This is a genomic window from Micromonospora sp. MGP-C2, from assembly GCF_057766525.1.
Window position 1 is genome coordinate 6,589,787 of the sequence record NZ_JBYMEN010000002.1, and the last position, 112,725, is coordinate 6,702,511.

Annotated in this window: 106 protein-coding genes and 2 pseudogenes (2 of these 108 only partly in view); 61 read left to right on the forward strand and 47 right to left on the reverse strand. The window is 71.6% G+C overall.

Features of this window, described 5'->3' with window-relative positions:
* On the reverse strand, positions 1 to 334 hold the 5' portion of the coding sequence (locus tag AC3CF1_RS30280; protein ID WP_355162151.1) for an SRPBCC family protein. 113 nt of this gene lie to the left of the window's left edge; only the first 334 of its 447 coding nucleotides appear in the window; its start codon is at positions 332 to 334; its stop codon lies beyond the left edge, outside the window.
* Between the two features lie 153 nt (positions 335 to 487).
* On the opposite strand from AC3CF1_RS30280, the gene AC3CF1_RS30285 reads away from it, so the two are divergent.
* The 8 genes from AC3CF1_RS30285 to AC3CF1_RS30320 are packed head-to-tail and all read left to right on the forward strand — an operon-like array spanning position 488 to position 9,157.
* Positions 488 to 2,179: an HAD-IIIA family hydrolase gene (locus tag AC3CF1_RS30285; protein WP_488451804.1), complete on the forward strand. Its 1,692-nt coding sequence runs from the start codon at positions 488 to 490 to the stop codon at positions 2,177 to 2,179.
* Positions 2,176 to 3,150 carry a glycosyltransferase gene (locus AC3CF1_RS30290; protein WP_488451805.1) on the forward strand — a complete coding sequence of 325 codons (975 nt, stop codon included), beginning with the start codon at positions 2,176 to 2,178 and terminating at the stop codon, positions 3,148 to 3,150. The genes AC3CF1_RS30285 and AC3CF1_RS30290 overlap by 4 nt, the downstream gene beginning before the upstream one ends.
* Positions 3,135 to 4,352, forward strand: coding sequence for a glycosyltransferase (locus AC3CF1_RS30295; RefSeq protein ID WP_088947330.1), 1,218 nt, complete (start codon positions 3,135 to 3,137; stop codon positions 4,350 to 4,352). Before AC3CF1_RS30290 ends, AC3CF1_RS30295 begins: the two co-directional genes overlap by 16 nt.
* Positions 4,349 to 5,053: a D-sedoheptulose-7-phosphate isomerase gene (locus AC3CF1_RS30300; RefSeq protein ID WP_354980629.1), complete on the forward strand. Its 705-nt coding sequence runs from the start codon at positions 4,349 to 4,351 to the stop codon at positions 5,051 to 5,053. Before AC3CF1_RS30295 ends, AC3CF1_RS30300 begins: the two co-directional genes overlap by 4 nt.
* A gap of 16 nt (positions 5,054 to 5,069) precedes the next feature.
* Positions 5,070 to 6,542 carry a PfkB family carbohydrate kinase gene (locus tag AC3CF1_RS30305; protein ID WP_354980551.1) on the forward strand — a complete coding sequence of 491 codons (1,473 nt, stop codon included), beginning with the start codon at positions 5,070 to 5,072 and terminating at the stop codon, positions 6,540 to 6,542.
* Positions 6,539 to 7,240 carry an SDR family oxidoreductase gene (locus tag AC3CF1_RS30310; RefSeq protein ID WP_099852115.1) on the forward strand — a complete coding sequence of 234 codons (702 nt, stop codon included), beginning with the start codon at positions 6,539 to 6,541 and terminating at the stop codon, positions 7,238 to 7,240. The genes AC3CF1_RS30305 and AC3CF1_RS30310 overlap by 4 nt, the downstream gene beginning before the upstream one ends.
* Entirely contained in the window at positions 7,237 to 8,190 is a 954-nt protein-coding gene (locus AC3CF1_RS30315; RefSeq protein ID WP_488451806.1) for a glycosyltransferase family 9 protein, read from the forward strand. Before AC3CF1_RS30310 ends, AC3CF1_RS30315 begins: the two co-directional genes overlap by 4 nt.
* Positions 8,174 to 9,157, forward strand: a complete 984-nt coding sequence (locus AC3CF1_RS30320) for a DNA topoisomerase IB (protein ID WP_088947334.1) — start codon at positions 8,174 to 8,176, stop codon at positions 9,155 to 9,157. Before AC3CF1_RS30315 ends, AC3CF1_RS30320 begins: the two co-directional genes overlap by 17 nt.
* A gap of 152 nt (positions 9,158 to 9,309) precedes the next feature.
* Here the strand turns inward: AC3CF1_RS30320 and AC3CF1_RS30325 are convergent, their stop codons facing one another.
* Together AC3CF1_RS30325 and AC3CF1_RS30330 are read right to left on the reverse strand one after the other, a co-directional pair.
* Positions 9,310 to 10,344, reverse strand: coding sequence for a helix-turn-helix domain-containing protein (locus AC3CF1_RS30325; protein ID WP_354980553.1), 1,035 nt, complete (start codon positions 10,342 to 10,344; stop codon positions 9,310 to 9,312).
* Positions 10,345 to 10,353: 9 nt separating this feature from the next.
* Entirely contained in the window at positions 10,354 to 11,115 is a 762-nt protein-coding gene (locus AC3CF1_RS30330; RefSeq protein WP_355162195.1) for a TetR/AcrR family transcriptional regulator, read from the reverse strand.
* 82 nt (positions 11,116 to 11,197) lie between these two features.
* On the opposite strand from AC3CF1_RS30330, the pseudogene AC3CF1_RS30335 reads away from it, so the two are divergent.
* Positions 11,198 to 12,709: pseudogene (locus tag AC3CF1_RS30335) on the forward strand (MFS transporter); the annotation flags it as partial.
* A gap of 211 nt (positions 12,710 to 12,920) precedes the next feature.
* Here the strand turns inward: AC3CF1_RS30335 and AC3CF1_RS30340 are convergent.
* The 4 genes from AC3CF1_RS30340 to AC3CF1_RS30355 form a co-directional block, all read right to left on the reverse strand.
* On the reverse strand, positions 12,921 to 13,424 hold the full coding sequence (locus AC3CF1_RS30340; RefSeq protein WP_141908760.1) for a hypothetical protein: 504 nt from the start codon (positions 13,422 to 13,424) through the stop codon (positions 12,921 to 12,923).
* A gap of 88 nt (positions 13,425 to 13,512) precedes the next feature.
* Positions 13,513 to 15,144 (reverse strand): RecQ family ATP-dependent DNA helicase, encoded by a 1,632-nt coding sequence (locus AC3CF1_RS30345; protein ID WP_354980555.1) that lies wholly within the window; start codon positions 15,142 to 15,144, stop codon positions 13,513 to 13,515.
* Positions 15,145 to 15,238: 94 nt separating this feature from the next.
* The gene (locus tag AC3CF1_RS30350; protein WP_210793098.1) at positions 15,239 to 16,189 is read right to left on the reverse strand and encodes a TIGR03557 family F420-dependent LLM class oxidoreductase; all 951 of its coding nucleotides are present in this window, start codon (positions 16,187 to 16,189) and stop codon (positions 15,239 to 15,241) included.
* A 109-nt stretch (positions 16,190 to 16,298) separates the two neighbouring features.
* Positions 16,299 to 16,424, reverse strand: a complete 126-nt coding sequence (locus AC3CF1_RS30355) for a hypothetical protein (RefSeq protein WP_255421242.1) — start codon at positions 16,422 to 16,424, stop codon at positions 16,299 to 16,301.
* 216 nt (positions 16,425 to 16,640) lie between these two features.
* Between AC3CF1_RS30355 and AC3CF1_RS30360 the strand changes: the two genes are divergently transcribed.
* Positions 16,641 to 18,131: a glycoside hydrolase family 3 protein gene (locus tag AC3CF1_RS30360; RefSeq protein WP_488451807.1), complete on the forward strand. Its 1,491-nt coding sequence runs from the start codon at positions 16,641 to 16,643 to the stop codon at positions 18,129 to 18,131.
* Positions 18,132 to 18,145: 14 nt separating this feature from the next.
* Here AC3CF1_RS30360 and AC3CF1_RS30365 read toward each other — a convergent pair whose 3' ends face one another.
* A complete protein-coding gene (locus tag AC3CF1_RS30365; protein WP_141908764.1) occupies positions 18,146 to 18,433 on the reverse strand; it encodes a GNAT family N-acetyltransferase in 288 nt (95 codons plus the stop codon).
* Positions 18,430 to 19,656: a cysteine desulfurase-like protein gene (locus AC3CF1_RS30370; RefSeq protein WP_488451808.1), complete on the reverse strand. Its 1,227-nt coding sequence runs from the start codon at positions 19,654 to 19,656 to the stop codon at positions 18,430 to 18,432. The genes AC3CF1_RS30365 and AC3CF1_RS30370 overlap by 4 nt, the downstream gene beginning before the upstream one ends.
* A gap of 96 nt (positions 19,657 to 19,752) precedes the next feature.
* Here AC3CF1_RS30370 and AC3CF1_RS30375 point away from each other — a divergent pair, with 96 nt between their 5' ends.
* From AC3CF1_RS30375 to AC3CF1_RS30405, 7 genes are all read left to right on the forward strand, one after another.
* Positions 19,753 to 20,118 (forward strand): hypothetical protein, encoded by a 366-nt coding sequence (locus AC3CF1_RS30375; RefSeq protein WP_141908766.1) that lies wholly within the window; start codon positions 19,753 to 19,755, stop codon positions 20,116 to 20,118.
* Between the two features lie 59 nt (positions 20,119 to 20,177).
* A complete protein-coding gene (locus AC3CF1_RS30380) occupies positions 20,178 to 20,999 on the forward strand; it encodes a DUF1206 domain-containing protein (protein ID WP_354980558.1) in 822 nt (273 codons plus the stop codon).
* A gap of 83 nt (positions 21,000 to 21,082) precedes the next feature.
* The gene (locus AC3CF1_RS30385; RefSeq protein ID WP_210923092.1) at positions 21,083 to 22,270 is read left to right on the forward strand and encodes a mechanosensitive ion channel family protein; all 1,188 of its coding nucleotides are present in this window, start codon (positions 21,083 to 21,085) and stop codon (positions 22,268 to 22,270) included.
* A 349-nt stretch (positions 22,271 to 22,619) separates the two neighbouring features.
* Entirely contained in the window at positions 22,620 to 23,054 is a 435-nt protein-coding gene (locus AC3CF1_RS30390; protein ID WP_088947344.1) for a phage holin family protein, read from the forward strand.
* A complete protein-coding gene (locus AC3CF1_RS30395) occupies positions 23,051 to 23,425 on the forward strand; it encodes a DUF3618 domain-containing protein (RefSeq protein ID WP_210793092.1) in 375 nt (124 codons plus the stop codon). The genes AC3CF1_RS30390 and AC3CF1_RS30395 overlap by 4 nt, the downstream gene beginning before the upstream one ends.
* 8 nt (positions 23,426 to 23,433) lie before the next feature.
* The gene (locus tag AC3CF1_RS30400; RefSeq protein ID WP_371409995.1) at positions 23,434 to 23,694 is read left to right on the forward strand and encodes a DUF4235 domain-containing protein; all 261 of its coding nucleotides are present in this window, start codon (positions 23,434 to 23,436) and stop codon (positions 23,692 to 23,694) included.
* Between the two features lie 288 nt (positions 23,695 to 23,982).
* Positions 23,983 to 24,186, forward strand: a complete 204-nt coding sequence (locus AC3CF1_RS30405) for a cold-shock protein (protein WP_030338233.1) — start codon at positions 23,983 to 23,985, stop codon at positions 24,184 to 24,186.
* Between the two features lie 116 nt (positions 24,187 to 24,302).
* Here AC3CF1_RS30405 and AC3CF1_RS30410 read toward each other — a convergent pair whose 3' ends face one another.
* Complete coding sequence (locus tag AC3CF1_RS30410) at positions 24,303 to 24,497, reverse strand: hypothetical protein (protein ID WP_088947347.1); 195 nt, start codon at positions 24,495 to 24,497, stop codon at positions 24,303 to 24,305.
* A gap of 88 nt (positions 24,498 to 24,585) precedes the next feature.
* Positions 24,586 to 25,569, reverse strand: coding sequence for an aldo/keto reductase (locus AC3CF1_RS30415; RefSeq protein ID WP_354980559.1), 984 nt, complete (start codon positions 25,567 to 25,569; stop codon positions 24,586 to 24,588).
* 84 nt (positions 25,570 to 25,653) lie between these two features.
* Between AC3CF1_RS30415 and AC3CF1_RS30420 the strand changes: the two genes are divergently transcribed.
* Together AC3CF1_RS30420 and AC3CF1_RS30425 are read left to right on the forward strand one after the other, a co-directional pair.
* Positions 25,654 to 26,448 (forward strand): trans-aconitate 2-methyltransferase, encoded by a 795-nt coding sequence (locus tag AC3CF1_RS30420; RefSeq protein WP_488451809.1) that lies wholly within the window; start codon positions 25,654 to 25,656, stop codon positions 26,446 to 26,448.
* The gene (locus tag AC3CF1_RS30425; protein WP_210793089.1) at positions 26,445 to 27,467 is read left to right on the forward strand and encodes an adenosine deaminase; all 1,023 of its coding nucleotides are present in this window, start codon (positions 26,445 to 26,447) and stop codon (positions 27,465 to 27,467) included. Before AC3CF1_RS30420 ends, AC3CF1_RS30425 begins: the two co-directional genes overlap by 4 nt.
* A 251-nt stretch (positions 27,468 to 27,718) precedes the next feature.
* On the opposite strand, the gene AC3CF1_RS30430 is transcribed toward AC3CF1_RS30425, so the two are convergent.
* Positions 27,719 to 29,122 carry a HAMP domain-containing sensor histidine kinase gene (locus AC3CF1_RS30430; protein ID WP_355162463.1) on the reverse strand — a complete coding sequence of 468 codons (1,404 nt, stop codon included), beginning with the start codon at positions 29,120 to 29,122 and terminating at the stop codon, positions 27,719 to 27,721.
* A 29-nt stretch (positions 29,123 to 29,151) separates the two neighbouring features.
* On the reverse strand, positions 29,152 to 29,841 hold the full coding sequence (locus AC3CF1_RS30435) for a response regulator transcription factor (RefSeq protein WP_099852139.1): 690 nt from the start codon (positions 29,839 to 29,841) through the stop codon (positions 29,152 to 29,154).
* Between the two features lie 73 nt (positions 29,842 to 29,914).
* Between AC3CF1_RS30435 and AC3CF1_RS30440 the strand changes: the two genes are divergently transcribed.
* On the forward strand, positions 29,915 to 30,835 hold the full coding sequence (locus AC3CF1_RS30440; protein WP_354980562.1) for an ADP-ribosylglycohydrolase family protein: 921 nt from the start codon (positions 29,915 to 29,917) through the stop codon (positions 30,833 to 30,835).
* A gap of 125 nt (positions 30,836 to 30,960) precedes the next feature.
* Here AC3CF1_RS30440 and AC3CF1_RS30445 read toward each other — a convergent pair whose 3' ends face one another.
* Positions 30,961 to 31,842: a DUF1775 domain-containing protein gene (locus AC3CF1_RS30445; protein ID WP_354980563.1), complete on the reverse strand. Its 882-nt coding sequence runs from the start codon at positions 31,840 to 31,842 to the stop codon at positions 30,961 to 30,963.
* Positions 31,843 to 32,029: 187 nt separating this feature from the next.
* Here AC3CF1_RS30445 and thrS point away from each other — a divergent pair, with 187 nt between their 5' ends.
* The gene (gene thrS, locus AC3CF1_RS30450; protein WP_210793087.1) at positions 32,030 to 34,039 is read left to right on the forward strand and encodes a threonine--tRNA ligase; all 2,010 of its coding nucleotides are present in this window, start codon (positions 32,030 to 32,032) and stop codon (positions 34,037 to 34,039) included.
* 158 nt (positions 34,040 to 34,197) lie between these two features.
* Here thrS and AC3CF1_RS30455 read toward each other — a convergent pair whose 3' ends face one another.
* On the reverse strand, positions 34,198 to 34,926 hold the full coding sequence (locus tag AC3CF1_RS30455; protein ID WP_088947355.1) for a D-Ala-D-Ala carboxypeptidase family metallohydrolase: 729 nt from the start codon (positions 34,924 to 34,926) through the stop codon (positions 34,198 to 34,200).
* A gap of 176 nt (positions 34,927 to 35,102) precedes the next feature.
* Here AC3CF1_RS30455 and AC3CF1_RS30460 point away from each other — a divergent pair, with 176 nt between their 5' ends.
* Together AC3CF1_RS30460 and AC3CF1_RS30465 are read left to right on the forward strand one after the other, a co-directional pair.
* A complete protein-coding gene (locus AC3CF1_RS30460) occupies positions 35,103 to 35,615 on the forward strand; it encodes an HIT family protein (RefSeq protein WP_172862178.1) in 513 nt (170 codons plus the stop codon).
* A 204-nt stretch (positions 35,616 to 35,819) separates the two neighbouring features.
* Entirely contained in the window at positions 35,820 to 36,878 is a 1,059-nt protein-coding gene (locus AC3CF1_RS30465; RefSeq protein ID WP_488451810.1) for an aldo/keto reductase, read from the forward strand.
* Between the two features lie 429 nt (positions 36,879 to 37,307).
* Here the strand turns inward: AC3CF1_RS30465 and AC3CF1_RS30470 are convergent, their stop codons facing one another.
* Positions 37,308 to 39,461, reverse strand: coding sequence for an elongation factor G-like protein EF-G2 (locus tag AC3CF1_RS30470; protein WP_488451811.1), 2,154 nt, complete (start codon positions 39,459 to 39,461; stop codon positions 37,308 to 37,310).
* 251 nt (positions 39,462 to 39,712) lie between these two features.
* On the opposite strand from AC3CF1_RS30470, the gene pgsA reads away from it, so the two are divergent.
* From pgsA to pdxT, 6 genes are all read left to right on the forward strand, one after another.
* On the forward strand, positions 39,713 to 40,342 hold the full coding sequence (pgsA, locus tag AC3CF1_RS30475; RefSeq protein WP_088947359.1) for a phosphatidylinositol phosphate synthase: 630 nt from the start codon (positions 39,713 to 39,715) through the stop codon (positions 40,340 to 40,342).
* A 46-nt stretch (positions 40,343 to 40,388) separates the two neighbouring features.
* The gene (locus tag AC3CF1_RS30480; RefSeq protein WP_488451812.1) at positions 40,389 to 41,321 is read left to right on the forward strand and encodes a phosphatidylinositol mannoside acyltransferase; all 933 of its coding nucleotides are present in this window, start codon (positions 40,389 to 40,391) and stop codon (positions 41,319 to 41,321) included.
* Between the two features lie 115 nt (positions 41,322 to 41,436).
* On the forward strand, positions 41,437 to 42,597 hold the full coding sequence (locus AC3CF1_RS30485; protein ID WP_355161564.1) for a glycosyltransferase family 4 protein: 1,161 nt from the start codon (positions 41,437 to 41,439) through the stop codon (positions 42,595 to 42,597).
* Between the two features lie 81 nt (positions 42,598 to 42,678).
* Positions 42,679 to 43,182, forward strand: coding sequence for a hypothetical protein (locus AC3CF1_RS30490; protein ID WP_354980566.1), 504 nt, complete (start codon positions 42,679 to 42,681; stop codon positions 43,180 to 43,182).
* Positions 43,183 to 43,310: 128 nt separating this feature from the next.
* Positions 43,311 to 44,228 carry a pyridoxal 5'-phosphate synthase lyase subunit PdxS gene (gene pdxS, locus AC3CF1_RS30495; RefSeq protein ID WP_357851363.1) on the forward strand — a complete coding sequence of 306 codons (918 nt, stop codon included), beginning with the start codon at positions 43,311 to 43,313 and terminating at the stop codon, positions 44,226 to 44,228.
* Positions 44,229 to 44,271: 43 nt separating this feature from the next.
* Positions 44,272 to 44,877: a pyridoxal 5'-phosphate synthase glutaminase subunit PdxT gene (pdxT, locus tag AC3CF1_RS30500; protein WP_354980567.1), complete on the forward strand. Its 606-nt coding sequence runs from the start codon at positions 44,272 to 44,274 to the stop codon at positions 44,875 to 44,877.
* Positions 44,878 to 44,893: 16 nt separating this feature from the next.
* Here the strand turns inward: pdxT and AC3CF1_RS30505 are convergent, their stop codons facing one another.
* A complete protein-coding gene (locus AC3CF1_RS30505) occupies positions 44,894 to 45,745 on the reverse strand; it encodes a helix-turn-helix transcriptional regulator (protein WP_354980630.1) in 852 nt (283 codons plus the stop codon).
* Between the two features lie 104 nt (positions 45,746 to 45,849).
* Between AC3CF1_RS30505 and AC3CF1_RS30510 the strand changes: the two genes are divergently transcribed.
* The 3 genes from AC3CF1_RS30510 to AC3CF1_RS30520 all read left to right on the forward strand — a co-directional run bounded on the left by AC3CF1_RS30510 (position 45,850) and on the right by AC3CF1_RS30520 (position 48,202).
* Positions 45,850 to 46,488: an NADPH-dependent FMN reductase gene (locus AC3CF1_RS30510; protein WP_354980568.1), complete on the forward strand. Its 639-nt coding sequence runs from the start codon at positions 45,850 to 45,852 to the stop codon at positions 46,486 to 46,488.
* 230 nt (positions 46,489 to 46,718) lie between these two features.
* Positions 46,719 to 47,471 (forward strand): YebC/PmpR family DNA-binding transcriptional regulator, encoded by a 753-nt coding sequence (locus AC3CF1_RS30515; RefSeq protein WP_088947365.1) that lies wholly within the window; start codon positions 46,719 to 46,721, stop codon positions 47,469 to 47,471.
* A gap of 110 nt (positions 47,472 to 47,581) precedes the next feature.
* Positions 47,582 to 48,202, forward strand: coding sequence for a ribonuclease FAU-1 family protein (locus tag AC3CF1_RS30520; protein ID WP_088947366.1), 621 nt, complete (start codon positions 47,582 to 47,584; stop codon positions 48,200 to 48,202).
* Between the two features lie 22 nt (positions 48,203 to 48,224).
* Here AC3CF1_RS30520 and AC3CF1_RS30525 read toward each other — a convergent pair whose 3' ends face one another.
* A complete protein-coding gene (locus tag AC3CF1_RS30525; RefSeq protein WP_488451813.1) occupies positions 48,225 to 49,397 on the reverse strand; it encodes an RICIN domain-containing protein in 1,173 nt (390 codons plus the stop codon).
* Positions 49,398 to 49,651: 254 nt separating this feature from the next.
* Between AC3CF1_RS30525 and AC3CF1_RS30530 the strand changes: the two genes are divergently transcribed.
* Positions 49,652 to 50,818, forward strand: a complete 1,167-nt coding sequence (locus AC3CF1_RS30530; RefSeq protein WP_488451814.1) for a peptidoglycan-binding protein — start codon at positions 49,652 to 49,654, stop codon at positions 50,816 to 50,818.
* Positions 50,819 to 50,886: 68 nt separating this feature from the next.
* Here AC3CF1_RS30530 and AC3CF1_RS30535 read toward each other — a convergent pair whose 3' ends face one another.
* The 8 genes from AC3CF1_RS30535 to AC3CF1_RS30570 form a co-directional block, all read right to left on the reverse strand.
* Entirely contained in the window at positions 50,887 to 52,680 is a 1,794-nt protein-coding gene (locus AC3CF1_RS30535; RefSeq protein ID WP_488451815.1) for a carbohydrate binding domain-containing protein, read from the reverse strand.
* Between the two features lie 177 nt (positions 52,681 to 52,857).
* Positions 52,858 to 53,919 carry an ABC transporter permease gene (locus AC3CF1_RS30540; RefSeq protein ID WP_210793075.1) on the reverse strand — a complete coding sequence of 354 codons (1,062 nt, stop codon included), beginning with the start codon at positions 53,917 to 53,919 and terminating at the stop codon, positions 52,858 to 52,860.
* The gene (locus AC3CF1_RS30545; RefSeq protein WP_354980573.1) at positions 53,916 to 54,809 is read right to left on the reverse strand and encodes an ABC transporter ATP-binding protein; all 894 of its coding nucleotides are present in this window, start codon (positions 54,807 to 54,809) and stop codon (positions 53,916 to 53,918) included. The genes AC3CF1_RS30540 and AC3CF1_RS30545 overlap by 4 nt, the downstream gene beginning before the upstream one ends.
* An 81-nt stretch (positions 54,810 to 54,890) precedes the next feature.
* Positions 54,891 to 55,610, reverse strand: coding sequence for a response regulator transcription factor (locus tag AC3CF1_RS30550; RefSeq protein WP_328383869.1), 720 nt, complete (start codon positions 55,608 to 55,610; stop codon positions 54,891 to 54,893).
* Positions 55,607 to 56,944, reverse strand: a complete 1,338-nt coding sequence (locus AC3CF1_RS30555) for a sensor histidine kinase (protein ID WP_488451816.1) — start codon at positions 56,942 to 56,944, stop codon at positions 55,607 to 55,609. The genes AC3CF1_RS30550 and AC3CF1_RS30555 overlap by 4 nt, the downstream gene beginning before the upstream one ends.
* A 119-nt stretch (positions 56,945 to 57,063) precedes the next feature.
* Positions 57,064 to 58,011: a permease prefix domain 1-containing protein gene (locus AC3CF1_RS30560; protein WP_488451817.1), complete on the reverse strand. Its 948-nt coding sequence runs from the start codon at positions 58,009 to 58,011 to the stop codon at positions 57,064 to 57,066.
* Positions 58,008 to 58,349 (reverse strand): PadR family transcriptional regulator, encoded by a 342-nt coding sequence (locus AC3CF1_RS30565; RefSeq protein ID WP_328383864.1) that lies wholly within the window; start codon positions 58,347 to 58,349, stop codon positions 58,008 to 58,010. Before AC3CF1_RS30565 ends, AC3CF1_RS30560 begins: the two co-directional genes overlap by 4 nt.
* A gap of 141 nt (positions 58,350 to 58,490) precedes the next feature.
* Positions 58,491 to 59,087, reverse strand: a complete 597-nt coding sequence (locus AC3CF1_RS30570; protein WP_488451818.1) for a hypothetical protein — start codon at positions 59,085 to 59,087, stop codon at positions 58,491 to 58,493.
* A gap of 133 nt (positions 59,088 to 59,220) precedes the next feature.
* On the opposite strand from AC3CF1_RS30570, the gene AC3CF1_RS30575 reads away from it, so the two are divergent.
* Entirely contained in the window at positions 59,221 to 60,630 is a 1,410-nt protein-coding gene (locus tag AC3CF1_RS30575; RefSeq protein WP_488451819.1) for a serine/threonine-protein kinase, read from the forward strand.
* Between the two features lie 54 nt (positions 60,631 to 60,684).
* Here the strand turns inward: AC3CF1_RS30575 and AC3CF1_RS30580 are convergent, their stop codons facing one another.
* The 3 genes from AC3CF1_RS30580 to AC3CF1_RS30590 all read right to left on the reverse strand — a co-directional run bounded on the left by AC3CF1_RS30580 (position 60,685) and on the right by AC3CF1_RS30590 (position 62,484).
* Positions 60,685 to 61,239: a hypothetical protein gene (locus AC3CF1_RS30580; RefSeq protein ID WP_488451820.1), complete on the reverse strand. Its 555-nt coding sequence runs from the start codon at positions 61,237 to 61,239 to the stop codon at positions 60,685 to 60,687.
* Positions 61,236 to 61,775, reverse strand: coding sequence for an RNA polymerase sigma factor (locus AC3CF1_RS30585; protein WP_488451821.1), 540 nt, complete (start codon positions 61,773 to 61,775; stop codon positions 61,236 to 61,238). The genes AC3CF1_RS30580 and AC3CF1_RS30585 overlap by 4 nt, the downstream gene beginning before the upstream one ends.
* 88 nt (positions 61,776 to 61,863) lie before the next feature.
* A complete protein-coding gene (locus AC3CF1_RS30590; protein ID WP_488451822.1) occupies positions 61,864 to 62,484 on the reverse strand; it encodes an L-threonylcarbamoyladenylate synthase in 621 nt (206 codons plus the stop codon).
* A 147-nt stretch (positions 62,485 to 62,631) separates the two neighbouring features.
* Here AC3CF1_RS30590 and dnaE point away from each other — a divergent pair, with 147 nt between their 5' ends.
* Positions 62,632 to 66,162, forward strand: coding sequence for a DNA polymerase III subunit alpha (gene dnaE / locus AC3CF1_RS30595; RefSeq protein ID WP_141908796.1), 3,531 nt, complete (start codon positions 62,632 to 62,634; stop codon positions 66,160 to 66,162).
* 52 nt (positions 66,163 to 66,214) lie between these two features.
* Here dnaE and abc-f read toward each other — a convergent pair whose 3' ends face one another.
* From abc-f to AC3CF1_RS30610, 3 genes are all read right to left on the reverse strand, one after another.
* Positions 66,215 to 67,852 (reverse strand): ribosomal protection-like ABC-F family protein, encoded by a 1,638-nt coding sequence (gene abc-f, locus AC3CF1_RS30600; RefSeq protein WP_488451823.1) that lies wholly within the window; start codon positions 67,850 to 67,852, stop codon positions 66,215 to 66,217.
* Between the two features lie 456 nt (positions 67,853 to 68,308).
* Positions 68,309 to 69,004, reverse strand: coding sequence for a response regulator (locus AC3CF1_RS30605; protein WP_488451824.1), 696 nt, complete (start codon positions 69,002 to 69,004; stop codon positions 68,309 to 68,311).
* Positions 69,001 to 70,587 carry an ATP-binding protein gene (locus AC3CF1_RS30610; protein ID WP_488451825.1) on the reverse strand — a complete coding sequence of 529 codons (1,587 nt, stop codon included), beginning with the start codon at positions 70,585 to 70,587 and terminating at the stop codon, positions 69,001 to 69,003. Before AC3CF1_RS30610 ends, AC3CF1_RS30605 begins: the two co-directional genes overlap by 4 nt.
* Positions 70,588 to 70,687: 100 nt before the next feature.
* On the opposite strand from AC3CF1_RS30610, the gene AC3CF1_RS30615 reads away from it, so the two are divergent.
* A complete protein-coding gene (locus AC3CF1_RS30615) occupies positions 70,688 to 72,079 on the forward strand; it encodes a cation:dicarboxylate symporter family transporter (protein ID WP_328376051.1) in 1,392 nt (463 codons plus the stop codon).
* A 786-nt stretch (positions 72,080 to 72,865) separates the two neighbouring features.
* Here the strand turns inward: AC3CF1_RS30615 and AC3CF1_RS30620 are convergent.
* Positions 72,866 to 73,966 carry a hypothetical protein gene (locus AC3CF1_RS30620; RefSeq protein WP_488451826.1) on the reverse strand — a complete coding sequence of 367 codons (1,101 nt, stop codon included), beginning with the start codon at positions 73,964 to 73,966 and terminating at the stop codon, positions 72,866 to 72,868.
* A gap of 155 nt (positions 73,967 to 74,121) precedes the next feature.
* Here AC3CF1_RS30620 and AC3CF1_RS30625 point away from each other — a divergent pair, with 155 nt between their 5' ends.
* The 4 genes from AC3CF1_RS30625 (at position 74,122) to AC3CF1_RS30640 (ending at position 76,289) form a co-directional block, all read left to right on the forward strand.
* Complete coding sequence (locus tag AC3CF1_RS30625; RefSeq protein WP_488451827.1) at positions 74,122 to 74,424, forward strand: hypothetical protein; 303 nt, start codon at positions 74,122 to 74,124, stop codon at positions 74,422 to 74,424.
* A gap of 143 nt (positions 74,425 to 74,567) precedes the next feature.
* On the forward strand, positions 74,568 to 75,566 hold the full coding sequence (locus AC3CF1_RS30630; RefSeq protein ID WP_088947386.1) for an RNA polymerase subunit sigma-70: 999 nt from the start codon (positions 74,568 to 74,570) through the stop codon (positions 75,564 to 75,566).
* A gap of 5 nt (positions 75,567 to 75,571) precedes the next feature.
* Positions 75,572 to 75,850 carry a hypothetical protein gene (locus tag AC3CF1_RS30635; RefSeq protein WP_488451828.1) on the forward strand — a complete coding sequence of 93 codons (279 nt, stop codon included), beginning with the start codon at positions 75,572 to 75,574 and terminating at the stop codon, positions 75,848 to 75,850.
* Entirely contained in the window at positions 75,834 to 76,289 is a 456-nt protein-coding gene (locus tag AC3CF1_RS30640) for a DUF6069 family protein (protein WP_488451829.1), read from the forward strand. The genes AC3CF1_RS30635 and AC3CF1_RS30640 overlap by 17 nt, the downstream gene beginning before the upstream one ends.
* A gap of 9 nt (positions 76,290 to 76,298) precedes the next feature.
* On the opposite strand, the gene AC3CF1_RS30645 is transcribed toward AC3CF1_RS30640, so the two are convergent.
* From AC3CF1_RS30645 to AC3CF1_RS30665, 5 genes are all read right to left on the reverse strand, one after another.
* Complete coding sequence (locus AC3CF1_RS30645; RefSeq protein WP_488451830.1) at positions 76,299 to 77,294, reverse strand: AraC-like ligand-binding domain-containing protein; 996 nt, start codon at positions 77,292 to 77,294, stop codon at positions 76,299 to 76,301.
* A gap of 78 nt (positions 77,295 to 77,372) precedes the next feature.
* Complete coding sequence (locus AC3CF1_RS30650; protein ID WP_354980586.1) at positions 77,373 to 78,269, reverse strand: DUF4231 domain-containing protein; 897 nt, start codon at positions 78,267 to 78,269, stop codon at positions 77,373 to 77,375.
* A gap of 76 nt (positions 78,270 to 78,345) precedes the next feature.
* Positions 78,346 to 78,963, reverse strand: coding sequence for a hypothetical protein (locus tag AC3CF1_RS30655; protein WP_488451831.1), 618 nt, complete (start codon positions 78,961 to 78,963; stop codon positions 78,346 to 78,348).
* A gap of 418 nt (positions 78,964 to 79,381) precedes the next feature.
* On the reverse strand, positions 79,382 to 80,617 hold the full coding sequence (locus AC3CF1_RS30660) for a hypothetical protein (protein ID WP_488451832.1): 1,236 nt from the start codon (positions 80,615 to 80,617) through the stop codon (positions 79,382 to 79,384).
* The gene (locus tag AC3CF1_RS30665; protein WP_088951621.1) at positions 80,604 to 81,137 is read right to left on the reverse strand and encodes a SigE family RNA polymerase sigma factor; all 534 of its coding nucleotides are present in this window, start codon (positions 81,135 to 81,137) and stop codon (positions 80,604 to 80,606) included. Before AC3CF1_RS30665 ends, AC3CF1_RS30660 begins: the two co-directional genes overlap by 14 nt.
* 227 nt (positions 81,138 to 81,364) lie before the next feature.
* On the opposite strand from AC3CF1_RS30665, the gene AC3CF1_RS30670 reads away from it, so the two are divergent.
* From AC3CF1_RS30670 to AC3CF1_RS30685, 4 genes and pseudogenes are all read left to right on the forward strand, one after another.
* A complete protein-coding gene (locus AC3CF1_RS30670; RefSeq protein ID WP_488451833.1) occupies positions 81,365 to 83,554 on the forward strand; it encodes an FUSC family protein in 2,190 nt (729 codons plus the stop codon).
* A gap of 72 nt (positions 83,555 to 83,626) precedes the next feature.
* Complete coding sequence (locus AC3CF1_RS30675) at positions 83,627 to 84,664, forward strand: aminotransferase class V-fold PLP-dependent enzyme (protein WP_488451834.1); 1,038 nt, start codon at positions 83,627 to 83,629, stop codon at positions 84,662 to 84,664.
* 558 nt (positions 84,665 to 85,222) lie between these two features.
* The gene (locus tag AC3CF1_RS30680; protein ID WP_354980632.1) at positions 85,223 to 85,549 is read left to right on the forward strand and encodes a hypothetical protein; all 327 of its coding nucleotides are present in this window, start codon (positions 85,223 to 85,225) and stop codon (positions 85,547 to 85,549) included.
* Positions 85,446 to 85,748 (forward strand): annotated as a pseudogene (locus AC3CF1_RS30685) (M23 family metallopeptidase); the annotation flags it as partial. The gene AC3CF1_RS30680 and the pseudogene AC3CF1_RS30685, both read left to right, overlap by 104 nt.
* Positions 85,749 to 85,819: 71 nt before the next feature.
* On the opposite strand, the gene AC3CF1_RS30690 reads toward AC3CF1_RS30685, so the two are convergent.
* Positions 85,820 to 86,149 carry a hypothetical protein gene (locus tag AC3CF1_RS30690; protein ID WP_354980591.1) on the reverse strand — a complete coding sequence of 110 codons (330 nt, stop codon included), beginning with the start codon at positions 86,147 to 86,149 and terminating at the stop codon, positions 85,820 to 85,822.
* 412 nt (positions 86,150 to 86,561) lie between these two features.
* Between AC3CF1_RS30690 and AC3CF1_RS30695 the strand changes: the two genes are divergently transcribed.
* From AC3CF1_RS30695 to AC3CF1_RS30705, 3 genes are read left to right on the forward strand one after another with little or no spacing between them, the layout of a single operon-like run.
* Positions 86,562 to 87,002 carry a plasmid mobilization protein gene (locus AC3CF1_RS30695; RefSeq protein ID WP_354980592.1) on the forward strand — a complete coding sequence of 147 codons (441 nt, stop codon included), beginning with the start codon at positions 86,562 to 86,564 and terminating at the stop codon, positions 87,000 to 87,002.
* Positions 87,002 to 88,489, forward strand: a complete 1,488-nt coding sequence (locus tag AC3CF1_RS30700) for a relaxase/mobilization nuclease domain-containing protein (RefSeq protein ID WP_354980593.1) — start codon at positions 87,002 to 87,004, stop codon at positions 88,487 to 88,489. The genes AC3CF1_RS30695 and AC3CF1_RS30700 overlap by 1 nt, the downstream gene beginning before the upstream one ends.
* A 16-nt stretch (positions 88,490 to 88,505) precedes the next feature.
* A complete protein-coding gene (locus tag AC3CF1_RS30705; RefSeq protein WP_354980594.1) occupies positions 88,506 to 89,531 on the forward strand; it encodes a hypothetical protein in 1,026 nt (341 codons plus the stop codon).
* A gap of 58 nt (positions 89,532 to 89,589) precedes the next feature.
* Here AC3CF1_RS30705 and AC3CF1_RS30710 read toward each other — a convergent pair whose 3' ends face one another.
* The 3 genes from AC3CF1_RS30710 to AC3CF1_RS30720 all read right to left on the reverse strand — a co-directional run bounded on the left by AC3CF1_RS30710 (position 89,590) and on the right by AC3CF1_RS30720 (position 91,035).
* Positions 89,590 to 89,745, reverse strand: coding sequence for a hypothetical protein (locus tag AC3CF1_RS30710; protein WP_354980595.1), 156 nt, complete (start codon positions 89,743 to 89,745; stop codon positions 89,590 to 89,592).
* A 122-nt stretch (positions 89,746 to 89,867) separates the two neighbouring features.
* The gene (locus AC3CF1_RS30715) at positions 89,868 to 90,692 is read right to left on the reverse strand and encodes a hypothetical protein (protein ID WP_354980596.1); all 825 of its coding nucleotides are present in this window, start codon (positions 90,690 to 90,692) and stop codon (positions 89,868 to 89,870) included.
* 16 nt (positions 90,693 to 90,708) lie between these two features.
* On the reverse strand, positions 90,709 to 91,035 hold the full coding sequence (locus AC3CF1_RS30720) for a hypothetical protein (protein ID WP_354980597.1): 327 nt from the start codon (positions 91,033 to 91,035) through the stop codon (positions 90,709 to 90,711).
* A 112-nt stretch (positions 91,036 to 91,147) separates the two neighbouring features.
* Here AC3CF1_RS30720 and AC3CF1_RS30725 point away from each other — a divergent pair, with 112 nt between their 5' ends.
* Both AC3CF1_RS30725 and AC3CF1_RS30730 read left to right on the forward strand, forming a co-directional pair.
* Positions 91,148 to 92,170 carry a hypothetical protein gene (locus tag AC3CF1_RS30725; protein ID WP_354980598.1) on the forward strand — a complete coding sequence of 341 codons (1,023 nt, stop codon included), beginning with the start codon at positions 91,148 to 91,150 and terminating at the stop codon, positions 92,168 to 92,170.
* Between the two features lie 338 nt (positions 92,171 to 92,508).
* A complete protein-coding gene (locus AC3CF1_RS30730) occupies positions 92,509 to 93,111 on the forward strand; it encodes a recombinase family protein (RefSeq protein WP_354980599.1) in 603 nt (200 codons plus the stop codon).
* A 283-nt stretch (positions 93,112 to 93,394) separates the two neighbouring features.
* Here the strand turns inward: AC3CF1_RS30730 and AC3CF1_RS30735 are convergent, their stop codons facing one another.
* The 4 genes from AC3CF1_RS30735 to AC3CF1_RS30750 form a co-directional block, all read right to left on the reverse strand.
* Positions 93,395 to 94,135, reverse strand: coding sequence for a hypothetical protein (locus AC3CF1_RS30735; RefSeq protein ID WP_354980600.1), 741 nt, complete (start codon positions 94,133 to 94,135; stop codon positions 93,395 to 93,397).
* Positions 94,136 to 94,402: 267 nt separating this feature from the next.
* Positions 94,403 to 96,748: a fibronectin type III domain-containing protein gene (locus tag AC3CF1_RS30740; RefSeq protein WP_354980601.1), complete on the reverse strand. Its 2,346-nt coding sequence runs from the start codon at positions 96,746 to 96,748 to the stop codon at positions 94,403 to 94,405.
* Between the two features lie 791 nt (positions 96,749 to 97,539).
* Positions 97,540 to 98,583, reverse strand: coding sequence for a peptidoglycan-binding domain-containing protein (locus AC3CF1_RS30745; RefSeq protein WP_488451835.1), 1,044 nt, complete (start codon positions 98,581 to 98,583; stop codon positions 97,540 to 97,542).
* Positions 98,584 to 98,671: 88 nt separating this feature from the next.
* Positions 98,672 to 99,844: an acyl-CoA dehydrogenase family protein gene (locus AC3CF1_RS30750; RefSeq protein ID WP_327643555.1), complete on the reverse strand. Its 1,173-nt coding sequence runs from the start codon at positions 99,842 to 99,844 to the stop codon at positions 98,672 to 98,674.
* Between the two features lie 97 nt (positions 99,845 to 99,941).
* Between AC3CF1_RS30750 and AC3CF1_RS30755 the strand changes: the two genes are divergently transcribed.
* From AC3CF1_RS30755 to AC3CF1_RS30775, 5 genes are all read left to right on the forward strand, one after another.
* Positions 99,942 to 100,598, forward strand: a complete 657-nt coding sequence (locus AC3CF1_RS30755) for a TetR/AcrR family transcriptional regulator (protein ID WP_488451836.1) — start codon at positions 99,942 to 99,944, stop codon at positions 100,596 to 100,598.
* A 102-nt stretch (positions 100,599 to 100,700) separates the two neighbouring features.
* Complete coding sequence (locus tag AC3CF1_RS30760; protein ID WP_488451837.1) at positions 100,701 to 102,155, forward strand: aldehyde dehydrogenase family protein; 1,455 nt, start codon at positions 100,701 to 100,703, stop codon at positions 102,153 to 102,155.
* A complete protein-coding gene (locus tag AC3CF1_RS30765; protein ID WP_488451838.1) occupies positions 102,152 to 103,294 on the forward strand; it encodes an alcohol dehydrogenase catalytic domain-containing protein in 1,143 nt (380 codons plus the stop codon). The genes AC3CF1_RS30760 and AC3CF1_RS30765 overlap by 4 nt, the downstream gene beginning before the upstream one ends.
* A gap of 217 nt (positions 103,295 to 103,511) precedes the next feature.
* Positions 103,512 to 103,877, forward strand: a complete 366-nt coding sequence (locus AC3CF1_RS30770; RefSeq protein WP_210793055.1) for a PadR family transcriptional regulator — start codon at positions 103,512 to 103,514, stop codon at positions 103,875 to 103,877.
* The gene (locus tag AC3CF1_RS30775; RefSeq protein WP_488451839.1) at positions 103,874 to 105,250 is read left to right on the forward strand and encodes a permease prefix domain 1-containing protein; all 1,377 of its coding nucleotides are present in this window, start codon (positions 103,874 to 103,876) and stop codon (positions 105,248 to 105,250) included. Before AC3CF1_RS30770 ends, AC3CF1_RS30775 begins: the two co-directional genes overlap by 4 nt.
* A gap of 61 nt (positions 105,251 to 105,311) precedes the next feature.
* Here AC3CF1_RS30775 and AC3CF1_RS30780 read toward each other — a convergent pair whose 3' ends face one another.
* A complete protein-coding gene (locus AC3CF1_RS30780; protein WP_328376029.1) occupies positions 105,312 to 106,169 on the reverse strand; it encodes an SPFH domain-containing protein in 858 nt (285 codons plus the stop codon).
* A 224-nt stretch (positions 106,170 to 106,393) separates the two neighbouring features.
* On the opposite strand from AC3CF1_RS30780, the gene AC3CF1_RS30785 reads away from it, so the two are divergent.
* From AC3CF1_RS30785 to AC3CF1_RS30815, 7 genes are all read left to right on the forward strand, one after another.
* A complete protein-coding gene (locus AC3CF1_RS30785; RefSeq protein ID WP_488451840.1) occupies positions 106,394 to 107,155 on the forward strand; it encodes an ABC transporter ATP-binding protein in 762 nt (253 codons plus the stop codon).
* A complete protein-coding gene (locus AC3CF1_RS30790; protein WP_141908811.1) occupies positions 107,142 to 107,834 on the forward strand; it encodes an ABC transporter ATP-binding protein in 693 nt (230 codons plus the stop codon). Before AC3CF1_RS30785 ends, AC3CF1_RS30790 begins: the two co-directional genes overlap by 14 nt.
* Positions 107,835 to 107,885: 51 nt before the next feature.
* Complete coding sequence (locus tag AC3CF1_RS30795) at positions 107,886 to 109,136, forward strand: ABC transporter substrate-binding protein (protein WP_488451842.1); 1,251 nt, start codon at positions 107,886 to 107,888, stop codon at positions 109,134 to 109,136.
* A 55-nt stretch (positions 109,137 to 109,191) separates the two neighbouring features.
* Positions 109,192 to 110,073, forward strand: a complete 882-nt coding sequence (locus tag AC3CF1_RS30800) for a branched-chain amino acid ABC transporter permease (protein WP_238648007.1) — start codon at positions 109,192 to 109,194, stop codon at positions 110,071 to 110,073.
* A complete protein-coding gene (locus AC3CF1_RS30805) occupies positions 110,070 to 111,083 on the forward strand; it encodes a branched-chain amino acid ABC transporter permease (RefSeq protein ID WP_488451843.1) in 1,014 nt (337 codons plus the stop codon). The genes AC3CF1_RS30800 and AC3CF1_RS30805 overlap by 4 nt, the downstream gene beginning before the upstream one ends.
* Positions 111,084 to 111,160: 77 nt before the next feature.
* Entirely contained in the window at positions 111,161 to 111,832 is a 672-nt protein-coding gene (locus AC3CF1_RS30810) for a transcriptional regulator (protein ID WP_488451844.1), read from the forward strand.
* Positions 111,833 to 111,912: 80 nt separating this feature from the next.
* Positions 111,913 to 112,725, forward strand: the 5' portion of a protein-coding gene (locus tag AC3CF1_RS30815) for an MFS transporter (RefSeq protein ID WP_327643568.1). 756 nt of this gene lie beyond the right edge of the window; 813 of the gene's 1,569 nt are visible here — the first part of the coding sequence; it begins with the start codon at positions 111,913 to 111,915; its stop codon lies beyond the right edge, outside the window.

The following is a 112,725-nucleotide window of genomic DNA, read 5'->3' on the forward strand; positions in this document are numbered from 1 at the left end:
CGGCGGCGAAGTCCTCCCCGAGGCGTACCCGGGTGCCGTTGTCGCCGACCGGCTGCAGCGTGAAGGCCACGATCGCCTCCCCGGCCGGCCAGAGACCGGCCTTGAGCACGAGCCGGTGCGGCGGTTCGCAGACCAGCACCGTCGACGCGTCCTGCAGGGAGAACGGCCACGGCCCGGCCTTGTGGTGCAGTTGGCTGCCCACCCGGGGCCAGGCGTCGTCCACGTCGCGTACGTGTGTCGTCCCGACCACCCAGTCGCTGTACGTCCACCCGTCGGCGAGCACGTCGAACACCTGCTGCGGGGGAGCGTCGATCACTTTCTCCACAATCGCCACTGGGCTTTCATACCCCCGGCAGACACCGGCTAACGGCCGGCGGGTTAGCTTCTCCGGCACGGCGGGTAAGGCCGACGCGGGGCACCGCTGGCGGCGCTGGCCCACCCCTCGACGACGACGTTTACTCCTCGGGGCGCAGGGAACCCGCCGGCTGTGCGACAGGACCAGGAGGATCCGTATCAGCGCAGGTCAGACCCGGTTTACGCCGCTGCTGACCGCGCCGGTTCCGCCGGGTCCACTCGCACAACTGTCGGAAGCCCTCGGCCCGTCCTGTACGACGCGGTGCTGCTGGACCGCGACGGCACCCTGATCGAGGACGTGCCGTACAACGGCGACCCGGAGAAGGTGCGGCCGGTGCCGGGGGCGCGGGCGGCGCTGGACCGGCTGCGGGCGGCCGGCCTGCGCCTGGCGGTCGTGACGAACCAGTCGGGGCTGGCCCGGGGCTACTTCACCGGGGAGCAGATGCGGGCCGTGCACGCCCGCGTCGAGGAGTTGCTGGGTCGGTTCGACGCGTGGCTGGTCTGCCCGCACGACGACGCCGACGGCTGCGACTGCCGCAAGCCGGCGCCCGGCCTTGTGTACGCCGCCGCTCGGGAACTGGGCACCACCGCGTCCAGGTGTGTGCTGGTGGGCGACATCGGGCGGGACGTCGGTGCCGCCCTGGCTGCGGGGGCGGCAGGGGTGCTGGTGCCGACCCCGGTGACCCGACCGGAGGAGATCGCGGCCGCCGGGTGGGTGGCCACCGACCTGCCGGCGGCGGTGGACGAGATCCTGCGCCGTCAACAGGCCGTACGACCGGCGACCCCGACCGGTGACCCGGTGCGCACGGCGCTCGTGGTCCGGTCGGACTCGGCCGGGGACGTGCTGGTCACCGGGCCGGCGATCCGCGCCGTCGCGGCGGGGGCGCAGCGGGTGGTGCTGCTGTGCGGGCCGCGTGGCCGCGCCGCCGCCGACCTGCTGCCCGGCGTCGACGAGATCATCGAGCACCCGCTGCCCTGGATCGACCCCACGCCGGGGCCGGTCGACCCGGAGGCGGTGCGGAGCCTCACCGCCCGCCTCACCGCGCTCGGCGCGGACCAGGCGGTGGTGTTCACCTCGTTCCACCAGTCCGCCCTGCCGCTGGCGCTGCTGCTGCGGATGGCGGGTGTCGGCCGGATCGCGGCGATCAGCGACGACTACCCGGGCTCGCTGCTGGACGTCCGGCACCGGGTGCCGGTGGGCGTCCCCGAACCGGAACGTGCCCTGTCCCTCGCCGCCGCCGCCGGTCACCGGCTGCCCGACGGCGACGAACCTGTGCTCCGCCTTCGCCGGGACGCCGTGCCGCCGCGCCCGGCCGACCTCGGCGACCCGGGGTACGTGGTGCTGCACCCGGGCTCGGCCGCGTCGAGCCGGGCCTGCCCGCCCGAGGTGGCGACCCGGATCGCCGGGGCGCTGACCGCCGCCGGGCATCGGGTGCTGGTCACCGGCAGCTCCGACGAGCGTGACGTCACCGCCCGGGTCGCGGCGGCCGGCGGCACCGACCTGGGTGGGCGAACCGATCTGGCCGGGCTGGCCGGGATCGTGGCGGACGCCAGCGCGGTAGTGGTCGGCAACACCGGGCCCGCACACCTGGCCGCAGCGAGCGGAGTGCCGGTGGTGAGTCTCTTCGCGCCGACCGTCCCGTTCGGTCAGTGGGGGCCGTACCGGGTGCCCACCGTTCGGCTCGGCGACGCCGCCGCGCCCTGCCGGGACACCCGTGCCGCCAGCTGCCCGGTCCCCGGGCACCCCTGCCTCAGTGGCATCGACCCGGACCAGGTGGTCGACGCGCTGCGGACGCTCGGCGTCGGTGGTGGTGGCGGCCGATGAACATCCTGCTCTGGCACGTGCACGGCTCGTGGACCACGTCGTTCGTGCACGGCAGCCATCGCTACCTGATCCCCACCACACCCGACCGCGGCCCCTACGGCCTCGGCCGGGCCCGCACCTACCCCTGGCCGGACAGCGCGGTCGAGGTCGCCCCGGAGGACCTGCCGGGCGCCGACATCGACCTGGTCATCCTGCAACGGCCGGAGGAGATCGACCGGGCCGAGGCGTGGCTGCGCCGCCGCCCCGGCCGCGACCTCCCGGCGATCTACGTCGAACACAACACCCCGAAGGGCGACGTGCCCAACACGCGGCACCCCATGGCCGACCGCGACGACCTGCTCATCGCCCACGTCACCGGGTTCAACCAGATCTTCTGGGACACCGGCGCCACCCGCACCACAGTGGTCGACCACGGCATCGTCGCCCCCACCGTCTCCTACACCGGCGAACTCGACCGGCTCGCCGTGGTGATCAACGAGCCGATCCGGCGAGGGCGGGTCACCGGCACCGACCTGCTGCCCCAGTTCGCCGAGATCGCGCCGCTGGACGTTTTCGGCATGGGCGTCGCCGGCCTGGCCGACCACCTCGGGCTGCCCGCCGACCGGCTCACCAGCCACGACGACGTACCCCAGCACCGGATGCACGCCGAGCTGGCCCGGCGGCGCGCGTATCTGCACCTGTGCCGGTGGACCTCGCTCGGGCTCAGCCTCATCGAGGCGATGGCCATCGGCATGCCGATCGTCGCGCTCGCCACCACCGAGGCGGTGATGGCGGTACCCCCCGAGGCGGGCGCCCTCGCCACCCGGACGGACACCCTGCTCGACGCCGCCCGCCGGTTCATCGCCGAACCGGCGACCGCGCGCCAGGCCGGCGCGGCGGCACGAACGGCCGCACGCGACAGGTACGGCCTCGACCGTTTCCTCGCTGACTGGGACCGGCTGCTGGAGGAGGAAGTATGCGGATCGCGATGATCTCGGAGCACGCCAGCCCGCTCGCCGTCCTCGGAGGGGAGGACGCCGGCGGCCAGAACACGCACGTCGCGGAGCTGTCCGCCGCGCTCGCCGCCGCCGGGCACGAGGTACGGGTCTACACCCGGAGGGACGCGCCCGACCTGCCGGTGACCGTCCGCAGCCCGGACGGGTACGACGTGGTGCACGTCTCCGCCGGGCCGGCCGAGCCGGTGGCCAAGGACGCGCTGCTGCCGCACATGCGGGAGTTCAGTGCCTGGCTGATCGAGCGCTGGCGGGGCGGGGACTGGGTGCCCGAGGTGATCCACGCGCACTTCTGGATGAGCGGCCTGGCGGCGCTGACCGCCGGCCGGCAGACCGGGGTGCCGGTGGTGCAGACGTACCACGCGTTGGGCACTGTGAAGCGCCGCTACCAGGGCGTGCAGGACACCAGCCCGGCGCGCCGGGTGTCCTACGAGCGCGAGCTGGGCCGCTCGGTGGACCGGATCGTCGCCCAGTGCCGTGACGAGGTGGGCGAACTGGTCCGGATGGGCGTGCCCCGGTCCCGGATGACCGTCGTGCCCTCCGGAGTCAACCTCGCCACGTTCGCCCCGCTCGGGCCGGCCGCCGACCGCGAGCCGGGTCGGGCCCGGATCCTGACCGTGGGCCGACTGGTCGAACGCAAGGGCTTCCAGACCGTGGTCCGTGCGATGGCCCTGGTCCCGGACGCCGAGTGCGTGGTGGTCGGCGGCCCGCCCGAGGGGCTGCTGGAGACCGACCCGTACGCCCGGCGGCTTCGGGCACTGGCCGAGTCGTGCGGGGTGGCCGACCGGGTGCACCTGGTCGGCGCGGTGCCCCGGGAGGAGATGGGCCGCTGGTACCGCTCGGCGGACCTGCTGGTCGCCGCACCCTGGTACGAGCCGTTCGGGTTGACCCCGCTGGAGGCGATGGCCTGTGGGGTGCCGGTTGTCGGCACCGCCGTCGGCGGCATCCGGGACACCGTCGTCGACGGGACGACCGGTGACCTCGTGCCGGCGCGGGACCCGCAGGCGCTGGCCGCCGCGATCCAGGGGTTGCTCGACGACCGGATCAGGCGCTTCGCGTACGCGACGGCGGCGCGCGAGCGGGCCCGGACGCGGTACTCGTGGGCGGCAACCGCCGAGCGGCTGGTCGAGGTCTACAGCGAGGTGGCCGCCGTGCGTCGCCCGACCCGGGTGGTGGCCTGATGCCGGCGGGAAGCCTGCTCGACACCCACCTGACGAACCTCGCCGCGGCGCTGGTGTCGTACCGGCGGTGTGAGTCCCAGCTGGCCCGCTGGGGTGCGGACCTGGCCCACCGGCTGGCCGGCGGGGGTCGTCTGCTGGTGGCCGGCAACGGCGGTAGTGCCGCCGAGGCCCAGCACCTCACCGCCGAGCTGGTCGGCAAGCTGCACCACGACCGGCAGCCGTTGTCCGCGATCGCGCTGCACGCCGAGACGAGCGCGCTCACCGCCATCGCCAACGACTACGGCTACACCGACGTCTACGCCCGCCAGGTGCGCGCGCATGGTCGTCCCGGTGACGTCCTGCTGCTGCTGAGCACCAGCGGCAGCAGCGCCAACCTGATCACCGCCGCGCTGGCCGCCCGGGAGGCCGGCCTGACGAGCTGGGCGCTCACCGGGACGACGCCCAATCCCCTCGCAGACGCCTGTGACGAGGTGCTGGCTGTCGCGTCCCCCGACACCCAGGTCGTCCAGGAGCTGCACCTCGTGACCAGCCACCTGCTCTGTGAGTACCTCGAACAGGAACTGCCCGCCGCCCTGGCCGCGGTCGCCGACCCGGCGGCGGTCCACCACGACCCGACCGAGCCCGCTCCGCCGGCCCGGTCGGTGCGTACCGGGGTCGAAGTGGTGCTCGACGGTGGGACCGGACAGCAGGTCGACGCGTGAGGATGAGGAGGCAAGCGTGAGAGGACCCGTGGTGGTGCTCGGCGACACCCTGCTCGACCGGGACGTGGAAGGGGTGGTGAACCGGCTCTGCCCGGACTCCCCGGTGCCCGTGCTCGACGAGACCGTGGCCACCGACCGACCCGGTGGCGCCGGTCTGGCGGCGGTGTTCGCCGCCGCGCAGGGCGCCGAGGTGGTGCTGGTGACCGCGCTCGCCGACGACGCCGGCGGAGCCCGACTGAGCACGCTGCTCGCCGCCGCCGGTGTGCAGGTGTATCCCCTGGCTCTCTCCGGCGCGACGCCGGAGAAGATCCGGCTACGGGCTCGGGGCCGGGTGCTGCTGCGCCACGACCGCGGCGGCGCGTCCGGGGAGCCGGGTCAGCCCTCCGACGAGGTGCTGCGGGTGATCGCCGGAGCGTCGGCGGTGCTGGTCAGCGACTACGGCCGGGGGGTGGCCCGGCAGCCCGCGCTTCGTGACGCGTTGGCCGCGACCCGCGCGCCGGTGGTGTGGGACCCGCATCCGCGCGGTCCGGCGGCGGTGCCCGGCGTCCACCTCGCCACCCCGAACGAGTCGGAGGTGCGGGAGCTGGTTCCCGCACTGCCCGGTGCCTCCCGGCTGGCCACCGCTTCGCGTGGTGCGCAGGGGCTCCGCCGGCGCTGGCGGGCCGGCGCGGTCGCGGTGACGCTGGGCGGTGACGGCGCGCTGCTCTGCCACGCCGGGTCGACGCCGCTGGTGGTGCCGACGCCCGGCAGCGCGGAGGGGGACACCTGCGGAGCCGGCGACCGCTTCGCGGCCGCTGCCAGCCTCGCGTTGGCTCAGGGCGCCCTGGTCTCCGAGGCGGTGCAGGCGGCGGTCGCCGAGGCGTCCCGGTTCGTGGCGGGTGGAGGAGTGGCCGCGGCGCTTCCGGCGGCGAACGCGAGGAGGGGGTCCGGGTTGCGATCCGCGCAGTCGCGAACGAGGGGTGGCCCTGCGAACGCCACTCTGGTCAGCCCCGGTGGGGACCGGGTCGGAGTCGCGGCGGTCGCCACGCTCCTGGGTGAGGTACGGGCCGCAGGTGGCACGGTGGTGGCGACCGGTGGTTGCTTCGACCTGCTGCACGCCGGGCACGTGGCCACCCTGGAGGCCGCCCGGCAGCTCGGCGACTGCCTGATCGTCTGCCTGAACTCCGACGCCAGCGTGGCCGGGTTGAAGGGCCCGGAGCGGCCGGTGATGTCCGAGGGTGACCGCAGTCGGCTGCTGGCTGCTCTGAGCTGTGTCGACGCGGTCCTCGTCTTCGACGAGCCGACCCCGGACGCGGCGCTGTCCTGGATACGGCCTGACGTCTGGGTCAAGGGTGGCGACTACGCCACCGGCGGCGGTGACGCCTCGGCCGCCCTGCCGGAGGCGGAGGTTCTGCGCCGGTGGGGCGGAAACACGGTTGTGGTGCCCTATCTGGACGGTCGTTCCACCACCGACATGATCGTCCGGACGCTCGCGGAGCGGGTCCGATGACCGCCACGCGGCCCGGAGCTGGGCCCACCGTCCTGGTCACCGGCGGAGCGAGCGGGCTCGGCGCGGCGGTGGTCGCGGCGGTGGCCGCGTCCGGTGGCCGACCGATCGTGCTGGACCGGCAGCCGCCGGCCGACGGGGTGTCCTGGACCGAGTGCGACCTGGCCGACACGCGGGCCGCCGAGGTGGCCACCCAGCACCTCGCCGAGCAGGCCGGCGGCCTGGACGCGGTGGTGACCGCGGCCGGTACGGACGTGCCGGGTCGACTCGCCGACGTGCCGGGGGAGACCTGGGACCGGATCGTCGCGGTGGACCTGCTGGCCACGGCGGCGGTGATCCGGGCCGCGCTGCCTTTCCTGCTGACGTCCCGGGGGCGCATCGTCACTGTCGCCTCCACCCTGGGCGTCAAGGCGGTCAGCGACGCCACCGCGTACTGCGCGGCCAAGTTCGGCGTGGTCGGCTTCACCCGCGCCCTCGCCGCCGAGCTCGCCGGGCAGGTCGGTGTCACGCTGCTGATCCCGGGCGGGATGCGCACCGCGTTCTTCGACGAGCGCGACCCGCAGTACAAGCCGGGGCCGGACGCGATCCTCAACGATCCCGCCGACACCGCCGCCGCCGTGATGTTCGCGCTCAACCAGCCGCCCGGCTGCGCGGTTCGCGAGCTGGTGGTCTGCGCCGAGCAGGAGACGTCGTACCCGTGATCCTCGTGCTGCGCGCCCTCGGCGTCGGTGACCTGGTCACCGCCGTGCCCGCGCTGCGGGCGCTGCGGGCCGCGCACCCGTCCCGGGAGCTGGCGCTCGCCGCGCCCGCCTGGTTGGCACCGCTGGTCGACCTGGTCGGCGGCGTCGACCGGCTGGTGGACACGGCCGGGCTGGACCGGCCCATCCGGGTCGGGGCGGCCCCGCAGGTCGCGGTCAACCTGCACGGGCGCGGCCCGCAGTCGCACCGGTTGCTCGCGGCCACCCGGCCGGGCCGGCTGTTCGCCTTCGCCAACCCGGAGGCTGACCACACCGACGGTCCGCGGTGGTCCGCCGACGAGCACGAGGTGGACCGGTGGTGCCGGCTGCTGTCCTGGTACGACATCGCGGCCGACCGCTCCGATCTTGACCTGCGGCGGCCCGGGGCGGCCGGGTTGCCCACGGGTGTAACAGTGCTGCATCCCGGCAGCAAAGTCCCCGCCAAGCGGTGGCCCGCCGAGCGGTTCGCCGCGCTGGCCCGGGCGCTCAGCGAGCAGGGGCACCGGGTGCTGCTCACCGGCTCGGCCGACGAGGGGGCACTGGCAGGACGGGTGGCCGAGGCGGCCGGCCTGCCGTCCGATGCCGTGCTGGCCGGCCGCACCGATCTCGGCGCGCTCGCCACGCTGGTGGCGCACGCCCGGCTGGTGGTCAGCGGGGACACCGGGGTCGCCCACCTGGCCACCGCGTACGGCACCGCCTCGGTCGTGCTCTTCGGGCCGGTCCCGCCGGCGCACTGGGGGCCGCCACCGGACCGGCCCCGGCACCGGGTGCTCTGGGCTGGCGACGGGGATTGGCCCAGGTGGGACGGGGTAGGAAGCCACCCGACGATGGCGGCCCTGCGTCTCGACGCGGTGCTGGCCGCCGTGGCTGAGGTGGAAAGGCTGGTGCGTGTCTCCGGTGCGGTTGCGGCGTAGCGACCCGGGTCGACCGGGGTACGGGCGGCGTCGACGTGGACGGGGCTGGGCCTTCGTCGACCCGGCCGGCGATCCCGTCCGTGACCCGGAGGTCCTGGCCCGGCTGCGGGAGCTGGTCATTCCTCCGGCCTGGCAGAACGTCTGGATCTCGCCGTACGCGAACGGGCACATCCAGGCGATCGGGATCGACGCGGCCGGGCGCAAGCAGTACGTCTACCACCCCCGGTGGCGGGAGAAGCAGGACGAGGCGAAGTTCGACCACATGCTGGAGGTGGCACGCCGGCTGCCGGTGCTGCGCGAGCGGGTGGGGCGTGACCTGGACGGCCGAGGGCTGGGCCGGGACCGGGTGCTGGCGACGGTGGCCCGACTGCTGGACATGGGGATGTTCCGGGTCGGCAGCGACCAGTACGCGGCCGGCGACGACCCGACGTACGGGGTGTCCACCCTGCGTCCCGAGCATGCCCGGTCCCGGGGCGGCTGCGTGGTCTTCGTGTTCCCCGCGAAGGGTGGCATCGAGCAGGTACGCCGGATCGAGGACCCCGAGCTGTGCCAGGTGCTGGTCAATCTGCGCCGTCGTCGGCGGTGGGCGGACCGGCTGTTCGGCTACTGGGACGGCCGGGAGTGGCGCGACGTGCGCAGCGACGAGGTCAACGGGTACCTGCGTGACGCCAGCGGCGGAGAGATGACCGCGAAGGACTTCCGCACCTGGCACGCCACAGTGCTCGCCGCCACCGAGTTGGCGACCGTCGGCCCGGCCCGCTCGGTCACCGCCCGGCGCAAGGCGGTGGTCGCGGTGATGCGCGAGGTGGCCGAGCTGCTGGGCAACACCCCGACGGTGGCGCGGACGTCCTACGTGGATCCGCGGGTCGTTGACCTGTACCACGACGGGGTGGTGGCGTCGGTGGACCCGCAGGCGCCACGCGAGGAGGCCGAGCGGGTGGTCCTGGAGCTGCTGGAGAAGACCTGACCGGCCCCGCCAACGATCCTGGGGGGAGGTGGCGGGACCGGGGCCTCAGGCATGAGGAGTGCACCGGGCGGCCGCCCGCCGCGTTTTCGCGGCGGGCGCCGCGCCACGGCCCCCGTTGGCGGCCCACCGATCGAACGGTGGACGCGCTGGTGTCAGTCTGCCGGCAGTGAGTTGACCGTTGATGCCGGCCGGTTGACGATCCGCGCCGGATGCGAGCCGCCGTCGCGGTGTTCCTGCGGGCTCACCCCGTATGCCGCCCGGAACGCCCGGCTGAAATGAGCTTTGTCGGAAAACCCCCAACGCGCCGCGATGGTCTGTACGGGTTGGTTGCGCAGCGCCGGGTCGGACAGGTCACGCCGGCACCGGGCCAGTCGCAGACCCCGGACGTACGACGCCACTGTGGTGTGCTCGGCCTCGAACAGCCGGTGCAGCGACCGCACCGAGATGTGGTGGGCGTCGGCGAGGACCTGTGGGCTGAGCGTCGCGTCACCGAGGTGCCGGTGGACGTACGCCTGCACCTGGGTGAGCAGCGCCCGTCGGCGGACCTCGGTGGGCACGGCGTCCTCGGCGACCAGGTGCCGGCCGAGCATGGTGGTGGCCAGGTCCAGTCCCACGGTGCCGAGCCGGCTGGCGTCGGCGGCATGGTACTGCTCGGGATGCCCGGTCACCTGCAACAGGAACTGCGCCAGCAGCGCCCCGATGCCCTCGCTGCCGGACATCCGACCGCCGTAGAGCGCGGCCATCCGCTGCGGCGGCAACGGCAGCGCGGCGTGCGGGATCAACGTGATGATCGAGCTCGCCTGGTCCCGCTCCGGCTCGGTCGCGTGGTGGCAGACGTCGTGCGGTCGGGACCCGTCGTAGAAGGTGAACTCGCCGGCCAGGATCTCGCTGCGGCGACCGTCCTGGCTGGACGTGCCGATGCCGCCGGTGGTGAGGGCGAGGATGTACAGCTCCGGGTCGGACTGGCGGACCAGCTTGCGGGTGCGGGTGGCGTCCAGTGACGGGTACTGGTATTCCACCAGCTGGATCGGGCCCAGCTCGATGAAGTCGGCGCGGGCGGCGAAGTCGTCGGCGTGCGCGGACTGGATGCGCAGCGGCGCGGAGGTGCGCGCGACGAGGTCGAGCCACATCCCGAACCGCTCGCCCGGGGGCAGGACCGTGGTGTCGATGGTGTCTCTCGGCAGCATCCGGTTCCCTCAGCTGGCTCGGCGCTGGATCAGGGCCTCGACGCCGTCGAGGATCCGGTCCAGGCCGAAGGCGAACTCGTCGTCGGGGTCGTCGTCCTGGGTGAGCACGCCGGCGGTCAACACGCGGTGCAGCGCCGGAAAGCGGGTCGGGTCGATGAGTCGGGCCACCGTCCGACCGTACGCCGGCATCATCTCGCTGGGCGCGAGGCCGGCGGCCTTGCTGCCCTCGGCCACCTGCGACGTGAGGGTGGCCTCGTTGCGGACGTACCCGGTGAGCAGCAGCAGCACGGACATCTTCTCGCCCTCACCGAGGGCGGTGCCGTCGAGGCAGCGCAGCCCGTCCTCCATCCAGCCGAGCTGCTGCGGGGTGATCGGCGGGCCGGTGATCGGCACGTGCAGCAACCAGGCGCGGTGCCGCAGCACCCTGTGCTCGGCCCAGGCCCACCGGGTCAGGCCGGCGCGCCAGTCGGTCTCCGGCGGAGGCGGTCCCGGCGACGGGCCGTAGCCGGTGTCCACCATGAGCATCAGCAGCTCGTCCTTCGAGCCGACGTAGCGGTAGAGGGCCATGGTGGCGGCGCCCAGCTCCTTGGCGACCCGGCTCATGGAGACGGCTGCCAGCCCGTCGGCGTCGGCCACCCGTACGGCGGCGTCCACGATGGCCGGCACGCTCATCCCCGGCCGGGGGCCCTTGGGTGGTCGTTCCCGCAGCCCCCAGGCGCTCTCGATGGAGGCCGGGATCGCCGGCCCGCTGTCGTCCGTTTGTGCCGCCACATTTCCTCCTTGCCTCGCCATCCTAGTTCTGCGTATGGTCTACGCATAACAGCGTACGACATACGCAGAAGGGGGACTGGTCATGATGGCGACGACCACACCGGCACCACGGGCGGGCCGACGGGAGTGGATCGGGTTCACGGTGCTGATGCTGCCGCTGCTCCTGGTCTCGATGGACGTGTCGGTGCTCTACTTCGCCGTCCCGTTCATCAGCGAGGAGCTGCGCCCCACGGCCACCCAGCAGCTCTGGATCTTCGACATCTACGGCTTCGTGCTGGCCGGGCTGCTCATCACCATGGGTGCTCTGGGCGACCGGATCGGCCGACGCCGGCTCCTGCTGATCGGCGCCGCCGCTTTCGGGGCGGCGTCGCTGCTGGCCGCGTACGCCGACAGCGCCGCGACGCTGATCGCCGCGCGCGCCGTGCTCGGCATCGGTGGGGCCACCCTGATGCCGTCCACGCTCGCCCTGGTGCGCAACCTGTTCCACGACGCCAAGCAGCGGGGCACGGCCATCGGCATCTGGACCGCCACTCTCACCGGCGGCATCGCGCTCGGCCCGGTGCTCAGCGGCATCCTGCTGGAGCACTTCTGGTGGGGCTCGATCTTCCTGATCAACATCCCGGCGATGCTGATGCTGCTCCTGCTCGCCCCGGTCCTCGTGCCGGAGTCACGCAACCCGGCCACCGGGCGGTTCGACCTGTTCAGCGCCGCGCTCTCCCTCGGCGCGCTGCTGCCGGTGATCTACGGCATCAAGGAGATGGCCCGCGACGGCCTCAGCCCGGCGCGGGTGCTCGCCATCGTCGCCGGCCTGCTGATGGGTGCGCTGTTCCTGCACCGGCAGCGGACCCGGGCGTACCCGATGATCGACCTCGCGTTGTTCCGTCGCCGCGGCTTCGCCGGCTCGCTCGCGGTCAACCTGCTGGCGATGTTCGCGCTGGTCGGCTTCGCCATCTTCACCACCCAGCACCTCCAGCTGGTGCTCGGCCTGAGCCCGCTGCGAGCGGCACTGTGGAGCCTGGTGCCGTCGCTGGCTGTGGGCGGTGTGGCGCCGGCCGCCGCCGCGCTCGCCCAGCGCGTCGAGCGGGCGTACCTGATCGGAGCGGGGTTCGGGATCGCCGTGCTCGGCTTCGCGGTGCTGACCCGTGTCACGCCGGAGTCGCCGCTGTGGCTGCTGCTCGTCGGCGCCAGTGTCTACGCCGGTGGCCTGGTGATGGTGATGTCGCTCGTCACCGAGCTGGTCCTCGGCGCGGCGCCGCCCGAGCAGGCCGGAGTCGCGTCGGCGCTGACCGAGTCCAGCAGTGAGCTGGGCGGCGCGCTGGGAATGGCGATCCTCGGCAGCGTGGGCGCGGCGGTCTACCGGCGCGAGATCCTCAACGGACTGCCGGCGGGGTTGCCCGCCGACAGTGGTGACGCTGCCCGGGAGACCCTGGGCGGCGCGCTCGCGGTGGCCCAGGAGTTGCCGGCGGATCTCGCCGACGCGGTGCTGCACGCCGCCCGGGTCGCGTTCACCGACGGGCTGCACCTCGCGGCGGTCGCCGCCATGGTGGCGATGGTGCTGGGCGCGGTCGCCGCGCTGGTCACGCTGCGCGGCGCCCAGCCGGCGACCCGACCGCGGCGCTCCCGAGCGACCCGACGCCGACCGCGCTGCCGGCGCCGGCCGAGGCGTAGCCGCCCCAAATGATCGACTCGGTTTCCCGGAAGTCGGGGCGTCCCGAACGCGGGGATGCCACGGTTTCCAGGAAACCGAGTCGATCAACGTGGCGCACCACGGGCGGTCGCGCCACCAGGGTGGCTGCTCGGGGGCGTCAGTCGTTGAGCACGTGCGCGAGCCGGTCGCGGAAGCGCCGCTCGGAGTCGCTGACAGACTCGCCTCCGATGCCCAGCAGCCCACCGCTGGACGCGGCGCCCACGACCTGCTCGGCGATCTTCACGAGCCAGTGCTTGTACGCACCGGCCTCGCCCTCGTCGACCCGGGCGGCCAGCAGCGCGGAGGCCTCGCCGGCGCGCAGCAGCACGTCGTCGATCATGGCCTTCGGGTCGGCGGGCGCGATGACCGGCAGCTCCGCACCGGTCTCCGGGTCACCGACCCGGGTCACGATCTCGCCGGCCACCGCCGCGACCAGCGGGCTGGCCGACTCCCGGCCGGCGGCGATGGTCTCCAGGCCGGCAGCGGTCTCCGCCATGGTCCGGCGGGTGCCGTCGGACTCGGCGGCGCTCGCCGCGGTCAGAACCGACTGCGGCAGGCCGACCAGCAACCCCCACTCCCCGTCGGAGAAACCGAAACCGGTGTACGCCGGCTGCTCGATCACGGCAATGCCCCTTCCGCCCTGCTCTGCTTGGTCACTCGGTGCTTCGCTTGGTCGATCAACGGGCCCGACAACGGGAGCCCGGGTCAGGCTAGTCCAGGGTCAACAGGCCCTGTTCGGACACCACGCGCACCGACAACGTCTTGTACCCGACCTCATCGAAGAGAACCGTCATCTTGTCCTCCTCGTAGGAGAGCACCATGCCGCGCCCCCACTCCGGGTGACGCACCTGGCTGTGCACCGGGAACGGCCCGACCGCACCCTGGTCGGCCACGCTGGTGCCGTTGTGGCAGTTGTCGCAGTGGCCGCACACCTGCGTCATCTGCTCGCCGAAGTAGGCCAGCAGCGTCTGCCCCCGACAGGCGGTGGTCTCGGCGAAGGCCCGCATCATGTCCGTGCGGGACCGGGTCACCGTCTGCTGGCGTTCCGCCTCGGCCAGTGCCGCCGCGGCGGCGTCCGCCGGGGCGGGGGAGTAGCGGGGAGCGCCGATGCGCTGCCGTGCGCGGGGCTCGGCGGCGCCGATCTGCTCCAGCAGGGAGAGGTACTGGCCCAGCTTGCGCGGCCCGAGGCCGGTGGTCTCGCGCAGCTCGGTCTTGGTGGCCGGCTTGCGGCGCAGCAGCGCGGCCAGGTCGCGCAGCTCGTCGACGTCGGGCAGGCCGCCGCTGAAGAACCGCTGCAGGCCCACGTCCTCGGCCTGCCAGAGCAGCAGCACCCGGGCCGGTTGCCCGTCGCGACCTGCCCGACCGATCTCCTGGAAGTAGCTGTCCGGTGAGTCGGGCAGCGCCATGTGCGCCACCCAGGCGATGTTCGGCTTGTCGATGCCCATGCCGAACGCCGACGTCGCCACCATGATGGGAACCTGGTCGGCGAGGAACGCCTCGTGCAGCTCGGAACGCGCGCCCGCCGCCATTCCACCGTGGTAGAACTGCGCCGGGAAGCCGGCTTCGGTCAACCGGGTGGCCAGTTCCTCGGCGGCGCGGCGGGTCGGGACGTAGATGATCCCCGGCCGCTCGTCGTCGCTCAGCAGCGCGACCAGTCGCCGCCACCGGTAGTCCTCGGTCGGGCAGTGCGCGACCTCGAGGAACAGGTTCGACCGGTCCAGCCCGGAGACCACGACCTCCGGGTCGCGCAGCCGCAGCCGGGCGATGATGTCGTCGCGTACCGGAGGGGAGGCGGTGGCGGTCAGCGCGACCACCGGCGGCCGACCGATGCCGTCGATGAGGTGCCCGAGCGCCAGGTAGTCGGGGCGGAAGTCGTGCCCCCACGCCGAGATGCAGTGCGCCTCGTCGATCGCCACCAGCGCCGGCTTCAGATCGGCGACCTCGGCCATCCGGTCCGGGTTGCTGAGCTGTTCCGGGGTGATGAACAGGAACTCCGCCCGGCCCTCGCGGATCTCGGTGATCGCCTCCGCCTGCTGGGTCGGCGACTCGTTCGAGCTGATCCGCACCGCCCGCAACTCCGGGCGCTGCCGCTCGTTGAGGGAGGCGATCTGGTCCTGCTGGAGGGCCAGCAGTGGGGAGATCACCACGGTGGGGCCGGGGATCAGGCTGGCCGGAATCTGGTAGATCGCCGACTTGCCGGCCCCGGTGGGCAACACCACCAGGGCGTCACGTCGCTTCATGACCGCGCGCATGGCGGCCAGCTGGTTGGGCCTCAGCGCCTTCCAGCCGAAAAGGCTGCGGGCCGCGCGGCGCAACGTCATCGAATGCGTGGACAGTTTCATCGAGGGCCGGAGGTACCCGGGCCCATGACCGCCGAAACGCATTCGGGCGATCATGGGCGGGGCATCGGCAATGTCGGCTCGTCTGATCCGGGGCTCAGCGCAGGCGGGGCAGGACCTCGCGCTGGTACAGGTCGAACAGGCCCTGGTAGTGCGGGCCGGTGTTGGCCACGTAGACCTCGTCGAAACCGGCCTTGGCGTACTTGTCGATCATTTCCAGGTGCGCGTCGACGCTGTTGCCGCAGACGAACGCGTCCCTGACCATCTCCGGCTTGACCAGCTCGGCGGCCTGCTCGAAGTGGCGCGGTGAGGGAAGCACCTGGGACAGCTCGCCCGGCACCCCCGCGTTCGGCCAGCGCTCGTACGCGATGCGCATGCCCTCGTCCTCGCTGTCCGCGTACGCCGCCTTGAAGCCGGCCTGGCACGGCTTGTCGCCGCCGCCGTTCTCGCGGAAGCGCCGGACCATCTCGCCGTCGGGCATGGTGCTCACGTAGCCGTCGCCGATCCGGGCGGCCAGGTCGATGGACTTCGGCCCGAAGCCGGAGACGTAGATCGGCGGGGGAGTGTCGGGCAGCGTGTAGATCCGGGCCTGCTCGACGGTGTAGTGCTTGCCGTGGTGGCTGACGAAGCCGCCGGCCCACAGCGCGCGCAGCACCTCGACGGCCTCCTCCAGCATCTCCAGGCGGACGTCGGCCTGGGGCCAGGCGTCACCGAAGATGTGCTCGTTGAGCGCCTCGCCGGTGCCGACGCCGAGCACGAACCGCCCGCCGTGCAGCACCGCGCTGGTCGCCGCCGCCTGCGCGATCACGGCCGGGTGGATCCGCACGGTCGGGCAGGTCACCGCAGTGGTCACCGGGAGCGAGCAGACCTGGCTGAGCGCGCCGATCATCGACCAGACGAACGGGCTCTGGCCCTGCGCGTCCACCCACGGGTGGTAGTGGTCGGAGATCCACAGCGCCTCGAAGCCGGCCCGTTCGGCACCGCGCGCCTGCTCCAGCAGCTCGGCTGGCGTGAACTCCTCACTGGACAGAAAGTATCCGATCTTCATCGTTTCCCCTTCGGCGCGCGAACCTGCTGATGGGGAATGCCGTACCCCGGTCGCGGTCGGCCACACGCGGCTCGCCGGGCCCGGATCGGGGCGGGGCGGGGCGGGGCGCTCAGCGTCGACCGAACATCGCCCGGATCGCGGCGAGCAGCAGCAGCGCGCCGACCACCAGGCCGAGCAGGCGTACGCCGGGGATGTCGGCCGGGCTCGTCGCGTCGGCCAGCAGGGCGGGGTCCATCCCCGCACTCTCCCGGGGAGCGGGCCGCCAGGCAACTGTAAGGTTTATTGACTATTGAATCGCCCGGTGTGACCATGGCATGACCGCCTGCCGGTGGCGGTGCGCCGAGGGCGCGCGAGAGATGGGGTACGGGGGCCGCATGAGCGAGCGCGACCAGTGGTCTGACGGGGGCGCACCGACGCCGGTGCTGGAGACAGACCGTCCTGAGGTGGCGGTGTGACCGGGTCCGCCGGGCATCTCCCGGCGCTCGCCTCCGCCGTCCTGCAACCCGGGTTCGTCGGCACCACCCCGCCGCCGTGGGTGTGTCGCTGGCTCGGTGAGGGCCTCGGCGCGGTGGTGCTGTTCGCCCGCAACGTCGTCGACCCCGCGCAGGTGGCGGCACTCACCGCGACGCTGCGCGCGGAGCGGCCGGACGTCATCGTGGCGATCGACGAGGAGGCCGGCGACGTCACCCGACTCGAGTCGGTGCACGGCAGCACCCGGCCTGGGAACTTCGCCCTCGGCGCCGTCGACGACCCGGCCCTGACCGAGGCGGTCGCCCGGGACCTCGGCGTCGAGCTGGCTGCGGCGGGGGTCACCCTCAACTACGCCCCGGACGCCGACGTCAACTCCAACCCGGAGAACCCGGTGATCGGCGTGCGGTCCTTCGGCGCCGACCCGGCGCTGGTCGCCCGGCACACCGCCGCCTGGGTACGCGGCCTCCAGGCCGGCGGTGTCGCGGCCTGCGCCAAGCACTTTCCCGGCCACGGCGACACCCGCGTCGACTCACACCATGACCTGCCCCGCATCACCGCCGACCGGGCCCGGCTGGACGCCTGCGAGCTGGCCCCGTTCCGGGCCGCCGTGGCCGCCGGGGTGCAGGCGGTGATGACCGGCCACCTGCTGGTGCCGGCTCTGGATCCGGACCTGCCGGCCACGCTGAGTCAGCGCATCCTGGGTGGGCTGCTCCGCGACGAGATGGGCTTCTCCGGCGTGGTGGTGACCGACGCGGTGGAGATGCGCGCGGTCGCCGACCGCTACGGCTTCGCCGGGGCGACGGTTCGCGCCCTCGCCGCCGGAGCCGACGCGATCTGCGTCGGTGGCGAACGGGCCGACGAGCAGGCGGTGCGCGAGCTGCGCGACGCCATCGTGGCTGCGGTCGTCTCCGGTGAGCTGCCCGAGGAACGACTCGCCGAGGCGGCCAAGCGGGTCGGGCAACTCGCCGCCTGGACGATGGCCGCCCGCTCCGCCGGGTCGGCCGGAGTGCGCGGCGCCGCCGACGTCGGGCTGGTCGCCGCCCGCAGGGCCGTTCGGGTCACCACCGCCCGGGCCGCGGCCGGTGCGCTGCCGTTGACCCGCGCTGCGCACGTCGTCGAGTTCGAGCCGCTGCGCAACATCGCCATCGGCGCGGAGACCCCGTGGGGCATCGGCGCGCCACTGGGCGAGCTGCTGCCCGGCACCAGCACGGTCCGCTACGCCGAGCCCGACGTGCCGGCCGATCCGGGCGCCGGGGCCGGCACCCGCCCACTGGTCCTGGTGGTCCGCGACCTGCACCGGCACCACTGGATGCGCTCCGCCGTGCAACGCGCGCTGGCCGCCCGCCCGGACGCGGTAGTGGTCGAGCTGGGCGTGCCGGAGCTGGTGACCGGGTCGGTGCACCTGGCCACCCACGGCGCGACCCGGGCCAGTGGCTGGGCCGCCGCCGAGGTGCTGACCGGCACCCGCTGAGCCGACCGTCCCGCCTACGGCAGGTCGGCGACCAGGTCGGCGTATTCGGGGTGCTTGTCGATGAACGCGGCCATGAAGGAGCACTGCGGCACCACGGTGCCACCCCGGGCGCGGACCTCGTCCAGGGTGCCCCGGATCAACGCACCGCCCACGCCCTTGCCCTGGAAACCCCGGTCCACCTCGGTGTGGGTGAAGACCAGGACCTCCCCGCGCATCACGTACGCGGTGAAGCCGGCCAACGCGTCGTCGACCAGGATCTCGAAGCGGTGCTTCGCCGGGTTGTCCTCGACCAGGGTGCTCATCCGGCCATTCTCCCCGTGCTGCCGGTCAGCGCGTCGAGTTCGCCGAGCAACCGGTCCACCTCGTCGGCCGTGTTGTAGTGGTAGATGCTGGCCCGCACCGCGCCGCCGCTGTCCCGCAGACCCATCATCTGGAAGTACTCGTAGGCGTAGTAGTCGCCGACCGACAGGCAGAACCCGGCGGCGCCCAACGCCTCCTGGGTGGCAGCCGGCGACATCCCGACGACCCGGAACGACACCGTCGGGCAGCGCCGGGCCGGCGAGCCGTACACGGTGACCGCCGGCCGCTCCGCCAACCCGGCGAGCAACCGGTCCAGCAGCGCCTCCTCGTGCGCCTGGGCGGCGGCCAGACCGGTCCGCAGCCGCGCCCGCCGGTCCCCGACCGCGTCCGGGTCCAGCCCGGCCAGGTGATCGACCGCCGCGGTCACCCCGGCCAGCAGCGGGAAACTCGGCGTGCCGTACTCGAACCGGTCCGGCACCGCGTCGGAGGACGGCACCAGCTTCGCCGGGTGTAGTGCCGCCCAGCGGGCCGGGTCGGCCACCATCGCCGCCAGGTGCGGCCCGGACCACTTGTACGCGCTGGTCACCAGCACGTCGGCGCCGAGTGAGGTCAGGTCGGTCGGCCCGTGCGGAACGGAGTGCACCCCGTCGACGTGTACGAGCGCGCCGACGGCGTGCGCGATCTTGGCGATCGTCGGCACGTCCGGCATGGTGCCGATGGCGTTGCTGCCGGCGGTCACCGCGACCAGCCGGGTCCGCTCGCCGACCAGGTCGGCGTACTGGGCGGCGGGCAGTTCGCCGGTGTGCCGGTCGACCTCCGCCCAGCGCACCGTCGCACCAGCCGCCTCGGCGGCCTGCACCCACGGCCGGATGTTGGCGTCGTGGTCGAGCCGGGACACCACCACCTCGTCACCCGGGCGCCAGGTTGCGCCGAGCGTGCGGGCCAGGGTGTACGTCAGCGCGGTGGCACTCGGGCCGAGCACCACCCCGGTCGGGTCGGCACCCAGCAGGTCGGCCACCGCCGAGCGGGCCTCGGCCACCAGTTCCAACGACCGGCGGCCCGGTACGTTGGCGGCGCTGCGGTTGCCGACCGCCGCGCGCATGGCGTCGGCGACCGCGTCGATCACACCGGCGGCGGTCTGGGTGCCCCCGGCCCCGTCGAAGTGGACGAAGCCCTCGGTCAGGGCGGGGTACGCGGCCCGGGTGCGGGCGATGTCGAACGGCATGTCCCGGACCCTAGCCGGTGCTCCCGCGACCCCGTCCGGCCACCGGGTGATCACCGATCGACTGTGACATCGCGGGCGTCTCGTACTCTTGGCGAGGTGACGAACCGACCCGCCACCATGCCCATGCCCACCGTCCGCCGCGCCGCCGGTCTGTTCGCCGGTCTGGCGCTCGGCATCGCCGTGCTCGCCGGCTGCAGCTCCCAGGGCGCCTCCACAGACTGTTCGGTGGACGCCTGCACCGTCACCTTCGATCGGGGTGTCGACGCGAGGACCACCATCCTGGGCGTCGAGGCCAAGCTGGTCGGCGCCGAGGGTGACCAGGTGACCGTCGAGGTCGCCGGCGAACAGCTCACCCTCACCACCGGCCAGCAGGCCGCCGAGGCCGGGGGTTTCGGGGTGACCCTGGACAGCGTGACCGACCAACAGGTCAAGATTCGTGTAGCGCGTAACCCGGGCAGCTGACCTGGGCGGGCGGCGGTGGCCGACGTTTGAGAATCTTCGCAATCGGAGATTGTGACGCCATGTCACTTACCCGTAGCGCCGAAGCCACCGCCTCCCGTACGGCGGACAGCCGGTGGCTGGAACTCCTCGCCCGGGCCGGCTTCATCGGCTACGGCATCGTCCACCTCCTCTTCGCCTGGCTGGCATTGCAGATCGCCTTCGACAAGTCGTCCGACGACGGCGACCAGTCCGGCGCGCTGCGTACCCTCTCGTCACAGCCCCTCGGTAAGTTCCTGGTCATCGCCGTCGCGGTCGGCCTGCTCGCGATGGCGATCTGGCAGGCGCTGGAGGCGGCGGTCGGGCACCGCGCCGAGCGCGGCAAGGAGCGGGTCACCGAACGGCTCGCCTCGGCCGGCCGGACCATCGTCTACCTCTACTTCGCCTGGACCGCGTTCAAGGTCTTCAAGGACGCCGGGTCGAACAGCGCCGACCAGCAGGAGGCGCTGACCGGCAAGCTGATGACCTCCACCGGCGGCCGCTGGCTCGTCGGCCTCGCCGGGCTGGTGCTCGCCGCGATCGGTGTCGGCCTGGTCATCTACGGCGCCCTCAAGAAGTTCGAGAAGCACCTGAAGACCGGTGAGATGAGCCCGAAGACCCGCCAGCTCGCCCGCCGGCTGGGCATGGCCGGATACATCGCCAAGGGAGTCGCGTACGGCATCGCCGGCCTGCTGGTCATCGTCGCGGCCGTGAACTACGACCCGGAGAAGGCCCGTGGTCTGGACGCCGCGCTGCACACCCTGCGCGAGCAGTCGTACGGCACCTTCCTGTTGACCCTGGTCGCCCTGGGCATCGCCGCCTTCGGCGTCTACTGCTTCCTCCAGTCCCGGTACCGCAAGGTCTGAGCTGGTCGATACCACGGTCGTCGGGCACTCTTGGGCTTTTGCCCGGAGTGCCCGACGCCTGGTCGAAGGGGAGCACCGAAGCCTTGCAGAACTATGTCGAAACGGCCGTCGCCGCGCTCGTCGCGGCGGCGGTCGCCCTGTTCCTGGTCGAGGTCGTCCACCGGCTGACCCGGCGGTTCGGCCGTCGCTCGCTGTTGATGACCGAGCTGACCGACCACGCGCACCGCCCGTTCCAGGTCGCCGGGACGGTCCTCGCCGTGCAGTTCGCCGTCCGTTTCAGCACCGGGTACGCGGTCGGTGAGAGCTGGCGCCGCCTGCTGCTGCACCTGCTCGTCCTCGCCGTCATCGCCACCGCGGCCTGGCTGGTGGCCTCGCTGCTGGTCGTCGTGGAGGACACCGCGCTGGCGCGGTTCCGGGTCGACGTGCCGGACAACCGGCACGCCCGGCGGGTCCGGACCCAGGTGGTGATGCTGCGCCGGCTGACCATCGCGGTGATCGTCATCCTGACCATCGGCGTGATGCTGATGACGTTCCCCAGTGTGCGGGGCATCGGCGCCGGTGTGCTGACCTCGGCCGGTGTGGTCGGTGTGGTGGCCGCGCTCGCCGCCCAGAGCCTGCTCGGCAACGTGTTCGCCGGCCTCCAGCTCGCGTTCAGCGACGCCGTCCGGCTCGATGACGTGGTCGTCGTCGAGGGGGAGTGGGGTCGGATCGAGGAGCTGACCCTCAGTTACGTGGTCGTGCAGATCTGGGACGACCGGCGGTTGATCCTGCCCACCTCGTACTTCACCAGCAAGCCGTTCCAGAACTGGACGCGGACCGAGGCGGCGGTGCTCGGCACCGCCGAGTTCGACGTGGACTGGGCGGTGCCCGTGCAGACCATGCGCGAGGAGCTTCGCCGCATGGTCGAGGGCACCGAGCTGTGGGACGGCCGGGTCTGCGTCCTTCAGGTCACCGACGCCACCGGCGGGATGGTACGAATGCGCGCGCTGGTCAGCGCCGCCGACGCGGGCAGTCTGTGGGACCTGCGCTGCCTGGTCCGCGAGCATCTGGTGGCCTGGATCCGGGACAACCGCCCGACCGCGATGCCCCGGATGCGCACCGAACTGGGCGACTCCAGCAGCAACCTGCCCTGGCAGTGGGTGCAGCCGAGGCGGCCGGCACGCCGCCTGTCGGAGACCGAGGCGCCGGACGACGCTCGCGTCTTCGGTGGCAGCGACGACGGCGACGCCCGCAGTGAAGCCTTCGTGGGCCCCGAAGAAACCCGCCCCTGACCCGTCCGCCCCGGCTCCCGGCCCACGTCTCACCCCGCTGATCATGAAGTTGTTGCCATCCAGAGCGGCGTGTCGGGGCAATAACTTCATGATCGACGGCTCCGGGCGCGGTAGCGCGCTGAAGGGCGGGAGGGGGTCGGGGGTCGGGGTGGGGTTTGGTTTGGGAGGTTTGGTCGGGCTTGGGTGGGGCATGTGCTGCCGGACGTCTCTGGCGTGATCAGGGTGGGACGGTGCGCCGGTCCTCGGCGCGGCGTCCGGACAACGGGGACGGTGAGCTGCTCGGCGCGCTTTAGGATTGACGGGCGGCGACTCCGGGCATACAGCGCGGTGATGAGGAAAGGAGGACAGCATGGCTGACGTGGCGAACGCCCGCACATCCCAGAACGGGAGCGAGCCCTCCACCGCCGAGTTGGTGCAGCGGGCCACCGAGCAGGTCTCCCGTCTCGTACGGGACGAACTGGCGCTGGCCCGAGCGGAGTTGACCGAGAAGGGCAAGCACGCGGGCATTGGCATCGGGCTCTTCGGCGGCGGCGGCGCACTGGCGTTCTACGGCCTGGGCGCGTTGGTCGTCACGGCGATCCTGCTGCTCGACCTGGTGTTGCCCGCCTGGGCCGCCGCGCTGATCGTGGCGGTTGCCTGTTTCCTGGTGGCCGGCATCCTTGCCCTGGTGGGCAAGAAGCAGGTCAGCCGTGCGGTCCCACCGGTGCCGGCGGCGACGGTCCGCAGCCTCCGGGCCGACATGGACACCGTCACCGCCGCGGTGAAGGACAGGGGGCGGCAATGACCGGCAACGGGACCGGCGACACGGAGGCGCTCCGCGAGGAGATCCGCCGCACCCGGGTCGAGTTGGGCGAGACGATGGAGGCGCTGGCCGCCAAGGCCGACGTCAAGGCGCGCCTGAAGGTTTCCGCCGAGCAGGCGAAGGAGCGGATGCGCGAGCAGGCGGCGCAGACCGTCGCCCGGGTTCGCGGGCAGGCCGTGCGTGGTGCCGGAATGGCCCGCGCGCAGGCCTACGAGAAGGGCGAGTTGGTGCGCGCACAGGCGCACGACAAGGGCGAGTTGATGCGACGCAACCCGGTCCCGTGGGCGGCGATCGCTGCCGGTGCGGTGGCCACCGTGGTGGTGCTGATGATCGTGCGGGGGAGGCGTAGGTGAGCAGAAACATCGGCAGGGTCGCATACCGGCCGGTAGGCGTGTTGTTGGGTATCGCCGCGGGCACGGTGGCCGGGGCGATCTTCCGGCAGGTCTGGAAGGTCACCGCGGGCGACGGTGAGGCACCCAACGCCATCGACGAGGATCGCGGCTGGGGCGAGATCCTGGCCGCGGCGGCGTTGCAGGGGGCCATCTTCGCGGTCGTCCGGGCCGCTGTGGACCGCGGCGGCGCGGTCGGCGTCCGCCGGATGACCGGCAGCTGGCCGGACTGACCACACAGCGACTTCAGCCCCCTTCCCGCATCGATGGGAAGGGTGCTTTCGCATGGCTTCGGACGCCGCCCAGCGGAACCGAGGCATCCGTCAGGTCACATGTCGGAGAAATTCGTCGGAGAGGTCGTGACAGACTTTTTACCTCCGTGATTTGCTGGTCCCCGCTGTTGCGAGATGGCGTGGGTTGAGAGAAGTCTCCTTCGTGGGGCCGCCTCAGGCACCGCTGCTCGAAAACGGCCAATCGGCCGGACGGCGTGCACGGCCGCCAGTTTTTAGAGGGAGATACACATGGCTCAGGGAACCGTGAAGTGGTTCAACGCTGACAAGGGCTTCGGCTTCATCACCGTCGATGGTGGGGGTGCTGACGTGTTCGTCCACTTCTCGGCCATCCAGACCAGCGGCTACCGCTCGCTGGAGGAGAACCAGCGGGTGGAGTTCGAGATCGCTCAGGGTCAGAAGGGCCCGCAGGCTGAGCAGGTCCGTCCCATCTGAGTGAGATGGCCGGCCCCCGCCGGTCAGTGGGACGGTCCGGCACAGGGCCGTTGAAAAGCCCCGCACCCTTCCAGGGATGCGGGGCTTTTCCGTGCCAGGCCACCAGGGCCAGTTGGTCAGCGTCGGCGGCGCGAGCGTAGGCCGAGCCAGAGCACCACCAGCCCGACCAGTGCCACGATCGGACCGATCACCGCCCAGATCTTCTGGTCGGTCATCACGCTGCCGCTGACATAGCCGAGGCCCTGCACCGTCCACACGGCACCGATCACGACGGCCAGCAGGCCGAGGGTGAGCGAGAGCCAGCCCCTCATCGCGTCCCCTCTCCGACACCCGAGGCGGCGCGTCGCCCTCCAGCATGGTCGGCCGGGTGGCGCGACGCGAGCACCCCGGGCGTGCGGGTCACCACCGGTCGTGCACCTGCGGGCGGATCAGCTCGTCGTAGGTCTCGCGTACGGCTGTCAGCTGGTCGTCGCTCAGCGACGACAGGTCCGCCGCAGCGGCGTTGCGCCGGGCCTGGTCAGCGTCGCGGGCGCCGGGGATGACCACGGTGACGCCCGGCTGGTCGAGCACCCAGCGCAACGCGAACTGCGCCATCGTGCGGTCCGCGTCGACCAGCGGCGCCAGCCGGCGTACGGCGGCGAGGCCCTGCGCGAAGTCGACGCCGGAGAACGTCTCGCCGACGTCGAAGGCCGCGCCGGTGCGGTTGAAGTTGCGGTGGTCGTCGGCGGCGAACTCGGTGTGCTCGTCGTACCGGCCGGAGAGCAGGCCGCTGGCCAGTGGCACCCGGGCGATGATGCCCACGCCGGCCGCCGCGGCTGCCGGCAGGACGCGCTCCAGCGGCTTGTGGCGGACCGCGTTGAGGATGATCTGGACGCTCGCCACGCCCGGCCGGTCGATCGCGGTGAGGGCCTGGTCGCAGGTCTCGACGCTGACCCCGTACCCGGCGATGGCCTTCTCGGCGACGAGGGTGTCGAGGCCGTCGAAGACCTCGTCGGAGGAGAACACGGCGGTGGGCGGGCAGTGCAGCTGGACGAGGTCCAGCGTGTCCATGCCCAGGTTGGCTCGGGAGCGGTCGGTCCACTGCCGGAAGTTGGCCAGGGTGTACGCCTCCGGCCGCTGCTCGACGCGGCGGCCCATCTTGGTGGCGACGGTGAGCCCGGCGTCGGGTCGGGAGCGCAGGAAGCGGCCGATCAGCTGCTCGCTGCGACCGTCGCCGTACACGTCGGCGGTGTCGAGGAAGGTGACTCCGGAGTCCACGGCGGCGGCGAGCACCGCCATCGCGTCGCCCTCGCTGACGGTGCCCCAGTCGGCGCCGAGCTGCCAGGCGCCCAGGCCGACCGCGCCGACGGTCCGGCCGAGCCGGTTGAAGCTGCGCTGTTCCATGCCCCGAGCCTAGTGATCGGGTTGCCGGCCTGCCACGCGAGCCGTATCTTGAAACAAGACGGACGTACGGTTTGGGAGGCTGCGATGTGGGACCCGACAACCTACCTGCGCTTCGGCGACGAGCGGTCCCGGCCGTTCCACGACCTCGTCGCGCGGATCCCCGCCGAGCGGCCCCGGGCCGTGGTCGACCTCGGCTGCGGCCCTGGCCAGCTCACCGCCACCCTCGCCCAGCGCTGGCCGACCAGCCGGGTGCTCGGCCTGGACTCCTCACCCGAGATGATCGACCGGGCCGCCGCCCTCGGCACTCCCGTCGACTTCGCGGTCGCCGACCTGCGCGACTGGCGTCCGACCGGCGACGAGGACGTGGTCGTCAGCAACGCCGCGCTCCAGTGGGTGCCGGGTCACCAGGAGCTGCTGCGCCGCTGGGCCGGCGAGCTGCCCGCCGGGGCGTGGCTGGCCATGCAGGTCCCCGGCAACTTCGCCGCCCCGTCGCACCTCGCCCTGCGCGAGGTCGCCGACCAGCCGGCCTGGCGGGCCGAGATCGCCCCGCTGCTGCGCGCGGACCCGGTCGACGACCCGGCCGACTACGCGGCGCTGCTGACCGCCGCCGGCTGCGCCGTGGATGCCTGGGAGACTACCTACGTGCACCTGCTGCCGGCTCGGCCCGCCGCCGAGCACCCGGTGCTGACCTGGATGGAAGGCACCGCGCTGCGCCCGGTCCGGGCCGCGCTGGACGCCGCCGGCTGGTCGGCCTTCCGGGCCGAGCTGGGGGTACGACTCACCGCGGCGTACCCGGTGCGGCAGGGTCAGGTGTACTTCCCGTTCCGCCGCGTCTTCGTCGTCGCCCGCACCGGCGACCATGCCCAGGAGAACCTGTGACCGACCTGCCCACCTTCATCGCCGGCCTGCCCAAGGTGGAGCTGCACGTGCACCACGTCGGCTCCGCCTCGCCCCGGATCGTCGCCGAGCTGGCAGCCCGCCACGAGGGACGCACCCCCGTGCCGGCCGACCCGGAGGCGCTCGCCACCTACTTCGAGTTCCGCGACTTCGCGCACTTCATCGAGGTCTACCTGAGCGTGGTGGACCTCATCCGCGACCCGGAGGACGTCTGGATCCTCACCCACGAGGTGGCCCGGGAGCTGGCACGCCAACAGGTCCGGTACGCGGAGCTGACCATCACCCCGTACTCGCACGTGAGCCGGGGCATCCCCGCGCCGGCGTTCTGCGAGGCGATCGAGGACGCCCGCCGGCGCGCCCTGGCCGACTTCGGCCTCGAACTGCGCTGGTGCTTCGACATCCCCGGCGAGGCGGGTCTGCCCTCCGCCGAGGAGACGCTGCGCATCGCCCTGGAGGAACGCCCGGACGGGCTGGTCAGCTTCGGTCTGGGTGGCCCGGAGATCGGCGTGCCCCGACCGCAGTTCCGGCCCTACTTCGACCAGGCCCGCGCGGCCGGTCTGCGCTCGGTGCCGCACGCCGGGGAGACCACCGGGCCGCAGACGATCTGGGACGCGCTGAACGAGCTGGGCGCCGAGCGCATCGGGCACGGCATCTCCGCCGCACAGGACCCGGAGCTGCTCACACACCTGGCGGAGCGGCAGATCGGGATGGAGATCTGCCCGACGTCCAACGTACGGACCCGGGCGGTGGCCAGCCTCGACGAGCACCCGCTGCCCCAGTTGGTCGAGGCCGGGCTGCTGGTCACCATCAACTCCGACGACCCGCCGATGTTCGGCACGACCCTCAACGACGAGTACGCGGTGGCGGCCCGTCTGCTCGGGGCCGGTCGCGAGGGTCTGGCCGGGCTGGCCCGCAACGCGGTGACCGCGTCCTTCCTCGACCCCGCCGGCAAGCAGCGGATCAGCGCCGAGATCGACGCGTACCTCGCCACCGCCGGCTGAGCTGGGCGGCCGGAGCGCGGCTGAGCCGCTGGCCGTTCGGGGGAGCGGGGCGCGCGGCGGGAGCGTGGGTGTGGGGGGACCTGAGACTCCCGCCGCGCGCGCGGCTTCACCGGCCGGGGGTGCGTGGTGCGCTCGACCGGTGAAACTGGTGGGTTCGTGCACTGATCCTGTCAGCCCGAAGCCGGTCACACGCGATCGTTAACCGCGATCTAAGGAAGACTTGCGCCAGCCCACAACCCGGGCCGTTGCGGTCACTCGTCGGTGGGGCGCTGGCGGGGCCAGCGACGTCCGCTGGACTTCGTGTCCCGGGCGTCGCGGGCCATCCGGCCGACCAGACCGAAGCGGCTCACCTGCCGGGGCGTCGCCTCCGGGTCGGCGAGCAGCATCACCACGCTGGCCCCGCCCAGCCGGGCGCGGTCGATGCTCACCGACCCGTTGGCCTGTAACGCCACCCGCTTGGCGATGTCCAGCCCCAGCCCGGTCGAACCCTGGTCACTGGTGCCCCGGCGCAGCGCCCGGTCCGGGTTGGTGATGCCGGGACCGGCGTCGTCGATCCGGATCGCCACGTAACCGTCGCGTCGGGACACGGCCACCTCGAACGCGGTGCCCTGCGGCGTGTAACGGAAGACGTTGCCGATGACCGCGTCCAGCGCGGCGGCCAGCTCGGCCCGCGGCACCGGCGCCGGGATGCGCAACTGCGCGCCGTTCACCCGGTGCGGCCTGTTCTGGTCGCCGGCCAGGGCCGCCCAGAACACCATCCGGTCCCGCACCACTTCGCTGACGTCGCACATCGCCGGACCGGCCTCGTGCGCCACCGACTTGCGGGTCGTCTTGATCAGCACGTCGATCTCACCCTCCAGGGTGACGATCGCCTGCCGGATCCGCCGGATGCCCCGGAGTCGGTCCAACTCCGCCGGGCTGAACGAACCCACGCTGGTGTCGTCGGACTCCAACGCCTCCGCGTCCAACCGCAGCACCGTCAACGGGGTACGCAGACGGTGCGACAGGTCGGCCACCAGCTCCCGCTCATCGGTGCGGGCCGCGTCGAGCCGGTCCGCCATCCGGTTGAAGGCGTACCCGGCCTCGGCCAGCTCGCGGGGACCGGTCGGCTCGACCCGTACGCCCAGGTCGCCGTCGCCTATGGACAGTGCGGCCTTCACCAGACCTCGGGTCGAGTCCACCGCGCGGGCGGCGACCCGGTCGACCACCAGCACCGCCGCGCCGGCCATCGCCGCGCCGACCGCGAACAGCAGCAACCAGGTGCCGCCGGCACCCTCGCCCAGCGTCGAATCCGGGAGGAACACCTCGACCACGGCCGTCCGGTCACCGAGGACCACCGGGTCGAGCCGGACCACACCGCCGTCGACGTCCACTACCAGCGACCGCCGGTCGGCACGGGCCCGGTCCAGGTCACTGCCACTGGCCCGGCCCGCGGACTCGTCCAGACCCAACCCGTGCACCACCGGCCGGGTCTGGGCACCCTCGGCGCTGGCCACCACGGCACGCTCGACGACCGCCGGGTCGGTGCTGACCGCCAGCGCGCCGGTCACCAGCGCGCTGCGCCGGGCGGCGTCGGCGATCGCCTCGTCCCGGCTCTGCTCACGCAGGCTGAGGCCGAGGGGGATCAGGAACGCGAGCGCGACGAGACTGCACATGCCGGCCGTGAGCAGGGCCAGCGCCGTCCTCAGTCCGGTGCCACCAGCCGGAACCCGACCCCCCGCACGGTGCGCAGGTAGCGCGGCTTCGCCGCGGACTCGCCCATCTTTCTGCGGAGCCAGTACAGGTGAACGTCGATGGTCTGATCCTCGCCGACCGATGGCTGCCGCCATACCTCCTCCAAGAGTTCCCGGCGGGACACTACCCGCCCAGGTCGCGCGGCGAGATACGCCAGCAGGTCAAATTCCTTGCGGGTCAGCGCCAGTGGCTCCCCGTCGAGCTGGGCACTGCGTTCGCCCACGTCCACCTTGAGCCCGCCGACGCTGTGCACAGCGGGTTGCACCGTCCGGCTGGCCCGCCCGGCCCGGCGCAGCACCGTGGTGATCCGCGCGTCCAGGTGCGCCCCGGTGAACGGCTTGACCATGTAGTCGTCCGCGCCGGCACGCAGCAGCTTGACCACCGACTGCTCGTCGTCGCGGGCGGTGGCGATGATGATCGGGACGTCGGTGATGCCGCGCAGCATCCGCAGCGCGTCCGAGCCGTCCAGGTCCGGCAGACCCAGGTCGAGCACCACCAGGTCGGGTGTCTCCGCGGCGACACGGCGCAGCGCGTCCAACGCCGTACCCACGGCGTGCACGGCATGCCCCCGGTCGGTGAGGGACCGCAGCATCGCGCCGCGTACGACGTGATCGTCTTCGACCAGGAGCACGGAGGCCACGACAAGACCGTACTGGGCCTGGCAAGTTGATCGCGTTGCGACGTGCCTGGCGAGGGGGCAAGCTGGTACGACGATGTCGTTCACCCTGTTCGCCGATGCCCGCCTGGCACTCGCCCGGGACAGCCTCGCCGGTCTCTCCACCGGCGACGCGCTCGGCGCCCAGTACTTCCTGCCGGGGTCGGCACCTGCGGATCTCACCCCGCAGGCGTTGCCGCCGTCGCCCTGGGAGTGGACCGACGACACCCAGATGGCCTGCTCGGTCCTCGCCGAGCTCGCCGACTCCGGCAGCATCGACCGGGACCGGCTGGCCCTGGCCTTCGCCGAGCGCTGCGAGCCGCGCCGGGGCTACGGCGCCGGCGCGACGCTGATCCTCCGGCTGATCCGCACCGGCACCCCGTGGCCGCTGGCCGCCGCCTCCGCGTTCGACGGTCAGGGCTCCTGCGGCAACGGCGCGGCCATGCGGGTCGGCCCTCTGGGCGCGTACTTCGCCGACTCGACCGCGCGTGCCGCAGCCCAGGCCCGCTCCTCGGCCGAGGTGACGCACGCGCACCCCGAGGGCATCGCCGGCGCCGTCGCGGTCGCTGTCGCCGCCTCGTTGGCCGCCCGAGCGCGCCTCGACGGGCACCGGCCAGCCCCGGAGCGGCTGCTCGCCGGGATCGCCGCCGCGCTCGATCCGGGCACCGAGGTGCACCGGAGCGTGAACCGGGCGGCCGGGCTGCTCGGCCGGCCACTGCCCCAGGTGGTGGCGGCGCTCGGCAACGGCTCCCGGGTGACTGCGCAGGACACCGTCGGGTTCACCCTCTGGGTGGCCGCCGCCCACCTCGACGACTATCCGACGGCGATCCGGACGTGCGTGCGGGCGGGTGGGGACGTGGACACCACGTCCGCCATCGCCGGGGCGGTGGTGGCGGCGTACACCGGTGTCGGCACCCCCGGGGGCGTGCCCGAGCCGTGGCTGGCCGCCCGCGAGCCGCTACCCTCCTGGCTGCCCTGACCACCCGGCCTGCCGGCCCGGCCCGGCTGGCCTGGACCGCCGCCTGGGTCATGATCGACTCGGGTTTCTGCGAATCGGGGTGCCCGTGCGGCGTTGATGCCGCGGTTTCCGGGAACCCGAGTGGATCACCGAGATGACGCGGAAACCGCGGGCGTCTGGTCCTGGTCCGTGCGGCCGGTGACCTCGGCGAGCGTCGGGGTCTGGTCCTCGTCCGCTCCGCCGGTCACCTCGGCCAGTGCGGTGGCCTCGCCTGGGTCGCGTCGGCGCCACCGGCTGACCAGCCAACCGATCGCCGCGCCGCCGCCCAGGCCGGCCAGCAGGCCGGCGGCCAACATGCCGTCGGCGCTGCCGGACTCCTCGTCCGCGCCGCCCGCCCCAGCGGCCGGGGCGTCGACACCGCTGTCCGCAGCGGCTGGCGCACCGGCCCCCGGACCGCCGTGCCCGCCGTGTGCGGCCTGACCCGCCGCGCCGGGCGCCGCCGGCAGCAGGGTGAGCGCCGGGGCCCGGTGCGGACCGGCGGCGTCCGCCCACCGGACCACCGTGCCATCGGCGTACGTCTGGACCACCTCGAAGGTGAGCCGCTCCGCCTGCGGCATCGGCCCCATGGACAGCGCCAGCCGGGCCGGGCCGGGGTCGCTCTCGCCGACCCGGACCCAGGTCACCGCGGTGGTCACCGTGCTCACGCCGGACGAGTGGATGCCGGCCACCGGCTTGTCCAGGGTGCGGGAGCTGATTCGGGGCGCCCAGCCGTTCACCGACATCGGGTAGACCTCGGCGATCGGCGCGTCGGCCGGCAACCGGACCTCGATCTGGTTGGTCTTCGTGCCGGCCCGCTCCTCCGGCACGCTGAACTCCAGGCGTACGGCGTCGCCCTGCCGGGCCTCCGTGGGGGTGGTCGTCACGTCCACCGCGTGCGCCGTGCCGGGCCAGAGCAGCAGCCCGGCGGCGGTCAGCGCGGTCACCCCCGTGATCCGCCGTCGGCGCTCGCCGCCGTGCGTGCTCGCCATCTCGTGCCCCCATCCGTGTCCGCGCGACCGGCACCGGTTCCGGCCACACTCTGTAGTTCGGCTGCGAGGCGCGAAAGGTTCAACGCGGACGTGAGGAAGGTGCCCTTCCCGGTCGAGGGTGGGGCGACCGATAGCATCGGCAGGAGCCGAGGATCGGCACCGTTTCGTACCACTTGGAGGAGTCACCGTGTCCGCACCCCGTACCCCCGCCGTGGCCGACCCTGTCGTCGTCGCCGCCGGGACGACGGCGGCCGACGCGGTGGCCGCGGCCGGACTGCCCGCGAACGGCCCCAAGGCGATCGTCGTGGTCCGTGACCCGCAGGGCCAGCTGCGCGACCTGGACTGGTCGCCGGCCGAGGAGACCGTCGTCGAGCCGGTCAGTCTGGACTCGCCCGACGGGCTGAACGTGCTCCGCCACTCCACCGCGCACGTGCTCGCCCAGGCCGTGCAGGACATCTTTCCCGAGGCCAAGCTGGGCATCGGCCCGCCCATCGAGAACGGCTTCTACTACGACTTCGACGTCGACAAGCCGTTCCAGCCCGATGACCTCAGCAAGCTCGAGAAGCGCATGCAGGAGATCATCAAGTCCGGGCAGCGGTTTCGTCGCCGCCGCTTCGACAGCCTGGACGAGGCGCGCTCCGAGCTGGCCGACGAGCCGTTCAAGCTGGAGTTGATCGAGGTCAAGGGCGAGGGCCTGGACACCGACGAGGTGATGGAGGTGGGCGGCGGCGAGCTGACCATCTACGACAACCTCGACGCCAAGGAGGACAAGGTCTGCTGGTCGGACCTGTGCCGGGGCCCGCACCTGCCGACCACCCGCCTGATCGGCGCGTTCAAGCTGATGCGCTCGGCCGCCGCGTACTGGCGTGGGTCGGAGAAGAACCCGCAGTTGCAGCGGGTGTACGGCACGGCGTGGCCGACCCGCGACGAGCTCAAGGCGTACCTGAAGCTGTTGGAGGAGGCCGCCCGGCGCGACCACCGCAAGCTCGGCGCGGACCTCGACCTGTTCAGCTTCCCCGACGAGATCGGCTCCGGCCTGGCGGTCTTCCACCCCAAGGGCGGCATCATCCGCCGCGAGATGGAGCACTACTCCCGCCAGCGGCACGAGCAGGCGGGGTACGAGTTCGTCAACACCCCGCACATCTCCAAGGCGCAGCTGTTCCAGACCTCCGGTCACCTGCCGTACTACGCGGACACCATGTTCCCGCCCATGCAGCTGGAGGGCGCGGACTACTACCTCAAGGCGATGAACTGCCCGATGCACAACCTGATCTTCAGGTCGCGCGGGCGGTCGTACCGGGAGCTGCCGCTGCGGATGTTCGAGTTCGGCACCGTCTACCGGTACGAGAAGTCCGGCGTCGTGCACGGCCTGACCCGGGTCCGTGGCCTGACCCAGGACGACTCGCACATCTACTGCACCCGTGAGCAGATGGCCGGGGAGCTGTCCGCGCTGCTCAGCTTCGTGCTGGATCTGCTGCGCGACTACGGCCTGGACGACTTCTACCTGGAGCTGTCGACGCGGGACGACTCGCCCAAGTTCATCGGGGCCGAGGAGGACTGGGCCGAGGCGACCGAGGCGCTGCGGACCGCCGCCGCGACCTCGGGTCTGGACCTGGTGCCCGACCCGGGCGGCGCGGCGTTCTACGGGCCGAAGATCTCCGTGCAGGCGCGGGACGCGATCGGCCGGACGTGGCAGATGTCCACCATCCAGGTCGACTTCAACCAGCCGGAGCGGTTCGGGTTGGAATACCAGGCCGCCGACGGCACCCGACAGCGGCCCGTCATGATCCACCGGGCGTTGTTCGGGTCGATCGAGCGGTTCTTCGGGGTGCTCACCGAGCACTACGCGGGCGCGTTCCCGGCCTGGCTGGCGCCGGTGCAGGTGGTGGGCATCCCGATCCGGGAGGACCACACCGACTACCTGCACGGTTTCGTCGCGGCGCTGCGCGCCGAGGGGATCCGGGCCCAGGTGGACGCGGGTGACGACCGGATGCAGAAGAAGATCCGTACGGCGCAGCAGCAGAAGATCCCGTTCATGGTGATCGCCGGTGACGACGACGTGGCCGCGGGCACGGTCTCCTTCCGCTACCGCGACGGCTCACAGCGCAACGGGGTGCCGGTCGCCGAGGCGGTGACTCACGTGCTGGACGTGGTCAGCTCGCGTACCAACATCGGCCCCTCGGCCGCCGCGGAGTAGCGCCGCCCGCGCGGTCGCGCGCCCGCCGCGCGGCCCGCCCGCCGCAAGATCGCGCTCGATCCAGGAAGTAGTGGCCTCCCCGGCGTGGGGAGGCCACTACTTCCATGTTCGGGCGCGATCTTCGCCCGGAGGCCGACGCCAGGAGTCGGCGCCTGCGGTCAGATGCCGCAGTTCGGTGCTGACCAGCCGCCGACCGCCGCCACGTGGGTGTGGTCGTTGTGGTCCGGGTAGCCGGGGCCGAGGATCTGCCCGAAGCCGTGGTAGCGGGCCTGCTGGGCCAGCCGGCAGAAGGACGGGGACCCGACCAGGTCGACCCCGTCACCGTAGAGGTGTCGACTGTTCGACGCCCCGCCGACCGCGCTGTTGCAGGTGTAGCTGCGGAAGCTGCTGCTGATCGCGATGTTCACGTCCCCGAGGGCGTGCCGCATGGCCTGGAGCTTCCACATCGACACGAGCGCGTTGAACCGCGCCGTGCTCGCCGAGACCGCGCCGCCGGCCCAGGTGCTGTTGCAGTTGTTCAGCTCGGCGTAGCTGAAGTTGACCGGTGTGCAGTCGTCGTCCTGGAGGGCGTAGAGCCGGTTGAACGTCTGCGCGCCGGCGACGCCGTCCGCCGACATCCCGTACGCCTGCTGGAAGCGGATGACAGCGGACCGGGTGGCCGGGCCGAACGCGCCATCGATGGTGAGCACGGCGCCATAGCCGGGGTAGCCGGCGACCCGGATCTGGAGTTGCCGGACGTCTTCGCCGGACATCCCCTGGGACAGGGCGCGACCCCAGGTGTAGCAGCCGTCCGCCTGTGCGGCGCCGGCGGTGAGGGTGACGCCGGCCACTGTGGTGGCGGCAGTCAGGGCGAGTGCCGCGAGGAGCCGGCCGAGCCGTCGGATCATGGAGCCCTCCATCAATGCATGGAAGTTCTTGGATGCAGAAAGTTTCAGGTTTGGGCATTGATCCGTCAAGAACTTGCAGCAAAGAGTTTTCCCGACAGCGGGTGTCGCGGCCCGCCTGGGTGGCTCCGTAGGATCGGCTCGTGACAGGGGCGGAACGGCACACGGACATCGACGGCATGGCGGACGGCCTGGAGCGGCTCTGGACGCCGCACCGGATGACCTACATCTCCGGCGAGGACCGCCCGGCCGAGGGCTACGAGAAGCCGACCGGCTGCCCGTTCTGCCGGGCCCCCAAGCTGCCGCCGGAGGAGAGCCTGGTGGTGGCCCGCGGCGAGCACGTCTTCGTGGTGCTCAACCTCTACCCGTACAACCCCGGGCACCTGCTCGTCTGCCCCTACCGGCACGTCGCCGACTACACCGACCTGGACGTGCCCGAGACCACCGAGCTGGCGTCGTACACCCAGACCGCGATGCGGGTGATCCGCAAGGTGAGCAACGCGCACGGCTTCAACCTGGGCATGAACCAGGGCGGGGTGGCCGGCGCTGGCATCGCCGCGCACCTGCACCAGCACGTGGTGCCGCGCTGGGGCGGTGACGCGAACTTCATGCCGGTGATCGGCCGCACCAAGGTCCTGCCGCAACTGCTCGGTGACACCCGCGACCTGCTGGCCCGCGCCTGGCCGTCCTGACCGCCGCCGGAGCGCGAGGGCCGCGCCGGTCCGGCTAGCCGGCGCACAGCAGCGCGGCGTACGGCTCGATGATCACACCGCCGATGTCCACACCCAGCCGTCGCATGGCGTCGATCATGCCGCACCCCACCGGTGGGTGCGCATCCTCAATTCCGCCTCGGGATCTGCTACGCCCCGACCCGGCGAAGGTGGCACGATCGGCCGATGGCAGTCACGACACGGACGTTGGGACGCAGCGGCATCGAGGTCAGCGCCCTCGGCATGGGGTGCTGGGCGATCGGCGGCCCCTGGGCGGAGGGCGCCCAACCGCTGGGCTGGGGCGCGGTCGACGACGACGAGTCCGTTCGGGCGGTACGCCGGGCGCTCGATGAGGGCATCACCCTCTTCGACACCGCCGACACGTACGGCGCCGGGCACAGCGAGCGGGTGCTCGGCCGCGCGCTCGCCGGCCGCCGGGACGAGGCCGTGATCGCCACCAAGTGGGGTTACACCTTCGACGAGGCGAGCCGACAGGCCACCGGGGAGGACGCGTCGCCCGCGTACCTGCGCCGGGCCGTCACCGACTCGCTGCGCCGGTTGGGCACTGACCGGATCGACCTCTACCAGCTGCACCTGGCCGACCTGCCGGTGCCGCGGGCGCAGGCGCTCATCGGCACCTGCGAGGACCTGGTCACCGAGGGCCTGATCCGGGCGTACGGGTGGAGCACCGACCGTCCCGACCGGGCCACCGCGTTCGGGCAGGCCGCCGCCGGTGCCACCGCCGTGCAGCACACCCTGTCGGTGCTGCGGGACGCTCCCGAACTGCTCGCCGTCTGCGACAAGTACGACCTGGCCAGCGTCAACCGGGGCCCGCTGGGGATGGGTCTGCTCACCGGCAAGTACTCGTCCGGGTCGACCCTGCCCCGCGACGACGTACGCGGGTTGGCCCCCGGCTGGTTGGAGTGGTTCCGCGGTGGTCGGCCCGCACCCGAGTGGCTGCGCCGGGTCGGCGCGGTCCGTGCGGCGCTCACCGCCGACGGGCGCACCCTCGCCCAGGGCGCGCTGGGCTGGATCTGGGCCCGCAGCGGTCGCACCATCCCGATCCCCGGCTGCCGTACGGTCGCCCAGGTCGAGGAGAACGCCGCTGCCCTGCACCGGGGCCCGTTGCCGGCGGACCAGTTCGTCGAGGTGGAGCGCCAGTTGGCCGCCCTGCGGACCGCAGCCCTCCGCGACGCCGACCGCCCCTACTGGCCCCCTCCCACGCACCCCACCATCCACCCCTGACCGGGGCATCCGCACCTGTCGGGCGTACCCGTCCGGCGTACCCGTCCGGTCCGTGCCGCCGTTCCGTCCCGGACTCAGGTGCCCACCGCCCATGTGAGTGCGGCCTCCTGTAGAGCTGCCCCGTATCTGGGGCGGTGGCCTGGTTGGGTGGCCTGGCCTGGCCTGGCCTGGTCAGGTGGTGGTGGCTTGGTTGGGTGGCCTGGCCTGGCCTGGTTGGGTGGCGGTGGCCTGTGAAGCTGCGGTGTGCCTGGGGCGGCGGCTCGGTCAGGTCCCGGCGCGCGGGTAGAGCTGGCCCAGATCTGGGGCAGCTCTACAGGGCGCGCGACATGCCATGCCAACCCGCCGCACCGACCCTGTCGAGCACGAGTTGTGATGCCTCGCGGATCGCGGGCTCCGGGCTCCGGGCGGCGGACGTGATGGGGGCGATGGTCAGGGGGTGTGTTCCTTGCGGATCTGGTCGGCCAGGTGCGCGGGCATGGGGTCGTGCCGGACGAAGTGACGGCGGAAGGTGCCGGTGCCAGCCGTCATCGAGCGCAGCTCGACGGCGTAGCGCAGCAACTCGGTGGCCGGCACCTCGGCGCGGACGAGGGTGCGGCCCTCGGTGTCCGGGTCCGGTTCGGTGCCGAGCACCCGGCCGCGCCGGCTGGACAGGTCGCCCATCACGGGGCCCACCGAGCCGTCGAGCACCCGGATGGTGACCTCGTCGATCGGCTCCAGCAACGCCGGCTGGCCACGGTCGGCGGCGTCGCGCAACGCCAGCGCACCGGCGGTCTGGAAGGCCGCGTCGGAGGAGTCGACGCTGTGCGCCTTGCCGTCGACCAGGGTCACCCGCAGGTCCACCACCGGGTGACCGGCGACCAGGCCACGTTCGAGCTGGGCGCGGACACCTTTCTCGACCGAGGGGATGTAGTTGTGCGGCACCGCGCCGCCAACGACCCGGTCGACGAACTCGAAGCCGCTGCCCGGGGGCAGGGGCTCGACCTCGATGTCGCAGACCGCGTACTGGCCGTGGCCACCGGACTGCTTGACGTGCCGGCCATGCCCCCTCGCGGGCACGGTCAGCGTCTCGCGCAGTGACACCTTGACCGGCTCGGTGTCCAGTTCGACGCCGCCGGCGCGCAGCCGGTCGAGCACCACGTCAGCGTGTGCCTCACCCATGCACCAGAGCACCAACTGGTGGGTCTCCGGGCTGCGCTCCAGACGCAGCGTGGGATCGCCGGCGACCAGGCGGGCGAGGTTGCGGGCCAGGGCGTCCTCGTCGGCGCGGCTGTGGGCGACGACCGCCACCGGCAGCAGCGGTTCCGGCATCTCCCAGGGTGCGATCAGCAGCGGTTCGTCCCGGGCGGAGATGGTGTCGCCGGTCTCGGCGCTGCCCGACTTGGTGATCGCGCAGATGTCGCCGGCCACGCAGAGCGGCACCTCCCGCAGGGTGGCGCCCAGCGGGGTGAAGATGTGCCCGACCCGCTCGTCGGCGTCGTGGTCGGGGTGCCCGCGTTCGGCCATGCCGTGGCCGGAGACATGCATGGTCTGGTCGGGGCGCAACGTGCCGGAGAACACCCGGACCAGCGACACCCGGCCGACGTGGCGGTCGATGGTGGTCTTGACGACCTCCGCGACTAGCGGCCCGGCCGGGTCGCAGGTCAGCGGCGGACGCGGCGAGCCGTCCACGCCGGTCACCGCCGGCAACTCGTGCTCCAGCGGCGACGGGAACGCGGCGGTCAGCACCTCCAACAGCACGTCCAGCCCGACACCGGTCGCGGCGCAGACCGGCACCACCGGGTAGAAGTGGCCCCGGGCGACGGCCTTCTCCAGGTCATCGATGAGCACCTCGGTGCTGATCTCCTCGCCGTCGAGGTAGCGGTCCATGAGGGTCTCGTCCTCGCTCTCGGCGATGATCCCCTCGATCAGCTCGTCGCGGGACTCGTCGATGGCCCGCTGGTGCTCCGGGTCGGGATCGCGGACGTCGGCGGGAAGCCCGGCGGAGTAGTCGAAGACCCGGCGGGTGATCAGGCCGAGCAGACCCTCGGTGGACACGCCGTCGTCGCCGAGCATCGGCAGGTAGAGCGGCATCACGTTGTCGCCGAAGAGGCGCTGGCAGAGCGCCACCGTCTCGTCGACGTCGGCGCGGGGCTGGTCCAGTCGGGCCACCGCGACCGCGCGGGGCATGTCGACGGCCGCGCACTCCTCCCACAGCGCGACGGTGGCCGCGTCCATGCCGCCCGCCGCCGAGACGACGAAGAGCGCTGCGTCGGCGGCCCGCAGCCCGGCGCGCAGCTCGCCGACGAAGTCCGCGTACCCGGGGGTGTCCAGCAGGTTGACCTTGATGCCGTTGTGCAGCAGCGGCGCGCAGGACAGGCTGACCGAGCGCTGCTGGCGGACGGCCGCGGGGTCGTGGTCGCCGACAGTGGTGCCGTCGACGACGCTGCCGGCCCGGCCGATCGTGCCGGTGGCCGCGAGCAGCGCCTCGACCAGTGTCGTCTTGCCCGCTCCGGAGTGCCCGACGAGCACCACGTTGCGGACCCGCTCGGGCTCGGTCAGCACCGGCGTGCCGCCGGTGGAACCCTTCTCATGCTTTTGCGCCATGGGGCGCACCTCCCTCAGCCGGTGGTGGGTGGCGACCGCCGCGCGAGGTGGAAGCGGCCCGGGGCGAGAGCGCGGCGATATCCTCCGGTGGTCTGCTGCACAGCGGGAACGGGACGGGTGGACGGGTGAGCTGGCTCACCTCCCGGCTCGATCTCACACCCCTCGTCGGGTAGGCACAAGCCTCTCGCAGGCGCGTCGGCGGGACCGGCCGTATCGGCGGAGCTGGGGCGACCGTTATCGTGGGGACCGCCATGGCGAAGATCTTCCAAGTGTCGGCCCGCGCGGGGATGACCCGCGTCGTCGAGCCGATTGCCCGCGCCCTTCTGCGCGCCGGCGTCACCCCCAATGCCGTCACCGTCGCGGGCACCGTTGGTGTGCTCGTCGGCGCGCTCGGCTTCGGTGCCCGCGGCCATCTGGTCGCGGGCGCGTTGATCGTCACCCTGTTCGCGCTCACCGACCTGCTCGACGGGACGATGGCCCGGATGAGCGGCGGCTCCACCAGGTTCGGCGCGTTCCTCGACTCAAGCATGGACCGGGTCGCCGACAGCGCCGTCTTCGGTGCCGTCGCGTACTGGCTGGCCACGGAGGGCAACTATTCCGGGGTGGCCGCCGCGTTGGTCTGCCTGGCCGCAGGCAGCCTGGTCTCCTACGTGAAGGCTCGCGCCGAGGGGCTCGGCATGACCTGCAACGTGGGCATCGCCGAGCGCACCGAGCGGCTGCTGATCGTCGGGGTCGGTGGAATCCTCACCGGCGTCGGTGTGAAGCCGGCGCTGGAGATCGCGCTCTGGCTGCTCGCCGCGGTGTCGATCTTCACGGTGGGGCAGCGGATGGCGCACGTCTACCGCCAGGCCCAGCAGCTCCAGCCGGACGGTCAGGCGTGAGCGGCGCGGCGGGGACCCGGCGCCGGACGACCGGCGGCCGGGCCGCGTGAACCTCACCGAGCTGGGCTACGTCGCCGGCTGGCGGGTGGTCCGCGCGTTACCTCGGCCGTTGGTGGCGGCGGCGTTCCAGGCGGGCGCGGACCGCGCCCACCGCACCGGCGGCGGGGGTACGGCCCGACTGCGCGCGAACCTGCGCCGGGTGGTCGGCCCGGACCTGCCCGACGCCGAGCTGGACGATCTCGTCAAGCGCGGGTTGCGCTCGTACGCCCGGTACTGGATGGAGGCGTTCCGGCTGCCCTCGCTGAGCCGCGCGCAGATCCTGTCCGGTTTCCGGCTCGACGGCGCCGAGTTGCTCGCCGCGGACGTGGCCGCCGGCCGGGGCGCGGTGGTGGCGTTGCCGCACGCCGGCAACTGGGACGCCGCGGGCGCCTGGGTGGCGGCCACCGGTTGGCCGATCGCCACCGTCATGGAGCGGCTCAAGCCGGAGGGCGTGTACAAGCGGTTCCTGGCCTTCCGAGAGGTCCTCGGGATGGAGATCCTGCCGACGCATGGCGGGCCACGTCCGGCGTTCGACGTGCTGCTGGACCGGGTACGCGCCGGTGCGGTGGTGCCGCTGCTGGCCGACCGGGACCTCTCCGCCCGCGGGGTGGAGGTGGACTTCTTCGGCGGGAAGACCCGGATGCCGGCCGGGCCCGCACTGCTTGCGCTGCACACCGGAGCGCCGCTCTACGTGGCCTCGATGTGGTACGAACCGGACGCCGCGTGCGCGTCGCTCGCCGGCCCGCTGCCGGTCCCGGGACCCGAGGTGGGGCCTTTGGACCAGCGGGTCCGAACGCTAACCCAGCTGATCGCCCATCGTCTGGCGGCGGGCATCGCCCGGCATCCGGAAGACTGGCACATGTTGCAGCGGATGTGGCTGGACCAGCGGAGGACGGGGGACGGCACGGAGCTGCCCTCGTCGGCCTCCGGGCAGGTCTGAGGGGGTGGTGGGCACGGTGAGCGCGAGGAGTGCAGCGCAGCGGAGCCCCGCAGTCGTGAGCGAGGCGGGCGCGCCGGGATGGTGTCCCACGGTCACGGACAGGGGGCGCTGACGCATGCGGATCGGCATCGTGTGCCCGTACTCCTTCGACGTCCCCGGCGGGGTGCAGAACCACGTCATGGACCTCGCCGAGGCGCTGATCGCGCTCGGCCACGAGGTCAGCGTGCTCGCCCCGGCCGACGAGGATTCACCGCTGCCGGCGTACGTGGTGTCCGCCGGCCGTGCCATGCCGCTGCCGTACAACGGATCGGTGGCCCGGATCGCGTTCGGTCCGGTCTCGACCGCCCGGGTCCGGCGTTGGATCACCAATGGCGACTTCGACGTGCTGCACGTGCACGAGCCGCTCACGCTGAGCCTGTCGCTGCTGGCCGTGCTCTCCGCTCGCGGCCCGGTGGTGGCCACGTTCCACACCGCGATGACCCGTTCGCGGGTGTTGGCGGCGGCGCAGGGTGTGCTCCAGATCGTGCTGGAGCGGATCACCGCCCGGATCGCGGTCAGCGCGTTGGCCCGCAAGGTGCAGGTCGAGCACATGGACGGCGGCGCGGTGGAGATCCCCAACGGGGTGGCGGTGGCGAAGTTCGCCGACGTCGAGCCGTTGCCGGGCTGGCCGGGTGAGTGTGGCCCGGGCACCGGCGGCACGCTGGGTTTCCTGGGCCGGTTCACCGAGGCGCGAAAGGGCTTCCCGGTGCTACGCGACGCGTTCGTGGCGCTGGCCGCCACCAGGCCGGGGCTACGGCTGCTCGTCGCTGGCCCGGGTGATCCCGACGACCTGTACGACCAGTTCCCGCCCGACCTGCACGAGCGCGTCACGTTCCTCGGCCTGGTCACCGAACCGGACAAGGCGCGGATGCTGCGCAGTGTGCACCTCTACGTGGCACCGAACACCGGCGGCGAGTCCTTCGGCATGATCCTCACCGAGGCGTTGGCGGCCGGTACGACGGTCGTCGCCAGCGACCTGGACGCGTTCCGGCGGGTGCTCGACGGTGGGCGTGCGGGCCGGCTGTTTCCCACCGGTGACCCGGCGGGGCTGCGCGACGCCCTGGCCGAGCTGTTGGACGACCCGGCGGGTCGGGCCGCACTGACCGCCTGCGGGGATCAGGTCGTGGCGAATTTCGACTGGCCCGTGGTTGCTCGCCGCGTTCTGGAGGTATACGCAGCGGCGATCGAAGCAACCGACGGGCGGGTCATCGACCAGGAATGGGTGGGGCTGGGCTGACCGGTGTGACGGATGGTGCGGCAGCGACCGGTTGTCCGGCGTGACCGCACCCACTCGGAGCTGAAACGGAGCAGCACTACGATGCGGCACATGTGGTGGGTGGTGGCCGCGAGCGTGGTCGTGGGGCTGGTCGCGGCGTACCTCATCTGGACCGCCGGCCGGGTCGAGAGGTTGCAGAGCCGCGCGGAGCTGGCGGCCCGGGCTCTCGACGCCCACCTGCTGCGTCGGGCGGCCGCGGCGGCCGTGCTGGCCGAGCGGCGCTTCGGCGTGGAGCTGTACGCGGCGGCCCGGATCGCCCTGGACGCCAGCCCGGACGAGCGGGAGGCGGCGGAGAACGACCTGACCCGGCAGCTGCGTTCCGTCCCGTTGGATCAGGGCGATCCGGACTGCGGGGCGGTCATCGCCGCCAGTCGCCGGCTCGCGCTGTCCCGCCAGGTGCACACCGACCTGGTGCGGGACGCCCGTTCGGCGCGCAGCCGGCCGCTGGTGCGGTTGTTGCGGATGGGGCGGGGCCGGGAGTGGCCGCGCTACTTCGACATCGACGACCCGACCCTTACGGTGCCCGCGGACGTGCCCGCGAGCTGACCCGGTGGGCCGGTGATCGGTGCCACAGAGCAGGCCACCGGGGGTCTGATTGGCTGTCGGTGCGGCGTTGACCCGCGCGTAGCATTTTCGCTGCCACCCCGAGGAGCCCGTCCAAGGAGCGATGACCCGTGCCCGAAAACACCGCCTCGAACACCGGTACCGCCCCCGTCGTCGGCACCGCCCGCGTGAAGCGTGGCATGGCCGAGATGCTCAAGGGCGGCGTGATCATGGATGTGGTCAACGCCGAGCAGGCCAAGATCGCCGAGGACGCCGGCGCCGTCGCGGTGATGGCCCTGGAGCGGGTGCCCGCCGACATCCGCGCGCAGGGCGGGGTGTCCCGGATGAGCGACCCCGACATGATCGACGGGATCATCGAGGCGGTCTCCATCCCGGTGATGGCGAAGGCCCGCATCGGTCACTTCGTCGAGGCGCGGATCCTCCAGTCGCTCGGCGTCGACTACGTCGACGAGTCCGAGGTGCTGACCCCGGCGGACTATGCGAACCACATCGACAAGTGGGCCTTCACGGTGCCCTTCGTCTGCGGCGCGACCAACCTGGGCGAGGCGCTGCGCCGGATCACCGAGGGCGCGGCCATGATCCGCTCCAAGGGTGAGGCCGGCACCGGTGACGTCTCCAACGCCACCACCCACATGCGGAAGATCCGCCAGGAGATCGCCCGGCTGTCCTCGCTGCCGACCGACGAGCTGTACGTCGCGGCCAAGGAGCTGCAGGCCCCGTACGAGCTGGTCAAGGAGGTCGCCGAGAGCGGCAAGCTGCCGGTGGTGCTGTTCACCGCGGGCGGGATCGCCACTCCGGCCGACGCGGCGATGATGATGCAGCTCGGCGCGGAGGGCGTCTTCGTCGGTTCCGGCATCTTCAAGGCCGGCAACCCGGCCCAGCGGGCCGCCGCGATCGTCAAGGCCACCACCTTCCACGACGACCCGGACGTGCTGGCCAAGGTTTCCCGGGGTCTCGGCGAGGCGATGGTCGGCATCAACGTCGACGAGATCCCGCAGCCGCACCGCCTGGCCGAGCGCGGCTGGTGAGCGCTCCTTCGGGCGGCGTGAACCGGAGAGGAACGGTGTGAACGTGACGGCACCCCGGATCGGCGTTCTCGCGCTCCAGGGGGACGTCCGCGAGCACGTCGCGGCACTGGCCGCGGCGGGCGCGGACGCCCGCCCGGTCCGGCGTCCGACCGAGCTGGACGCGGTCGACGGCCTGGTCATCCCCGGGGGCGAGTCCACCACCATCAGCAAGCTCACCGACATCTTCGAGATGCGCGAGCCGATCGACAAGCGGATCGCGGACGGCATGCCGGTCTACGGATCCTGCGCGGGCATGATCATGCTGGCGACGGTGGTGTTGGACGGCCGACCGGACCAGCGGGGCTTCGCCGGCATCGACATGACCGTCCGGCGCAACGCGTTCGGCCGGCAGGTCGACTCGTTCGAGGCACCGGTGGAGATCACCGGGGTGCCGGGGGAGCCGGTCCACGCGGTGTTCATCCGCGCGCCCTGGGTCGAGCGGGTCGGTGCCGGCGTTCAGGTGATCGGGACGGTGACCGACGGCCCGGCCGCCGACCGGATCGTGGCGGTCCGGCAGGGCAACCTGCTGGCCACCTCGTTCCACCCGGAGCTGACCGGTGACCTGCGCGTGCACGCGTACTTCGTGGACCTGGTGCGGGCCGCCCCCTGACGGCGTGCCCCGTTGCTCAGCTGGCGACCGCCCGCAGCTGCCCCGGGCGGCGGCCAGCCAGCTGTTCGAGCGCGATCGCCGTGGCGGCGTCGGCGGGCAACTGCACCACCAGGCGCTGCGGGTCGGCATCGGCCAGCTCGAGGGTCTCGACGTTGAGGCGCAACAGCCCCGCCGCCGGATGGCGCACCGTCAGCAGGCCGGTACGCGCGGCGGTGACCGGTCGCTGCCGCCAACGGTCGACGAACGGCGCGCCCACCGTACGGGCCAGCCGCTCGGCGAAGGCGTCGCTGGCCGGATCGCCCCGGCGCAGCAGGTGCAGCTCCGCGACCTGCTGGTCGGCCAGCGCCGACCACTGCGGATAGTGCGCGCGGGCCCGCTCGTCGGTCAGCACGAACCAGACCAGGTTCGGTCGCGACCCGTCCAGCAGGCCGAGCGGGCGGGCGAGCATGTCGAATGGCTCATTCCAGGCCAGCACGTCGCCGAGCCGGTTGAGCACGTACGCCGGGGTGTCGCGCAGCGCGTCGAGCATGGCGCGGACCGTGGGCCGGACGGTGCGGGACACCGTCGGCCGGTCACCCGAGCAGAGCTGTCGGGCGTGCTGAGCTGAGGCGAGTTGCCGCAGGTGTTCGCGGTCGGCGCTGTCCAGGCGCAGGGCGTCGGCGAGCGCGGCGAGGATCTCCGGCGATGGTCGGGTGTCGCGGCCCTGTTCCAGTCGGGTCAGGTACTCCACGCTGACCTGTGCCAACGTCGCCAGCTCGGCCCGGCGCAGCCCGGGGGTGCGTCGGCGGGGGCCCTCGGGGAGGCCGACCTCGGCCGGCCGCCGCGCTTCGCGGCGACTGCGCAGGAAGGCGCCCAGCTCTCCGTCCATCACCGAGCCAGTCTGGCAGTCGGCGTCGGCCGGTGGGTGGCCCTGGCAGGGCCATCCTCGCGGCGGTCTCCCCCCACCGCCGTGTGGCTCGCAGGATCGGGGGCATGAGAAACGCACAGAGCACAGGACCGCTGCGGATCGGTGTGATCGTGGGCAGCACCCGCCCGGGTCGGCGCGGCGCGGCGGTCGCCCATTGGGTGATGGAGGTGGCCGAGCGGCACGAGGCGGTACGCGCCGGGGACGCCGTCTTCACACTGGTGGACCTCGCCGAACAGGCATTACCACTGTTGGACGAGCCGGTGCCGGCGCTGTTCGGCGACTACCGGCATCCGCACACCCGGCGGTGGGCGGAGGTGGTGGACGGCTGCGACGCCTTCGTCTTCGTCACCCCGGACTACAACCGCTCGATACCGGCAGCGCTCAAGAACGGCATCGACTTCCTGTACGCGGAGTGGACCGACAAGGTGGCCGGGGTGCTGAGCTACGGCGTGCAGGGCGGCACCCGGGCCGCCGATCACCTGCGGGCGATTCTGACCGAGGTGCGGACGGTGGTGGCGCCGACCGGAGTGTCGCTGTCGATCTTCACTGACTTCGACTTCACCGGGGCCGACCCTGGTGACCGGACCGCCGGCCGCTTCGCGCCGGGTGACGGTCGGGAAGCGGAGCTGTCCACGATGCTCGCCGAGGTCGTGACCTGGTCGCGGGTGCTTCGTCCGGCAGATCGTGCGCTGTTGGGGTCGTAGCCCATCGCGGATTTCGTCCCGTCTGCCCCGGTCTGGGGGGACGGGACGGAGTCGCCGCGCGCGGTGCATGACAGCGACCCGGGGGACGTCGGTAGGATTGCGGAGATTCGGCAGGGCCATCTGCCCGCCAGGCTTCCGCCAGAGCTGACCGGCACCTCCGCGTGCGCCGGCGGGAGTGGGGCGTGAGCGGTGCGGTCGATGCAGACGGCGGGTAGCAACGGAGGTAGAAGATGTCCGGCCACTCAAAGTGGGCGACGACCAAGCACAAGAAGGCCGTCATCGACGCCAAGCGCGGCAAGATGTTCGCCAAGCTGATCAAGAACGTCGAGGTGGCCGCGCGGATCGGCGGCGGCGACCCCACCGGCAACCCGACTCTCTTCGACGCGATCCAGAAGGCGAAGAAGAGCTCGGTGCCGAACGACAACATCGACCGCGCCGTCAAGCGCGGCTCCGGCCTGGAAGCGGGCGGCGCCGACTGGCAGACGATCATGTATGAGGGGTACGGCCCGAACGGCGTGGCCATGCTCATCGAGTGCCTCACCGACAACCGCAACCGGGCGGCCACCGAGGTGCGGACGGCGCTGACCCGCAACGGCGGCTCGCTCGCCGACGCCGGCTCGGTGTCGTACATGTTCTCCCGCAAGGGCGTGGTGATCGTGCCCAAGGAGGGCACCAGCGAGGACGACGTGATGATGGCCGTCCTCGACGCCGGCGCCGAGGAGGTCAACGACCTCGGTGAGGCGTACGAGGTGGTCTCCGAGCCGACCGACCTGGTCCCGGTGCGGACTGCGCTGCAGGACGCCGGCATCGAGTACGAGTCGGCGGAGTCCTCCCTGATCCCCAGCATGAACATCCCGCTGGACGAAGAGGGCGCTCGCAAGATCTTCAAGCTGATCGACGTCCTGGAAGACTGCGACGACGTGCAGAACGTCTACGCGAACTTCGACATCAGCGACGACGTGATGGCGGCGGTCGACGCCTGAGAGCGGTCGACTCGGAACCACGGAAGTCGGGGTGTCCCGCGCGCTGGGACACCCCGACTTTCGCAAAGCCGGGTGGACCAGGCGATGGCGTCGAACGTGGAGGTGGGAAAGTGGCGGCAGACCGGTTCGCGCCAGGTGACACTGTGGTGCGCCGTGAGGTGCTGCGGGGCGAGGTCTGGTTCGCCTGCCCGACGATCTGCGTCGAGGACTCGCCCGACCTGCTCGCCCTCTATCTTCCACCGGGAGCCGAGTTCGGCTTCCCGAAGACCGGCGTCTTTCCGTGCGGGCGTCACCCGTGGGAGACCGCCGGGCACCGCTCCTGGTCCGGCCACGGCAAGCTGATGCTGCAACGCCCCGGCGAGGCGCACTCGGTCGACGTGTTCTGGACGGGGCCGGGGCGTGACTTCGCCGGCTGGTACTTCAACCTCCAGGACCCGGTGCGTCGTACGCCGATCGGGGTGGACACCCTCGACCACGAGCTGGACCTGTGGTGGGGCGCGGACGCCGACCGGTACGTCTGGAAGGACGTGGAGATGTTCGCCCAGCGCCTCGTCGAGGGGCGCTACCCCGGGATGGCTGATGCGATCCAGGCCGAGGGTGACCGGATCGCGGCGCTGCTCGACGCGAGCGAGCGTTGGTGGGACCCGGCGTGGGCGCAATGGCACCCCGACCCGGCCTGGTCGGTGCCCCCGCTGCCCACCGGCTGGGACCAGGTGCCGCCCGCCCGCTGAGCAGCCCGCCGACCCCCGGGCGTCAGCGTTTCGGCAGCGCGTCGATCAGGAACACCTGGTCCGGGCCGTTCGTGCACGGCTCGACCAGCGCCTCGGCCGACACCTCCGTGTCATCGTCGCGCAGCCCGACGCACAGGTCCGTGCGGGTGGGCCGGATGCGGTACGAGGTCGGCGCGGACCCGGTCGGCTCGAAGCGGAACAGCTGGGACCAGTTGCTCTGGCTGCACTTCGTGACGGGTTCGAGCATGTTCCGGCCGGGATTCTCGCCCCGGACGGTGAGGCAGCCCGGCCCGTGCTCCGGGTGGTTCCACTTGATGAAGTACAGCCCGCCGGCCGCCGGCTCCAGGTAGGTGTCCGGCGGGGTGGCCTCGGCGCAGGAGACCTGCACCGCCACCTGGCTCCCGTACTCGCCGGTGCGGTCACGCCCCTCGCTGACGCAGAGTTGCGGGCTGCGGGCGGGGCGGATCTGGCTCAGGAGCGCGTCTGGGCCGATGGTCGGGCTGGCGCTGCTCTCGGGCGTCGCCGGAGGGCTCTCGCCCGCCGACGTGGCCGGCGGGCTCCCGGCTGCCGACGTGCTCCGGTCGGTGAGCTGTGCCGTTCGCCGCTCGTCGTCGTCAGGACGCTGCGTCCAGATGCCCACGCCGAGTGCGGCCAGCAGGACGCCGACGAGCAGCGTCAGTGGCACCGGCCGCGCGAACCAGCGCGGTCGGGTGGCACTCGCGCTCCCCGCCCCCGTGCCGACGGATGGACGGAGGTCGGGTGCGGCGCCGTCGGCGGGCCGGTCGTCGGTTGCGATGCCGTCGCCGGTCTGGTGGTCGGTCGCGGTGCCATCGCCGGTCTGGTGGTCGGCTGCGATGACGTCGACCGGCTGGCGGTCCGGCGCGGGTGACACCGGCGGGGGCGACGTCGGCGCGTACGTGCCCACCGCGAGCCGGTGCCGCGCCCGCAGCCACGTCTCCACCTGATCCTCCGCGCCACAGGCCCGGACGAACGCGGCCACCACCTCGGGTCGAGGCAGTGTGGATCGGCGCAGGATGTCGGCGGCGGTGCTGCGAGCCAGCACGTCACCGGTCGCCGCCGCCCGTTGCTCCAACTGTCGGTACGTGAGCCGCGACCGGTCCTTGAGCCGGCGCAGCATGTCGACGAACTCGGCCGGGTCGGTCGCCTCGTCCGGTCGTAGCTCCCCCGTGGTCATCGCACGATTGTCCAGACCCGGGACGCGTGGGGGCAAGGCGGCCCGGGATGACTGTCCGAGATGGTCGGACAAGATCCGGACATGCCGTCCTGAGCTGCCCGGACATCGCACGGCCCTGACCAGGGCATTGTTCTCGCCGACAGGCTTATCTACCGTCTGTCCTCAATGGCCGCGCCGCTGATCGGTGCGCGGCCGGCGCATTCGAATGGGCACCGATTCAGGGCCCGTCAACATCAACGACACGGGGAGATCCGATGGATGACGCTGCCCGGGATCCGCTGACGCACGTGGCCACGGCGGGGGAGTACGTCGCACTGCTCCGGGACGTGCGTCGGCGTTCCGGTCTGACCTACCGGGAGATCACCAGGCAGGCCTCGGCGGCCGGGCACTGGCTACCGCCGAGCACTCTCGCCACGATGCTGGGGCGGACCACCCTGCCGCGGGAGCGCACCGTCGTGGCCCTGCTGGTGGCCTGCGGCACCACGCCCGCCGAGGTGCGGCGGTGGGTGGAGACGCGCCGGAACATCGAGGCCCGGCTCGGCGAGCGGGATCGATGGGAGAACCAGGCGGTGCCGTCCACCTCGTCGCCACCCGCGGCCCCCCAGCAGGCCGCGAACAGCGCACCGGCCGCGAACAGCGAACCGGCCGTGGACGGCGCACCGGCCGTGGACAGTGAACCGGCCGTGGACGGCGCACCGGCCGCGAACAGTGAACCGGCCGTGGACGGCGCACCGGCCGGGACCGCCGTCGGCCCGGTCCGGCCGGCGCAGCCGCGGGTCACCGCGCCCTGGCCGACCCGCCGTTGGCTTCGGCTCGCGCTGCTCGCCGTGCTCGGCGTGCTCACGGTCGGGGCGTCCGGGGTGCTGCTCCCTGGTGCCGCCGCCACCGTCGACAGCTCGCCGTCCGACGGCTGTCCGCTGATCCTGCGCCAGGGCATGTACGGCCCGTGCGTGCTGGACCTCCAGGAACGTCTGGTGGCGGGCGGACTGGAGGTGCCCGTGGACGGCTGGTTCGGCCCGGACACCACCAGCCGACTGATCGTCTTCCAGGCGTTCGGTGGCCTGCCGGTCAGCGGCACCGCGGACGGGCGGGTGCTCGACGAGTTGTCCGGCGCGGTGAAGGTGCCGCCCACCTGGACGGAGGACCGGATCGGCAAGGAGGTGCGGCGGGTCTTCCCGGAGGACCCGGGCGGGGCGGTGCAGCTGGCGCGCTGCCTGTCCGGGTTGGACCCGTACCGCGTGGAGATCGCCGGGGACGGGTCGCGACGCTGGGGGTTGTTCCAGTTCAGCGACATGGAGTTGTCCCGGTTGGGCGTCGATCGGCGGACGGCGCTGGACCCGGGTTGGAGCATCGGGGCGGCCCGGCACGTCTGGTCGCGTACCGGCGATTTTGGCCACTGGCACTGCACGGCGTCGCGGTGACGCCTGATGCTGCCCGCCCGGGTCCACGGACCGGGCGGGCAGCATCCCCCGTCACACCGACCGACGGCTCACGGCCGCAGCCGGTTGGCGTACACGTACGCGCCCACGGAACGGCCGGTGGCGAGTCCGGCGTCCGCGTCGAACCGGTAGTGCACGCCGAGGTAGATGCGGCTCAGCGCGTTCTCCTCGGCGGCGTGATCGAAGCCGGGCATGCGCCGGATCACGCCCTCCGCGTGCGGGTCGTCGGTGGTGGCGTCGAAGGCGATCGCGTCGGTGCCGAAGAACCTTTTCATCACGGCCGACCAGGCCCCCGCAAAGGTGGCGTGCCCGGAGATGTAGGCCGGGAAGGCCGGCGTGTACGGCACCCCGGCGCGATCCTGGGACAGCGGCTGCCAGCCGGCGCCGCCCATCGCCTCGATGGCCGTCACCGGCCGCCACAGGTCGATCGGTGTCTGGTATTTGGCATCCCAGGCGGCGATGGCGGCGTCGGCGAGCGCGAGCGCGACCAGCCCGAAGAGCCGGGCGTTGGCCAGGATGCCGAGCTGACGCTGCTCCGACACGATCCGGGTGTGCGAGAAGAGCTGACCCGGTGGCTTGTACGTACCTCCCAGGTCGTTGGCCCAGAAGAACGCGATCTGCGTCTGCTCGGGGGTCCGCAGCGACGACGTCTGACCGCCGTAGTCACGGATCTCCTGCACCTGGTCGCGGTATTCCTGCTCGCCGAGCAGGCCGGCGTAACCTCCGGTCACCCCGGCGGGTAGCCCGGGGCGGAACTGCCGGCCGGAGGTGAGCGCGAACGGGGTGACGAGGCCCCAGTTCGGGCTGACCGCCGCCTTTCCGTTGGTCGGCCGCCACGACCCGGGCACGGCGTCCAGTTGGTACGGCGTGTTGTTGCCGGAGCCGTCGTTGGCGCGGGCCTGGAGGTTGGCGGTGGCCGCCGCCGCGCCGACGGTGTCACCACGGGCGACCTCGGCGGCGTTCACCCCGGACGGCCGGAGGGCGACAGCGCCGGCGAGGGCCTGGGTGTAGGACTGGCCCTGGCCGCCGTACAGGGCGGTCAGCACGTCGTACGCGGCCCGGTCGATGGCGGCGTGCAGGGACGGCGCCACGACGTTGTCCATGGTGCCCGGGTAACTGACAGGCACCCGTACCCGGTAGGGATTTCCGACGCCGGTGACCGAGACGGCGGCGTCGTGCATCGCCGCGTGCAGGATGGCGGCCTCCCGGGACGAGGAGGTGGGCGGCAGGTCCAGCGCCTGGTACGTGCGCAGCAGCACGCCGTTCCAGTACAGGATCGGATCGGTGGCCGGGTCGACGGCCAACGGGCTGAGCGAGACGTTGTCGAACCGGACCGTCGAGGAGGCCTGGCCACCGAGGTGGAACAGGAGCACCGCCTTCGGGTCACCGAACGGGGAGGTGAAGTCGAAGGTGAACCGGCGCATCGTGGGGGTGAGCGCGACGCTCTGGTCGACGGCGGAGGTGAAGGGCGTGTCCGCCCGGGAGACCGAGACGCGCAGGGAGCGGCTGACGTCCGCGGCGGCGTCGAACTGCAACCGGTACGGCTGCGCGGCCGTCACTCCGAACTCGAAGTGGCCGACCAGGTCCTCCCAGACGGGCTTGCCGACCGTCGCGCTGGTGCGGACGCGCAGTTGCCCGGCGTTGACCGTCGTGCTGGTCGAGGCGAGCCGGGTCCACCAGGGCTGGGTGCTGCCGTTGTCGAACGTGCCGTTGAGGATGAGGTCGCCCGGGGCGGCGGCGGCCGGCGTGGGCCGGACGAGGGCCGTGAGGGTGCTGGCGAGGGCGACCGCGAGCACCATGCTGAGCAGGCGACGAAGGTGCCGTGTGTTGATCGGTGGGGACATCGAGAGCCTTTCCGGTCCAGGGACCGGCGACGACCAGGTCGTTGCCGTGAGGATCGGCTCAACGTAGGAGCGTTCGCGCTGTTCACGGCCACCGAACAGCGCTCGGAACGGGCCCGTACGGCGGCGGGCGCCGGCATCCGTCAGGACACCGGCGCCCGCGTGGGGCGAACCGTCGACTCAGCCGATCGTCTCGCGCTCCCGCCAGGCGGCGCGCAGCGAGGTCCGGCCGTTGGTGCGCAGGAGTGAACCCTCGTAGACCCGGGCCCCGGCGATCACGAACGCAGCGGCCGCGACCAGCAGGATGACCAGCGAGACGATCGGTTCCCAGGTGGCCGCGTCACCGGTGAACAGCCGCAGTGGCATGGCCGTCGGCGACGAGAACGGCAGGTACGACAGCACCCGCATCGCCGTGGCGTTGTCGTTCAGGAAGATCACCGCGAAGAACGGCAGCATCACCGCGAACTGCACGGGTGTCGACACGGCGGCGATGTCCTCCTGCCGGTTGGCCAGTGCGCCGGCTGCCGCCCACATCGCGGCGAGCAGCACGAAACCGAGCAGGAAGAACGGCACGAACCAGCCGATCGCCGGGGCGAGCAGGCTGAGGAGGCCACCGCTGTCGCCGATCTGCATGCCGAGCACCGCCACCACGGCGATGAGCGCGATCTGTGCGAACGCCAGGATGCCGCCGGCCACCACCTTGCCGGCCAGCAACGCCCGCACCGGCACCGCCGCGACCAGGATCTCCACGATGCGGGTCTGCTTCTCCTCGGTGACGCTCTGCGCGATCTGCAGGCCGAAGGTCTGCGACGTGATGAAGAAGACGAACGCGAAGACGAACGGCACCAGGAACGCCACCACCGGGTCGACCGCGTCCGGGTCGAGCAACTGCACCGGCGGCGAGGTGCTCAGCGCCTGGACCACGTCGGTGGGGGACTCGTCCATCGCGAGAACCTTCGGACCGGAGACCACCGCCGCGTCCACGTCACCGTCGCGGACGGCCTGCTCGGCGGCCCGGTCGTCGGCGACCACGCGGACGTCGAGTCCGGCGTCCCGCAGCGGCCCGGCTGCCTCCTGGGTGACGGCCACAGTGTCCGGACCGCCGGAGAGCAGCGGCGGCAGGATGGTGCCCGCCGCCGCGATCAGCAGGAAGAAGAGGGTGCCGAACAGGAAGGTGCGGTCGCGGAGTTTGACGCGGATCTCGCGTTCGGCGACCAGCCGGGTGGCCTGGGTGACGTTCACTGGGTGACCTCTCGGAAGATCTCGGTGAGCGAGGGGCTGACCGGGCGGAAGGCGCGGACCGGGCCGCGGGCGAGGGCCGCCTGCAGCACGGGCTGTTCGTCGGCGCCGGCCGGCAGGTCGAAGACGACTCGTGCACCGTCCAGTTCGACCAGGGTGACCCCTGGGTGGTCGCGTACCCAGCCGGCGTCGCCGGCCACCACCAGCTCGTAGCGGGGCACGGTGTACGAGTCGCGCAGTTGCTGCCGGCTGCCGGCGGCGCGGATCACCCCGTCGCCGATGATCACCAGGTCGTCGCAGAGGCGCTCCACGACGTCGAGCTGGTGGCTGGAGAAGAGCACCGGCGCTCCGGCCGAGGCGCGTTCCCGCAGCACTGCGACGACGGTGTCGACGGCGAGGGGGTCGAGGCCGGAGAACGGCTCGTCGAGCACCAGCACCTCGGGGTCGTGCACCAGCGCGGCGGCGATCTGGGCCCGTTGCTGGTTGCCCAGCGACAGCGTCTCCAGCAGGTCGTCGCCGCGCGCACCGAGCCCGACCCGTTCCAGCAGGGTGTCGGTGGCGCGCCGAGCCGCCGGTGCGTCCAGGCCGTGCAGCCGGCCCAGGTAGGTCACCTGCTCCCGGGTGGTCATCTTGGGGTAGAGGCCGCGCTCCTCCGGCATGTAACCGAAGCGCTGGCGGTCCTGCCGGGTCAGCGTCGTGCCGCCCCAGCTCACCTCGCCGGCGTCGGCGGACAGCACACCCAGGATGATCCGCATGGTGGTGGTCTTGCCGGCGCCGTTGGCGCCGACGAAGCCGGTCATCCGGCCGGCGGCCACCTCGAAGGACACGTTCTTGAGCACCTGCCGGTCGCCGAAACTGCGGTCGACGCCGTCGAGGCGAAGCGTTCTGGTCACGCCTCCACGCTAGATCGAATGCGGTGTCACGCCGTCCGTCCGAGGGTTGAGCGGGTGGGTCCGTCCTACGACGGATGGCGGTCACCCGCCGGGCCGGACCACCCCGTTCTCGTACGCGAACACCACCGCCTGGACCCGGTCGCGTAGGCCCAGTTTGGCCAGCACCCGACTCACGTGCGTCTTCACCGTCGCCTCGCCCAGGTGGATGCTCGCGGCGATCTCGGCGTTGCTCGACCCGCCGGCGAGCAGCACCAGCACCTCCCGTTCCCGCGGGGTCAGCCCAGCCAGCGCGGCGTCGGCCTCCGGTCCCCGGTGGGCGGTGCCCGCCGGGTCACCGGGACGGGCGAACGTGGAGATCACCCGCCGGGTGATCTCCGGGGCGAGCAGGCCGTCGCCCCTGGCCAGCACACGAATCGCCTCGATCAGCTCCTCCGGCGTGCCGTTCTTCAACAGGAAGCCACTGGCACCGGCCCGCAGCGCGGCGAAGAGATAGTCGTCCCGGTCGAAGGTCGTGAGGATCAGCACCGCCGGCCCACCGGGTCCGTCGGCGGTGATCTGCCGGGTGGCCTCCAGACCGTCCATCCCGGGCATCTCCACGTCCATGAGTACGACGTCCGGGCGGGTGGCTCGGGTCATGGTGACGGCCCGTTCGCCGTCGGCCGCCTCGCCGACCACCTCGATGTCGTCCTCCACCTCGAGGATGACCCGGAAGCCGGTGCGGACGAGGTGCTGGTCGTCGGCGAGCAGCACCCGGACGGTCGGACCCGGGGCCGACGGCTCGCCGGTCGGTGCGGCGCTCATGCCGAACGCGCCGTGTCGACGACCGGCTGCTGCTCGTCGCTCGGCGCCCGCTGCGCGCCGACCGGCGGGTCCGCCGCTGCCGGCAGTGGGAAGCGGGCGCGTACCCGCCAGCCGCCACCGGCGCGCGGCCCGGCCTCCAGGTCGCCATCGTGGGCGCTGACCCGTTCGTGCATTCCGATCAGGCCCAGCCCGAGGGCGTTGACCCGGCGGCCAGCTCGTCCGTCGTCGGTCACGTCGACCTCCACCTCGCGGGCCAGGTACCGGACCCGCACGTCCAACACGTTCGCTCCGGCGTGCTTCAGGGTGTTGGTCACCGCCTCCTGCGTCACCCGGTAGGCCGCCTGCGAGACCGACTCGGGCAACGCGACCGCGTCGCCGTACACCCCGAGGGTTGCCGTCAGGCCCGCGGCTCGGGCCCGCTCGACCAGCTCGCCGATCCGTTCGACGCCGCCGGTCGCCGGCTGCTCGGCGTCGGCGTTGGCGGGGGCCCGCAGCACGCCGAGCATCCGACGGAGCTCGTCGACGGCGGTGCGGGCGCTCTGCTCGATGGCGGTGAGGGCTGTGCGGGCCTTACCCGGGTCGCGGTCGAAGACCCGGCGGCAGGCGGACGCCTGCACCCCCATGACCGACACGTGGTGGGCGACCACGTCGTGCAGCTCCCGGGCGATCCGGACCCGTTCGCCGAGCACCGCCCGTTCCCGAGCCTCGGCCTGGGACCGGCGCAGGTCCTCGGCCTGGGTCCGCAGCTCGTGCTCGCGGCGTGCGGCGACCCAGGCGGTCTCGCCGAAGAAGTACGCGAAACCGAAGACCAGCACGTTGACGAGGACGCCGGTGACCATCGCGGCGAGCACCGGTGGCACCGGCCCGACGGCGTCGGCGAAGGCGCCGGGCGGGATGTGGTCGATGGACACCGCGTAGTAGATCCCCAGCCAGGCGAACATCGTGGCGATCACGCCGATCCGCAGCCTGCGGGACCGCTGACGGTCCTGTCCCCAGGCGCCCACCGTGTAGAGGGCGCAGAACAGGGCCCACGAGGAGAACTGGGTCTCCGGGGCCGAGCGCGCCTGCGCGGCGATGAAAGCCACCGAGATGATCAGCAGGGTCGCGGCCGGCCAGCGTCGCCGCCAGATCAGCGGCAGGGTCACCGCGACGGTCCAGAACAGCTGCTCCGGCCCGGACGGCGGCGGACCCAGCATGAACGCCCCGGTGCTGCGGGCCAGGGTGAGGCTCACCAGGGCCAGCGCGGTCACCCCGAGGCCGAGCCAGAGGTCGACCCGACGCTGCTCTGCCGTCGGGCCGGGTCGGCGCCAGTCCTCTCGCGATGACGTGCTCATCCAGGAACGATGCCACGGAACCCCCGGTGCCCGTCCACCGGGCGGGGCCGCTACCAGCTCCTGCCGACGGGCGACGGCCCGGCGTGGGGTGCGCGCCGGGCCGTCGTGTCGGGTGTCGCTCACGCCGTCTGGCGGCGCGTCTTCAGAGCGGTGTCGATCAGGTCCCAGACCAGGATCGCGGCTGTGCCGACCGCGATGGCGACCCCGATGAGGTTGCGGTTGTCCGCGTCCGCCAACCAGCTCAGCCGCTCGCCCAGGTCCGCGTTGAGCAGCCGGTCGGAGAGCGCCAGCCACACCAGCGGCACCGAGAACGCGAGGTTGAGCAGCGCCTTGGTCCCGAACAGCGCCCGGTTCCAATGCCCGATCCGGTACTTGACGATCTCGAACACCAGGGTGCCGAGCATGACGACGATCAGTGCCGGCAGCCAGAAGGACCACAGCGCCGGGTCGAGGATCGGGATGTTGTCGCCGTCGGTGTCGCGCACCCAGGACCGGTAGTGCTGGAACGGTAGGTAGCCAATGGTCACCACCAGCATGACCACCGACGCGATGGTGTCGGCGAGGGACACGTCGCGGTGCACCGGGACGTCGGGCAGTTGGTCGACCGTCCAGTCCGGCAGGTCCACGGCCGGTTGGGAACGTTCGATGATCGCAAAGGTCACTGTGAGCCAGAAACCGATGTGCACGCCCACGTGCAGGGCGACGACGAGGCCTGGTCCGATGGCGCCGAAACCGCTGCCCTCGGCCACCTTGACGATGGCGACGATCGTGCCGACGAGCGCCGGGAGGAAGCTGAGCAGCAGTTTCAGCAGGCGCAGCCAGACCAGGTAGTAGGTCGGGCCGATGAGCTGCAACCGGCGATCGGCGTACCGGGCGGCCAGCTCGTCCGGGTTGCCCAGCTCGGTGAGCACCTCCCGCTCGGCGGTAGGGGCGTCCTGGCCGCTGCCGGTCCGATCCTCGATCATGTCGTCGATCGAGGCGCGCAGCTCGCTGGCGATCTCGTCCCGGCGCTGGGTGGGCACCGAGCGCAGGGTGGCGGCGAGGTAACGGTCGGTCAGGGTGTTCATCGGTCGGCTCCTTGGATCAGCCCGGTGATGGAGGTCTGTACGGCGGCGAGGTCGTCGAGGAGCCGGTTCAGCATCGACTCGCCCTCGTCGCTGGTCCGGTAGAACTTGCGCGGCCGGCTCTCCGCGGTGTTCCACTCGCTGGTCAGCAGCCCCTGGTCCTCCAGGCGGCGCAGCAGCGGGTAGAGCGTGTTGGCGTCGACCGGGAAGCCGTGGTCGGTGAGCCGTTGCAGCAGTGCGTAGCCGTAGTCCGGTCGGCGCAACGCGACCAGGCTGGCCACCACGACGGTGCCTCGACGCAACTCCTGTAGGTGCGTCCGTAGAACGTCCTCGCTAACCATGTGTCACACCATACTGTGTGCCACACAGCGTTGTCTACGCCAATAGCATCGTGTCGCTCACAGATGCACTGGACGGGTCGCCGTGCCGGGCAGCACGAGGGGCGTCCGGCACCGGCCGGACGCCCCGAGATCTGACACGGATCAGCAGGTCGAGCCCTGCCGGAAGTTCCGCTCGACGAAGCTGGCCGGGCCGACCTGGAAGTAGCCCACACCAGGCCGGATCGGGTGCCCGGTGAACAGCTCGACCCGCGAGCCGACCCGTACGAGGTAAGCCTCGGCGTCCCCGGCGTCGTTGCGGATCAGCGAACCCCGCCGGCCGTAGATGTCCTCCAACTCGTCGAAGGACATGCCGACCATCGCGCCGGCGGGGGAATGTGGCGGCGCGGTGGCCGTACCGACCTCCACCAGCCGGCCGTCTCGGAAGGCCAGGATGAGCACCCCGGCCCAGGAACCGGTCGCGCCGGCGTGCACCACCCCGCCACAGGCCGTCGCCGTCCAGCCGATGCGCCCGGCCGCGGTGAGCGCCGCCAGGTCGGCGCCGATCCGGTACGCCCCGGCGCCGCCGACGCCGAGCACCTGCGGGTGGCTGTGCCCGGCCGTGGCGAGTGGTCCGCGCGTCGAGGCCGGCGCGGTGCCGCCCGACACCGGAGCCGCCGAGGCCGGACCGGCGCCGATCAGCGGGACGAGCGTGCCGAGCGCCAGCGCGGCGGTGGTGAGGAGGATCGAGGGTCGGTTCATCGTGCGCTCCTTCGGTGATGGGTCTCTGCCCTGTTAGTCACCGCGCCCGGCCCAACGGTTCGTCGGCTTTCCGACCAGCCCGGTCTACTGTGCAGAGAGACGCCGACCGACCGTGCTGGCCGGGGGTGACGCGGTGACGGCTCCGCAACGGATCGGGCCCTACTCCATCGAGCGGCTGCTGGGCGTCGGATCGTTCGCGACCGTCTGGCTGGGCTACGACCCGGTGCTCGACGGGTACGTGGCGATCAAGGTGCTGGCCGAGAACTGGAGCCACGACCTGCGGGTCCGGGAACGCTTCCGCGACGAGGCCCGGCTGCTGCGCCGGCTGGAGCACGAGCGGTTGGTCCGGGTGCACGCCGTCGGTGAGCTGCCCGACGGACGGCCGTACGCCGTGCTGGGCTGGGCGAACGGGGGCAGCCTCCGGGACCGGCTGGCTCTCGCTGAGATTTCCGTGCCGGCGGCGCTGCGCCTGCTCGGCGAGATCTGCGCGGGCGTGAGCGTGCTGCACCGCCACGGCGTCGTGCACCGCGACCTCACCCCCGGCAACATCCTGTTCCACTCCACTCCGGCGCCCTCCGGCGCGGAACCCACCGGGTCGCCCTCCGGCGCGGAATCCACGGGCGCGACCTCCGGCGCCGAGCGGGTGCTGATCGCCGACCTTGGTCTCGCCAAGGCGCTCGCCGCCGCCTCCGGCCTCACCGCCCGGGCCGGTACGCCCGGCTACATGGCGCCGGAGCAGGACGACCCGGGCGCGGTGATCGACACCCGCGCCGACGTGTACGGGCTCGGACGGCTCGGGATCCGCCTGCTCGCCGCCCCCGGGCCCGACCCGCCCAGATCGGCCGGCACCCTGCGACTGCGCGACGGCGTGCCGGTGCGGGTGGCGGCGGTGCTCCTCCGGGCCACCGCTCACCGGCCCGCCGACCGCTATCCCGACGCCGCCGCGCTGCACACCGCGCTCGACCGGGCCACCGATCCCGTCCGGCAGTCGTCGCCGATGGCCCGTCGCCCGTACCGGATGCTGCTGGCCGGGGCGGCCGTCGCGGCCGTCACCGTCGTGGGCGCCGAGCCGGGCGGCACCAGGGCCGAACGCGACACCTACACCGCCGGACCGCTCACCGTGACGTTGCCGGACGGCTGGTCGGCCACCGGGGCGACCTGGGCCGGTCAGTACGACGCCGACGGCGAAGCCGAACCGGCGCTGGTGATGTCGCCGCAGCCCCGCCGCTGGGCCGCCGACCCCGGGGTGCCCGGCGCGTTCGTGGGCGTCTCCGCCAGCACGGCGGCGCGCACCACGCCCGCCGGGTTCCTGGCCGAGCGCACACACGGGGACTGCACGTCCGCGCCGGTGCGCACCACCCCCCAGGCGGGCGTCGAGTGGACCGTGGTGGCGTACCGCTGCGAACGGGACCGGCCCCGGATCGTCGAGTCGGCCGGCCTGCATCCCGCCCGCGGCGCTCTGGTGTACGTGCAGGTCGTGCCACCACTGGACGGCGGACCCGACTTCGTCGACGGGCTGCTCGCCGGCGTGCGGGTGCGCTGAACGGCGCTCCGTGGTGACGGGCGACAGTGCGCGGGCCGGTCAGATCGCGGCGGGCTAGCGGACCACCACGGTGATGATGTGCTCCCGGTCCTGCTGGGGGATCGTGACGTCGACGGTGCCGGGGCGGACGAACCGGATGTCCACCACGCCGGCCTCGTAGTGCTGCGAGACCAGCTCCGGGCGGTCGACGGTGACCAGGCCGGGGCCGATGCCCTGGATCCGCAGCACCGCGCCGGTGGCGAAGCAGAGGGACCGCAGCAGCTCAAGCTCGGTCTCGGCCAGCGGCAGGTCGTAGCGCACGGCGCCCTGGCAGCTCGTGGTCGGCCCGGTCGACGTGGCGGCCGGGCGGTGCGGCGTACCCCTGGCGGTGGTCGGTGCGGGCGGTGCCGCGATCGGACGCCCGCTGGTCGGAGGCGGTCGGGACGGAGATGCGGTGGGCGCCGGGATCGCCGAGGGGGTCGGCGACGGTCGGGACTCGGCGGGTGGTTGCACGGGCAGCGGCGCGACCGCGTCGGTGCCGCCGCAGGCCGCGACCGCCACGGCGGCCACGAGGGCGACGCCACCGGCGAGGAGCCGGCGGATCCAGGGGAGTCGCGCGGCGGGGCTCATTCGGTGCCGAGTCGTTGCCGGACCTGCCGCCGGGCCAGGTGCAGCCGGGACTTCACGGTGCCCACCGGTACGTCGAGCAGCGCCGCGATCTCGGGATAACTCAGCCCGAGGACGTCGCGCAGGGCAACCACCTCGGCGAGGTCGGGGCGGACCGCGTCGAAGGCGTCGAGCAGGTCGAGGCGGGTGCCCGCGACCACGCTGGTCCGTCGCGGGTCGGCCTGCTCGGGCACGGGTACGCCGCCGGCCTCCAACCGCCAGCGGCGGCGCAGCGTGCGGTACGTCGAGCGGGCTCGGTTGGCGGTCAGCCGGTGCAGCCAGGTGCGGAACGAGGAGCGCCCCTCGAACCGGGTGATGCCGTTGGCCAGCGCCAGCAGGGTGTCCTGGCAGGCATCCTCGGCGTCCTCCCGGTTGGGCAGGAAGCGTGCGCACAGCCGCAGCACCTCGGGGCGTACCGCGAGCAGCAGGGCGTCCAGTGCCGCCGGGTCGCCGTGTCCGGCGGACCGGGCCAGGGCGTCGATGTCGTCCACGTCGGGCATGCCGGGTGTCCAATGCTCGCCGGTGCCGATCCCCGAGCGTACGACCGGTGCGGCCGTCGCGCCCCGGTACGGTCCGGCACCCGACGCGTTACTCGAAGCGGGACACGTCTCCGGCACCCCGGCGCAGGATCTCCGGCTCGGGGCCGGACAGGTCGATCACGGTCGTCGGCTCCTTGCCGCAGTCGCCGGCGTCGAGCACCGCGTCGAGCTGGTGGTCGAGCCGTTCCTTGATCTCCCACCCCTGGGTCATCGGCTCGTCGTCGCCGGGCAGGATCAGGGTGCTCGACACCAGTGGCTCGGCCAGCTCGGCCAGCAGCGCCTGGGTGACGGTGTGCCGGGGTACGCGCACCCCGACGGTGCGCTTCTTCGGGTGCAGCATCCGGCGGGGCACCTCCTTGGTGGCCGGCAGGATGAAGGTGTAGCTGCCCGGGGTGGACGCCTTCACCAGCCGGAAGACCGCGTTGCTGATCCGGACGAACTGGCCGAGCTGCGCGAAGTCCCGGCAGACCAGCGTGAAGTGGTGCCGGTCGTCGAGGTGGCGGACCTGGCGGATTCGGTCCAGCCCGTCCTGGTTGCCCAGCTGGATGCCCAGGGCGTAGCAGGAGTCCGTCGGGTAGGCGACCAGCCCACCACCGCGGATCAGGTCGGCGACCTGGCCGATGATCCGGGGCTGGGGGTTCTCCGGGTGCACGTCGTAGTACCTCGCCATCCTGAAGAGCCTAGGCGCACTCGCGGGCGAGTAGGAGACGAGGGCCACGACCGTCGGCGCGGACGGTGGAGCCGCCGAGATCACCTCGGTAGGGTAGGTCCCGGTCGGCTCCGACCAACAAGATCCACACCGCCGGGGGCGCCAGGCATGGCCGATTCGTTCGCGCATCTGCACGTGCACACGGAATACTCGATGCTCGACGGAGCGGCCCGCCTCAAGGACCTGTTCGCCGAGGCCAAGCGGCTCGGCATGTCCGCCGTGGCGATCACCGACCACGGCAACATGCACGGCGCGAACGACTTCTACAACCAGGCGATGGCCGCCGGGATCACCCCGATCCTGGGCGTCGAGGCGTACGTGGCGCCGGAGTCGCGCTACCACAAGGCGCGCGTCAAGTGGGGTCGGCCGGAGCAGAAGAGCGACGACATCTCCGGTAACGGCGCGATCACCCACAAGACGATGTGGGCGAAGAACGCGCGGGGCCTGAAGAACCTGTTCACCCTCAACTCGCGCGCGTCCATGGAGGGGCACTACGTCAAGTGGCCCCGGATGGACATGGAGCTGATCGCCGAGCACGCCGAGGGGATCATGGCCACCACCGGCTGCCCGTCCGGCGCGGTGCAGACCCGGCTGCGGCTGGGCCAGTTCGACGAGGCGCTCAAGGTCGCCGCGAGCTACCAGGACATCTTCGGCAAGGAAAACTACTTCCTGGAGATCATGGATCACGGCCTCTCCATCGAGAGCCGGGTCCGTGAGGGGCTCACCGAGATCGCCCGCAAACTGGACATCCCGCCGGTGGTCACCAACGACTCGCACTACACCCACGAGGCACAGGCCACCGCCCACGACGTGCTGCTCTGTGTGCAGACCGGCAGCAACATCGACGACCCGAACCGGTTCCGGTTCGAGGGTGGCGGTTACTTCATCAAGAGCGCCGACCAGATGCGCGCGGTGGACTCGTCGGAGTTGTGGCAGGAGGGCTGCCGCAACACCCTGCTGGTCGCCGAGAAGGTCGACCCGACCGGCATGTTCGAGTTCCACAACCTGATGCCGCGCTTCCCGGTGCCCGACGGGGAGACCGAGGAGTCCTGGTTCCGCAAGGAGACGTTCGCCGGTCTGGCCCGCCGCTACCCGAACGGCATCCCGGAGGGGCATGTCGTCCAGGCGGAGTACGAGCTGGGCGTCATCAACCAGATGGGCTTCCCGTCCTACTTCCTGGTGGTCGCCGACTTCATCCAGTGGGCGAAGAACCAGGGCATCGCTGTGGGCCCGGGTCGTGGCTCCGCCGCCGGGTCGCTCGTCGCGTACGCGCTGGGCATCACCGACCTTGACCCGATCCAGCACGGCCTGATCTTCGAGCGGTTCCTCAACCCCGAGCGGGTCTCGATGCCGGATGTCGACATCGACTTCGACGAGCGTCGGCGCGGCGAGGTGATCAAGTACGTCACGGACAAGTGGGGCGAGGACAAGGTCGCCCAGATCGCCACGTTCGGCACGATCAAGGCGAAGGCCGCGATCAAGGACTCGGCCCGGGTCCTCGGCTTCCCGTACGCGGTTGGCGACCGGATCACCAAGGCCATGCCACCGGCGGTGATGGGCAAGGACATCCCGCTCACCGGCATCTTCGACAACAAGCACCCCCGCTACGCCGAGGCGGGTGAGATCCGCGGCCTGTACGACTCCGACCCGGACGTCCGCAAGGTGATCGACACGGCCAAGGGCATCGAGGGGCTGATCCGGCAGACCGGAGTGCACGCCGCCGGCGTCATCATGTCCGCCGAGCCGATCATCGAGCACATCCCGTTGACGCGCCGCGACGCCGACGGGGCGATCATCACTCAGTTCGACTACCCGACCTGCGAGTCGCTCGGGCTGCTGAAGATGGACTTCCTCGGCCTGCGCAACCTGACGATCATCGACGACGCGGTCAAGAACATCGAGCTGAACCACGGTCGGAAGCTCGACCTGCTGGGCCTGCCGCTGGACGACAAGGCCGCGTACGAGCTGCTGGCCCGCGGTGACACCCTGGGCGTGTTCCAGCTCGACGGTGGGCCGATGCGGTCCCTGCTGCGGCTGATGAAGCCGGACAACTTCGAGGACATCTCCGCCGTCCTGGCCCTGTACCGACCCGGTCCGATGGGCGTCGACTCACACACCAACTACGCGCTGCGCAAGAACAAGCTCCAGGAGATCACGCCGATCCACCCGGAGCTGGAAGAACCGCTGCGGGAGATCCTGGAGCCCACCCACGGCCTGATCGTCTACCAGGAGCAGGTGCAGCGCGCCGCGCAGATCCTCGCCGGCTACACCCTCGGCCAGGCGGACCTGCTGCGCCGGGCCATGGGTAAGAAGAAGAAGGAGATCCTCGACAAGGAGTTCATCCCGTTCCGGGACGGCTGCCGCGAGCGCGGCTACTCCGACGAGGCGATCCAGGCGGTGTGGGACGTCCTGGTGCCCTTCGCCGGCTACGCCTTCAACAAGGCGCACTCCGCCGCGTACGGCCTGGTCTCCTACTGGACCGCGTACCTGAAGGCGCACTACCCGGCCGAGTACATGGCCGGGCTGCTGACCAGCGTCGGCGACGACAAGGACAAGATGGCGCTCTACCTGGCCGAGTGTCGCCGGATGCGCATCCAGGTGCTGCCGCCGGACGTGAACACCTCGGCCGGGCCGTTCACCCCGGTCGGCAAGGACATCCGCTTCGGTCTGGCCGCCGTGCGCAACGTCGGCGCGAACGTCGTCGCCTCGATCATGCGGTGCCGGGAGGAGAAGGGCGACTACGCCGACTTCTACGACTTCCTGTCCAAGGTGGACGCCGTGGTCTGCAACAAGAAGACCATCGAATCCTTGATCAAGGCCGGTGCGTTCGACTCGCTGGACCACCCCCGCAAGGGTCTGCTCGCGGTGCACGCGGACGCCATCGACGCGTACGCCGATGTCAAGCGCAAGGAGGCGGTCGGCCAGTACGACCTGTTCGGCGCCGGCTTCGGAGACGCCGACACCGGCAGCACGACGGTGATGCCGGTCATCGGCGACAGCGAGTGGGACAAGCGCGACAAGCTGGCCTTCGAGCGCGAGATGCTCGGCCTGTACGTCTCCGACCACCCACTGTTCGGCCTGGAGCACATCCTCAACGCGGCGGCCGACACCACCATCGCCTCCCTGGCCGAGGACGGCGCGGTGCCCGACGGGGCGGTCGTCACCCTCGCCGGCATCCTCTCCGGGGTGCAGCGGCGGGTCACCAAGCAGGGCCGCGCCTGGGCGTCGGCCACCCTGGAGGACCTGGCCGGTGGGGTCGAGACGCTGTTCTTCCCCAACACCTACGAGGTGATCGGGCAGTACATCGCCGAGGACGCCATCGTGGTGGTCAAGGGTCGGGTGGACCGCCGCGACGACACCCCACGGATCATGGCGATGGACATGTCCATGCCGGACGTCAGCACCAGCGCCACCAACAAGCCGGTCACCCTCACCATCCCGGTGCACCGATGCACACCGCCGCTGGTGGAGAAACTCAAGGAAACCCTGGTGCTGCACCCCGGCGACACCGAGGTGCACGTCAAACTCCAGAACGGTGGGCGCACCACCACCCTGCGGCTGGGCCCGTTCCGGGTGGCGGCGACGACCGCGCTGATGGGTGACCTGAAGAGCGTCCTCGGCCCGGCCAACGTGAGCTGACCGGGCCGCGGCCCAGCCGGCGCACACCGGCCGGGCCGCGGACGGCCGCCGATCAGCCCCGGTCGGGGGCGCTGATCTCCCGTAGTTGGCCGTCGGCCAACCGCAACCAGCGCTGCACGCCGATCTCGGCGAGGAACCGTTCGTCGTGGCTGACCACCACGAACGCCCCCTGGTACGCGGACAGCGCGCTCTCCAACTGGGCCACGCTGACGAGGTCCAGGTTGTTGGTCGGCTCGTCGAGCAGCAGCAGTTGCGGCGCCGGCTCGGCGCAGAGCACACACGCGAGGGTCGCGCGCAGCCGCTCACCGCCGGAGAGCACCCCGACGGGCAGGTTCACCCGGGAGCCCCGGAACAGGAACCGGGCGAGCAGGTTCATCCGCTGCGCGTCCGGCAGGCTCGGCGCGTACGCGGCGAAGTTCTCCGCCACCGTGCGGTCGAGGTCCAGCAGGTCCAGCCGCTGCGACAGGTACGCGATCCGTCCGTCGCCGCGTTTCAGCTCGCCGCCGGCCGGTTCGAGATCACCGTTGACGAGGCGCAGCAGTGTCGACTTGCCGACGCCGTTCGCCCCGGTGAGCGCGATCCGCTCCGGCCCCCGGATCACCAGGTCGGCGCCGTCGCCGCCGAACAGTTCCCGGTCGTCGAAGCGGGCCCGCATCCCCTGGCCGGAGAAGACCGTGCGCCCGCCGGGGACGGTGGTGTCCGGCAGGTCCACGGTGATCCGGTCCTCGTCGCGGACCGCCCGGCCAGCTTCGTCGAGGCGCGCCTGGGCCGAACCGACCCGGTTGGAGTGGGTTTCCTGCGCCCGGCCGGCCGACTCCTGCGCACTGCGCTTCAGCCCACCGGCCACGATCCGCGCCAGGCCGGCGTTCTTGAGGTTCTTCGAGGCGTTGCTGGCCCGCCGGTCGGCCCGCTCCCGGGCCTGCTGCATCTCCCGCTTCTCCCGTTTGACCTCCTGCTCGGCGTTGCGCAGGTTGCTCTCGGCCACCTCCCGTGCCGCCTGCACCGCCTCGGTGTACGCGGTGAAGTTGCCCCCGTACCAGCGGACTTCCCCGCGGTCCAACTCGGCGATGCGGTCCATCCGGTCCAGCAGTTCCCGGTCGTGGCTGACCAGCAGCAGGCAGCCGGACCAGTCGGTGAGCACGTCGTAGAGCTTGTGCCGAGACTCCAGGTCCAGGTTGTTGGTCGGCTCGTCGAGCAGCAGCACGTCCGGGCGGCGCAGCAGTTGCGCCGCCAGACCGAGGGAGACCACCTGGCCACCGCTGAGGGTGTGCAGCCGCCGGTCGAGCGACAGCTCACCGAGGCCGAGCCGGTCCAGCTCGGCGCGGGTGCGTTCCTCGATGTCCCAGTCGTCGCCAATCGTGGCGAAGTGCGCCTCGCTGGCGTCGCCGGCCTCGATGGCGTGCAGGGCCGCGATCCGCTCGGCGACGCCGAGGACCTGCGCCACGGTCAGGTCGCCGACCAGCGGCAGGGTCTGCGGGAGGTAGCCGACCAGGCCGTCGACGGTGACGCTGCCACCGCTGGGCCGCAGCTCCCCGGCGATCAGCCGCAGCAGGGTGCTCTTGCCGGCGCCGTTGGGCGCGACCAGGCCGGTGCGCCCGCCCGGGACGGTGAAGGACAGCTCCGAGAAGACCGGGGTGTCGTCCGGCCAGGAGAAGGACAGGTTCGAGCAGACGATGAACGCATCAGACATGCGAGTGACCTCAAAAGGTGGGGTGGGCGCGCCTAGGTCGCCCGACGACAACGGGAACCGGTGGAACGACGGCATGGCCTCGGCGGCTGCGCCTACGCGCGCCGAACCGATGGCCGAACACATCCGGTCTCACCCGGAGATGTCGTCGTCACCCGCCATGTCTGGTCTCCCTGGTCGTGCCACCAACCCAACTCGGCCAAGTCTAACAACGGATCTTCACCCCGCCACCGGGTTCCCGCCGGCCACCACTGTCGCGACGGCGCTCATCGTCAAGATCCGCGCAACATCAGGGATGTTGCTGTCTCACGCGTGTCGGAGGCAGCAACAACAGGGAAGTTGCTGTCTCACGCGTGTCGGAGGCAGCAACAACAGGGAAGTTGCTCGGATCTTGACGATGGGCGCGGGGCGGCGCGGGGCGGGGCGGGGCGGGGCGCGGGGCGCGGGGCGCGGGGTCGCTCAGCGGGGTCGGTATTCGACTTCGGGGCGGCCGGGGGTGCCGTAGCGGGGGCTGCGGGCCGCCCGGTCGACGGTCACCAGATATTCCAGGTAGCGGCGGGCGGTCACCCGGGAGATGCCGGTCAGCCCGCTCACCTCGGTCGCGGACAGCCCCGCCTGGGCGCCGATCCCGTCGGTGAGGGCGGCGCGTACCCGATTGAGGGTCTGCGCGTCGAGCCCCTTGGGCAGGCTGTGTCCGGCGGTGCCGCGCAGGGTGGCGAACATCCGGTCCACGTCGTGCTGGGCGGCCACCTCACCGTCGGCGAGCGCCTGCGCGCGGTAGTCCGCGTACCGCTCCAGCTTGTCGCGAAACGCGGCGAACGTGAACGGTTTGAGCAGGTAGTGGGTCACCCCGAGGGACACCGCGGTGCGCACCACCGCCAGGTCCCGCGCGGAGGTCACCGCGAGCACGTCGACGCTGCTGCCGGCCGCGCGCAGCGCCCGGCATACGTCCAGGCCGTGCAGGTCGGGCAGCCGAAAATCCAGGAGTACGAGGTCGACGTCGCCGCCGTCGTTGGCGCGCAGGGCAGCCATCGCCGCCCGCGCGGTGTGCGCCACGCCGACCACCACAAACCCGGGAACCCGTTCGGTGTACGCGGAATGGGCCTCGGCGAGCAGCGGCTCGTCCTCGACGACCAGCACGCGGATGTCGGTCACGACCGCTCACCTCCATTGGGCAGGCGGACGGTGAACAGGCTGCCGCCGTCGTCCGAGCGAGTCACCTCGGCGCTGCCGCCGTGCCGGCGGACCACCTGCCCGACCAGCGCCAGACCGAGGCCGCGGCCGGTGCTCTTGGTGGACCAGCCACGCCGGAACGCGTCGGCCACCCGCTCCCGGGCCAGCCCGGGGCCGCTGTCCGCGACCCGGATCACCAGCTCGTCGTCGACGGCGCCGACGAAGACCCGCACCCGGCGTGGCGCCGGCGTGCCGGCCACCGCCTCCAGGGCGTTGTCGACCAGGTTGCCGACCACGGTGAGCAGGTCGCCGCTCGGCAGTGGGCTGTCGTCGAGGCGGCAGTCCGGGTCGATGACCAGGTCCACCCCGCGTTCGCCGGCCTGCGCGGACTTGCCCAGCAGCAGCGCGGCCAACGCGGGCTCGGTCACGGCGCCGACCACCCGGTCGGTGAGCTGCTGGGCGAGGGCCAGGTCCCGGGTGCCGAGCCGGACGGCCTCGTCGGCGCGTCCCAACTCGACCAGGGTCAGCACGGTGTGCAGCCGGTTGGCCGACTCGTGGGTCTGCGCCTGCAACGCCTCGGTCAGCGCGCGCACCGAGTCCAGCTCGCTGGCCAGCGTGCGCAGCTCGGTCTGGTCGCGCAGGGTCAGCACGGTGCCCAGCACCGCGCCCTCGAAGCGGGTGGTCCGCTGGTTGGCCACGAGAACCCGGTCGCCGGCGACGATCGGCTCGTCGCGGGCGTCGCGCCCGGAGCCGAGCAACTCGGCCGCCGCTGGCGGCAGGTCGATCCCGGCGACCGGTTGGTCGATCACCGGCGTGTCCGCGTCGAGCCCCAGCAGTCGGCGGCCCTCGTCGTTGACCAGCGCCACCCGCCGGTCGGTGGTCAGCACGACGAGACCTTCGCGGACGGAGTGCAGGACCGCGTCGTAGTACTCGTACATGCGGGTCATCTGCGCCGGCCCCAGACCGTGCGTCTGGCGGCGAAGTCGGCGACTGAGCAGCCAGGAGCCGGTCGCGGCGAGCGCCAGGGCCGGCGCGGCGACACCGAACAGCACCGGCAACTGGCCGAGCAGCTTGCGGTTGATGGCGCGGGTGGTGATGCCCACCGAGACCAGACCGACGATGCGCCGCTGCTCGTCGTACACCGGAACCACCGCCCGCACCGACTCGCCGAGCGTCCCGACGTTCGTGGTGGTGAACGCGCGGCCCGCCAGGGCGGGGCCGATGTCGCCGACGAACGGCTCGCCGATCCGCTCCCGGGTGGGGTGCGAGAAACGGGTGCGGTCGGGGGCCATCACCACCACGAAGTCGGTGCCCGTCGCCTCCCGGGTCGCTTCGGCGTACGGCTGGAGGATGCTGGCCGGGTCGGCGGTCGCGAGGGCCGCGCGGACGTCGGGGGAGCCGGCCACGGTCTGCGCCACCGCGAGCACTTCCTCCTGCGCGGCCTGGCGCGAGTCGCTGCGGGCCAGCCAGACGGCGCCCGCCGCGCCGGCCATCACGAGCAGCGTCACCACCACCGCCTGGAGGGCGAAGAGTTGCGCCGCGATGCTCCACTGGCGTCGGGCCACCTCCACCACCTCCTCATTGCGCCGCTGCCGTTGTCTCCTCAGCGGTGAACAGAATGACCGCAAGGCTGTCAACGGGTGAGACACGCTTCACATTGTCGACATGGACACCACCGCATCCACCACCTCACCGGCGCCCCCGGCCCGCCGGGACCGTACCCGTTACCTGTACATCGCTGTCATCGTGGCCGTGCTCGCCGGCATCGTGGTTGGCCTGGTGGCCCCCGATTTCGGCAAGGAACTCAAGCCGATCGGCACCGGCTTCGTCAACCTGATCAAGATGATGATCAGCCCGGTCATCTTCTGCACCATCGTGCTCGGCGTCGGGTCCGTCCGGCAGGCCGCGAAGGTCGGCAAGGTCGGCGGCCTCGCCCTCGGCTACTTCCTCACCATGTCGACGGTGGCGCTCGCCATCGGCCTGGTCGTCGGCAACCTCATCCACCCCGGCTCCGGCCTGAACCTGGGCTCGGACCTCGCGGGCGCGGGCAAGGCCGCCGCCGGTGACGAAGCCGCCAGTACGACGGAGTTCCTGCTCGGGATCATCCCGACCACGATGCTGTCCGCGCTCACCGAGGGCGAGGTCCTCCAGACGCTGCTGGTGGCCCTGCTGGTCGGTTTCGCCGTCCAGGCCATGGGCCGGCGCGGCGAGCCGGTGCTCGGCGCGATCGCCGTCATCCAGCGCGTCGTCTTCAAGGTCCTCGCCATGATCATGTGGCTGGCGCCGGTCGGTGCGTTCGGTGCCATGGCCGCCGTGGTCGGCGCGACCGGGGTGGACGCGCTCAAGAGCCTCGCCCAGATCATGCTGGGCTTCTACGCGACCTGTCTGATCTTCGTGCTGGTGTTCCTCGGCGCGCTGCTCTGGTTCGTGGCCCGGATCTCGATCTTCTCGCTGCTGCGTTACCTCGGCCGGGAGTTCCTGCTGATCCTGTCGACCTCGTCGTCGGAGTCGGCCCTGCCGCGGCTGATCGCGAAGATGGAGCACTTCGGGGTGAGCAAGCCGGTCGTCGGCATCACGGTGCCGACCGGGTACTCGTTCAACCTGGACGGCACGGCGATCTACCTGACGATGGCGTCACTGTTCATCGCCGAGGCAATGGGCAACCCGCTCTCCATCGGCGAGCAGGTGTCGCTGCTGCTGTTCATGATCATCGCGTCGAAGGGTGCGGCGGGCGTGACCGGCGCGGGCATCGCGACGCTGGCCGGTGGGCTCCAGTCGCACCGACCGGACCTCGTCGACGGTGTCGGGCTGATCGTGGGCATCGACCGGTTCATGTCGGAGGCCCGCGCGCTGACCAACTTCGCGGGCAACGCCGTGGCGACCGTGCTGGTCGGAACGTGGACCGGCGAGTTCGACCGGGACCGGGCGGTCGGCGTGCTCAGGGGCGACGACCCGTTCGACGAGGCCACGATGCTCGACGAGCACGACGACGCCGACGAGACGGCCGCTGCGCGTTCCGACGAGCAGACGCCCACGACGGCGGGAGCGCCAGCCTGAGTCACGGCAGAAGACAGACCAGGGGGTGCGCCGACCATCCGCCAGCGCACCCCCGCGGCCGAGGGCGGATGTTGTACGCCGACAACCTGCTCGCCGAAAGCGGCTGGCGGGTAAGAGGTTCAAGTTCCCTCAGCTCCGCCCCAACAGATATGACCCGGAAAACCGCCGACGAAGTTTGGTGGGCATAGGTTGGGCACAATCAGCGAGAATTCGAGGCCTTCGGGCCCCGTTTTCGTTTGACGCTCGCGTCGAGGAGCGCCGCTGGCGATGTTGCGGCGGCGATCTTTCGGCTAGATGACGTAGGTCTTCAGTGATCGGCTGGAGTCCTGTAGCGCGTTCTGGAAGCCAGCGGAGGATGTTAACCTCGTCGTCTTTCAAGACATAAGCCGGAGTTCGCTTGGGCGGCTCAGAAAGTCGAGTAGATATAGATAGCCTATAAGTGGCAGATCGTGGGAAAGGTCGCCGTCGTGGTGAGTGAGCAACGCGTTCGTGATCTCAATGCGATCGCGTTTGTTGCTGCCATGTCCGTGGGTTGCGTTGCGAAATGAGAACCTCCTCTGCGCCTTCCAATGGGTCGCCTCGGCGAGAGAGGCGTGGCACATGCCATTCAACGAGCCCATAAGCCGGCGCGCAGGGGCGCCGCTCGAGCCCCTCTGCCCCTCTACGCCGGCTCAAGCGCCGGCGGTTCTAGCCCCGGTGCTGTAGCGGGGGGCGCGCATGCATCGGCTCATCCCGACGGAGGGTTGCCCAAAAGTCTGCGTAAGCGCCGCTCGACTTTACGGGCGCTCACTCTAGGACAATCACCTTCGGACGCGTTGTGTGCCATTCCACGTTTCGTAATGCGCCTGGCACGATCTGCCCTGTTGGCGCAAGAGCAATAATGAGAGGCAAGTCGAGGTCATCCAGACCTGCAGCTAATAGCTCCTGCGAGGCGATATCGAACGCGCGGTTGACGGAACGTTCAGCGTCAGGAGCGTCGAATAGTGCTTTCTGGTTGTGGGCCGGGTAGCCGGGGAGCATAATGACGACTGGAACCACGTTTGTCTGGAATTCCTTCAAACCCAGATTCTTAACTCGGAGCGCCCAGACTACGGCATCCCGAACGCGGCTTCGCGTGTTCCTATTGCCGGTACCTAGATACTTTATATCAACAGCCAGATCCGGAAGGCTTCGGACCCTTGACGTAACGACGAAGTCCACGAGGGAATTGCCGAAACGTACATCCGGAACGATGTCCACCGCCCAGTCGTACGCGGCGTGGAAAGCTTCTGCGGCTAGCTCTACCCCGGCTTGTGCTAGCTGATGAAGGTTTTCCCCGGGCTGATAGCCCTTAGTGGGCGGTGAATGAGTTCCGTTAGCGCTTTCTCGTGGGTCTGCTGGTTCAGCGGGGGAGGTTTTAGTCGTAGTGCCAGCGTCCTTCAACTGTACGTCCTCATCGGAGCTTAGGGCCTCGGCGACCTCCTCTTCGCGCTGCTCTTGGACTTCCTCTGGGCTTCCTTGGTGCTCCCGCAGTAGAAGCAACGTCTCTTGATATGTCTTTTCGCGGTCAGCCTCTAGCTTGGCGAGCTCGGCAATCTCGCGGTTGTCGGTGCGATTCTGTTGCCTTTTCCACGCTACTGCGCCCCAGCCAATCAAGCTCAGGCCGGCCAGGACAAGAAAGCCTGAAATGTAGGGCCAAGAGTGTAAGAGGAGCGTCATCTGCTCTTGCTGAAGCTGCACGGCGGAGCGGGACTCAGGCGGAAGCGCCTGAAGCTGGGCCTGAGTGGTTCCTAAGATGGCCTGATTACGTAGGAGCAGCACAGGAAAAGCGAAGCCGACCCCAACGGTGAGACCTCCGGCACTCACAAGAAACTTGTGAAAGTCGGTGAACTGCAGAGTGGGGAACACCAAGCCACTATAAGTGGCGGTCGCAACCGGGGCGAGGATGCTGGGTACTGGGATGGCATCTGGTCGGTACGCCTTGCAAAGCCTGGCCCCCTGCAGGGCTGGCGCCACCCCGGAGACCTCCGTCCGGGCGGAGCCGAGTGAATAGACCCTCCCGGGTGCCCGGACGAAGGCCAACGGGGTTGGCGATCACCTGGCACAAGAAGGTCATCGCGCGGAGCGCGTGGGGTCGGCTGTCGGCCGAGCAGCGTGCCGCGCACCTGGTGCACGTCGCGCGGGCGTACCTGCAAGTTGGTGATCTGCTGCGGGCGGGTCGTGCCCTCGTTGACGCCGAGCGGACCGAGCCGGCAGAGGTCCGGTCACTGCCGGTGGCTCGTACCCTGATCAAGGCCGTGATGAGTCGTGACCCGGCGCCGGCCGGCGTGGCGCGATTGGCAATCCTGGTCGGCCTGACCCGATGACAGCTTGGCGAAGGTCGTGGCCGAGTCAGGCGAGGTTTCTCCGGCAGGACCTGTTCGCCATACCGACGGACCCGGGTGATGAGTTCCGGCGTCCGCGCCCGTCATACCTACGACAGGACATGGCGAGGCGGAAGGATGACGCGATGAGTGCGGACACGCGGCTGAAGGAGCTGGGCGTGAGCAATCTGGGTGAGGTCGACGAGCCGGCGTTCTCGGGGCTGGCGCAGCGGCACCGGCGGGAGCTGCACGTGCACTGCTACCGGATGCTCGGGTCGTTCGAGGACGCCGAGGACGCCGTGCAGGAGACGTTCCTTCGTGCCTGGCGGCGACGGGAGACCTTCGAGGGGCGGTCGACGTTCCGGGCCTGGTTGTACCGGATCGCCACCAACGCCTGCCTGGACCTGCTCGCCAAGCGTCGCCCGGAGCCGGCGACCGGCGGCGAGGTGCTGTGGTTGCAGCCCTACCCGGATCGGCTGCTCGACGAGCTGCCCGCTGGCGACGCAGACGAGCCGGAGGCCGTCGCCGTCGCGCGGGAGACGATCGAGCTGGCGTACCTGGTCGCGGTGCAGCATCTCGCGCCGCGTCCGCGGGCGGTGCTGATCCTGCGGGATGTGCTCGGTTGGCCGGCGAAGGAGGTCGCGGATCTGCTCGGGGACTCCGTCAACTCGGTGAACAGCGCGTTGCAGCGGGCTCGCGCCGGCATGCGGGAGCACCTGCCCGCCGAGCGGCAGGACTGGACCGGCGGTGAAGAGGACGCCGGGACACGCGAGCTGGTGCGCCGCTTTACCGACGCCAGCGTGGCCACCGACATCGACGTGCTCGCTGGCATGCTGCGGGACGACGTCCGCTGCTCGATGCCGCCCACCCCGGGCCTGCACGTCGGCCGTGACGCGGTGGTGAACGACTGGGTCCAGGACGGATTCGTCGGCATGAAGGGGCTGCGGGGCATCCCCACCTCGGTGAACCGGCAGCCGGCGGTCGCCTTCTACCTGTGGCGGGAGCAGGAAGGCGCGTACCTCCCGCTGACGCTCGACGTCCTGCGCGTCACCGGTGGAGCGATCACCGAGATCGTCACGTTCCACGACGACCAGTTTCCGCGGCTCGGGCTGCCGGAGCGACTGCCGGCGGACGGCACGGAGTAGTCCCGATGTGGACGCTCACGCTGCGCGGCGGTGAGCGTGTCGTCGTGGACCCGGCGCAGTGGCGCGACGCGTTCGGCGTCGTCACCCACGGGCGGGTGCAGCTGGAGTTGCGCGACGGCGAACCCGGGCCGGTCCTCGGCCGCGACGCCGGGTTCTGGCTGCGCGGCACCGGCGCCCGCGCCCTGCGCAACCCCGGCCGTCGTACGGCGAGAGTGCGCATCGTCGCGCCCAGGCACCCCATATCCCAGTTACCGATGGAGGAACGACATGAGCAGCACGAATGACACCGGAGTCGTCGTAGGCCCGGCACCGGCCCGGACCACCCACACCCACCGGTTCCGCGGGCTCGTCGGCACCGGCCTCGTCGCCGCGCTCGCAGCGGTGGTGGCCACGACCCTCGCGGCCGCGCTCGCCCAGGGCGCCGGCGTCGACTTCGAGATCCCCGATGGTGGCGAGACGATCCCGTTGTCCGGCTTCGCCGTGGTGACCGGCTTCTTCTCGGTCGTGGGCATCGTCATCGCCGCCGCTTTTCGCCGGTGGAGCGCTCAGCCCGCCAGGCGATTCGTGTGGGCGGCGCTGTCGCTGACCGCGGTCTCGTTGGTCCCGCCCCTCATCTCCGGGGCGAACACCGCCACCATCGCCGCTCTCCTCGGGCTGCACCTGGTGCCCGCGGCGGTGATGATCCCCATCCTGGCGCGCAGCCTGCGCACCCGAACCGACTGACTGGTCTCGTCAACGACGCCGACGAGATGCCGAGGGATCGCTGCGGAAGGCTCGGGGAGACATGCCGAAGGCAGCGGTGAAAACCCTGCTGAAGTGGGCCTGGGAGGGAAAGCCCCAGCGGGCGGAGATGCTGAGAATGGGCCGCCCACGTTGCAGGGGGTCGCGCAGGTCGCGCGCGCACCGGTCCAGGCGCCTCGTCCGGATGATCTCGGCGACGGTCTGGTCCTCGGCCTCGAACGCTCGATGCAGGCTGCGGAGCGAGACGTGGTGCGCGGCCGCGACAGTGCCCGGGGAGAGGTCCGGGTCGCCGAGGTGCTCGTCGATGAACGCCTTGACGCGTACGCGCAGGCTGTGTCCGCGTACCTCGGTCGGTAGGGCCTCCGTGAGGTCCAGGCGCTGGGCCAGCATCGCGGAGATCAGGTCCCGGGCGACAGTGCCCAGGAGCGGAACGTCGCTCTCCTGGTACTGCTCGGGGTGGGTCAACACCTGGCGTACGAAGTGGTTGAGCAGCACGCCCATCCCCTCGGCGGCGGAGATGGTCGTGCCGAGAAGCTGCGCGACCTTGTTGGGATGCAGCGGTATGAGATCGTGCGGCACGAGGATCGTCAGGGTGGTCAACAGGTCCTCGTGCTGCGACTGCCCCTGGTGGGACGACTGATGCGGTCGCGACGTGTCGACGACGGCGAAGTGCCCCGGCGCGAAGCGGTTCGTCCGCCGCTCCTGTTCCAACCCGCCGTACCCGGACAGCGGCAACGCGAACTCGTACATCTCCGGGTCTCCGCGGCGGATGAACGTGCTGGTCCGCTGCATGTCCAGGGATGGGTACTGCCAGGACGACAACACGACCTCGCCCAGGCTGATGACGTCGGCGCGGGCGCGGAAGTCTGCCGCGTGGGCACTGTGGATCCGCATCGGGACCGACTCGCGTGCCACCAGGTCGTGCCAATACCCGAATCGTTCACTCTTCGGCACCGAGATCGTGTCCGCCGAGCCTACGGTGAGCACTGGCTGCCTCGTTTCCTGTCGATGTGTTGACGTGGCGACGGCAGCACTGCCGATCGGGTGGCCCGGCCTTCAATCCAGTCAGCGCCGGCGTGCTCGCCACATCGTGTGTTCCCTGGAAATCGCCGTCTCCGTGTCGTTCACGAACTGCGACAGGTCGGCTTCCGACCTGATCCGGGTGGCGAGCGACCCCATGGCGGCAAGCTCCTGACTCGCCAGGGCGTAGGCCGTTGCCACCGCACCATGTTGCCGGGTCTGCGTCCATGCCGCGCCGGCCGCGACCGCCGCGGCGGCCACGCCGAGCAGGTCGACGTCGGTCAGGCCGGCAGCCCTCGACACGGCCAGGGTCACCCCCACGATCTCCAGGACGAGCATGCTGACCGACCAGCGTGTCGCCCGGGCGCGGTTCGACAACGACCGCTCGGCGTACCAGGCCCGCTGGCTCTCCAGGCGGCCGGTCAGGTACGCGGCACGGCGGTCCTCAAGGGAGGATGAGCGGAGAGCCCGCATCCCCTCGGTGATCTGTTGCCCGGTCATCGCGGGCGCGGCCAGCCCGGCCGCCGACATGTCCCTGGTGAGGCCCAGCAGCCGGCCGGTGAATTCCTCGGTGCTGTCCGAGTCGCTCCGCGACCGGGGAAATGGTTCTGCCGCTGTCACGAATCGCCAGGTGAGCGACTTGACGGATTCGGAGAGGGCCCTGCCGACGTACCACCGCTCGTTGGGACGATTGGTGAGCAGGAAGACCTCGACGATCGAGGTGGCGGCGAAGGCGCCCGCCGCCAATGCCGGGCCCAGGGCGAAGTCGTCGAGTTTCCAGGTGGCGACGCCCGCGACGGCGGCCAGCAGGAGCAGGGACAACCGCAGTGCGATCAGGGTCGTGAACACTCGTTGGCCGCGCTGCGACTCGTGGGACACGGCGCGCTGAAACGGGGGAAGGTCCTCGGCATTCAGCATGGCGTTGGCCTCTCGACAGATCATTCACTGTAGATGGTGCCGCCCACGGTGGTTGTCCGAAGATCGACGCGTGTCGCCGTCCGTCGCGGCGCTTCCGGCTCTACGGTGTGGTCGTGGCGCAGGCCACGCCGATGCCGAGGTCGACGCGGTGGTCCTGGCCGTTCGAGGTCACGATGACGGGTACGCAGCCCGCCCGCGCGACCCAGGTGCCGCCGACGAACGCCAGCCACCGAGCCTGCCCACCTTCTGGTGCGCAGGCGTGCACGGTGGCGGTCGCGGCTGGCGTGGTGGCGGCGCCCCATCCGACCCGGGCCCTGCCCTCCCATCCCGGTGCGATCCGGAGGTCCACGACCCGGTCCGCGCGGACGACCAGCCCCCACTTGGCGAAGAGCCGCGCCGCCGGGTCGGCCTCGCCGGACTCCTCGGCGGACAGCACGGCCGCGCTGGGCACCGCCACGTCCTCTCCAACCAGCCGGTAGCCCACCGGTGGTGCCGATATCTCCGTGACCGACGGGGTGCAGGGCGGCTCGCCACCGCTCGGGGTCGTTGATGTCGTCGCGCCGTTGGGCGGCGGCGCGCTGGGTTGCCGCGAGTCACCTGCGGGCGTGCAGGCGGTCAGCGCCGCCGCCAGACACACCAGGCCCCACCGTGCGATCGGCCCGGGCACCGGGTGGACCGGAACGCGTGGGGTCCGGGTGGTCGTCGTGCTCGCACTCATCCGACATTCATAGCTGGTTGTCGTGATCCCTGAGGGCTGACGGTGGGCCCGGAGATGGTTACCGTCGTGGATGTTGTGGTTCCCCGACCGTTCGAGGAGTGATCGCATGGCCCCCTCTGCGTCCCGGTTGTAGGAGCTCGCGTTACGTGAGCCTCACGCTGGAGCTGGTCGCCTTCGTGGCAGCCCAACAACAGCGCGAGGACCTCGCCGTGGTGGCAAAGGCCCTCGCGGTGCTAGGACAGATGGCGACGACCTGGGTTGACGGCCGAGCGCCGGGTGGCGTAGCCCACCCTGGTCGACCAGATGCCTAGACGCTTACCTCGCCACCCGCGTCTACCTCAATGAAGCCGGCTGTTCGAAGTTCAGCGGGATTGAGGTGTCCGCGGTGGCGTCGGGTGGTGGCTGCCGGTGCTGGCCGTCATGGCCGCAGGGCGGTCGCGGCCGGAGTCCAGGTCGACTCGTCGGTGACGTCGGCGACCGTGATCCCCTTGGCGATCTTCTCCACCTCGGCCTGCGGCAGCTCGTTGTCAAGGCCGGTGGCACTGACCTGGAGGACGGCCTTTCCGTCGGCGCTCCAGATGTTGCAGAAAGCGCCGACCCCGAGACCTTGGTCCCGGGCGCGAGCGCCGGGCGGCTGGTAGCACCGCGTGGCGCTGGGCTCCGGCGACTGGTTCGCGCTGGTGCTCAGGATGACGGAGATGCGGAACCCGTCTGTGATGGCACCCTCGGCCGCCTCGTACGGTGCGGTCAGTCCAGTGGTGGGCATGGCGGACTTGGTGTACGTCGCGCCGCCATAGTCGCCGGCGCGGGCCGTGGCGATGCCGCCGAGGCCCGCCGTGGTGTGGGTGCCGATCTGCAACGGCACGTAACCGTCCGGCAGGTAGCCCACCGTGAAGGGCACCAGGGCCGGCGTCGGCCTGCTGGGCTTCAGGCCTTCGACCAGGCCGCCCAGCTCCTCGAAGCTCGGCGTGGCCTTGTCGCCGGAGTACGACGTGACAGCCGCCCAGGCGTTGTCGGCGTACTCCCAGGCGAAGAGCTTGTTGCCGCCATCCACCGGGCGCTGCGGGTCAAGGCCGACCGGCAGCGTCGCCTGCACGGCCCTGCGCCCGGCCACGGTGACGTTCGTGCCGTCCTTGATCTTGGTGGGGTCGAAGGCGCCGGGCCGGTAGACGGTCAGGTATGCCCAGAGGGCCGGCTTCCCGTTTTCCCTGTTCCGCAAGAACTCGTCGCCCTGCTCCTCCACCTCCTGGCGGGTCATGGGCTTGTCGTTCGAGGTGTGGCCGTCGGAGTAGACGGCGGCGATCTGGTACGCGGTGGACGCGACGACCGGGTCCTGCACATGCAGCGTGCCGGCGTCGTACCCGGTGAAGGTGAAGGTGAACGGCGCGGCGTCGGGCCACTCGGCCCCGGCCGGCTTGGACGCCGCCGCGCCGGCCACGACCGGCGCGGCCGGGGAGCTCTGCTCGGCACCCAGGGTCGGTACCGCGAACGCACCGGCGACCACGGCCACGACGAGGCCCGCCGCGCCAGCTGACGCGAATCCGGCCCGACGGCGGCGCTCAGCCCGCCGCCCTGCCGTGATGATGTCGTCGATGGTGCGGGACATCGGCGGCTCATCGCCCGTTACCGTGTCCACGAGATCATGCAACCGCATGGGTCCACTCCTTTTTCGACGGTTCAATGAGATCGGTACGGTCGCCGCCGAGTGACTCGCGCAGCTTCGCCAGGCCACGGGAGACCTGACTCTTGGCCGTGCCCACCGTGCAGTTCAGGACGCTGGCGGTGTCCTCCAGGCTCAGATCCAGGTAGTGCCGGAGCACAACTGCGGCTCGCTGCCGGGGTGGCACCGCGTCAAGCGCCGCCCGCAGGCGCATCCGCTCGTCGGTCGCACCGGCGGGGTCGCGCAGCGCGATGTCCGGCATGGCGTCACCGGCCGACCGCTCGCGTCGCCACGGCCGACGGGTCTCGTCGACCGCGGCCCGGTAGACCATGGTCTTGACGTAGAGATCGGGGCGGTCCAGCTTCCGCCAGCGGGGGTAGAGCTTGACCAGAGCGTTGGCCACGGCGTCCTCCGCCGCGTGCCAGTCACCGCAGGTCACGTACGCCAGCTTGCGCAGTGACGCCATTTCTGACGTCACGAACTCGCGGAATGCTTGCTCGTCTTCGGCTATCAAGTCCACTGCCTCCTCATGACGGAGGTAGGACGGACCCGCCCACCCGGAAAGTTGCACCGCTCGAAGAAGTGGGCAGATTGACAGCGGCGGTCGCTGCCGATCAGCTGGGCTCGGCCTGTTCCGGGGTTCTCGGCGCTGATTTCGTCGCGAAACCCGCCGGTGCCGGGACGCCCCGGAGCAGAATGGTGGACCGGGGAGGGGTGCCGCGACGAGCCGGGGGAGCAGGCGTGCTGGCAACCAGCCTCCTCGGCCGGCTCCGCAGCCGTGACCCGGGGGACGCCATCCTGCGGCGCGCGGCGCGACTGACGATCGTCGCGTCCGTCGTCTTCTACGGCTGCCGGTACGGCGCGGGCAGTCCGATGCTCGCCACGTACGGCCTGTTTGGCACGATCGCGGCCGGGTCGTTCGCGCAACTGCCCGGTCCCGCGCCGCAACGGGCGCGGATTCTCGTCCTGTCGCTGCCGGGGGTCTGGGCGCTGATCGTCGCGGGATCGCTGTTGGCGTGGAGCACGTGGGCGGCCGCTGGCGGGATGCTGGTCATCGGGTTCGTCGTGGCGTTCGCCGGGGTTGGCAACCCGCGCCTGGTGGGGTTGGCGAGCGCGTTCCAGCTCTTCTACATCCTGGCGTCCTTCCCGCCGTACCAGCCGGGCACCCTGCCGCAGCGACTCGGCGGGGTCACGTTCGCGATCGTGCTGCTCGCCGCCGCCGAGGTTGTTCTCTGGCCCGATCCGGTGCCGGTCTCCTACCGGCAGCGTCTCACCCAGGCGGCGGACGGCGTCGCGGCGCTCCTGGACGCCGCCGCCGACGGGTTGACCCACCCGCACGCCGGTTCGGGTGATCGGGACGCGCGGCGCGAGCGGGCGTACGACGTGGTGGCCGCCATCGAGTTGGGCCGCAACCCACCGGAGTGGGCCCCCACCGCGGCGGGCGTTCAGGACCGGGCGCTGCGGATCTGCGCGGCCGCCCTGCGGGAGGTGCTCGTCGAGGCGGACCGGCTGGTGACGGACGCCCCGCCGGAGCCGGCCGGGGACCCGGCGGCGGCAGGTCTGCTGCGCTCGTGCGCGGACACGACCCGCGCCGCGGGTCGCAGCCTCTCTCCAGGTGCCCCGGCAGTGCTCATCGACGGCTTGGACACCGCGGTCTGGCGAGCCGAGGCGGCGTACCCCGTGGGGGAGGGCGACGGCCGCGACACGTCGGACGTACCCCGGTTGTGCCGGGACGCGACGGCGCTGGCCCTCGCCGACCAGGTGCGGGTCTTCGCCGTCGGCGCCCGGGTGGCCACCGGGGCGCCGCTGCACGGCGAGGACGCGACCTCGGGGCTCTTCGAGTACGCGCGACACAGCCCGTGGACGCTGTACTGGTGGCAGTTCCGCTCCCACCTGGCACCCCGCTCGGCCCACCTGCACAGTTCGATCCGGCTGGCGGTGGCGCTCGCCCTCGCCCGGGTCGCCGCCGGGGTGTTGCACCTGACCCACGGCTTCTGGGTGCTGCTGGCCACCCTCACGGTCCTGCGTACCTCGGCCTCGGACACCCGCACCGCCCTGCGGCCGGCCGTGCTGGGCACGATCGCCGGTGCCGCTGTCAGCGGCGGGCTGATGGTCGTCGTCGACCGGCCCGTCGTGTACGCCGTCGTCCTTCCGGTCACACTGATGCTGGCCTTCGGCGTCGGCCGGCTGCTCGGTCCGGTGTGGCAGCAGGCGCTGTTCACCCTGCTGCTGACGGTCGTCTTCGCCCAGCTCAGTCCGGAGGGGTGGCGGCTCGCCGAGGTCCGTCTCGTCGACGTGCTGCTCGGCGCGGTGATCGGTGTTCTCGTCGGCGTGGCGATGTGGCCGCGTGGCGCGGCCCACGACCTGCGGCACAACGCCACCCGCTACCTGGCCGCCAACGCGGACGCGGTCGAGCAGACCGTCGAGGCGATGCTCGGTGATGCTCCGTCTCCGGACCGCGCCCTCGACCGGGTACGACGCCGGATGATCCTGATCGACTCGTCGTACTGCCAGTACCACTTCGAGCGGCACGACCCGCACCGTCAGCAGGTGAACTGGTCCGCGATCCTGAGCGCCGGGCACCATGTGGTGCCCGGCGCCGAGTCGCTGCTGCGGCGCAACCCGCCCGGCTGCCTGGCCGGCTGGCCGGCGGCGGCGGTCCTGCTGCGGGGCTCCGCCGGGCACCTGCGATCGGCGTACGCGGCCCTCGCCGACGAGGTCGCGCACGGCCGGCCGGCTGGTCCCACGCCCCTCCCGACCGGCTGTGCCGTCGAACTGGACCGGATCCGTCCGGCCCGCGGCGAGGCCGACCCCCGGTCCGTCCGGCACCTGGTGGAGGTCGACCGGTGGCTCGCCGGTCTCGCCGACACCCTCGCCCGGATCCACCCGCCGGCTCAGGGCGACTCGGCTGGCCGCCGTGGGCATCCGTGACCCGGTTCACCCAGGCCGCCGGTTGCCGATTGGCCGTGCCCGTTCGCGGCCGTGCCGCCTAGCGTCGAGCACATGGAGATCGAGCAGGCACAGAAGCTGTGGCAGCCGGAACCCGGCTGGCTGAACACCGCCTCCTACGGGTTGCCGCCCGAGCCGGCGTGGACGGCGTTGCAGGACGCTCTCGCCGCGTGGCGGGTCGGCAGCACGTCGTGGGAGGGGTGGGGCGAGTCGGTGCAGCGCTCCCGTACCGCGCTCGCGGGTCTGATCAACGTGCCGGACAGCGACGTGGCGGTCGGTGCCGCCGTGTCCCAGATCCTCGCGCCGGTCGCGGCGGCGCTGCCGTCCGGTGCCACGGTGGTGGTGCCGGACGTCGAGTTCACCTCGAACCTGTTCCCGTGGCTGGTCCAGGAGGGCCGCGGGGTCACGGTCCGCACGGTGCCGGTGGACGGGCTGGCCGACGCGATCGACGCCGACACCGACCTGGTCGCGTTCAGTCTGGTCCAGTCGGCCGACGGTGCTGTCGCCGCGTACGACGAAATTGTCGCGGCGGCCCGCGCGCACGACGCGTTGGTGGTGGTGGACGCGACCCAGGCGTGCGGCTGGCTGCCGTTCGACGGGAGTCGGGCCGACGTGGTGGCGGTGGGCGGCTACAAGTGGCTGATGAATCCGCGCGGCACCGCGTACGCCTATCTGGCCCCGGCGCTACGCGAGCGGCTGCGCCCGGACGCGGCCGGCTGGTATGCGGGCCGCGACCCGCACGCCTCCTACTACGGTCCGCCGCTGCGGCTGGCCGACGACGCCCGCCGGTTCGACATCTCGCCGGCCTGGTTCAGCTGGGTCGGTGCGGCGCCCGCCCTGGAGCTGGTCGCCGAGATCGGTGTGCCGGCGATCCGGGAGCACAACGTGGCGCTGGCCAACCGGTTCCTGACCGGGCTGGGCCGGCCGCCGGGGGACAGCGCCATCGTCAGCGTCGACGTGCCCGACGCGGAGCAGCGCCTCGAGGCGGCCGGCATCCGGGCGGCGGTGCGCGCCGGGCGGGTCCGTGCCTCGTTCCACCTCTATTCCACAGAGGCCGACGTGGACGGGGCCCTGGCGGCGTTGACCGGCTGACCCCGGTGCGGAGGACGGCCGAGCGCGGGCCCGGCCGCCCTCCGTGCGGTCAGCAGCGGTCGAAGGTCGCAGCGGCGTAGGAGAGCGGCTGCCACTCCAGGCCGATGAGCCGGGAACAGCAGCACCACAGCCCACCGGTCCCGTCTACCCGACGGCCGGAGCCGCCGACACCGCACCGTCAGCGGCGGGGGAGCGGCCAGGGACGGACGACCACGACCACGATTCGGTCCCGGTAAAGCCACCGCCGGCGGCGCAGGCAGCACCGGTCGTGGTGGCGTTCGCCGCGGCGTGGGCGCGCCCCGATCTGCCAGCGGATGCGTGGTGGCGGGGTGTGACCCCGATGTGCGACGACGGCTTCGCTCACGCGCTGCGAAGTGTGGACCCGGCGCGGGTACCGGCGACCCGGGTGACGGGCCGACCGGTGGCCACGCAAGGGCCGTCCGGTGGCGCGGCGGTGTACGAGGTGGCAACCGATGCGGGCACGTTGACGGTCACGCTCGCCGGCGTCGACGGTCAATGGAGGGTCACTGGCAACGACTTCATTCGAGCGGTGAGCTGATGGACCGCAAGCCGGTCGCGTTGGGCATCGGGGTGCTGGCGGTGGTGATGGTGCTGTGCGGCGCCACGATCGGGTTGCCGCTGCTGATGTTCGGCCAGGCGGACGCGGAAGCCGCCGCGTGTGAGGTGCCATCGCTGCCGGGGTCATCGCCGGTGCCGGGAGCGGGAACGTGGGACAGCACCGCGACGACGAACGCGGCCACCATCGTCGCGGTCGGCCGGCGACCGCGACGGCCACACCAGGGCGCGGGGGTGCGGCTGGTACGTCGACATCCGTCACCCGGGCAACATCGTCACCCGCTACTGCCACATGATCCAGCGACCTGAGGTGGCGATCGGGCAGCAGGTCACCGCTGGAATGGTCATCGGGTTCGTGGGCAACAGCGGCGGCAGCTCCGGGCCGCACCTGCACTTCGAGGTGCACCTCGACGTTCCACCAGGACCGTTCCACGCCAACCGCAATAACGCCGTCGACCCGGTGCCGTTCATGCTCGCCCAGGGCGCTGCGCTGGGGCCGGCCGCGTGAGCAGGATCAGCACGACGGCCTCCCCCGCAGCAGCGAAGGAGGCCGTCGACGTACCAGCGGGAACGTCCCTACTACGACTGGGCAACCTCATCGACCACCGTGGCCTGCTCGCCGACCGTGGGAGGCGTCACCGGTTGCGGTGCCCGGCGACGCCGCGACGGGACGGACTCTGGCGCGTCCAGCCCGAGCTTGACCAGCTCATCTCCCGTCCAACCACCCTGCAGGGCGGCCGAGTACCGCTCGGCGTAGCGAGCGTTGGCCTCGCGCAGCGCCCCGACGAGCTGATCGCGTTCATGCCGTGCAGTGGCGGCTTCACCGACCAGGTTGGCGCGCTCGCGCAGCAGTTGCAGTGCCGCCTTCTCGGTCTCGCCGCGAACGGCCTTGGCGCTCAGTTCGGCCATGGAGTCCTCCCCCGGATGACTGTGCTCTGGTGGCTGTGGACGCCGAGCTTAGCCGCCAAGATCGATGCGTGCGGTACCGCTTTTCCACCCTTCCGGCCGGCCGGTGGGGGCGCCATCAGTGCCAGCCGAGGACGTCGACCAGGGTCAAGGGTGGGCCGCAGGCCCATCGCGCAGCGACGCATCGCGCCCTTGATGCTGGGCGTCGTCCGGCTATCGTCTCTGGCCCCCACGGGGTGGGTTCCTGGTGCGCGCCGTCAGGTGCGCTCGACTCGTCCAACGACACAGGCCGCGCACACGCGACCACCCTTCTTCGTCGGAGCGAGTTGGAGTAAAAGTCTGACTTTTCGTCAGACGGGCCGCGCGGCGGCCGACCGGAACGCGGCGGGTGGCTCCCGTCGGGAGGGTGGTCGACGTGGCTGATTCACCACAGGTCGGTGTGGTCCGCTTCGGTGCCAGCGAGCGCCGGCGGCGTGCCCACAACGACGATGATCCGCGCGTGCACCGGGTGACGGTGCGGCTGTCTGAGGCGGAGCTGGCGGCGGTCGAGGCGAACGCGGCGGCGGCCCGGATGGTCACCTCGGCGTATCTGGCGGAGGCCGGATCGGCGCCGCTCGTATCTGCCCCGGCCGACCCGGACGGGGTCGAGGTGGGGCCGCTGCTGGTCGAGCTGATGGGCGCGCACCGGCAGGTCCGGGGCGCGGCGCACAACCTGAACCAGGCCGTGGCCCGGCTGCATTCCACTGGCGAGCCGGCCGGGGACCTGGCCGCGACGGCGGCGTACCTGACCCGGGTCGCGGCGCGCGTCGACGAGCTGGTGGCCGCGATCGCCGCCGCGCAGACGGGCCGGCGCTGATGATCCCGAAGGTCACCTACGGCGCTCGGGTGCGCGGGCTGCTGGAGTACCTGTGGGGTCCCGGGAAGGCCGAGGAACACGTCAACCCGCACCTGGTCGCCGGGTATGACGACGTGGTGCTGCTCGCTCCGCAGCAGCGCGAACACGACGGCGGGTGGTCGCTGGAGCAGTTGGCGGCACGGCTGGACGCGCCGCAGATCGCCGCCGGCGAGCGCGGGGTGAAGCAGTACGTGTGGCAGTGCTCGCTGAGCCTGCCGGCCCAGGAGGGGCAGCTCGACGACGATACGTGGGGCCGTATCGCCGGCCGGTTCGTGGCCGAGATGGGTTTCACCGGCGACGCGGAGCGGGCCGGGTGCCGGTGGGTCGCGGTGCGCCACGGCCTGTCGGCCAAGGGCAACGACCACGTGCACCTGGTCGTCACCCTGGCCACCGAGGACGGGGCACCGGTGTGGCTGCGTCAGGACAAGCGGCGCAGTCAACAGGTCGCCGACCTCATTGAGGACGAGTTCGGACTGGGCAAGTGGACGCCCGGCCGCGCCGGCGCGACCCGCCGTCCCGAGCTGACCCGCCCCGAGGTCGACCGGGCCCGGCGCGGCGAGCAGGCACCGGACCGGGAGCTGCTGCGCCGACAGGTCCGGGCAGCTCTCGCCGGTGCGGACAGCGAAGCCGAGTGGGTGGCCCGGATGAAGGGCGCCGGGCTGCTGGTCGCTGCCCGCACTGCGGCAAAGGACCGCGATCGGGTGGTCGGCTACGCCGTCGCGCTGCGACCCTCGGGGGCCGGTGAGCCACGCTGGTACGCCGGCCGCAGCCTGGACGGCGATCTGAGTTTGACCCAGATTCGCAAGCGGTGGACCGACACGGAGCGGCCCTCGGCGGGTCGGTGGAAGGCGGCGGATTCTGCGGAATCGCGGCTGCGGGGCGAGGACCGGATGGCGGTGTGGCGGTCGTCCGCGCTCGCGTTGGAGGCGATCAGCACCCGGCTGGCCAGCGTCGCGCCGGGCTCACCACAGTGGCCGACGGTGGCCAGGGCCAGCGCGGAGCTGCTCGCGCGAGTCGCGGCGGCGGCCGAGCCTTCGGGGCAGGGACCGGTGACCCGGGCGGCGAATAGCCTGGCCCGCGCGGCGGCACCACCGCGGCGAGCGCCGGCGTCGCCGGCGTCGACGGTGGCCGCCGAGTTGGGCCGCGTCGCTGACGCGCTGCTGGTCGCCGGACACGCCCGCGACGGTGGGGAAGCGGCCGTCCTGCTCGCTGTGGTGGTCCAGGCGGCCCGGCTGGTCGTGGCGTTGGCCGAGTTGCGCGCGGCCGAGCAACAGGCACATGCGGCGGGTGCGGCGGCGGCTGCCGCAGCCCATCTGATGCCGCTGCTGCGGGGCGGCGTCCCGCAGATCGAGCAGGGCCAGCCGGCGTCGGAAACCGGTCGAGCGGAGCCGGCGACGCCGGCGCGGGTGCGTGTGGACCCGGTGGTGGAGCGGGAGGCTCAGCGGTGAACAGACGGGAGAGATCGTGGCCGACAACGAGATAGCCGAGTTCCATCAGCGGGCGACCTCGGCGGTGACGGCGGCGATCCAGGCCGCCGGTCAACTGGCGCAGGTGCTCATCGACGCGCGCATCGCTCAGCTGCAACGGGCCGCCCGGGTGAGCGAGGAACAGGCCCGGCAGATCCGCGCGCAGGCCCGTGCGGCCCAGCAGGCCGATGCGGCCGTGTGGCGGCCGGCGACGCGCCCGGCGTGGTGGCGGCAGGCATCACCCGACGACATCGCCCGCGCCTGGCGGGCCAGTTCCGGGTGGGCGGTGGTCGACCCACGTGCCCGCCGCGCTCAGCAGATCATCGCCGAACGGTTGGCCGATCGCGGTGTGCGCGTCGACCCGGAAGCGGGTGGGCGGCCGGAGAACGTGGCGTGGCTGTCCGACCAACTGGACCGTGCCGCCGTCAACGACGCACCAGAGTCTCGGCCGGATCCGGCTGACGGTCGGGCGGATCCGGAGGACGGTGGGCGGCGGCGCACCGCGCGGCAGCGCCAAGAGGAGATGGCGATCCACGTCAGGGCGGTGTGGTCACCGGAGCGGGCCGAGCGTGTCATCGGCTCCCCGGCGTGGCCAGCCTTGGCGTACAAGCTGGACCAGTTGGAGCAGGCCGGGCATGACGTCCGTGATCTGCTGCGGCAGGTGCCGGGCTTCGTCGACCGAGCCCACACCCCCGCCGCGTACGCGTTCCGGGTCGTCGACGACTACGCCGCCGACGTCGACCAGACGGCGGGACATCAGGGGGAGGCAGGCTCACCGCCGGCCCCGGAGCGCGGCTCGGTCACCCTCGAAGGTGAGTGGCGGGACACTGGTGGCGCTGCGGAGGATCACGCTGCCAGCGAGGGCGGCGCCGACGCTCGCGCAGCCCACCTCGCAGCCCAAGGGTTTCCATCCTCGACCCGGTCCGCCGTCGCCGCGGCGGCGGCCTCACCGGCGGTCGACGCGCCGCAGCGCCCGTCCGGGCCGGGCGCGCAGGCAGCGCCCGACGCGGCGGCCGGCCGGTAGTTTGAGCGACTGCCCAGCCTGACCGAGCCGAGCGCAGCACGGTCAGTCCCCCCAGTGGTCACACCTCTTCATTTGAAAGATGGATGCACATCTGGTCGGGTGCGCCGATCGCGGGGGATCGGCGCGGTTGCCGCCGCTCCGTGTCGGCCCAGTGCTTGGGTTGCCGGTAGATCGTGGGGCGGGTGACGCCGAACTCGGCGGCGATCTGCGCCACGTGTGCAGGCGCCGCCCGTCGGGGCCGGTCTCGTCGTACATCTGCTGGGCGATACGGGCCTGCCGCGGGGTCAGTTTGGGTTTCTGCCCACCGGTCAGGCCGCAGTCCAACCGCGGCCGGCGCTATGAAAGGTCGATGAACACCACGTTGGCCATGCCCACCTCCTGGTCCTCGAGCATGACGAGCAGCGGGCCCTCCCGCGATGCCAGGACCTCGACGGCGTCGTAGCCCCGTTCACGGGCGATCTCGGCGACCTTGGAGGCGGCGTTGGGCGCGTTCTTCATCTTCCACAGCTGATCCGGGGTCAGGTCGATGTCCAGCTGCACGCCGTTGACCTCATTGCGGGCCTGGAACGCGCCGCCGAAGCGGGGCGCGTGCAGCTGCCACGGGCCGGGTTCGGCGATCCGCAGGACCTTTTTGGGGGCGAGGTTGAGCCCGAATACGCACCCCTTGTTGTAGCCGTCGGTGCCCTTGTAGGTGCGCGCAAAGTACGTACCCACGCCGAAGTAGGCGCCGTGGTAGGTCCGGCTCGAGTCGAACTTTTCGGCCTGCAGCACGCTGAGGGTCTCATCGAGCGTGGCTCCGCGGAACCAGCTGAACCCTTCCTTCGGCGCGGGCTGCCAGCCGGTGCCGAGCTTCAGCTTCAGGTCCTCCTTGAAGTGGTACAGCGGGATGGAGTAGATGGCGTCGCGCACCTTGATGATCTCGGTGATGAGCGCCTCGAACTCGGCCGTGTCGTACTCGCCCGGCATCCCGGCCTTAATCTTGTCGAGGTCGGCCTGCAGGGCCTTGAGGACCTCGGCGGACTCCTCGAGCAGCTGCTCCACCTCCCGGCCCTGCGGCTTCGCCTTGACCAGCGGCCCGATGGCCACGCGCAGCCGGGCCACGGCCTCCAGGCCCTCGACGAAGCGCTCGTCGGCCTGCTCCGCGGACGTGATCGATCCCATGATTCCTCCTGTTGCCTCAGGACCCGTGTGCCGCCGTGGCGCGGGCCCGCTTGACCTGGTCGACGACCTCGCCGAGGGCACGGACCTCGGCCAGCAGAGAGGCGAGCGGGTTCCGGGACCCGAACTCGAGCGCCTGCAGCAGGTCGTGCACCGCGGCCTCCTGCAGCGCGGCGGCCTGCTCCGCGCTCATGCCAGGCTTGTATCCGGCCCGGATGAAGGCCCGGACCCGCTCCTTGTCAGCCTCGGCCAGCGGCTCGTCGCCGGGCTCGTCGTCCTCCTGGAGCTCCCGCAGGGCGTTGCCGTACAGGACCTCCACCGCTTCCTCCGCGCTCTTGTCCGTCATCGCGGCCCTCCCTCGTGCTCGCTGTGTGCCGAAATCAGTGTGGCGAGGACTGGCGGTGAGGGCCGCCTGATACGGCTGTCGGGTTCCGGCAGGTTGGACACGGCAGGCCGCGGTGGCCGCCGCCGGCGACCCCGACCGAGCCGAGACCGTGGCCCGCTCGATCACCACCTCGTCCCAACAGGAACGGGTGCTGACCGGCGGACCTGCGCCCGTCGGCGCTGCCGTCCTCGTCGACGACCACGGCGATGCCGGCCGCCGGATCCGCCTGGGCGGTGAGTGCCGCGACCTGCGGCCCGGTCAAGGCCGGCCCGCACGCGGCCACCGCCAGCGGCGCACCGTCGCCGCGTTCGGCCAGGGCGATGGCCTCCAACGCGGTACGCGCCACCACCGACCGGCCGGTGCGCTCAGGCTGCTCGGCGAGGCTCAGCAGATCATCGCCGAACGGTTGGCCGATCGCGGTGTGCGCGTCGACCCGGAAGCGGGTGGGCGGCCGGAGAACGTGGCGTGGCTGTCCGACCAACTGGACCGTGCCGCCGTCAACGACGCACCAGAGTCTCGGCCGGATCCGGCTGACGGTCGGGCGGATCCGGAGGACGGTGGGCGGCGGCGCACCGCGCGGCAGCGCCAAGAGGAGATGGCGATCCACGTCAGGGCGGTGTGGTCACCGGAGCGGGCTGAACGTGTCATCGGCTCCCCGGCGTGGCCAGCCTTGGCGTACAAGCTGGACCAGTTGGAGCAGGCCGGGCATGACGTCCGTGATCTGCTGCGGCAGGTGCCGGGCTTCGTCGACCGAGCCCACACCCCCGCCGCGTACGCGTTCCGGGTCGTCGATGACTACGCCGCCGACGTCGACCATACGGCGGGACATCAGGGGGAGGCAGACTCACAGCCGGCCCCGGAGCGCACCTCGGTCACTCTCGAAGGTGAGTGGCGGGACACTGGTGGCGCCGCCGAGGATCACGTCGCCAGCGGGAGTCGCTCCGACGCTCGCGCCGCCCACCTCGCCGCCCAAGGGTTTCCATCCTCGACCCGTTCTGTCGTCGCTGCGGCGGCGGCCTCGCCGACGGTCGACGCGCCGCAGCGCCGGGCCGGGCCGGGCGCGCAGGCAGCGTCCGAGGCAGCGCCCGGTCGGTAGCTTGAGCGATTGTTCAGCCTGACTGAGCCGAGCGCAGCTAGGTGCCCGAAGTCCAGGCCGCAGACCGCACGTCGCCGTGCTCGGGCTTGCTGGCCGGCACGGCAACGAGGTCAGGTGCCTGAGAATAGATCTCGGGGTCCCGCCGGTAATGCTGCTGGATTGAACGCTAAGGAATGATCACGAACGTCCCAAGGGTTTGCGCCCGCCGTGCCGAGTGTCGGCAAACGACCCCGTCTGCCGACACTCACGCGCGTGATCGAGAACTCGCAGGTGGGCACTGTCGACAACTCGCGTCGGAAATCAACGTCGGTGAACGGTCGGCAGGGTAGTTTCCGACAATGCTCCTTGGCTACTGCCGCACTTCAACGGCCGACCAGAACCCCGACCACCAGATCGACGCGCTTCTCCGCAACGGCGTCGACCGCGACAACATCCACATCGACGTCGCCAGCGGCGCAAAAGCCTCGCGCCCCAAGCTCGATCTCGTCATGCAGCTGATGCGCGAGGGCGACACGTTGAAGGTCACCCGGCTCGACCGGCTCTCCCGCTCAGTGCTGCACCTGGTGACCCTCGGCGCCGAGCTGCGCGAGCGCGGGATCGGGCTGCATGTCATCGAACAGGGCATCGACACCGCCACCATGGAGGGCCGGGCCATGTTCGGGATGCTCAGCGTGCTCGCGGAGCTCCAGAGAGAGCTGATCGTGGCGAACACGAACGACGGGCTCGCCTCCGCGCGGGCCCGCGGCCGGGTCGGCGGGCGCCGACCGAAGCTCACAGCCGACCAGGCCGAGCTCGCCCAGCAGCTCTACGACGCCCGGGAGAAGACCGTCCAGCAGATCGCCGACATGTTCAACGTGCCCCGTTCCACGGTGTACGGGCACCTCGACAAGACCAAGACCGTGCCCCGCCCGCCGAAGAAGACCGCCGCCGCGAAGTCCTGACCACCTACTTTGCGGCTGGTGTCTGAGCTAGGACTTCGGGGCACAATCCGCAGGCATCGCCGCCGGTGGCGCCCTGGTGTGGTGGACGCGCCGCCGCAGGACTGCCCGGGGGTAGTCCGTGAGGTTCTCCGCGGTCCGGAGGAGGACCGCGAAGATGAGGACACCGTCGCGGCGGGAGCTGTGAACGGACCCGCCGGACAAGGGCCGGCCCGTAATTGCGGCTACGGGCCGGCCCGAGGTGGGCCGTAGCCGACGTATTGAGCTTCCGTCGATCCGGAGCGGTTCAAAGTCCGAGGCCGGCGCGTACCGCGTCGATCTCCTCGTTCAGTGCTTCGAAGCTCTCGAAGCCCCGTTCCTGGCTGACGCGGCTCATGTCGACGCCGTACTCGGCCTGCCGCTGCCGCAGCAGCGGTTGTTCCGGCATGGAGACGGGGAAAGCGAGCGGGTCGAGGGCAGGGGTGTGGTCGAGGAGCGCGTGGACGGCGCGGCGGCCGCGTTCGCCTACGGCGAGGCAGCCGTCGAGGTCGTTGAGGTAGACCACGCCGGCTTCGAGCCCCTTGGTCCACTCGGTGAACAGGGCCGCGAGGCTCGGGGCCGCGCGTACGGCGTCCCAGGCGTCCGGGGCGGTCTCGTACCGCCAGATCTCGCCTTCGTGCTTTCCTGCCAGGACGAAGGTGTAGACGAGGAACTCGAAGTGGAAGAGCGGCAGTTGATGCCGCCAGGGGAACGGCACGCCGATCGACAGCGACAGGTTGTCGAGCGCCTCGTTCGCCTTGTCCGCGTCGGTCGGCCAGGGGAGCAGCCATCCTCCGTTCGGCAGCAGCCGGCGCTCCTGCCATCCCTGGCCGTGGAGCCAGGTGAGCTGGTCGGCGACTTGGTCCACGTCGAACACGCGGTGGACCAGCTCCGGCGGGGCCTGTGGCTCCGGTGGAACGGCGGGGTCGTCCCAGGGCAGGCCCGCGGCGGTCGCCGCCGCCCGGTAGTCCGCCGCCGCGGCACGCAGTACGGAGATGTCGTCCAGCATGGCAAGCGCTCCCTGCGTAGGAGATACCCCGAGCAGCGTAGACGGGCCGGGCCCGAGAAGAGATGTCGTCGGTTGAACTGGGCCCCGTGCGGGCACTCCTGCACCGGCATCCGCACCGCCCTCTCCCCCGCACGGGGTCGGCCTTCGAGACCCGGGGCCGGGTCTCGAAGGCCGACATCACGCACAGTCCGATCAATCTCAGGCCCGATCAATCACAGGCCCGGATCAACCAGTGGCGCCCCGGGAAGAGACCCGGGCCCTGCGCCACTACAGCGACGGTTCCATGCAGAGGCTGGCGCCGCTGCCGTTCACGCGGAAGCCGAAGCTCGGGGCGTTCGCCGCGACCCACGGCTTGATCGGCAGGACGATGTACCGCTCTCCGTCGTCCACCTTGCACTTGTTGCTGAAGGAGCTGATGTCGTTGCCCTGCGGCCGCGACTCCGTGCTCGGCACGTGGCGCACGTCCGCGGTCAGGCCCGACAGGTCGACCGCCTGGTCCGTCGCCCAGAACGGGAACTCGTCGCAGGTCTTCCCGGAACCGACCACGGGCCGTGGGAGGCATGCATTCCCCGCGAACTTCGGGTTGGTGTAGTACCAGTTGCGGTCGTAGCCGGCGTTCATCGCGGCCTGGCCGTTGATGCTGCGCGCCGGGGCGAACCACTGGGCCCGGCCCGCAGGCTGCGGCCAGCGGCCGTCACCCATGGCCTCGACGATGTGCTTGCCGGTTTCCTGCATCGGCCTGAACTTGTGGTTCCGGCCGCCCGGGACGTAGAACGCGATGTTGTCGTCGCAGGGGGCGATGCTGGAGCTGGCCTGCTTCTGGGCCGCGCACGCCTGGTCGATGTTGGCCCGCAGGTCCGCGTCGTCCCCGCTGGTCCAGGCGAAGGGCAGGTCGTACTTCTCGGTAAGGTCCTTGGTCGTCTTGATGGTTTGGGCGTAGGCCGCGAGGCTGTGGTACCACTGCCCTTCTTCCAGGCCCCAGTCGTCATAGGTGTTGAAGTCGTCGGTGTAGTCGATCGGATATTCCAGGAGGCCGCCGATGGCTATCGGACTGGCGTCGATGATGGCCCAGATCAGCCCCAGCGCGACCCCGACGACGATCGCCCCGGCGATCACCGCGATCCAGTAGATGACCGCGGCGACGACGCTCGACGTCGCGACCGTCGCCGCCGCCGTGGCGGGCGGCGCCAGCAGCAGCGTGCAGGCGCGGCTCTCCAGGCACCAGACGACGGGCTGGATGGGGTTGCCGGGATCGTACAGCGGCTTCACCTCGCTGGTGGAGCTGCTCAGCGGGGAAAGCGCCGGTCCGCCTCCGGGCGATGCCAGGTCGTGGAGCATTTCGGTGACGTCGTCCGAGCAGTCGAACTTCTCGTCCTCGTCGGGCGGCATGTGGTCCTCGACGCAGCTGGCGTCCGCGGCGGTGTAGCAGCCGGGGAAGACCTGGGTGCTGCCCTCGGGCACCGTCACGCTGGAGCGCACGCTCTCCGCGATGTAGAAGTCGCCGCCTTGCGCGGCGCACTGCGAGCTTTCGCTGGAGGTCTGCTGCGTGACTTCCTGGGGCACCGCGGGGGCGACGGTGTCGGTGGTGAAGCCACCGCTGAAGTCCCGCCAGGGCGTGCCATCCTCCTGTATCGCGTCGACCCGCAGCGTGTACGAGGTGGCCGCTTCGAGGGGCTCGATGGTGAACTCGATGACGTCCTGCGCCGTGCACGGATTCGCCGGGTTGCCCGCGGCGTCCACGCAGTACTCCGCCATCGAGAACTCTTCGTAGAGCCGGCCGTCGAGGGAGACGCGGTAGGTGTGGTCACCGTTGGGGTCAGGCTGCCACTTGGCCAGGGCGCTGCCCTCTTCCGGCTCGAGCGTCAGCTCGGGGTCGGCGTCGGGCGGAGTCGCCGCGGTGCGGAAGGTCTTCGTGGCGGGTGTGGCCGACTTGTTGCCCGCGAGGTCGACGGCGACGACGGAGACGGTGTGTTCGCTCTCGGGGGGCAGGCCCGTCATGGTGTACGAGCGGGTGCCGACGTTGGTGCGGATCGGCGGGCCGCCGTCGACCCGGACCTCGTAGCCGGCCAGGCCGTAGTTGTCGGTGGCCGCGTTCCAGCTCGCCGTGGCCGAGTTGTGCGTGATGTTGCCGACGCTCAGCCCGGTGACGTTGCTCGGCGCGATGTTGTCGACGAACGTGAACTCGCGCAGGATCCGGGCGTACCGTCCGGGTTCGCGCTCTGCGCGGACGCAGACCAGGGTCTTGCCGAGCTGCGGCGGGCGGAACCGCGATGTCCATGACGCCGACCAGTTCGTCTCGCCCTCCGGGGGCGGGCCGAGGGTGAAGTCGGTCGTCACCATGTCGCTGCCGATCGACAGGTCGACCATGGTGGCCTGCTTGTGCAGGAAGCCGCTGAGGTCGACCTTGCCCTCTTCGTCGACCGGAATTTCCTCGTCGGAGGCCGGCAGTTCGAGCCGGATGGCGGCGTGGTTCTCGTCGTCGACCGAGGTGCCGTCCTCGCTCGGCGGCGTCATGCCCGCGCATGCGGGCGGCGGCACCCGGACCTGCTCGGCAGCGGACGCCGCCGAGGGCGGCAGACCCAGCAGCGCTACCGTGAGCGCGAGAGACAGCACGAACGCCGTCTCTCGTAAGCGTGTCAGAAATTGAATCTTCCGCATTCATGCCCCTCTGCGAACACTTGTTTCTACAATTGGGGCACGATGCTAGAGGGGCCTGTGCGTATTGTCAGCAACACGACAATCTGCGTGGGTGAGACGCGGATCGAGGCACCAACTCCGCTGCCGCTGCAGCAACTTCGGGACGTCGAGGTGTCGGGCGAGTTGCAGCCGTCCCGGCAGTGACAGAACCGAGACCCTCAAGTCAAGATCATTTCTTAGCGTTCAATCCGGCATCATTACCGGTGAGACCCCATCTCCAGGAAGTAGCGGCCTAGCGGCCTTTGCCTTGCGAAGTCGTGGGTGAAGACGGGGCCGGAAGTGAACTCCGGCCCCGTCCTCGTGCTAGTTGCGGCGCCGGGCGGGCCGGCGTCCGCAGCGAGGGGTGATGCCGCGGAATCACCGACAGGGGCAGCGAGCCGGCCCAGGGAACGTGGACCGGCATCCGGGGCGCCGTGGTCGTGCTCTCCACTATCGACGGCTCCGGCGGGGCCTCTCTCGGAGATCCGGCGGGGACCAAAGCGCCAGGTGGGTGAGTGGTCACCCGGGGGTGGGATCCCCTCGCGCCGGCCGCCCAGAGGGCTACCAGACCACCTCTGAGACGACCAGGCCAAGCCGCTTCGCGGTCGGCTACGCCGAGCCTGGCCGTCCCAGAGCCGGCCCGGTCGATCGGAGATCGGCCGACACGAGGAGATCCCACCCCACCCCCGGCGCGCGCGGGCAAGCCCGCAAACCCCGTCCACAAGGGCCTACACCGACCCCTGAGCTGCGTCGTGCCGGTCGAGCACGTACTTGACGCTGCTCTTGGCCCACTGCCCCTTCCCGGACGGCGTCGGCACCTGCTCGGCGTTCAACGCCGCCGCGATCGCCGCCAGCGACAGCCCTTCACCGCGTAGCTGCACCGCCCGAGCGGTCGAAGGCGGCAACGGCGCTGGCGGACGACCCAGCCGCACACCCCGGTCCCGGGCCGCCGCCATCCCCGCCGACACCTCAGGCCGACGCATCTCAGATTCGCTGCTCATGCCCCCACCGTACGGCAAAAAGGTACAGAAAAAGACCCCCGAGGCAGCTTTTCCTGTACCTTTTCCTGTACGATAGAGGAGCAAGGAACGGTCCGGCCAGGTGACCCACCACCCAGCCGGACCAGGAAGAACAGCCCCTCTCTGAAAGGGAGTTCCATGTCCCAGCATACGACCGACCCAGCCCGCGAGATCGACCACAACGATCAGTGCGTCGGCTGCGGTGCCGACGCCTACGGCGTCGGTGCCGGAGATCCGTGCAACCCGCTGTGCCCGTTCGAGACCGGCGCGTTCGGTCCTGCGGTCATCCTGCGGGCTGCCGATGCTCATGTCCCACCGACCGTCAGCGAGGCGGCCGAAGTGGACGATCTCGCTGCCGGCGCCGTCGTAGTAGTACCAACCCTCGCCCTCGTACACACCGAGCCGGGTGGCCGCCCTGGCCAGGGTTCTCGGGCCGACGACGCCGTCGGCGACGAGACCTCGGGCGGTCTGCCACTTTTTCGTGGCGGCCGTCGTCACCGGCCCGAACTGGCAGTCGACGCCCGAGTAGGCGAGGTAACCGTCCGCCCACAGGATCATCTGCCACATGGCGACCACGTTGCTGTACGAGCGGGTCGACGCGGAGATCGGACCCTCGTCGTTCCAGTCGTCGGTCCAGGTGCCGGAACCCGCGACGTAACCCTGACTGACGCTCGCGGACGCCGGTACGGCCGCGACGGCGACGAACGTGGCCACGACCATCGCCAGCGCAGCAGCCTTGATTCGTAGGTGCATGAGCGTTCCCCCTCTGATCCCTGGGTAGGTGTCATTGGGGTAGATGGCCGGCAGACCTACTTTGTTCACGACGGGCGGAATTCAGATCTCAGGCCAGGTGGCCACCGATCTTCGTGTAGCCGCGCAGCAGGTCCCGGGAGATGATCAGTCGCTGCATCTCGTCGGTGCCCTCGAAGATCCGGTAGAGCCGGACCTGCCGGTACCAGCGTTCGATGGGCAGCTCACGGGTGTAGCCCATGCCGCCGTGGATCTGGAGCACCCGGTCGACGACCCGGTTGACCATGCCGGCCCCGTAGAGCTTGCCCATCGACGACGCGTGCCGGGGGTCCAGGCCCTGGTCGACCGTCCACGCCGAGCGCAGCACCAGCCAGCGGGCCGCCTCCAGCTCGGTCTCCGAGTCGGCGATCATCCACTGGATGGCCTGGTTGGTGCCGATCTTCGTGCCGAAGGTCTCCCGGGTGTTGGCGTAGTCGATGGCCATCTGCAGGACCCGTTCGGCGATGCCGATGGCGTGCGACGGGATGGTGTAACGGCCCTTGCCGATCCACTCCATGCCCAGCGTGAAGCCCTGCCCGATCTCGCCGAGGATGTTGCGGTGCGGCACGCGTACGCCGTCGAAGATGAGCGACGCGGGCCCGCCCTCGCCCATGGTCTGGATGAACTCCGAGCGCCAGCCCATCGAACGGTCCACCAGGAACGCGGTGGCCCCGCCGTTGCGGGCGCCCTTCTCCCGGTCGGTCACCGCGACCACGATGGCGAAGTCGGCGTCGTGGCCACCGGTGATGAAGGTCTTCTCGCCGTCCAGGACCCAGTCGTCGCCGTCGCGGCGGGCGGAGAGCCGGATGTTCGCGGCGTCGGAGCCGGCACCCGGCTCGGTGATCGCGAAGCAGGAGCGCCGTTCACCCTCGATGGTCGGGATGAGGAACTCCTGCTTCTGCTCCTCGGTGGCGTGGAACAGGATGTTGTCCGCCTCGCCGCCGAAGCGGAACGGCACGAAGGTGTGGCCCAGCTCCGTCCAGATCAACGACTGGAGCACCGCCGGCAGGTTCATCCCGCCGTACTCTTCGGGGGTGGCCAGGCCCCAGAAGCCGAACTTGCGCGCCTTGAGTTGCAGCTCACGCACCTCGGAGTGGTCCAGGCCCGGCTGGTGTGCCCTCTCGCGGCGGAGCACCTCCGCCTCCAGGGGCATCACCTCGCGGCGGATGAACGATCGGACGGTGTCCCGCACCGCCCGCTCCTCGTCGGTCAGCGAAAAGTCCACGTGGTCCTCCTGGCGTCGGCGCAGCCGGTCACCACTAAACTAGCGGTGCAAGTTTTGCCGCGTCCAGACCTGACGGCCGAGACCCGCGAGGAGCGCAGTGCCCCGACCCCGCCAGCCCCGGCTGACCCGGCAGCTGATCGTCGAGACAGCCACCGCGCTCATCGACGCCGAGGGCCTGCCAGCCTTCTCCACCCGGCGGCTCGCCGCCGAGCTGGGCGTACGCGGGCCGTCGCTCTACAACCACTTCGCCACCAAGGACGAGATCCTCGACGCGGTCGCCGACACGGTCACCGTCGCCGTCGACACCAGCGGCTTCGCCAGCCGGGACTGGGCCGCCGCGCTGCTCGACTGGGCCTGGTCGTACCGGCGGGCGCTCACCGCGCACCCGAACATCGTGCCGTACCTGGCGCAGGGGCCGCGCCGCCGACCGGCGGCGCTGGCCATGGCCGACGCGGTCTACGGCGGGCTGGTCCGCGCCGGTTGGCCGCCCGCGCGGGCCACCCACATCGGCGCGGCCCTGCGCTACTTCGTGGCCGGGTCGGCGCTCGGCTCGTTCGCCCGGGGTTTCGTCGAGGACCCGGAGCTGTACGCCGCGCACTACCCGCACCTGCGCCAGGCGCACCGGCTCGCCGAGCACCAGCAGAGCGTGGACGAGGGCGCCTTCGCGCTGGGCCTCGACGCCCTGCTGTACGGCCTGGCCGCCGAGTACGCCCGTACCGTCGACACTGTGGAGTCCGGGCGGCCCAACGGGTAGCGTCCAAACTCCCAGCGCTAGTTTCATCGCCCGCCGCGACGTCGTCGCACCCCCCTCGCGACCCCGTCGCCATCGCCCATCGACCACCCCCGAAGGGACGACATGGACCTCGCCGCCCCGCCGTCGCAGCTGTCCGACGCCCTGCGCCTCCGGCGCCACCTGCACCTGGGCGGCGAATGGTCGTCGCCCGCCGGCACCGACCTGATCGACGTGGAGAACCCGAGCACCGGTGAGCTGATCGGGCAGGTGCCGGCCGGCACCCCGGCCGACGTGGACCGCGCCGTGGCCGCGGCCCGCGCCGCCTTCCCCGGCTGGTCGGCCACCGCTCCCGCCGAGCGCTCCGCCCACCTCGACCGGCTGCACACCGCGCTCGCCGCACGCGCCGACGACCTCGCCCGCACCATCGCCGTCGAGCTGGGCTCGCCGCTCAAGCTCGCCACCCGGGTGCAGGTCGGACTGCCGTTGACCGTGCTGCGCGACCACGTCGCGCTCGCCGCCCGCGCACCGGTCGACGAGACGATCGGCAACTCCCTCGTCGTCCGCGAGCCGATCGGCGTGGTCGGTGCGATCACCCCGTGGAACTACCCGCTGCACCAGGTGATGGCGAAGCTGGCGCCCGCGCTGGCCGCCGGTTGCACTGTGGTGCTCAAGCCCAGCGAGATGACCCCGTTGACCGCGTACCTGCTCTTCGACGCGGTCACCGAGGCCGGCCTGCCGCCGGGGGTGCTCAACCTGGTAACCGGCACCGGGCCGGTGGTCGGCGAGGCCCTGGCCGGGCATCCCGACGTCGACCTCGTCTCGTTCACCGGCTCCACCGCCACCGGTGCTCGGATCATGCGGCTGGCAGCCGACCGGATCGCCCGGGTCGCGCTGGAGCTGGGTGGCAAGTCCGCCAACGTGATCCTCCCCGACGCCGACCTGGCCACCGCGGTCAAGGTGGGCGTCGGCAACGCCCTGCTCAACTCCGGGCAGACCTGCACCGCGTGGACCCGGATGCTCGTGCACCGCGACCGGTACGACGAAGCACTCGACCTGGTCGCCAAGGCGGTGGCCGGCTACCGGCTCGGCGACCCGTTCGATCCGGCGACCCGCCTCGGCCCGCTGGTCTCCGCCGCCCAGGCCGAGCGGGTCCGCGCTCACATCGACCGGGCCCTGGCCGACGGCGCCCGACTGGTCGCCGGTGGCCCCGACGCCCCGGTGCCGTCGGCGGGGCACTTCGTGGCCCCTACCGTCTTCGCCGACGTGCACCCCGACAGCGCGCTCGCCCAGGAGGAGGTCTTCGGTCCGGTGCTCGCCGTCCTCCCGTTCGCCGACACCGACGAGGCGGTCGCCATCGCCAACAACTCGAAGTACGGGCTGGCCGGCGCGGTCTGGTCCGCCGACACCGACGCGGCGCTCGCGGTGGCCCGCCGGCTGCGCACCGGGGCGGTCGACATCAACGGCGCCTCGTTCAACCCGCTCGCCCCGTTCGGCGGCTACAAGCAGTCGGGCCTGGGCCGGGAGCTGGGCGTGCACGGGCTCGCCGAGTTCTGCGAGCTGAAGGCGATCCAGCGATGAGCGCCCCCGAGTCGTCCCCGGCCGCGCCGGGCGGCGGCGGCGAGCCGGCGGGCGCGCCGGTCACCGTCCGCGCCCTGGTCGCGCGTGGGGCCGGCGCCGAGCTGCGAATCGAGCAGGTACGCCTGCCCGCGCCCGGTCCCGGCGAGGTGCGGGTGACGATCCGGGCCGCCGGTGTCTGCCACTCCGATCTGTCCATGGTGAACGGCACCCTCGCCGCGAGGTTCCCGCTGGTGCTCGGGCACGAGGCGACCGGGGTGGTGGCCGAGACCGGGCCCGGCAGCCGGCTGGCGGTCGGCACCCCGGTGGTGCTCAACTGGGCGCCGGCCTGCCGGGCCTGCTGGTGGTGCCGGCACGGCGAGCCCTGGTTGTGCGCCGCCACCACCGCGCCCACCGTTGCGCGTGGCGAGACCGACGACGGCACCCCGCTGCACCTCACCCTCGGCCTCGGCGCGCTCGCCGAGGCGGTGGTGGTGCCGGACAACGCCGTCATCCCGATCCCCGCCGGGCTGCCCCCGGAGCAGGCCGCCCTGCTGGGCTGCGCGGTGCTCACCGGCACCGGCGCGGTGCGCAACACCGCCCGCGTCGCACCCGGTGAGTCGGTCGCGGTGATCGGCCTCGGCGGGGTCGGCCTCGCCGTGCTCGCCGCCGCCCGCCGGGCCGGCGCCACCACGATCCTCGCCGTCGACGTCGCCGAGGCCAAGCGCGACCTGGCGCTCGCCGCTGGGGCGACCGACTTCCTGCTCTCCGACGACCGGCTGTCCAAGGAGGTGCGGGCGCGCACCGAGGGCCGCGGCGCCGACCACGCCTTCGAGTGCGTCGGTCGCGCCGCCACCATCCGGGCGGCCTGGCGGCTCACCCGGCGCGGGGGAGTGGTGACCGTGGTCGGCATGGGCGCCAAGGACGACATGGTCAGCCTCGGCGCGCTGGATATCTTCCACTCCGCGCGGACCCTGCGCTCCTCGGTGTACGGCTCATCCGACCCGGACCGGGAGGTGCCCGTGCTGGCAGCCGAGCTCGCCGACGGTGCACTGGATCTGGGTGTGCTGGTCAGCGGCACGCTCCCGCTGGACGACGCGCCCTCGGCGTTCGACCGGCTGGCACGGGGCGAGGGCGCTCGCTGGGTGGTCACCCTGAACTAGCCGAGGCTGCTCGGCGCCGGTGCCCGTCGAACTCGGCGTGACCCAGCCCAACTCATCCGCCACACCTGGCGATCTTGGACAGCTGCCGTAGCGGCAGGACCGTTCCGGGCGGCCTCGTCGCCGACACCAGGTGATTGGCCCGTTGCACCCTCCGATGCCTAGCACTACTATGCATAATGGTTCTAGGCTTGGGTTTGGGGGAGCGTGGTGAGGTCTGGTGAAGGTCGCTAAGGATCTGGTGGCCGCCTCGGCGACGCCGATGGTGCTCGGCATTCTGGCCGAGGGTGAGAGCTACGGCTACGCCATCCTCCGGCGGATCAACGAGCTGTCCGGCGGCGAGCTGGACTGGACCGAGGGGCTGCTGTACCCGTTGCTGCACCGGCTTGAGCGCCTCGCCTATGTGGAGGCGAGCTGGCAGTCGGCCGTCGGCGAGCGGAAACGCAAGTACTACCGCATCACCGACAAGGGTCTGGCCGAGCTGGCCGAGCAGCGCCGGCAGTGGGACACCGTCGTGGGCGCGCTCAAGGAGATCTGGCATGACCGTGCACCGCTCACGGTGAACCCGCTGGAGGGCCTCGCATGACGGCACACGACGGGCCGGAGCAGGTGGAAGCGCAGTTCGCGCAGTGGCGCCAGTACGTGCTGCGCCGCAGGGAGTTGCAACCGTCGGACGCCGACGAGCTCGAAGACCACCTTCGCGGCTCCGTCGACGAGTTGGTCGCGGCGGGCCTGAGCCCGGATGAGGCGTTCCTGGTCGCGGTGAAGCGGATGGGCAGCCTCGACGACATCTCCCGCGAGTTCGCCCGGGAGCATTCGGAGCGCCTGTGGAAGCAGTTGGTGCTGACCGGCGACTCCGGCAGCCCGGTGGCCGGCGCGCGCTCCCGGCGGGACCTGTGGGTCATGTTCGGCTGCGCGGCGGGTGCGGTGGTGTCCGTCAAGGCGCCAGCGCTGTTCGGGCTGAGCTTCGACGACGACGGCTCGTTCTACGCGCGGAACGCCACCCTGTTCGCGCTGCCCTGGCTGGCGGCGTTCCTGGCCTGGCGCCGGCAGGCACGACCGGTGATGATCGCGGTGCTGGTGGCGCTGTTCGCCCTCGGCGCGGTGGCGGCAAACGCCTATCCCCTGGCGGACGACTCGCAGTCCGTGGTCGTCAGCAGCGTCCATCTCCCCATCGCCCTGTGGCTCGTGGTCGGTCTGGCCTACGTCGCCGACGACTGGCGCTCGTCTCGTCGACGCATGGACTTCATCCGCTCCACCGGCGAGTGGTTCATCTACTTCGTCCTGATGGCCCTCGGCGGCGGCGTGCTCGCCGCATTCCTGTTCAACACCTTCGCGGCCATCGGAATCGTCCCTGAGGCGTTCATCTCGCAGTGGCTGCTGCCCTGCGGCGCCGCGGCCGCGGTCGTCGTGGCCGGGTGGTTGGTCGAGGCCAAGCAGAGTGTCGTCGAGAACATCGCGCCGGTCCTCACCCGGCTGTTCACCCCGCTCTTCACGGCCGCCCTGCTCGCCTTCCTCGTCGCTGTCGTGTGGACCAGCCACGGCATCGAGGTCGAGCGCGAAGCTCTGATCCTGTTCGACCTGCTGCTCGTCGTGGTGCTGGGGCTGCTGCTCTACTCGCTCTCGGCCCGCGATCCGCTGGCCCCGCCCGGCCCGTTCGACAAGCTCCAGCTCGCGCTCGTGGTCAGTGCGTTGGCCATCGACGTGCTGGTGCTGTTGGAGATCACCGGACGCATCACCGACGAGTATGGCGGAACGCCCAACCGGGCGGCCGCGCTCGGCGAGAACGTCATCCTGCTGGTCAACCTCGCGTGGTCGGCGTGGCTCCTGCTGGCCTTCATCCGGCGGCGCACACCGTTCGCCGCGCTCGAACGGTGGCAGACCGGCTATCTGCCGGTGTACGCCGCGTGGGCGTGGATCGTGGTCCTCGTCTTTCCACCGTTGTTCAGCTACGCCTAGTCGGCGCCACCGACGCGACGCGGAAGCCGGCCCACCCGCCACGGGTGGGCCGGCCTCTCCGTCACTTGCCGGTGACGATGCCCGGGTTGATGCAGAGCCCCGGGTTGGCGCCGTTCTTCTCGGCGATCTCCAGGCAGCGGGTCACCTTGTCGACCTTCGCGTTGGTCTCGGTGATCTGCTTGGAGATCTCGGCGTTCTTGCGGTCCTGCTCCAGGTTGCGGGTCTGGGCCAGCTTGTCCTGGAACGCCTTGATGTTGCCCTCGGTCTTGTCGTCGTGGTTCACCCGGGTGATGGTCACCGAGAGGATGTCCACGTCGGTGGCGAGCCGGGTTTCCGCGCTGGTCTTGATGTTCGCGGCGAACGGCTTGAGGTCGACGTTGAGGTCACCGGTCTGGGCGTCGATCTTCTCCAGCGGGTTGTACGCGGCGAACGCGTCGTTGACAGCGCTGTCGAGCTGCACACCCACCCGCTGGCCCCGGAAGCTGACGAAGTCGCCCTTGTAGTCCATGAACTGCTTCGGCGCGTTCTCCGGCTTGACCTGCCACTCGATGAGCACCTCGACACAGGCGTCGGCGAGCGTGCCGGTGCGCACCCGTACGCAGTTGTTGCCGCCGATGTGGTCGTACTTCTGCCGCCCGGCGTCCCACTCGCCGACCTTCTGCCACGGCGCCACCCACTTGAGGCCGGAACCGGTCACCTCGCCGGTGGGCTTGCCGAAGCTGGTGACGATGCCCACCGAGCGGATGGGCACCGAGTGGGCGCTGGAGGCGATGCCGACCACCAGGGTGAGGGCGAGAAAGCCGAGCGCCGCGAGGGCGGCCATCCGCTTCAGCGACCGTGCCGGGGCGACGAGGGCGACGACGGCGCTGACCGCCAGGGCGACGGCGAAGACGATCGCCATGGTGAAGCCGACGGGCATGGGGTGGGGACCTTCCGGTGGGCTGTGTGGATCATCAACCTAGGGGGTCCTGTCAAATCGACGGCACGGGGAGGTGGAGTTCGCGCACGTCAATTGCGGGGCGAATATGGATCCCATCGACATGGCTCGACTCGCTCGGCCCGCCGTAGGTTTCGTCCACGCGACGGGCCTGTGACCACGGTCACCGAACCGACCGTCGCGGCGACGGTGCGGAGGATGAGGCGATGGCCGGGCAAGCGCTCCTGTCGGCCCGTGGGCTGACCCGCGACTTCCGGGGCTTCCGGGCGGTCGACGACGTCGACCTCGACGTCGCGCCGGAGAGTGTGCACGCGCTGGTCGGCCCGAACGGCGCGGGCAAGACCACCCTGTTCAACCTGCTCACCGGCTTTCTGCGCCCCAGCGCCGGGCGGATCGAGCTGGACGGCCGGGACGTCACCGGCCTTCCCCCGGAGCGGGTGGCCCGGCTCGGTGTCGCCCGCTCGTTCCAGATCACCAGCCTCTTTCCGCAGCTCTCCGCCCGGGAGCACGTCGCGCTGGCCCTCCAGTCGCCCAGCGGGCTGGGCTGGCGGTTCTGGCGGTCGGCGAAGCTGATGGGTCGCTACACCGCGCGGGCCGACGAGTTGCTGGCCATGGTGGGGCTGGTCGACCTGGCGCAGGCACCGTCCGAGTCGTTGGCGTACGGGCGCAAGCGGGCCCTGGAACTGGCCATCGCCCTGGCGTTGGACCCGAAGGTGCTGCTGCTCGACGAGCCGACCGCCGGGATGGGCATGGAGGACGTGGACCGCACCGTCGAGCTGATCAGCACTGTCCGCCAGGGCCGGACCGTGGTGATGGTCGAGCACAACATGAGCGTGGTCGGCCGACTCGCCGACACCGTCACCGTCCTGCAGGCCGGCAAGGTCCTCGTCGAGGGCCCGTACGAGCAGGTTCGGGCCGACGAGCGTGCGATCACCGCCTACCTGGGAGCCGCTGATGCTGCGCATTGAGAACCTCTCCGCCTTCTACGGCGAGGCGCAGGTGCTCCGCGACGTCAGCCTCGACGTCGCCGCCGGCGAGGTGGTCACCCTGGTCGGGCGCAACGGCGCCGGCAAGTCCACCCTGCTGCGCTGCGTCATGGGGCTGCACCCCGGTCAGCGCGGCACTGTCGAGCTGGACGGCCGCGACATCTCCCGGCTGCCGGCGCACAAACGGGCCCGCCTGGGGCTGGGCTGGGTGCCGGACGACCGGGGCAGCTACGCCACCCTGACCGTCACCGAGAACCTAACCCTGCCGCCCACTGTGGGCCCCGACCCGTGGCCGCTGGAGCGGGTGTACGAGGCGTTTCCCGCCCTCCACACCCGGCGGGACTCCGCGGCCACCATGCTCTCCGGCGGCGAGCAGCAGATGCTCGCGCTGGCCCGGGTGCTGCGGATGGGCGCCCGGCTGCTGCTCTGCGACGAGCCCACCGAAGGGCTGTCGCCCCTGCTGGTGCAGCAGGTCGGTGAGCTGCTGCGCGAGGCCAAGCGGCACGGGGTGACCGTGCTGCTGGTCGAACAGAACCTGCACTTCGCCACGGGTGTCGCCGACCGGCACTACCTGCTGGCCGAGGGGCGTGTCGCCGAGGCGATGGACAACTCCGAGGTGCGCTCGCGCGAACGCGAACTGCTCGCGTACCTCGGCATCTGAATTCTCTCAACGACGACCCGCGCGACGACGCGCCGGATGGATGGAGTGGGCATGCGCAGGACGGTGGGTGTGGCCGTGGCGTCAGCCGCGGTGGTGCTGGTCGCCGGTTGCGGCGGCGGTGGCCCCCAGTCGGGTGGCGACCAGAAACTGACCGGCGACAAGATCGTGCTGGGCGTGCTCAACGACCAGTCCGGGGCGTACTCGGAGCTGTCCGGGAAGAACTCGGTGGCGGCGGTCGAGCTGGCCGTCGCCGACTTCACCGCGAAGTACGGCGACAAGGCGGTGACCAAAAACATCACAGTGGAGACCGCCGACCACCAGAACAAGCCGGACGTGGCCAACTCCAAGGCCCAGGAGATGTACGACCGCAAGGGCGTCGACCTGATCCTGGACGTGCCCACCTCGTCCGCGGCGCTGAAGGTCGCCGATGTGGCGAAGGAGAAGAAGAAGCTCTACTTCAACATCGGCGCGGCGACCACCGACCTGACCGGCAAGAGCTGCAACAAGTACACGTTCCACTACGCGTACGACACGTACATGCTGGCCAACGGCACCGGGAAGACCACCACCGAGCAGATCGGCAAGAACTGGTACATCCTGTACCCGAACTATGCCTTCGGTCAGGACATGGAGAAGAGCTTCTCCACCGCGATCACGGCGGCCGGCGGCACGGTGGTCGGCAAGGACGGGGCGCCGTTCCCGAACACCAGCGGTGACTTCTCCACCTTCCTGCTCAAGGCGCCCAACCTGAACCCGAAGCCGAACGTGCTGGGCACCATGCAGGCCGGTGCCGAGCTGGTCAACGTGGTGAAGCAGTACAACGAGTTCAAGCTGCGCGACAAGGGCGTCGGCCTCGCGGTGGGGCTGATGTTCCTCACCGACATCCACTCGCTCACCCCGGCCGCGCTGGCCGGCACCACGTACACCGACGCCTGGTACTGGAACTTCGACGCGAAGAACCGGGAGTTCGCCGACCGCTTCCAGCAGAAGGTCGGCACCCGGCCGACGTTCGCGCACGCGGCCAACTACTCGGCGGCGTTGCAGTATCTGGAGGCGGTGCAGGCCGCCGGCACCGACGACGCGGACGCCGTGGTCAAGGGGCTGGAGGGCAAGACGGTTGAGGACGTCTTCCTGCGCAACGGCAAGATCCGCGCCGAGGACCACCGGGTGGTGCACGACGCGTACCTGGCCCAGGTGAAGCCTCAGGCCGAGGTGACCGAGCCGTGGGACTACGTGAAGGTGCTCAAGACGATCCCCGCCGCGGAGGCGTTCCGCGCGCCCTCCGCGGACTGCAAGCTGTGAGTGCGAGGAGTGAGCCGGTTTTGCGAGCCCCGCAGTCGCGAACGGGCGTGACGCTGTGAGCGGCTTCGCGCAGAACACGTTCAACGGGTTGGTGAGCGGGGCCTTCTACGCCCTGCTCGCCCTCGGGCTCGCCGTCATCTTCGGCATGCTGCGGGTGGTCAATTTCGCGCACGGCGCGTTCTACATGCTCGGCGCGTTCGGGGCGTACGTGCTGCTCACCGAAGCGGGAGTGCCCTTCTGGGCGGCCCTGGTGATCATGCCGGTGGGGCTGGGACTGCTCGGCATGGCGCTGGAACGCGCCGTGATCCACCGGCTGACCAGGCTCGACCCGCTCTACAACTTCCTGCTCACCTTCGGCCTGACGCTGATCCTCCAGGATCTGGTGAAGCTGCGCTACGGCGTGCAGTCCAGCCCGTACGAGACGCCGTCGCTGTTGAGCGGGTCGGTCAACTTCGGGCTCTTCGACTTCCCGACGTACCGGGTGTTCATCCTCGGCTTCGCGGTGCTGCTCTGCGTCGCGGTGTGGTGGGTGCTCACCCGTACCCGGATCGGGATGGTGGTTCGGGCGTCCACCGAGCGGCCCGACCTGACCCGCGCCTTCGGCATCGACGTCGGGCGGTGGGTGACACCGGTCTTCGGCTTCGGGATCGGGCTGGCCGGTCTCGCCGGCGTGCTGGCCGCACCGATGCGCGCGGTGAATCCGCTGATGGGGGCCGACCTGATCATCGTGGTGTTCGCGGTGGTCGTGATCGGCGGGCTGGGCTCGATCTTCGGTTCGGTCGCCGCAGGCTTCGGCATCGGCCTCGTGCAGGCGTGGGGTGAGGCGTACCTGTCGGCCTTCCCGATCGTCTCGCAGACCATCGTCTTCGTCGTGATGGCCGGCGTGCTGCTCTGGCGCCCGGCCGGCCTGTTCGGTCGTGAGGAGGCTCCCGCATGACCAGCACCGTGGACACTGCCGCCGATGAGTCCCGCTCGACGCCGCCGTCCGGGTTGGTCGCCGTGGCCCGGGCTCCCGGCGGGGTGCGGTACGCGCTGCTCGCCGTCGGACTGGCCGTCGCGGTGTGGCTGCCCAACGGCCTCTACCCGGCGGTCGCGGTGGACATCCTCTGCTGGGCGCTGTTCGCCGTCGCGGTGGACCTGCTGCTCGGCTTCACCGGGCTGATGTCCTTCGGTCACGCCGCGTTCTGGGGCACCTCGGCGTACGTCACCGGCCTGGTGGCCATCCACGCGGGCCTGCCGTTCCCGCTCGCGGTGCTGGCCGGCGCGCTCGCCGCGGCCGTTCTGGCGGTGCCGATCGGATACCTCGCGGTCAAGCGGACCGGCATCTACTTCGCGATGGTGACCCTGGCGTTCGCGCAGATGGTCTACTACGTGGCCAACGAGTGGCGCTCGGTCACGCAGGGTGAGAACGGTCTCCAGGGGGTGCCCCGTTCGTTCTTCGGCCTGGATCTGACCGACGACTACTTCTTCTACTACGCGATCCTGCCGATCGTGCTGCTCGGGCTGGCCGCAGCCTGGCGGATCGTGCACTCGCCGTTCGGTCGGGTGCTGGTCGGCATCCGGGACAACCCGGCCCGGGCGCGGGCACTGGGCTACCCGGTGCACCGCTACAAGCTCACCGCGTTCGTGCTCTCCGGGTTCATCGCCGGCCTCGGCGGCGGGCTGTTCGCTGTCGGCCACCGGTTCGTCTCGCTGGACGTGCTGCACTGGACCACCTCCGGCAAGGCGGTCATCGTTGTGGTGCTCGGTGGCATCGGCACCCTCTGGGGTGGGGTGCTCGGCGCCGGCATCGTGGTGCGGCTGGAGGACTGGCTGTCGTTCTCCGGGTTCGAGGCGATCGGCCTGGTGACCGGCGGCATCTTCGTCCTCGTGGTCGTGCTGTTCCGCCGTGGCATCTGGGGCAGCGTCGCAGCGCTGGCCCATCGGCTGGCGGCCCGTCGCCGGTAAATCTCACGACGGCGCATCCGCCGCGCGCCGTTTCAACGAACCCCCGGGTAGGGAACGTCTACCCGGGGGTGCGTCTGGTGCTGATCGAGCCGATGCCGGCCGAGGCCGTGGAGATCGCGCACAAGCAGGTGTCGCTGGCTGCCGAGGACCTGGACGGCAACGCCGTCGCGACGCTGGTGCTGGAGTTGGCCGAGGCCTGGGGCGTGCCGGCGCTCTGGGAGCAGGTCTGTCGTCCCTTGCTGGCCGGGCTGTCGGGGCGTACCGCCGCCGAGGTGGTCGTCGAGCACGCCCTCAGCGAGGGCGTCCGGGTCGGGCTGGACGTCTACCGCCGGGAGCCGGGCCGGTCGCTGCCGACCGGTGGCGTGCTGCTGGCCGGTGCCGAGAAGGAGGCGCACAGTCTCGGCCTCCAGGCACTGGCCGCCGCGCTGCGCGAGCAGGGCCGCGGGTGTCTGAATCTCGGCCCGGCGCTGCCCTGGTCGGCGCTGACCAGCGCGGTGTACCGGGCACGGCCGCAGACCGTCGTGCTCTGGTCGCAGACGCCGGTCACCGGCCGCGCGTACCGTCTGGTCCGCTTCGCCCGGGAATTCGCACGCCTGCGGGTGTACGGCGCGGGGCCGGGTTGGATCGAACCGCTCATCGCGCCGGTGGCGCATCTCGACTCGCTGCCGAGGGCCGTCACCGCCTGCCTCGCTGGCGTCCCCGGACGTGACGCCCACCACATACGATACGGATCGGTGCCGTATCGTTAATGCGCGTCGTAGGCTGACCCGCGTTACGAGTCGGACCCGTATCGTATTGCGTCGCGGGGAAAGCATGGGGGAAATCAGGCATGGAGCTGCACAACAACACGGGCCACCCGAGGAGGTGGGCGATCCTCGGGGTGCTGGTGATCAGCCTCCTCGTGGTCGTCCTCGACAACACGATCCTCAACGTCGCCCTGCGCACGCTGGCCGACCCGGTGCACGGCCTCGGCGCAACCCAGGGCGAGCTGGAGTGGTCCATCAACTCCTACACGCTGGTCTTCGCCGGGCTGCTGTTCACCTTCGGGGTGCTCGGCGACCGCGCCGGCCGTAAGCGCTTCCTGATGATCGGTCTGGTGCTGTTCGGCCTGGCGTCGCTGCTCTCCGCGTACGCCCAGAGCCCCGGCCAGCTCATCGCGGCCCGCGCCCTGATGGGGGTCGGCGGCGCGGCCATCATGCCGGTGACGCTGTCGATCATCTCCAACGTCTTCGACCCGCGTGAGCGTGGTCGGGCCATCGGTGTCTGGGCCGGAGCGGTCGGTCTCGCCGTGGCCATCGGCCCGATCCTCGGCGGCGCGCTGCTGGAGCACTTCTGGTGGGGTTCGGTCTTCCTGATCAACGTGCCGGTGGTCGTCGCCGGCGTGATCCTGGTGGCGCTGCTGGTCCCCGAGTCGCGTGACCCGCGGCCGGGCCGGGTCGACGTGCTCGGTGTGCTGCTCTCCGTGGTGGGCCTGGTCGCCCTCTCCTACGGCATCATCGACGGCGGCGAGCACGGCTTCGGCCGCCCGGTGGTCTGGGGCTCGATCCTGGTCGGCATCGCGGTGCTGGCCTGGTTCGTGCAGCACGAGCGGCGCAGCGACCACCCGTCGCTGGACGTCCGGCTGTTCAAGGTGCCCCGCTTC

Coding starts and splice junctions, on each gene's coding strand:
- AC3CF1_RS30290 (WP_488451805.1), top strand. CDS start 2,176: ATGAACATCCTGCTCTGGCACGTGCACGGCTCGTGGACCACGTCGTTC.
- AC3CF1_RS30295 (WP_088947330.1), top strand. CDS start 3,135: ATGCGGATCGCGATGATCTCGGAGCACGCCAGCCCGCTCGCCGTCCTC.
- AC3CF1_RS30310 (WP_099852115.1), top strand. CDS start 6,539: ATGACCGCCACGCGGCCCGGAGCTGGGCCCACCGTCCTGGTCACCGGC.
- AC3CF1_RS30325 (WP_354980553.1), bottom strand. CDS start 10,344: ATGCTGCCGAGAGACACCATCGACACCACGGTCCTGCCCCCGGGCGAG.
- AC3CF1_RS30345 (WP_354980555.1), bottom strand. CDS start 15,144: ATGAAACTGTCCACGCATTCGATGACGTTGCGCCGCGCGGCCCGCAGC.
- AC3CF1_RS30350 (WP_210793098.1), bottom strand. CDS start 16,189: ATGAAGATCGGATACTTTCTGTCCAGTGAGGAGTTCACGCCAGCCGAG.
- AC3CF1_RS30355 (WP_255421242.1), bottom strand. CDS start 16,424: ATGGACCCCGCCCTGCTGGCCGACGCGACGAGCCCGGCCGACATCCCC.
- AC3CF1_RS30365 (WP_141908764.1), bottom strand. CDS start 18,433: ATGAGCACCCTGGTCGAGGACAACCCGGCGAAGCACCGCTTCGAGATC.
- AC3CF1_RS30370 (WP_488451808.1), bottom strand. CDS start 19,656: ATGCCGTTCGACATCGCCCGCACCCGGGCCGCGTACCCCGCCCTGACC.
- AC3CF1_RS30380 (WP_354980558.1), top strand. CDS start 20,178: ATGTCACTTACCCGTAGCGCCGAAGCCACCGCCTCCCGTACGGCGGAC.
- AC3CF1_RS30390 (WP_088947344.1), top strand. CDS start 22,620: ATGGCTGACGTGGCGAACGCCCGCACATCCCAGAACGGGAGCGAGCCC.
- AC3CF1_RS30395 (WP_210793092.1), top strand. CDS start 23,051: ATGACCGGCAACGGGACCGGCGACACGGAGGCGCTCCGCGAGGAGATC.
- AC3CF1_RS30405 (WP_030338233.1), top strand. CDS start 23,983: ATGGCTCAGGGAACCGTGAAGTGGTTCAACGCTGACAAGGGCTTCGGC.
- AC3CF1_RS30410 (WP_088947347.1), bottom strand. CDS start 24,497: ATGAGGGGCTGGCTCTCGCTCACCCTCGGCCTGCTGGCCGTCGTGATC.
- AC3CF1_RS30415 (WP_354980559.1), bottom strand. CDS start 25,569: ATGGAACAGCGCAGCTTCAACCGGCTCGGCCGGACCGTCGGCGCGGTC.
- AC3CF1_RS30420 (WP_488451809.1), top strand. CDS start 25,654: ATGTGGGACCCGACAACCTACCTGCGCTTCGGCGACGAGCGGTCCCGG.
- AC3CF1_RS30430 (WP_355162463.1), bottom strand. CDS start 29,122: ATGTGCAGTCTCGTCGCGCTCGCGTTCCTGATCCCCCTCGGCCTCAGC.
- AC3CF1_RS30440 (WP_354980562.1), top strand. CDS start 29,915: ATGTCGTTCACCCTGTTCGCCGATGCCCGCCTGGCACTCGCCCGGGAC.
- AC3CF1_RS30445 (WP_354980563.1), bottom strand. CDS start 31,842: ATGGCGAGCACGCACGGCGGCGAGCGCCGACGGCGGATCACGGGGGTG.
- AC3CF1_RS30455 (WP_088947355.1), bottom strand. CDS start 34,926: ATGATCCGACGGCTCGGCCGGCTCCTCGCGGCACTCGCCCTGACTGCC.
- AC3CF1_RS30460 (WP_172862178.1), top strand. CDS start 35,103: ATGGCGGACGGCCTGGAGCGGCTCTGGACGCCGCACCGGATGACCTAC.
- AC3CF1_RS30465 (WP_488451810.1), top strand. CDS start 35,820: ATGGCAGTCACGACACGGACGTTGGGACGCAGCGGCATCGAGGTCAGC.
- AC3CF1_RS30470 (WP_488451811.1), bottom strand. CDS start 39,461: ATGGCGCAAAAGCATGAGAAGGGTTCCACCGGCGGCACGCCGGTGCTG.
- pgsA (WP_088947359.1), top strand. CDS start 39,713: ATGGCGAAGATCTTCCAAGTGTCGGCCCGCGCGGGGATGACCCGCGTC.
- AC3CF1_RS30485 (WP_355161564.1), top strand. CDS start 41,437: ATGCGGATCGGCATCGTGTGCCCGTACTCCTTCGACGTCCCCGGCGGG.
- AC3CF1_RS30490 (WP_354980566.1), top strand. CDS start 42,679: ATGCGGCACATGTGGTGGGTGGTGGCCGCGAGCGTGGTCGTGGGGCTG.
- AC3CF1_RS30505 (WP_354980630.1), bottom strand. CDS start 45,745: ATGGACGGAGAGCTGGGCGCCTTCCTGCGCAGTCGCCGCGAAGCGCGG.
- AC3CF1_RS30510 (WP_354980568.1), top strand. CDS start 45,850: ATGAGAAACGCACAGAGCACAGGACCGCTGCGGATCGGTGTGATCGTG.
- AC3CF1_RS30515 (WP_088947365.1), top strand. CDS start 46,719: ATGTCCGGCCACTCAAAGTGGGCGACGACCAAGCACAAGAAGGCCGTC.
- AC3CF1_RS30525 (WP_488451813.1), bottom strand. CDS start 49,397: ATGACCACGGGGGAGCTACGACCGGACGAGGCGACCGACCCGGCCGAG.
- AC3CF1_RS30530 (WP_488451814.1), top strand. CDS start 49,652: ATGGATGACGCTGCCCGGGATCCGCTGACGCACGTGGCCACGGCGGGG.
- AC3CF1_RS30535 (WP_488451815.1), bottom strand. CDS start 52,680: ATGTCCCCACCGATCAACACACGGCACCTTCGTCGCCTGCTCAGCATG.
- AC3CF1_RS30550 (WP_328383869.1), bottom strand. CDS start 55,610: ATGAGCGCCGCACCGACCGGCGAGCCGTCGGCCCCGGGTCCGACCGTC.
- AC3CF1_RS30555 (WP_488451816.1), bottom strand. CDS start 56,944: ATGAGCACGTCATCGCGAGAGGACTGGCGCCGACCCGGCCCGACGGCA.
- AC3CF1_RS30560 (WP_488451817.1), bottom strand. CDS start 58,011: ATGAACACCCTGACCGACCGTTACCTCGCCGCCACCCTGCGCTCGGTG.
- AC3CF1_RS30565 (WP_328383864.1), bottom strand. CDS start 58,349: ATGGTTAGCGAGGACGTTCTACGGACGCACCTACAGGAGTTGCGTCGA.
- AC3CF1_RS30570 (WP_488451818.1), bottom strand. CDS start 59,087: ATGAACCGACCCTCGATCCTCCTCACCACCGCCGCGCTGGCGCTCGGC.
- AC3CF1_RS30580 (WP_488451820.1), bottom strand. CDS start 61,239: ATGAGCCCCGCCGCGCGACTCCCCTGGATCCGCCGGCTCCTCGCCGGT.
- AC3CF1_RS30585 (WP_488451821.1), bottom strand. CDS start 61,775: ATGCCCGACGTGGACGACATCGACGCCCTGGCCCGGTCCGCCGGACAC.
- AC3CF1_RS30590 (WP_488451822.1), bottom strand. CDS start 62,484: ATGGCGAGGTACTACGACGTGCACCCGGAGAACCCCCAGCCCCGGATC.
- dnaE (WP_141908796.1), top strand. CDS start 62,632: ATGGCCGATTCGTTCGCGCATCTGCACGTGCACACGGAATACTCGATG.
- abc-f (WP_488451823.1), bottom strand. CDS start 67,852: ATGTCTGATGCGTTCATCGTCTGCTCGAACCTGTCCTTCTCCTGGCCG.
- AC3CF1_RS30615 (WP_328376051.1), top strand. CDS start 70,688: ATGGACACCACCGCATCCACCACCTCACCGGCGCCCCCGGCCCGCCGG.
- AC3CF1_RS30630 (WP_088947386.1), top strand. CDS start 74,568: ATGAGTGCGGACACGCGGCTGAAGGAGCTGGGCGTGAGCAATCTGGGT.
- AC3CF1_RS30635 (WP_488451828.1), top strand. CDS start 75,572: ATGTGGACGCTCACGCTGCGCGGCGGTGAGCGTGTCGTCGTGGACCCG.
- AC3CF1_RS30640 (WP_488451829.1), top strand. CDS start 75,834: ATGAGCAGCACGAATGACACCGGAGTCGTCGTAGGCCCGGCACCGGCC.
- AC3CF1_RS30650 (WP_354980586.1), bottom strand. CDS start 78,269: ATGATCTGTCGAGAGGCCAACGCCATGCTGAATGCCGAGGACCTTCCC.
- AC3CF1_RS30655 (WP_488451831.1), bottom strand. CDS start 78,963: ATGAGTGCGAGCACGACGACCACCCGGACCCCACGCGTTCCGGTCCAC.
- AC3CF1_RS30660 (WP_488451832.1), bottom strand. CDS start 80,617: ATGCGGTTGCATGATCTCGTGGACACGGTAACGGGCGATGAGCCGCCG.
- AC3CF1_RS30675 (WP_488451834.1), top strand. CDS start 83,627: ATGGAGATCGAGCAGGCACAGAAGCTGTGGCAGCCGGAACCCGGCTGG.
- AC3CF1_RS30680 (WP_354980632.1), top strand. CDS start 85,223: ATGGACCGCAAGCCGGTCGCGTTGGGCATCGGGGTGCTGGCGGTGGTG.
- AC3CF1_RS30690 (WP_354980591.1), bottom strand. CDS start 86,149: ATGGCCGAACTGAGCGCCAAGGCCGTTCGCGGCGAGACCGAGAAGGCG.
- AC3CF1_RS30700 (WP_354980593.1), top strand. CDS start 87,002: ATGATCCCGAAGGTCACCTACGGCGCTCGGGTGCGCGGGCTGCTGGAG.
- AC3CF1_RS30715 (WP_354980596.1), bottom strand. CDS start 90,692: ATGGGATCGATCACGTCCGCGGAGCAGGCCGACGAGCGCTTCGTCGAG.
- AC3CF1_RS30720 (WP_354980597.1), bottom strand. CDS start 91,035: ATGACGGACAAGAGCGCGGAGGAAGCGGTGGAGGTCCTGTACGGCAAC.
- AC3CF1_RS30730 (WP_354980599.1), top strand. CDS start 92,509: ATGCTCCTTGGCTACTGCCGCACTTCAACGGCCGACCAGAACCCCGAC.
- AC3CF1_RS30735 (WP_354980600.1), bottom strand. CDS start 94,135: ATGCTGGACGACATCTCCGTACTGCGTGCCGCGGCGGCGGACTACCGG.
- AC3CF1_RS30745 (WP_488451835.1), bottom strand. CDS start 98,583: ATGCACCTACGAATCAAGGCTGCTGCGCTGGCGATGGTCGTGGCCACG.
- AC3CF1_RS30760 (WP_488451837.1), top strand. CDS start 100,701: ATGGACCTCGCCGCCCCGCCGTCGCAGCTGTCCGACGCCCTGCGCCTC.
- AC3CF1_RS30765 (WP_488451838.1), top strand. CDS start 102,152: ATGAGCGCCCCCGAGTCGTCCCCGGCCGCGCCGGGCGGCGGCGGCGAG.
- AC3CF1_RS30775 (WP_488451839.1), top strand. CDS start 103,874: ATGACGGCACACGACGGGCCGGAGCAGGTGGAAGCGCAGTTCGCGCAG.
- AC3CF1_RS30780 (WP_328376029.1), bottom strand. CDS start 106,169: ATGCCCGTCGGCTTCACCATGGCGATCGTCTTCGCCGTCGCCCTGGCG.
- AC3CF1_RS30785 (WP_488451840.1), top strand. CDS start 106,394: ATGGCCGGGCAAGCGCTCCTGTCGGCCCGTGGGCTGACCCGCGACTTC.
- AC3CF1_RS30790 (WP_141908811.1), top strand. CDS start 107,142: ATGCTGCGCATTGAGAACCTCTCCGCCTTCTACGGCGAGGCGCAGGTG.
- AC3CF1_RS30795 (WP_488451842.1), top strand. CDS start 107,886: ATGCGCAGGACGGTGGGTGTGGCCGTGGCGTCAGCCGCGGTGGTGCTG.
- AC3CF1_RS30805 (WP_488451843.1), top strand. CDS start 110,070: ATGACCAGCACCGTGGACACTGCCGCCGATGAGTCCCGCTCGACGCCG.